87 protein-coding genes, 1 tRNA gene, 3 rRNA genes and 1 riboswitch (2 of these 92 cut by a window edge) are annotated in these 115,343 nt (G+C 59.5%); of the genes, 52 read left to right on the plus strand and 39 right to left on the minus strand.

Going from position 1 to position 115,343, the window contains the following annotated elements:
* The 6 genes from queA to D3Y59_RS12510 form a co-directional block, all read left to right on the plus strand.
* Positions 1–727 carry the 3' portion of a tRNA preQ1(34) S-adenosylmethionine ribosyltransferase-isomerase QueA gene (gene queA / locus D3Y59_RS12485; RefSeq protein ID WP_119445349.1) on the plus strand. 326 nt of this gene lie to the left of the window's left edge, so the window shows 727 of its 1,053 coding nt (coding positions 327–1,053); its start codon lies beyond the left edge, outside the window; its stop codon occupies positions 725–727.
* A gap of 147 nt (positions 728–874) precedes the next feature.
* The gene (locus D3Y59_RS12490; RefSeq protein WP_119445350.1) at positions 875–1,588 is read left to right on the plus strand and encodes a 2-C-methyl-D-erythritol 4-phosphate cytidylyltransferase; all 714 of its coding nucleotides are present in this window, start codon (positions 875–877) and stop codon (positions 1,586–1,588) included.
* Between the two features lie 99 nt (positions 1,589–1,687).
* Positions 1,688–2,488, plus strand: a complete 801-nt coding sequence (locus D3Y59_RS12495) for an enoyl-CoA hydratase-related protein (protein WP_119445351.1) — start codon at positions 1,688–1,690, stop codon at positions 2,486–2,488.
* A gap of 259 nt (positions 2,489–2,747) precedes the next feature.
* On the plus strand, positions 2,748–3,110 hold the full coding sequence (locus D3Y59_RS12500) for a hypothetical protein (protein WP_119445352.1): 363 nt from the start codon (positions 2,748–2,750) through the stop codon (positions 3,108–3,110).
* 167 nt (positions 3,111–3,277) lie between these two features.
* On the plus strand, positions 3,278–3,487 hold the full coding sequence (locus tag D3Y59_RS12505) for a hypothetical protein (protein ID WP_119445353.1): 210 nt from the start codon (positions 3,278–3,280) through the stop codon (positions 3,485–3,487).
* A 175-nt stretch (positions 3,488–3,662) separates the two neighbouring features.
* Complete coding sequence (locus D3Y59_RS12510) at positions 3,663–3,872, plus strand: hypothetical protein (RefSeq protein WP_162910751.1); 210 nt, start codon at positions 3,663–3,665, stop codon at positions 3,870–3,872.
* A gap of 5 nt (positions 3,873–3,877) precedes the next feature.
* Here the strand turns inward: D3Y59_RS12510 and D3Y59_RS12515 are convergent, their stop codons facing one another.
* Positions 3,878–4,543 carry an SOS response-associated peptidase gene (locus D3Y59_RS12515; RefSeq protein WP_119445355.1) on the minus strand — a complete coding sequence of 222 codons (666 nt, stop codon included), beginning with the start codon at positions 4,541–4,543 and terminating at the stop codon, positions 3,878–3,880.
* Between the two features lie 213 nt (positions 4,544–4,756).
* Between D3Y59_RS12515 and D3Y59_RS12520 the strand changes: the two genes are divergently transcribed.
* Positions 4,757–5,269 carry a hypothetical protein gene (locus D3Y59_RS12520; protein WP_119445356.1) on the plus strand — a complete coding sequence of 171 codons (513 nt, stop codon included), beginning with the start codon at positions 4,757–4,759 and terminating at the stop codon, positions 5,267–5,269.
* Between the two features lie 281 nt (positions 5,270–5,550).
* Here D3Y59_RS12520 and D3Y59_RS12525 read toward each other — a convergent pair whose 3' ends face one another.
* Positions 5,551–6,483 carry a LysR substrate-binding domain-containing protein gene (locus D3Y59_RS12525; RefSeq protein ID WP_119445357.1) on the minus strand — a complete coding sequence of 311 codons (933 nt, stop codon included), beginning with the start codon at positions 6,481–6,483 and terminating at the stop codon, positions 5,551–5,553.
* Positions 6,484–6,603: 120 nt separating this feature from the next.
* Between D3Y59_RS12525 and D3Y59_RS12530 the strand changes: the two genes are divergently transcribed.
* A complete protein-coding gene (locus D3Y59_RS12530) occupies positions 6,604–8,115 on the plus strand; it encodes a catalase (protein WP_119445358.1) in 1,512 nt (503 codons plus the stop codon).
* A gap of 131 nt (positions 8,116–8,246) precedes the next feature.
* Here D3Y59_RS12530 and D3Y59_RS12535 read toward each other — a convergent pair whose 3' ends face one another.
* The 3 genes from D3Y59_RS12535 to D3Y59_RS12545 all read right to left on the minus strand — a co-directional run bounded on the left by D3Y59_RS12535 (position 8,247) and on the right by D3Y59_RS12545 (position 12,552).
* Positions 8,247–9,650, minus strand: a complete 1,404-nt coding sequence (locus tag D3Y59_RS12535) for a M16 family metallopeptidase (protein ID WP_119445359.1) — start codon at positions 9,648–9,650, stop codon at positions 8,247–8,249.
* Positions 9,651–9,806: 156 nt separating this feature from the next.
* Entirely contained in the window at positions 9,807–11,258 is a 1,452-nt protein-coding gene (locus D3Y59_RS12540) for a M16 family metallopeptidase (protein WP_119445360.1), read from the minus strand.
* A gap of 208 nt (positions 11,259–11,466) precedes the next feature.
* Positions 11,467–12,552 (minus strand): PA14 domain-containing protein, encoded by a 1,086-nt coding sequence (locus tag D3Y59_RS12545; protein WP_205590832.1) that lies wholly within the window; start codon positions 12,550–12,552, stop codon positions 11,467–11,469.
* A gap of 174 nt (positions 12,553–12,726) precedes the next feature.
* Between D3Y59_RS12545 and D3Y59_RS18765 the strand changes: the two genes are divergently transcribed.
* Positions 12,727–12,852 (plus strand): hypothetical protein, encoded by a 126-nt coding sequence (locus tag D3Y59_RS18765; RefSeq protein ID WP_262696950.1) that lies wholly within the window; start codon positions 12,727–12,729, stop codon positions 12,850–12,852.
* Positions 12,853–12,926: 74 nt separating this feature from the next.
* Here the strand turns inward: D3Y59_RS18765 and D3Y59_RS12550 are convergent, their stop codons facing one another.
* A complete protein-coding gene (locus D3Y59_RS12550; RefSeq protein WP_162910752.1) occupies positions 12,927–13,364 on the minus strand; it encodes a DUF6069 family protein in 438 nt (145 codons plus the stop codon).
* 130 nt (positions 13,365–13,494) lie between these two features.
* Positions 13,495–13,609: riboswitch (SAM riboswitch) on the plus strand.
* Between the two features lie 72 nt (positions 13,610–13,681).
* Between D3Y59_RS12550 and metH the strand changes: the two genes are divergently transcribed.
* From metH to D3Y59_RS12580, 6 genes are all read left to right on the plus strand, one after another.
* Positions 13,682–17,488, plus strand: a complete 3,807-nt coding sequence (gene metH, locus D3Y59_RS12555; protein WP_119445363.1) for a methionine synthase — start codon at positions 13,682–13,684, stop codon at positions 17,486–17,488.
* Positions 17,489–17,543: 55 nt separating this feature from the next.
* On the plus strand, positions 17,544–18,500 hold the full coding sequence (gene metF, locus D3Y59_RS12560; protein ID WP_119445364.1) for a methylenetetrahydrofolate reductase [NAD(P)H]: 957 nt from the start codon (positions 17,544–17,546) through the stop codon (positions 18,498–18,500).
* A gap of 167 nt (positions 18,501–18,667) precedes the next feature.
* Positions 18,668–19,159 carry a tetratricopeptide repeat protein gene (locus D3Y59_RS12565; RefSeq protein ID WP_119445365.1) on the plus strand — a complete coding sequence of 164 codons (492 nt, stop codon included), beginning with the start codon at positions 18,668–18,670 and terminating at the stop codon, positions 19,157–19,159.
* A 179-nt stretch (positions 19,160–19,338) separates the two neighbouring features.
* On the plus strand, positions 19,339–19,920 hold the full coding sequence (locus D3Y59_RS12570) for an energy transducer TonB (protein ID WP_119445366.1): 582 nt from the start codon (positions 19,339–19,341) through the stop codon (positions 19,918–19,920).
* Between the two features lie 50 nt (positions 19,921–19,970).
* Positions 19,971–20,540 carry a hypothetical protein gene (locus D3Y59_RS12575; RefSeq protein ID WP_119445367.1) on the plus strand — a complete coding sequence of 190 codons (570 nt, stop codon included), beginning with the start codon at positions 19,971–19,973 and terminating at the stop codon, positions 20,538–20,540.
* A gap of 63 nt (positions 20,541–20,603) precedes the next feature.
* Positions 20,604–22,130, plus strand: a complete 1,527-nt coding sequence (locus tag D3Y59_RS12580) for an N-acetylmuramoyl-L-alanine amidase (protein WP_240410357.1) — start codon at positions 20,604–20,606, stop codon at positions 22,128–22,130.
* A gap of 158 nt (positions 22,131–22,288) precedes the next feature.
* Here the strand turns inward: D3Y59_RS12580 and tamL are convergent, their stop codons facing one another.
* Both tamL and D3Y59_RS12590 read right to left on the minus strand, forming a co-directional pair.
* A complete protein-coding gene (gene tamL, locus D3Y59_RS12585; protein ID WP_119445368.1) occupies positions 22,289–24,613 on the minus strand; it encodes a translocation and assembly module lipoprotein TamL in 2,325 nt (774 codons plus the stop codon).
* A gap of 269 nt (positions 24,614–24,882) precedes the next feature.
* On the minus strand, positions 24,883–30,129 hold the full coding sequence (locus D3Y59_RS12590; protein ID WP_162910754.1) for a translocation/assembly module TamB domain-containing protein: 5,247 nt from the start codon (positions 30,127–30,129) through the stop codon (positions 24,883–24,885).
* A gap of 258 nt (positions 30,130–30,387) precedes the next feature.
* Here D3Y59_RS12590 and D3Y59_RS12595 point away from each other — a divergent pair, with 258 nt between their 5' ends.
* Positions 30,388–33,135: a 4-alpha-glucanotransferase gene (locus tag D3Y59_RS12595; protein WP_119445370.1), complete on the plus strand. Its 2,748-nt coding sequence runs from the start codon at positions 30,388–30,390 to the stop codon at positions 33,133–33,135.
* 158 nt (positions 33,136–33,293) lie between these two features.
* Complete coding sequence (locus D3Y59_RS12600) at positions 33,294–34,256, plus strand: NAD(P)/FAD-dependent oxidoreductase (protein ID WP_205590833.1); 963 nt, start codon at positions 33,294–33,296, stop codon at positions 34,254–34,256.
* Between the two features lie 430 nt (positions 34,257–34,686).
* On the opposite strand, the gene rrf is transcribed toward D3Y59_RS12600, so the two are convergent.
* The 6 genes from rrf to galK form a co-directional block, all read right to left on the minus strand.
* A 5S ribosomal RNA gene (rrf, locus tag D3Y59_RS12605) occupies positions 34,687–34,798 on the minus strand.
* 100 nt (positions 34,799–34,898) lie between these two features.
* A 23S ribosomal RNA gene (locus tag D3Y59_RS12610) occupies positions 34,899–37,807 on the minus strand.
* Positions 37,808–38,020: 213 nt separating this feature from the next.
* Positions 38,021–39,530, minus strand: a 16S ribosomal RNA gene (locus D3Y59_RS12615).
* The 16S, 23S and 5S rRNA genes sit together here, the layout of an rRNA operon.
* Before the next feature lie 806 nt (positions 39,531–40,336).
* Entirely contained in the window at positions 40,337–42,178 is a 1,842-nt protein-coding gene (locus tag D3Y59_RS12625) for a glycoside hydrolase family 13 protein (RefSeq protein ID WP_119445373.1), read from the minus strand.
* 180 nt (positions 42,179–42,358) lie between these two features.
* On the minus strand, positions 42,359–43,414 hold the full coding sequence (locus tag D3Y59_RS12630; RefSeq protein ID WP_119445374.1) for a UDP-glucose--hexose-1-phosphate uridylyltransferase: 1,056 nt from the start codon (positions 43,412–43,414) through the stop codon (positions 42,359–42,361).
* 36 nt (positions 43,415–43,450) lie between these two features.
* The gene (gene galK, locus D3Y59_RS12635; protein WP_119445375.1) at positions 43,451–44,623 is read right to left on the minus strand and encodes a galactokinase; all 1,173 of its coding nucleotides are present in this window, start codon (positions 44,621–44,623) and stop codon (positions 43,451–43,453) included.
* Positions 44,624–44,948: 325 nt separating this feature from the next.
* Here galK and D3Y59_RS12640 point away from each other — a divergent pair, with 325 nt between their 5' ends.
* From D3Y59_RS12640 to D3Y59_RS12655, 4 genes are all read left to right on the plus strand, one after another.
* On the plus strand, positions 44,949–45,095 hold the full coding sequence (locus D3Y59_RS12640) for a hypothetical protein (RefSeq protein ID WP_162910755.1): 147 nt from the start codon (positions 44,949–44,951) through the stop codon (positions 45,093–45,095).
* Between the two features lie 12 nt (positions 45,096–45,107).
* A complete protein-coding gene (locus D3Y59_RS12645) occupies positions 45,108–46,697 on the plus strand; it encodes a family 43 glycosylhydrolase (RefSeq protein WP_240410358.1) in 1,590 nt (529 codons plus the stop codon).
* A gap of 122 nt (positions 46,698–46,819) precedes the next feature.
* Positions 46,820–47,875, plus strand: coding sequence for an aldose epimerase family protein (locus D3Y59_RS12650; RefSeq protein WP_119445377.1), 1,056 nt, complete (start codon positions 46,820–46,822; stop codon positions 47,873–47,875).
* A 334-nt stretch (positions 47,876–48,209) separates the two neighbouring features.
* The gene (locus D3Y59_RS12655; RefSeq protein ID WP_119445378.1) at positions 48,210–50,387 is read left to right on the plus strand and encodes a bifunctional alpha,alpha-trehalose-phosphate synthase (UDP-forming)/trehalose-phosphatase; all 2,178 of its coding nucleotides are present in this window, start codon (positions 48,210–48,212) and stop codon (positions 50,385–50,387) included.
* A 264-nt stretch (positions 50,388–50,651) separates the two neighbouring features.
* On the opposite strand, the gene D3Y59_RS12660 is transcribed toward D3Y59_RS12655, so the two are convergent.
* Both D3Y59_RS12660 and D3Y59_RS12665 read right to left on the minus strand, forming a co-directional pair.
* Positions 50,652–52,439: a glycoside hydrolase family 15 protein gene (locus tag D3Y59_RS12660; RefSeq protein WP_119445379.1), complete on the minus strand. Its 1,788-nt coding sequence runs from the start codon at positions 52,437–52,439 to the stop codon at positions 50,652–50,654.
* Positions 52,440–52,537: 98 nt separating this feature from the next.
* Positions 52,538–52,774, minus strand: a complete 237-nt coding sequence (locus tag D3Y59_RS12665) for a hypothetical protein (RefSeq protein ID WP_162910756.1) — start codon at positions 52,772–52,774, stop codon at positions 52,538–52,540.
* 256 nt (positions 52,775–53,030) lie between these two features.
* On the opposite strand from D3Y59_RS12665, the gene D3Y59_RS12670 reads away from it, so the two are divergent.
* Positions 53,031–54,047 carry a helix-turn-helix transcriptional regulator gene (locus tag D3Y59_RS12670; RefSeq protein ID WP_119445381.1) on the plus strand — a complete coding sequence of 339 codons (1,017 nt, stop codon included), beginning with the start codon at positions 53,031–53,033 and terminating at the stop codon, positions 54,045–54,047.
* Between the two features lie 102 nt (positions 54,048–54,149).
* Here D3Y59_RS12670 and pdxH read toward each other — a convergent pair whose 3' ends face one another.
* Positions 54,150–54,779 carry a pyridoxamine 5'-phosphate oxidase gene (gene pdxH, locus D3Y59_RS12675; protein ID WP_119445382.1) on the minus strand — a complete coding sequence of 210 codons (630 nt, stop codon included), beginning with the start codon at positions 54,777–54,779 and terminating at the stop codon, positions 54,150–54,152.
* 228 nt (positions 54,780–55,007) lie between these two features.
* Positions 55,008–57,527, minus strand: coding sequence for a DUF5686 and carboxypeptidase-like regulatory domain-containing protein (locus D3Y59_RS12680; RefSeq protein ID WP_119445383.1), 2,520 nt, complete (start codon positions 57,525–57,527; stop codon positions 55,008–55,010).
* 582 nt (positions 57,528–58,109) lie between these two features.
* Between D3Y59_RS12680 and D3Y59_RS18660 the strand changes: the two genes are divergently transcribed.
* The 7 genes from D3Y59_RS18660 (at position 58,110) to D3Y59_RS12710 (ending at position 69,740) form a co-directional block, all read left to right on the plus strand.
* A complete protein-coding gene (locus D3Y59_RS18660; RefSeq protein ID WP_240410359.1) occupies positions 58,110–59,459 on the plus strand; it encodes a DNA/RNA non-specific endonuclease in 1,350 nt (449 codons plus the stop codon).
* A 43-nt stretch (positions 59,460–59,502) separates the two neighbouring features.
* Complete coding sequence (locus tag D3Y59_RS12690; protein WP_162910757.1) at positions 59,503–63,969, plus strand: T9SS type A sorting domain-containing protein; 4,467 nt, start codon at positions 59,503–59,505, stop codon at positions 63,967–63,969.
* Positions 63,970–64,356: 387 nt separating this feature from the next.
* Entirely contained in the window at positions 64,357–65,661 is a 1,305-nt protein-coding gene (locus tag D3Y59_RS12695; protein WP_162910758.1) for a tyrosine-type recombinase/integrase, read from the plus strand.
* A gap of 95 nt (positions 65,662–65,756) precedes the next feature.
* A complete protein-coding gene (locus tag D3Y59_RS18360) occupies positions 65,757–66,683 on the plus strand; it encodes a hypothetical protein (protein WP_162910759.1) in 927 nt (308 codons plus the stop codon).
* 121 nt (positions 66,684–66,804) lie between these two features.
* Positions 66,805–67,128: a helix-turn-helix domain-containing protein gene (locus D3Y59_RS18855; protein WP_119445386.1), complete on the plus strand. Its 324-nt coding sequence runs from the start codon at positions 66,805–66,807 to the stop codon at positions 67,126–67,128.
* Entirely contained in the window at positions 67,121–68,020 is a 900-nt protein-coding gene (locus tag D3Y59_RS18860; RefSeq protein ID WP_119445387.1) for a BT4734/BF3469 family protein, read from the plus strand. Before D3Y59_RS18855 ends, D3Y59_RS18860 begins: the two co-directional genes overlap by 8 nt.
* Positions 68,021–68,060: 40 nt before the next feature.
* Positions 68,061–69,740, plus strand: coding sequence for a DUF3987 domain-containing protein (locus tag D3Y59_RS12710; protein ID WP_119445388.1), 1,680 nt, complete (start codon positions 68,061–68,063; stop codon positions 69,738–69,740).
* Positions 69,741–69,841: 101 nt separating this feature from the next.
* Here D3Y59_RS12710 and D3Y59_RS12715 read toward each other — a convergent pair whose 3' ends face one another.
* On the minus strand, positions 69,842–71,341 hold the full coding sequence (locus D3Y59_RS12715; protein ID WP_119445389.1) for an ADP-ribosylglycohydrolase family protein: 1,500 nt from the start codon (positions 71,339–71,341) through the stop codon (positions 69,842–69,844).
* A gap of 813 nt (positions 71,342–72,154) precedes the next feature.
* On the opposite strand from D3Y59_RS12715, the gene D3Y59_RS12720 reads away from it, so the two are divergent.
* Genes D3Y59_RS12720 through D3Y59_RS12730 form a run of 3 tightly spaced genes read left to right on the plus strand, consistent with a single transcriptional unit; the run spans position 72,155 to position 78,773 of the window.
* On the plus strand, positions 72,155–74,326 hold the full coding sequence (locus D3Y59_RS12720; RefSeq protein ID WP_119445390.1) for a type I restriction-modification system subunit M: 2,172 nt from the start codon (positions 72,155–72,157) through the stop codon (positions 74,324–74,326).
* Positions 74,323–75,525, plus strand: coding sequence for a restriction endonuclease subunit S (locus D3Y59_RS12725; RefSeq protein WP_119445391.1), 1,203 nt, complete (start codon positions 74,323–74,325; stop codon positions 75,523–75,525). The genes D3Y59_RS12720 and D3Y59_RS12725 overlap by 4 nt, the downstream gene beginning before the upstream one ends.
* Positions 75,522–78,773: a type I restriction endonuclease subunit R gene (locus D3Y59_RS12730; RefSeq protein ID WP_119445392.1), complete on the plus strand. Its 3,252-nt coding sequence runs from the start codon at positions 75,522–75,524 to the stop codon at positions 78,771–78,773. The genes D3Y59_RS12725 and D3Y59_RS12730 overlap by 4 nt, the downstream gene beginning before the upstream one ends.
* A 158-nt stretch (positions 78,774–78,931) precedes the next feature.
* Here D3Y59_RS12730 and D3Y59_RS18370 read toward each other — a convergent pair whose 3' ends face one another.
* Complete coding sequence (locus D3Y59_RS18370) at positions 78,932–79,297, minus strand: hypothetical protein (protein ID WP_162910762.1); 366 nt, start codon at positions 79,295–79,297, stop codon at positions 78,932–78,934.
* Positions 79,298–79,469: 172 nt separating this feature from the next.
* Between D3Y59_RS18370 and D3Y59_RS12735 the strand changes: the two genes are divergently transcribed.
* Both D3Y59_RS12735 and D3Y59_RS12740 read left to right on the plus strand, forming a co-directional pair.
* Entirely contained in the window at positions 79,470–80,894 is a 1,425-nt protein-coding gene (locus tag D3Y59_RS12735; RefSeq protein ID WP_119445393.1) for a hypothetical protein, read from the plus strand.
* A 44-nt stretch (positions 80,895–80,938) separates the two neighbouring features.
* On the plus strand, positions 80,939–82,564 hold the full coding sequence (locus tag D3Y59_RS12740; protein ID WP_119445394.1) for a hypothetical protein: 1,626 nt from the start codon (positions 80,939–80,941) through the stop codon (positions 82,562–82,564).
* Positions 82,565–82,718: 154 nt separating this feature from the next.
* Here the strand turns inward: D3Y59_RS12740 and D3Y59_RS18865 are convergent, their stop codons facing one another.
* The 3 genes from D3Y59_RS18865 to D3Y59_RS12755 form a co-directional block, all read right to left on the minus strand.
* On the minus strand, positions 82,719–83,561 hold the full coding sequence (locus tag D3Y59_RS18865; RefSeq protein WP_119445395.1) for an SH3 domain-containing protein: 843 nt from the start codon (positions 83,559–83,561) through the stop codon (positions 82,719–82,721).
* 464 nt (positions 83,562–84,025) lie between these two features.
* The gene (locus D3Y59_RS12750) at positions 84,026–85,189 is read right to left on the minus strand and encodes a hypothetical protein (protein ID WP_119445396.1); all 1,164 of its coding nucleotides are present in this window, start codon (positions 85,187–85,189) and stop codon (positions 84,026–84,028) included.
* 255 nt (positions 85,190–85,444) lie between these two features.
* Positions 85,445–85,517 (minus strand) — tRNA-Met (locus D3Y59_RS12755).
* 235 nt (positions 85,518–85,752) lie between these two features.
* On the opposite strand from D3Y59_RS12755, the gene D3Y59_RS12760 reads away from it, so the two are divergent.
* Positions 85,753–85,941: a hypothetical protein gene (locus D3Y59_RS12760; RefSeq protein WP_119445397.1), complete on the plus strand. Its 189-nt coding sequence runs from the start codon at positions 85,753–85,755 to the stop codon at positions 85,939–85,941.
* Here D3Y59_RS12760 and D3Y59_RS12765 read toward each other — a convergent pair.
* Positions 85,938–87,815: a BamA/TamA family outer membrane protein gene (locus D3Y59_RS12765; RefSeq protein WP_162910764.1), complete on the minus strand. Its 1,878-nt coding sequence runs from the start codon at positions 87,813–87,815 to the stop codon at positions 85,938–85,940. The genes D3Y59_RS12760 and D3Y59_RS12765 overlap by 4 nt on opposite strands.
* Positions 87,816–87,988: 173 nt before the next feature.
* Here D3Y59_RS12765 and hemW point away from each other — a divergent pair, with 173 nt between their 5' ends.
* The 4 genes from hemW to D3Y59_RS12785 all read left to right on the plus strand — a co-directional run bounded on the left by hemW (position 87,989) and on the right by D3Y59_RS12785 (position 91,233).
* The gene (gene hemW / locus D3Y59_RS12770; RefSeq protein ID WP_119445399.1) at positions 87,989–89,134 is read left to right on the plus strand and encodes a radical SAM family heme chaperone HemW; all 1,146 of its coding nucleotides are present in this window, start codon (positions 87,989–87,991) and stop codon (positions 89,132–89,134) included.
* 179 nt (positions 89,135–89,313) lie between these two features.
* Positions 89,314–89,754: a hypothetical protein gene (locus tag D3Y59_RS12775; protein WP_119445400.1), complete on the plus strand. Its 441-nt coding sequence runs from the start codon at positions 89,314–89,316 to the stop codon at positions 89,752–89,754.
* A complete protein-coding gene (locus D3Y59_RS12780; protein ID WP_119445401.1) occupies positions 89,747–90,451 on the plus strand; it encodes an alpha/beta fold hydrolase in 705 nt (234 codons plus the stop codon). The genes D3Y59_RS12775 and D3Y59_RS12780 overlap by 8 nt, the downstream gene beginning before the upstream one ends.
* Before the next feature lie 11 nt (positions 90,452–90,462).
* Positions 90,463–91,233 (plus strand): cyclase family protein, encoded by a 771-nt coding sequence (locus tag D3Y59_RS12785; protein WP_119445402.1) that lies wholly within the window; start codon positions 90,463–90,465, stop codon positions 91,231–91,233.
* A 15-nt stretch (positions 91,234–91,248) separates the two neighbouring features.
* On the opposite strand, the gene D3Y59_RS12790 is transcribed toward D3Y59_RS12785, so the two are convergent.
* The 3 genes from D3Y59_RS12790 to rplU all read right to left on the minus strand — a co-directional run bounded on the left by D3Y59_RS12790 (position 91,249) and on the right by rplU (position 92,675).
* Positions 91,249–91,812, minus strand: coding sequence for a hypothetical protein (locus tag D3Y59_RS12790; protein ID WP_162910765.1), 564 nt, complete (start codon positions 91,810–91,812; stop codon positions 91,249–91,251).
* 173 nt (positions 91,813–91,985) lie between these two features.
* Positions 91,986–92,258, minus strand: a complete 273-nt coding sequence (gene rpmA, locus D3Y59_RS12795) for a 50S ribosomal protein L27 (RefSeq protein ID WP_059071524.1) — start codon at positions 92,256–92,258, stop codon at positions 91,986–91,988.
* Positions 92,259–92,366: 108 nt separating this feature from the next.
* Complete coding sequence (rplU, locus tag D3Y59_RS12800) at positions 92,367–92,675, minus strand: 50S ribosomal protein L21 (RefSeq protein WP_059071525.1); 309 nt, start codon at positions 92,673–92,675, stop codon at positions 92,367–92,369.
* 454 nt (positions 92,676–93,129) lie between these two features.
* Here rplU and D3Y59_RS12805 point away from each other — a divergent pair, with 454 nt between their 5' ends.
* The 7 genes from D3Y59_RS12805 (at position 93,130) to D3Y59_RS12835 (ending at position 101,598) form a co-directional block, all read left to right on the plus strand.
* The gene (locus tag D3Y59_RS12805) at positions 93,130–94,092 is read left to right on the plus strand and encodes a ribonucleoside-diphosphate reductase small subunit (RefSeq protein ID WP_119445404.1); all 963 of its coding nucleotides are present in this window, start codon (positions 93,130–93,132) and stop codon (positions 94,090–94,092) included.
* 202 nt (positions 94,093–94,294) lie between these two features.
* Entirely contained in the window at positions 94,295–95,200 is a 906-nt protein-coding gene (locus D3Y59_RS12810; protein ID WP_240410360.1) for a DUF6624 domain-containing protein, read from the plus strand.
* Between the two features lie 569 nt (positions 95,201–95,769).
* Positions 95,770–97,488: a CotH kinase family protein gene (locus tag D3Y59_RS12815; RefSeq protein WP_119445405.1), complete on the plus strand. Its 1,719-nt coding sequence runs from the start codon at positions 95,770–95,772 to the stop codon at positions 97,486–97,488.
* Between the two features lie 444 nt (positions 97,489–97,932).
* On the plus strand, positions 97,933–100,308 hold the full coding sequence (locus D3Y59_RS12820) for a ribonucleoside-diphosphate reductase subunit alpha (protein ID WP_119445406.1): 2,376 nt from the start codon (positions 97,933–97,935) through the stop codon (positions 100,306–100,308).
* 119 nt (positions 100,309–100,427) lie between these two features.
* Complete coding sequence (locus tag D3Y59_RS18450) at positions 100,428–100,724, plus strand: hypothetical protein (protein WP_205590834.1); 297 nt, start codon at positions 100,428–100,430, stop codon at positions 100,722–100,724.
* Positions 100,725–100,981: 257 nt separating this feature from the next.
* Positions 100,982–101,230: a DUF433 domain-containing protein gene (locus D3Y59_RS12830; protein ID WP_119445408.1), complete on the plus strand. Its 249-nt coding sequence runs from the start codon at positions 100,982–100,984 to the stop codon at positions 101,228–101,230.
* Positions 101,227–101,598, plus strand: coding sequence for a DUF5615 family PIN-like protein (locus tag D3Y59_RS12835; RefSeq protein ID WP_205590835.1), 372 nt, complete (start codon positions 101,227–101,229; stop codon positions 101,596–101,598). The genes D3Y59_RS12830 and D3Y59_RS12835 overlap by 4 nt, the downstream gene beginning before the upstream one ends.
* Before the next feature lie 99 nt (positions 101,599–101,697).
* Here D3Y59_RS12835 and D3Y59_RS12840 read toward each other — a convergent pair whose 3' ends face one another.
* The 3 genes from D3Y59_RS12840 to D3Y59_RS12850 all read right to left on the minus strand — a co-directional run bounded on the left by D3Y59_RS12840 (position 101,698) and on the right by D3Y59_RS12850 (position 103,677).
* Entirely contained in the window at positions 101,698–101,961 is a 264-nt protein-coding gene (locus D3Y59_RS12840) for a hypothetical protein (protein ID WP_162910766.1), read from the minus strand.
* 198 nt (positions 101,962–102,159) lie between these two features.
* Entirely contained in the window at positions 102,160–103,209 is a 1,050-nt protein-coding gene (locus tag D3Y59_RS12845) for a DUF6268 family outer membrane beta-barrel protein (protein ID WP_240410361.1), read from the minus strand.
* A gap of 12 nt (positions 103,210–103,221) precedes the next feature.
* Positions 103,222–103,677 carry a DUF2147 domain-containing protein gene (locus D3Y59_RS12850; RefSeq protein ID WP_119445410.1) on the minus strand — a complete coding sequence of 152 codons (456 nt, stop codon included), beginning with the start codon at positions 103,675–103,677 and terminating at the stop codon, positions 103,222–103,224.
* 346 nt (positions 103,678–104,023) lie between these two features.
* On the opposite strand from D3Y59_RS12850, the gene D3Y59_RS12855 reads away from it, so the two are divergent.
* The 3 genes from D3Y59_RS12855 to D3Y59_RS12865 all read left to right on the plus strand — a co-directional run bounded on the left by D3Y59_RS12855 (position 104,024) and on the right by D3Y59_RS12865 (position 107,048).
* Positions 104,024–104,914 (plus strand): DUF5694 domain-containing protein, encoded by an 891-nt coding sequence (locus tag D3Y59_RS12855; RefSeq protein ID WP_119445411.1) that lies wholly within the window; start codon positions 104,024–104,026, stop codon positions 104,912–104,914.
* Between the two features lie 147 nt (positions 104,915–105,061).
* A complete protein-coding gene (locus tag D3Y59_RS12860) occupies positions 105,062–106,381 on the plus strand; it encodes a TPM domain-containing protein (RefSeq protein ID WP_119445412.1) in 1,320 nt (439 codons plus the stop codon).
* A 280-nt stretch (positions 106,382–106,661) separates the two neighbouring features.
* Positions 106,662–107,048 carry a hypothetical protein gene (locus D3Y59_RS12865; RefSeq protein ID WP_119445413.1) on the plus strand — a complete coding sequence of 129 codons (387 nt, stop codon included), beginning with the start codon at positions 106,662–106,664 and terminating at the stop codon, positions 107,046–107,048.
* 81 nt (positions 107,049–107,129) lie between these two features.
* Here D3Y59_RS12865 and D3Y59_RS12870 read toward each other — a convergent pair whose 3' ends face one another.
* Positions 107,130–107,501, minus strand: coding sequence for a hypothetical protein (locus D3Y59_RS12870; protein WP_162910767.1), 372 nt, complete (start codon positions 107,499–107,501; stop codon positions 107,130–107,132).
* 163 nt (positions 107,502–107,664) lie between these two features.
* Here D3Y59_RS12870 and D3Y59_RS12875 point away from each other — a divergent pair, with 163 nt between their 5' ends.
* A complete protein-coding gene (locus D3Y59_RS12875) occupies positions 107,665–108,183 on the plus strand; it encodes a GNAT family N-acetyltransferase (RefSeq protein ID WP_119445415.1) in 519 nt (172 codons plus the stop codon).
* Positions 108,184–108,247: 64 nt separating this feature from the next.
* The gene (locus tag D3Y59_RS12880; RefSeq protein ID WP_119445416.1) at positions 108,248–108,529 is read left to right on the plus strand and encodes a hypothetical protein; all 282 of its coding nucleotides are present in this window, start codon (positions 108,248–108,250) and stop codon (positions 108,527–108,529) included.
* Positions 108,530–108,603: 74 nt separating this feature from the next.
* On the opposite strand, the gene D3Y59_RS12885 is transcribed toward D3Y59_RS12880, so the two are convergent.
* From D3Y59_RS12885 to aspA, 3 genes are all read right to left on the minus strand, one after another.
* Complete coding sequence (locus D3Y59_RS12885; protein ID WP_119445417.1) at positions 108,604–109,110, minus strand: hypothetical protein; 507 nt, start codon at positions 109,108–109,110, stop codon at positions 108,604–108,606.
* A 330-nt stretch (positions 109,111–109,440) separates the two neighbouring features.
* A complete protein-coding gene (locus tag D3Y59_RS12890; RefSeq protein WP_119445418.1) occupies positions 109,441–109,950 on the minus strand; it encodes a hypothetical protein in 510 nt (169 codons plus the stop codon).
* A gap of 264 nt (positions 109,951–110,214) precedes the next feature.
* Positions 110,215–111,621, minus strand: coding sequence for an aspartate ammonia-lyase (gene aspA, locus D3Y59_RS12895; RefSeq protein WP_119445419.1), 1,407 nt, complete (start codon positions 111,619–111,621; stop codon positions 110,215–110,217).
* Between the two features lie 176 nt (positions 111,622–111,797).
* Between aspA and D3Y59_RS12900 the strand changes: the two genes are divergently transcribed.
* On the plus strand, positions 111,798–112,208 hold the full coding sequence (locus tag D3Y59_RS12900; protein ID WP_119445420.1) for a hypothetical protein: 411 nt from the start codon (positions 111,798–111,800) through the stop codon (positions 112,206–112,208).
* A gap of 66 nt (positions 112,209–112,274) precedes the next feature.
* On the opposite strand, the gene D3Y59_RS12905 is transcribed toward D3Y59_RS12900, so the two are convergent.
* From D3Y59_RS12905 to D3Y59_RS12925, 5 genes are all read right to left on the minus strand, one after another.
* The gene (locus tag D3Y59_RS12905; protein ID WP_119445421.1) at positions 112,275–112,598 is read right to left on the minus strand and encodes a hypothetical protein; all 324 of its coding nucleotides are present in this window, start codon (positions 112,596–112,598) and stop codon (positions 112,275–112,277) included.
* A gap of 299 nt (positions 112,599–112,897) precedes the next feature.
* Positions 112,898–113,191 (minus strand): hypothetical protein, encoded by a 294-nt coding sequence (locus D3Y59_RS12910; RefSeq protein WP_119445422.1) that lies wholly within the window; start codon positions 113,189–113,191, stop codon positions 112,898–112,900.
* Between the two features lie 167 nt (positions 113,192–113,358).
* Positions 113,359–114,330, minus strand: coding sequence for an alpha/beta fold hydrolase (locus D3Y59_RS12915; RefSeq protein WP_119445423.1), 972 nt, complete (start codon positions 114,328–114,330; stop codon positions 113,359–113,361).
* Positions 114,331–114,531: 201 nt separating this feature from the next.
* Complete coding sequence (locus D3Y59_RS12920; protein ID WP_119446461.1) at positions 114,532–115,164, minus strand: nitroreductase family protein; 633 nt, start codon at positions 115,162–115,164, stop codon at positions 114,532–114,534.
* Between the two features lie 103 nt (positions 115,165–115,267).
* Positions 115,268–115,343: the end of a pentapeptide repeat-containing protein gene (locus tag D3Y59_RS12925; RefSeq protein WP_162910768.1), read on the minus strand. 533 nt of this gene lie beyond the right edge of the window; only the last 76 of its 609 coding nucleotides appear in the window; the start codon falls outside the window, past its right edge — the gene reads right to left on this strand; its stop codon occupies positions 115,268–115,270.

Here is a 115,343-nt window from a genome sequence, read left to right on the forward strand (position 1 = left end):
GCTGTACTTCGACGACGACGGCATCATGGTGGCCGAAGTTATCGACAACACCACCTCGCGCGGCCGCACGATCAAGTTTCTGTTCGACGGCCCGGAGGAGGAGTTCTACAAGGCCCTGCACGACCTAGGCGAAACCCCGCTGCCCAAGGAGTTCATCCCGCGCGACCCCGAGGCTTCCGACAAAGAGCGTTACCAGACCATTTACGCCAAGCACACCGGCGCCGTAGCAGCGCCCTCGGCTGGCTTGCACTTCACGCGTGAGGTCATCAAGCGTCTCGAAATCAGAGGCGTAGAAATGGTGCCGGTAACCCTGCACGTAGGCTTGGGCACGTTCCGCCCGGTTGATGTGGAGGACCTGACCAAGCACAAGATGGACTCGGAAAACTTCATCGTGCCCACCGATTCGGCCACGATGGTAAACCGCGCCCTCGACCAGAAAAAGCGCGTGTGCGCGGTGGGCACCACCACCATGCGCGCCATGGAGTCTTCGGTATCAGCCAACGCCCGCCTGAAGCCGACCGAAGGCTGGACGGACAAGTTCATCTTCCCGCCCTTCGACTTTAAAATCGCCAACACGCTGCTCACGAACTTCCACATGCCCGAGAGCACGCTGATGATGATGGCCGCCGCCTTTGCCGGTTACGACCTGCTCATTGAGGCGTACCAAACGGCCATTAAGGAGAAGTACAAGTTCTTCACCTACGGCGACGCCATGCTGATTTTGTAGTGGGGTCTAGGGAGCTTCGGGTCTTCAGGGCTTAGCTGTTCCGGCTCGCTGATGCTCCTTGCCAACTACTGCTTATTACGCCGAACTTCGTTTAGTCGAGGTTCGGCGTTTTTTATTTGCACCCACTCGTCTTTTCTGTTCCTGTTCATGCTCGGCACCAAGCTTCCAAGCCCTCAAGCTCCCAAGTCCCCCAGATTTGCCATCATCGTAGCGGGCGGCACCGGTACGCGCATGGGCGCCGATCGGCCCAAACAGTTTTTGGAGTTGCAGGGCGAGCCGGTGCTGCTGCACACGTTGCGCCGTTTTGCTGCCCCGGCCCTAAGTGTGCAACGCTTGGTGCTGGTACTGCCAGCCGATCAGCTGGAAGTATGGCAGGAGTTGCACGCCCGCTACGCCCCCGAGCTCCGGCACGAGGTGGTAACCGGCGGCGCTACCCGCTGGGCCTCGGTGCGCCAAGGCCTGCTGCACCTAGGTGCCCAAACCGAAGGCTTGGTAGCCGTGCACGACGGCGTGCGCCCCCTCACGCCCCTAAGCGTAATCGAAAACACGTACGCCGCGGCCGAGCAGCACGGGGCCGCCATTGCCGCCGTACCGCCCAAAGACTCGGTGCGCGGCCTATCGGCCACGGGTTCGTACGCCCTCGACCGCTCGCGCCTGCGCCTGGTGCAAACGCCGCAGTGCTTTGAGCTGGGGTTGCTGCGCCGCGCCTACCAAATGCCCGAGCTGCCCACCTTTACCGACGACGCCAGCGTGGTGGAAGACTTGCACCCCATTCAGCTAGTGCAAGGCGACTACGGCAACATCAAAATCACCACGCCCGACGACTTGCTGCTGGCCGAAGCTTTGTTGCGGCGTGGATGAGTGGATGAGTGTATTTGCGGGGTGGCGGGAGGTTGCGAACGGGTGGCTACTTTTACAGCTCCTCATCTGCTCATTTACTCACCCACTGATCCTAACCAGATGCCCGATTACACCTGCCTGCTCTACGAGGTACGTCCCGATGGCGTGGCTACCATTACCCTTAACCGCCCCGACGTTTTCAACGCCTTCAACGACGCGCAGAGCTACGAACTGCAAGACGCCCTGAAGCAGGTAGCCCGCGATGCGCAGGTGCGCGCTGTGGTGCTCACGGGGGCGGGCCGCGCGTTTTGCTCGGGCCAGGACTTGAAGGCATCGCAGCAGGTGGCGGCCGAGGGCGGCCAACGCTCGTTCTACGATTCGCTCCACAAGCGTTACAACCCTATTATCCGGGCCATGCGCGCGCTGCCCAAACCCATCATCTGCCGCCTCAACGGCGTGGCGGCCGGCGCGGGCTGCTCGCTGGCCCTGGCCTGCGACGCCATCGTGGCTTCGGCAGAGGCTTCGCTTATTGAGGTATTTATCAACATCGGGCTGGTGCCCGATTCGGGTTCGTCGTACTTCTTGCCGCGCATTGTAGGCTCGCTGAAGGCCTTCGAGCTGTGCACGCTGGGCTCCAAAGTACCCGCCGACGAGGCCCTGCGTTTGGGCTTGGTAAACCAAGTAGTAGCGCCCGAACAACTCGACGAGGCTACCTACGACCTGGCTGCGCGCTACGCCGCCGCGCCCACCAAAGCCATTGGCCTGATCAAACAAATGCTTAACAAATCGGGCGCGGCCTCGCTCGACGAGATGCTCGATTACGAAGCCTACTGCCAACAAATTGCTGGCGAAAGCGCCGACTACCAAGAGGGCGTGCAGGCCTTCAGCGAAAAGCGCAAGCCCGTGTTCCGAGGCCAATAAACATGCCGGCTCCCAAGGCCCACAGCCTGCTCCGCTACCTAGGGGAGGCTGTTTTTTTGCTGGCTGCTGGGGGTTTGCGCGCTACGTGTGCCTACCTGGGCGGCCTTGCCGAGGCCTTGCCGCGGGTGGCTTAGGGTACCGATACAAAATCTCCGCGCCCACACGTAGCCCTGACCTCCGCTTTTGCGTACATGCCATCCGCGGCCTGCCCCAAAAGCAGGCAAGTAGCTAAGCCAAAACCCTACTCATTTTACCCGCTATGGAAAATCAACTCCAGCAAAACCTCGACAAAATCATGCCCGAGGACCTGGCCCGCACTTTCGAAAGTGCTTACCACGTGATTCAAGGCAACAACGACCACATGGAAGACCTGCTGCGCCACGGCGGTGCCCTGCTGCGCAAAGCCAGCCAGCGCTTCACGCCCACGCAGCTCGTGCTCGGCATTGCGGTGCTGGCCGTTGGTACGGTAATCGTACTCACGAAGTACTCCGACCAGATTCAGGACGCCATTGAGGACCTGACCGACGGCGACGACAACAACGGCCAGCAAAACCGCGGCGGCGCACAGGCCAAAAGCAAGCCCGCTCAGCAAGGTCAGCAAGGTCAACAAGGCCAGCACTAACGCATAAAGCGCTCATTACCAAAAGGCCCGCTCCGGAACATTGGTTTCCGGGGCGGGCCTTTTGGCGTGTTCACATCATCATGTGATTGCACTTAGCCATCATCAGGCTGTAATCTTGCAGCACAAATAATCCATACCAAACCCACAAAGTACCACGCTCCACTGCTATGAAAACCTTTTGCTTCAGCCTGATTTTCGCCGTGTTGGCCGCTGCTCCGTTCGAGGCTACTTACGCCGCGCCAACCGCTACCCCCGAAACCACCACCCACCTGGCCGCCGACACCGAAGATTTGGGCGGCGGCTACAAGCTCAAGCGCAAAAAGCGCAAGAAAAACCGTGCGATGCGCCGCTACCGCCGGTTGCGCGGTTTGCGGTAAGCCATTGAGCTTATCGAAATCGGTAAAACCTACCACTTACGGCCCCGGTTCAGGATGGATACCTGGATCGGGGTTTTTATTTCTTTTCATATAAATACTTGTATTTATTTATTGTATAACTTTGATTAGCACAACAGTAACCCGATACAACACCAACTACTAACCAACTCACCCCATGAAATTAATTTGCTACGCGCTATTGCTGGCGGTGCTGGCCTCGGTGCCGGCCGAAGCCGCCGTTTCCGAAACCACCGACGCAGCGGCTGCCTCTACCGCCGTATTAAAAGCCGACGAGCTGGGCGGCGGCGACAAGTTTAAGCGCAAAAAGCGCAAGAAGAACCGCACCGCCATGCGCCACCGCCGTCAGCGGCAACGCATGCGCTAAGCCACCTAGGCCGCTGGCTGCAGCACCGCGGGGTCGTTGTGAGCGGGCGAGTTTACCAACGTCGTAACGGCGTATTCCTTCAGCAGGCCGTCGGGCAGCGGGCGCAGCAGCGCCTGGTGCTCGGCGGCTGTTGCGTCTTCGGCAAGCCAGGCAAGCTCGGCGTCGCGCGAGGGCAAAATCACGGGCATGCGGTTGTGCAGCCGCGCCATCAGCTCGTTAGGCTCGGTGGTAACGATGGTGAACGTGGGCACCACCTCGCCGGTGCTGCGGTCGGCCCATTCGTCCCACAGGCCGGCAAAGGCAAAGGGTTGCTCGTCGAGGCGCAAAATGCGGTGCGGCACCTTGCCGCGGCCCTTTTGCTGCCACTCGTAAAAGCTATCGGCCAGCACAAGGCAACGGCGGCGCTGCAACAACTGCCGGAAAGAAGGTTTTTCACCAAGGGTTTCGGCCCGGGCGTTGATGGGCTTGGCAGCGGCCCGCACGTCTTTCACCCAGGCCGGAATCAGCCCCCATTGCACCAGCCGAATTTCGTGTGGGGCCAAGTTGGTAACGATGGGCATGCGCTGCGACGGGGCAGCATTATAGCTGGTAGGAGCGGGTTCGGTAAAGGTGGCATCGAAGCGCTGCTCGACGGTGGGGGCTGGGGCAATAAAGGTGTAGCGGCCGCACATAGGCAAAAAGTAAAGATTGGCTTTGTCCTAAAACGCAATAACACGGCGGAAGATGCTTTTCGGCAATTATTGACGAGCTAGCCGCGGTTTTGCTTCGGCCAAATTGTATCTTTACTAAGTCGGAATCAACCTTTTGCACCAAAACAAGCTACACTAGCTTTTTAGCAAGGTTGCCTCCAACGCCCTGCTCCGCCCCACCGCCTGCTTCTGCCTATGCCCCAATTTTACCCCCTTTACGAAAGTTCGGAAATTGCCATTGCCCACGACAAGCGCAACTGCTGGTTGTACGTGCAATGGCTGGGCAACCACAATGTGGACAGCATACGGAATGGCTGCCTGCTGCTGCTGCATTACCTGCAGGAAACCAAGTCGGCGAAGCTGCTTAACGACGACACGCACGTAACCATTGCTGCCCAAATCACCGATGCCGACTTGGATTGGCGCCCGGGCGACACGCCCTGCGAGGGCTCGGCGGTTTGGGTGGGCAGCACGTTCTACTCCATGCTGGCCTCGGCGGGCTTGCAGTTTATTGCTTGGGTAAATGCGCCCAGCGTACTCAACCGCCGCACCGCCGACCTGGCTCTGAATGTGAGCGAAACCGTGCAGCTACCCGAAAACCGACCGTTGGTGGTCACCTTCGACGACTTGGCCTCGGCTTACGAGTGGTTGCAGAAACGCGAAATCAAGCGCCCGGTAACCAGCGAAATCCCTTTGTTTATTCATTAACCCCGCACGCGCATCTTTTCCGCTCGATTGCGAACATTCTTGGGCAGGGCATCGGGGCGCGGGCAAGTAGCCACGCAACGATGCTGACGCTGCTTAGCATAGAAAGCAAAGCAGGCGGCTTCGGCGCGACGAGCACCAAGATCAAAGGCGACGCACAGCTGCACGCATGCGCGAGGTTTTCAGCCCTAGGTGCAACGCAGCCTGGCACAGCTGGGCAGCTGCCGCTGCAACTTAGTAAGGCAAGCTGCCGCCAGCCACCGCTTTGGGTTGCTGGCGGCAGCTTACTTCCACTTGATCTTGTTTCCGGCGCCTTGGGCGCGCAACCGTTCGGGCACGCGGTTCAGGATAATGTCGCGCAGGGTGGTGAGCAGCGGCAACCGCACAAAGCTGTGGTGCACTACCAGGCTTACTTCGCGCACGGGTTCGGGTGCCTCAAAGCGCTTGATCATGGGATTGTCGCCGAGCTCATCGAGCACCGATAACTCGGGCACCAAGGTGTAGCCGCGGTTGAGGCGCACCAGTTGCTTTAGGGTTTCGATAGAGCCGCTTTCATAAGTAAACGGGCGGTTATGAGCGGCCGCGGCGGGCGTACAGATATTCAGTACCTGATGCCGGAAGCAATGCCCCTGCTGCAACAGCCACAGTTCATGCGCTTCCAGGTCGGCGGGCTGCACGGTGGCTTGTTTGTACAACGGGTGCCCCTCCGACACGTACGCCAAAAACGGTTCTTCGAGCAGCGGAATCTCGTGCAGGGCGCGGTCTTCCAGCGGCGTTACCAACAGGCCTACATCGAGGCGGTTGTCTTTGAGGCGCTGCACGATTTGTTCGGTTTGCAGCTCCTCTACCTGCACGCGCAGCTGCGGGTGGCGCTCCACTAGCTCCAGCAAAAACAGCGGCACGATGTACTGCGCCAGCGTAGGAATGATGCCCAACCGCAGCTCACCTACCAGTTCTCCTTTTTCGAGTTGCACGGTCTCTTTCAGTTGCTTCACGGAGCGCAGCACCTCGCGGGCGTGCTGCACTACCTTGGCGCCGATAGCAGTGGGCTCAATGCCGCCTTTGGTGCGGTGAAAAAGCAGTACTCCCAGCTCGTCTTCCAGCTTTTGCACTTGCATGCTGAGTGTGGGCTGCGACACGAAACACTTCTCGGCCGCCAGCACAAACTGCCGATGCGTGTCGAGGGCTACCAAGTACTCAAGCTGTTGCAGGGTCATAGGCTTATGGCCAAATCCACGTATTAAATTTAGCTATACTGCCATCAAAATTATCGATTTTACTTATAAGATCAAGCCGGCCACCTTTGCTGCGTTCCTCAACAGTAACCGTTGCCGCGCATGGCCAATCAAACCACACCAAACAAGCTGACGACTGCCTCGGGCCGTCCTATCTGGGATAACCAAAATTCTGTTTCGGTAGGCCAACGCGGCCCGTTGCTGCTGCAAGACTATTTGCTGCACGAAAAGCTGGCGCACTTTAACCGCGAGCGTTTGCCGGAGCGTGTGGTACACGCCAAAGGCTCCGGTGCCTACGGCACCTTTACCGTAACGCACGACCTGACGCGCTACACCCGCGCCAAGCTGTTTGCGGAAGTGGGTAAGCAAACGCGCGTATTCCTGCGCTTTAGCACCGTGGGCGGCGAAAAGGGCTCGGCCGACACCGAACGCGACCCGCGCGGCTTTGCGGTAAAATTTTACACCGAGGACGGCAATTGGGATTTGGTGGGCAACAACACGCCGGTGTTCTTCATCAAAGACCCGGTGAAGTTTCCCGACTTCATTCACACCCAAAAGCGCGACCCGTTTACCAACTGCAAGTCGCCCACGGCCATGTGGGACTTCTGGAGCCTGAACCCCGAGTCGCTGCACCAAGTGCTCATCTTGATGTCGGACCGCGGCACGCCCTACGGCTACCGCCACATGCACGGCTTCGGCTCGCACACGTTCTCGTTTATCAACCACGAAAACGAGCGCGTGTACGTGAAATTCCACTTCATTACCGAACAGGGCATCAAGAACTTCTCGGCCGAAGAAGCCACCGAAATGAAGGGCCTCGACCCGGACTTCGCGCAGCGCGACCTAGTAGATGCCATTGAGCAGGGCGACTTTCCGCGCTGGACGCTGAAGGTGCAGATCATGACCGAGGAGCAGGCCGCCACGTTCCGCTGGAACCCCTTCGACCTCACGAAAGTATGGCCCAAGGCCGATTTTCCGCTGTACGAACTGGGCGTGCTGGAGCTGAACGAGAACCCCGTGAACTACCACGCCCACGTAGAGCAGTCGGCATTTGCGCCGGCGCACGTGGTCGATGGGATCGGCTACTCGCCCGACCGCATGCTGCAGGGCCGCATCCTCTCCTACCCCGATGCGCAGCGCTACCGCCTAGGTGGCAACTACGAGCAACTGCCCGTAAACCGCTGCCCCTACGCCACCAACAACTACCAGCGCGACGGCCTGATGGCCCTCGGCGACAACGGCGGCGGCGGCCCCAACTATTTCCCCAACTCGTTTAACGGCCCGCAGGAAGACCGCACGGTGGGTGAGCCTGCCGAGCACCTCTCGGGCCTGGCCGCCCGCCACGACCGCAACGCCCCCGGCGAAGACGACCACTACACGCAGCCCGGCAACCTTTACCGCTTGCTCGACCTAGGCGCCCAGCAACGCCTGGTGCAAAACATTGTGGGCGCCATGAGCGGCATTGCCGGCCCCAAGCGCGACGAAATCATCAACCGCCAACTTTGCCACTTCTTCCGCGCCGACCTAGGTCTCGGAATGGCTATTGCGCAGGGCCTAGGCGTGACCCTATCGATGCCGGCGCACCACGCGCCCGCCGAAGCAGCAACCGTGTAAGGGTGGGAATAAATCGGTTTGGTTAAACTCATTGCACAAAAAAGCCGGCCCTGTTGGGGCCGGCTTTTTTGTGTTTACTCACCTAGGGCCAGCAAGCACGGTGTAGCGCGGAAATCCGCACTACACCGTGCTTACAACGCTTTCTTGCGCGTGGCCTGGAATTTCTTGATCTGCGGATCAATCACCTTTTTATCACCCACCACCACAATCGTCATCGACTCGGGCCGGATGTACTTACGCACGGTTTCGCTGATTTGCTGCGGCGTAACGGCGTACGTGTTCTTTACCTGATCGGTGAGGTACGAATCGGGTAGGCCGTGCAAATCCAAAAAGTTGAGCTGGTTGATAATGCCGCCGGGGTTGGAGTTGCGCAGGATGAACAAACCGGCTTCGTAGTTCTGAATGCCCTTCAGCTCGTCTTCGCTAGGAGCTTGCTTTTGCAACCGCTCAATTTCGTACACAATTTCCTTGAGCGAGTTGCCGGTTTCCTGGGTGGTTACGTCGGCGCTCTGGGCCCACTCGCCCGTGCGGTAACGCGGCGAAATGTAGCTGTAGGGCGAATAGGTATAGCCTTTATCCTCCCGAATGTTGCGCGTAACGCGCGAGCCAAACGAGCCGCCCAGCAGCGAGTTGGTTACGCGCAGGCGCAAGTAGTCGGGGTTGGTGGGGTCGATAACCGGTAGGCCCATTATGATCGTCGACTGCGGGGCGCCGGGGCGGTCTTGGGTCATAATCTGGCCGCGCGTTACGGGTTTGGCCAGCGGGATGCTCGGCGCCGGGCCTTGTGGCCACGGGCTGAAGGCTTGCGTAATGGCTTTGCGCATGGCCGCGCCATCGAACTTGCCGGCCACGTAAATGTTGCTGCGCTGCGCCCCGTACTGCGACTGGTAAAATGCCTGCACCTGCTCCAGCGTCAACGCGTCGATTTCGGCGTCGGTGGGGAGCGTGTTGCCGTACGGGTGGTCGGGGTACATGGCCTTCAAAAACTTCTGTTGCGCCTGCGTGCTGGGCTGGGCGCGCATCAGGGCCACTTGCCGCTTAAAGTCGGTTTTGAGGCGCGGCAGCTCGGCGGCGGGCAGCGTGGGGTGCTGCACCATTTCGGCCAGCAGGTTTACCAGCTCCGGCCCAAACTCCGACAGCGACGAAGCCCAAATCATGGTTTGGTTCGAGCCGACGCTGACATCGAGCGAGCCGCCCATGCGAGCCACTTTTTCGGCCATTTCCTGCGCCGACATCGAGCGGGTGCCTTCGCGCAGCATGCGCCCGAGCAAATCAGCAATGCCCGTTTGGCCGGCCGGCTCGTGCACGTTGCCGGCCTGCACGGCCAGCGTTACGGTTACTTTGGGAACGTTGCCGTAGGGCACCAGCGTGGCCTGCATGCCGTTGTCGAGTTTAAACTCTTCCTTGGCGGGCAGGGAAAAATCTTTAGGTGTACCGCCTTCGGGCGGGGTTTGCTTTTTGGGCTGATCCTGCGCCTGCGTGTGCGTGGCCAGCAGCAGGGCCGCACCAAGTAATCCTAGGTATAGTGGTTTCATGGGATGTTGAGGGGGTGTAGCGCGGACTTCAGTCCGCGTTCTTCTGGCGGTAATCCTGGGCGTGGGGCCCTAGGTGAACAAGCAGAAATTACTGTCTGGGGGCTGTGGACTACAACCGAAGGTCGGCATAGCCAAAGTCCGCGCTATTTGCGTATGCTAGCTTTTGGCCAATGGGTTAATCAGCAGCACGGTGCGGTTGGTGGGGCGCAGGTACTCTTGGGCGGTTTTCTGCATCAGCTCGGGCGTTACTTTCCGGAACTCCGCCTCCAAGGTGTTGATGCGCGCGGGGTTGTTGTCGAACAACGCAAACGAAGCCAGCATATCGGCGCGGCCGAAGCCGTCGGAGCCGCCTACTTGGTCATAAAAGCCGGAGCGCATTTTTACCACGGCCAAATCCAGCATAGCTGGCGTAACGCCGCCGGGGCGCATCAGCTTGCTGATTTCCTGATCGAGCACGGCCACCACAGAGTCGGCCTTCACGGTTTGATCGTGCGTGAGGTTGCCCATCCAGAGCATGGGCCCGGCGTAGTTAAACTGGTTGCCTAGGTAGTTGATGCCGCCGCCCACGTTGTCGGTGTAGCCGCGTTTTTGCACCATGGCTTGGTAGAGGCGGCTGTCGTTGCCCTGCAGCAGCAGCTGATCGAGCAGGATCATGGCGTAGTACTCGGGCGAGTTGCGCTCGGGCATGTGGTAAGCAAAGGCCAAGGCGGGCTTGTTGGCCAGCTTATCGTCTTTGGTGAAGCGCTGCTCCTTTTCCTGGCGCGGCTCTGCCAGGTCGACCTTCGCAGGCTGGGGCGTGCCGGGTATGGGCGCGAAGTACTGCTCGATCCAGCGCTTGGCCTGGGCGGGCTCGAAGTCGCCGACCACCACCAGCGCCGCGTTGTTGGGGGCGTAATACGTTTTGAAGAACTTCTGCACGTCGGCGAGTGTGGCGGCGTCGAGGTCCTTCAGGTCGCCGTAGAAGTTATGGGCGTTGTACCAGTTTTTGTTGGCGTACTGCGGCATATCGAGCCACGGAAAACCGCCGTAGGGCTGGTTGAGCACGTTTACGCGCACTTCGTTTTTCACCACGCCTTGCTGGTTGGTAAGGTTGGCCTGCGTAATGGCCAGCCCGCGCATGCGGTCGGCTTCGGCCCACAGCATGGTTTCGAGCTTGTGGGCGGGCACCGTTTCGAAGTAGTTGGTGAAATCGAAGCGGGTAGAGCCGTTGAGCACGCCGCCGTTTTTCTGCACCAACTGGATGAACTCCATTTTGCCTAGGTTCTGCGAACCCTGAAACATCATGTGCTCGAACAGGTGGGCAAAGCCGGTGCGGTCTTTGGGCTCGTTGCGGAAGCCAATGTTGTAATAAGCTGCCACCGTGGCAAGCGGCGCGGTTTTATCGGGCGACAGCACCACTTTCAGCCCGTTGGGCAGGGTGTAGTAGTCGACCGGGATTTGGTAGGCGGGCGCAGCCACGGCGGCGGGTGCGGCCGTGGCCGTGGCGGGCGGTGCTGCTTGGGTAGCCGCGGAGGTGGTTTTTTGGCTGCACGAGGCAGAGGCCAAAGCCAGCAAGCCAGCTGCCCCCAGCACAAGCCAGGAAAGCGGAGTTTTGGCAGATTGGTACATGGGCACTACTTGGGGTTGAGAGATTGAGCACGAGGCCGTTAAGCTAAAAATATTTCAACTCAATCAAAGCTTTGCCCTGTATTAAGCAGGATTATTGAAGCTGCTCGACACGCTGCCCTAGGTGCCCGGGCCCTAAACCCCGGTCCGGAGCGCGGCGGTTGGGTGCCGGCCACGGTAGGCTTGCCCCGCTGCAAACCGGCCCGGCCACCTATCGCACCACCACCTCTACCCGCCGGTTGCGGGGACGTTGCTGCGCATCGGCGTTGTTGGCCACGGGGCGCGTGCCGCCGTAGCCCACGGCCAGCAGGCGCTCGGCCGCAATCTGTTGCCGCACCAGGTAGTCGCGCACTACCTCGGCCCGCTGCTGCGAGAGTTGTTGGTTCAGGTTCGCGTCGCCCACGTTATCGGTATGGCCGGCTATTTCGAGGCGCAGCGCGGGGTTGTCTTTCAGAATTTGCGCCAAACGCTCCATTTCGGGCAGCGAGGAAGGCAGCAGCCGAGCCTTGCTTTGCTCGAAGTACAAATGCTGCAGCTCCACCGCAGCACCCACTGGCAGTTTGTGCAGTTCGCTCAAGCTTGCCTTGGCGGGTGCTGCGGTGGTGGCTTCTGGCTTAGCGGCCGCAGCGGCTGCCCTGGCGGCAGGCCGCGGTTGGGGGCGCCGCCCCGCCACTACCGCGCCGGGCGCAGGGCTTACGCGCGCCCCGGTCGGTAAATGCGGCGCCGCAACCGGCTGGGGTGCCGGTTGCACAGGCGGCGCCACCGCAATTGCTGCCTTGGGGTTGCGGCTAAACAAATAGCGCGCGGGCACCGGCGCGGGGTTTTGCACCGCGGGCAGCAGCCCAAACAAGTTGTCGACGGTTTTTTCGGGCTCCTGGTTTGGCAATACCCACCCTAGGTAGGCCCGGGTGGGCGCCGTGCCTTGAAAGTACTCGACGCGCAGCGCGTAGTACTCGCCGGCCTGCAGGCGCACTTGCTTGGTGGCTTGCACTTCGGGCTGGTAGCGCCACTCGTCGAGGATTTTGTTACTGCCGAGCCACACGCGCATGCCGTCGTCAACGGCTATATGAAAGGTGTACACGCCCGATACCGGCGCCAGCAAGTAGCCCATCCAGCGCACCGAAAAATTCTCGGCCGGCACCCCGGGCGCCGGCGACTGAAAATTCCAGTTGAAGTTGATCTGCGGATCGATGCGCGTGTGAGCCCGTTGCTCGAAATGCTCGCCTAGGTAGTATTCGGCGCGCAGCCCGCTGCCCGTTGCCGGAGCCGTGCTTTGCGCTTGCACTGCGTTGCTCATTAGCAGCCCAAATCCTATCGTGAACCACGAGGTGTGTTGCATGGCTTAAACATAGCGGTTTGCCGGTAGGCAGGTGCTGCGGCTGCTATTCGAGTTGCACTATTGCCGGATTCTTGAACCAACGCGTCAATCAACCGTAAACATCTGTATTACAAACACCTAAATCACACCGCCATGCCTACCAAAAAAACCGCTTCCGCTACCCACAAGAAAGAAGATCCGTGCTGGAAAGGCTACGAGCAAGAAGGCACCAAGAAGAAAGGGGGCAAAACCGTGCCCAACTGCGTTAAGAAAGACTAAGCCCCTCCGCGGGCACTTGTTGCATACACCCCAAAGCCCCTGCCGCTGGCAGGGGCTTTGGCGCACCTAGGGCCCTAGGTGCGCGCGCCGCGGCTAAACAACAGCCACACCACCCCGGCCGCTACCACGTGCATCAGGCCAAGCACCGCGACGCCGCTGGGGGTATTGCCGGGAATAGCAGCCGGCCCCGCCATCGAGAGCAGGCAAATGCCCACCACCACGATGGTAAATGCCTGCAGCGGCCGATCGGCCCACCGAATGAGCGCCGCCATCAGCACGCCCCCCAGCAACGCAGGCACTACCGAGGCCATAACTACGTGCCCCGGGCCAATGGTGCCGCCGGTGGGTTCGCGCAGGTTGGTGGGGAGCAAGCCCGTGGCCGTGGCGGCGTAGTAAATACCGATGTTTAAGGCCGCCGCCACAAGGGCCGCAGCCGGCGCCAGCCACCATAGGGCACTAACGCGGCGCCCAGTGGCAGCTAATGATGTACGCTGCTGGTAAGTTGTTTCCATAGTACTCCGCCCGCTTCTCCTACCAATAATTTACAATTTAATATTTATACTTTCAAATGATTTGCCTGCAATTGATGTTGAGCTACACGTGAGTTCTTGCAAAAGCTCGCAGCTGCCGCTATCTTCGTGGTGCTTATCCAGAAAGACTGAGGGACTGGGCCCGACGACGTCTTAGCAACCGGCCATTGCGGCAAGGTGCTAACTCCCTTCCGAAGCCACTAAGCGGCGTTCGGAGAAGATGAGCGGAACCAGAGCCCTCGCGGCCCCTAGGCTTTCCGGATACGCGCCCGCATCCATCGCTAATCCGGAAAGACCCCATGCCTACTGTTCCCGCCTCCCCGCTTGCCGAGCTACTCGCCCGCCGTGTCATCGTGCTCGATGGCGCCATGGGCACCATGCTGCAGCGCCACCAGCTTACCGAAGATGATTTTCGGGGCGAGCGGTTTCGGGACCATCCCAAGCCCCTGCGCGGCAACAACGACTTGCTGTGTCTGACGCGCCCCGACGTGGTGCGCGGCGTGCACGCCGAGTACTTTGCCGCGGGCGCCGACCTGGTTGAAACCAACACGTTTTCGGGCACCACCATTGCGCAGGCCGACTACGCCCTCGAGCACATTGTGTACGAGCTGAACTACGAGGCCGCCCGGCTGGCCCGCTCGGCCGCCGACGAGTACAGCACGCCCGAGCGCCCGCGCTTTGTGGCCGGTGCCATTGGCCCCACCAACCGCACGGCCTCGCTTTCGCCCGATGTAAACCGCCCGGGCTTCCGCGCCATTTCCTTCGATGAGCTGGCTGTGGCCTACCTCGAGCAGATTAAGGGCTTGGTTGATGGCGGCGTGGATGCCCTGCTGATCGAAACTATTTTCGACACGCTGAACGCCAAAGCCGCCTTGTTTGCCGCCCAACGCTTCTTCGACGAAGGCGGCCGCGTGGTGCCCATCATGATTTCGGGCACCATCACCGATGCTTCGGGCCGCACCTTGTCGGGCCAAACGGTGGAGGCGTTCTGGAACTCCATGCGCCACCTGCCCATCCTGAGCATCGGCCTGAACTGCGCCCTAGGTGCCAAGCAGCTGAAAGTATACCTGCAGGAGCTGAGCCGCCTAGCCGACTGCTACGTTTCGGCTTACCCCAACGCGGGCCTGCCCAACGCCTTCGGGGGCTACGACGAATCGGCCCAGGAATTTGCCGCCGTGCTAGAAGAATACCTGCAGGAAGGCCTCGTGAACGTGGTGGGCGGCTGCTGCGGCACCACGCCCCAGCACATTGCCGAGGCCGCAAAGCTCGTCGACCGCTACCCGCCGCGTAAAATCAATGATCAATTAACAGTGAGCAATGAACAAGCGGCGGCCTTGAGCGGCATTGATCATTCTTCATTGCTCATTGCTCATTCAAAGAAGGCCACGCGCCTGAGCGGTTTGGAACCCCTGAACATTCACCCCGAGAGCCTGTTCGTGAATGTGGGCGAGCGGTGCAACGTGACGGGCTCGCGCGCCTTCGCCCGCCTGATTCGCTCGGGCCAGTTCGACGAGGCCGTGGCCGTAGCCCGCGCCCAGGTAGAAGGCGGCGCGCAGGTGCTCGACGTGAACATGGACGAAGGCCTGCTCGACTCGGTGGAGGCCATGACCAACTTCCTCAACCTGCTGGCCTCGGAGCCCGATGTGGCCCGCCTGCCCATCATGATCGACTCCTCGAAGTGGGAGGTGCTGGAAGCCGGCCTGAAGTGCACGCAAGGCAAGAGCATCGTCAACTCTATTTCGCTGAAAGAGGGCGAAGAAGTGTTTAAGCACCACGCCCGCTTGGTGCGCGCCTACGGCGCCGCGGTTATCGTAATGGCGTTCGACGAGCAGGGCCAGGCCGATAACTTCCAGCGCCGCATCGATATCTGCCAGCGCGCTTACCGCATCCTCACCGAGGAGGTAGGTTTCCCGCCCGAAGACATCATTTTCGACCCGAACATCCTTACCGTCGGCACGGGCATCGAGGAGCACCGCCGCTACGCCATCGACTTTATCGAGGCGGTGCGCTGGATTAAGCAGCACCTGCCCGGTGCCCTCACCAGCGGCGGCGTCAGCAACGTGTCGTTTGCTTTCCGCGGCAACGACCCCGTGCGCGAAGCCATCCATGCCGCGTTCTTGTACCACGCCATCAAGGCCGGCTTGGATATGGGCATCGTGAACCCCAGCCAGCTGGCCGTGTACGACGAAGTGCCCAAGGACCTGCTCGAGGCCGTGGAAGACGTGTTGTTCGACCGCCGCGACGACGCCACCGAGCGACTGGTGCAGCTAGCCGACAAGCTCAGCCAAACCAAGGGCAGCGCCGCCGCCACGGTAGCCGAGGCCGAAGAGTGGCGCGGCTGGTCGGTGCAGAAGCGCTTGGAGCACGCTTTGGTAAAAGGCATTACCGACCACATCGAGGCCGATACCGAAGAAGCCCTGAAACAGCTGCAGCGGCCGCTAGCCGTTATTGAAGGCCCGCTGATGGCCGGCATGACGGTAGTAGGCGACCTGTTCGGCGCGGGCAAAATGTTCTTGCCGCAGGTGGTAAAGTCGGCCCGCGTGATGAAGCGCGCGGTGGCTTGGCTAGAGCCCTACATGCAGGCCGAGCGCGACGCCGCCGCTGCCGACGGTGTGGGTCGCCAAACGGCCGGCAAAGTGTTGCTGGCCACCGTGAAGGGCGACGTGCACGACATCGGTAAAAACATTGTGGGCGTGGTGCTGGCTTGCAACAACTACGAGGTGATTGACCTAGGCGTGATGGTGCCCCTGGAGAAAATCATCGACGAAGCCCAGCGCCTGCAGGCCGACATTGTGGGCCTCAGCGGCCTGATTACGCCCTCGCTCGATGAGATGGTGTACGTGGCGCAAGGCATGGAAAAGCGCGGCCTGCGCGTACCGCTGCTCATTGGTGGCGCCACCACCTCGCGCCTGCACACGGCCGTGCGCATTGCCCCTGCCTACAACGGCCCGGTAATTCACGTAAACGATGCCTCGCGTGCCGTGCCGGTGGCGTCGCAGCTGCTGGGCCTAGGGCGCGATGCCTACGCCAACGACGTGGCCCAGGAGTACCTGCAGCTGCGCGACGACCACGCCGGCCGCCAGCGCAACAAGGACTACGTAACCATTGAGGAAGCCCGCCGGCAGAAGTTTCAGGCCGATTGGGCGGCCGCCGACATCACCAAACCCAGCTTTTTGGGGGCGCAGGTGTTTGATGATTACCCGCTCACCGAGTTAGTGCCTTACATCGACTGGACGCCCTTTTTCCATGCTTGGGAGCTGAAAGGCCGCTACCCGCGCATCCTCGACGACGCCACCTACGGCGAGGCGGCCCGCAAGCTGTTTGCCGATGCGCAGGCGCTGCTGCAGCGCATCATCGACGAAAAGCTGCTCACGGCCCGCGCCACGGTGGGCTTCTGGCCGGCCAACACCTTCGATTCGGACACCATCGAGATTTACGCCGACGACAGCCGCGAGCAAGTGCTGGCCCAAACCTTCACGCTGCGGCAGCAAAGCCTGAAAGCGCCGGGCCTGCCCTACTTTGCCTTCTCCGATTTTCTGGCTCCCAAAGACTCGGGCCGCCACGATTACCTAGGCGGCTTTGCCGTAACGGCCGGTATCGGGCTCGATGAGCTGGTAGCCGAGTTTGAAGCGCAACACGACGACTACTCGGCTATTCTGGCCAAAGCCCTGGCCGACCGCTTGGCCGAGGCCATGGCCGAGCGCCTGCACGAGCGCGTGCGCCGTGAGCTGTGGGGCTACGCGCCGCAAGAGCACTTCAGCAACGAAGCCCTCATCAAGGAAGAATACCGTGGTATTCGTCCGGCGCCCGGATACCCCGGCTGCCCCGACCACACCGAGAAGATTACCTTGTTCCAGCTGCTCGGCAACAACGACACGGGCATTTCGCTCACCGAAAACCTGGCCATGTACCCCACGGCTTCGGTGAGTGGTTTCTATTACGCCCACCCCGATGCGCGCTACTTCGGCCTAGGTCGGATTGGCAAGGATCAGGTGGAGGACTTAGCCCGCCGCAAGGGCATGCCCTTCGCCGAGTTGGAGCGGTGGTTGTCGCCGAACCTAAACTACGAACCCACTGCTGCCGAACCGGTAACCGCTGCTAACTAGCCGGCTTGCTGCTCCTTACCCTCGGGGGCGCGCTACGCCCTGCTTTTCACTAACTATGAAAGTTACCGACCACTTAGCCCAAGCCAACGGCAAAACCCTTTTCTCGTTTGAGGTGCTGCCGCCGCGCAAGGGCGAAAACATCCAGACGCTGTTCTCGAACATCGAGCCGCTGCTGGAGTTTAAGCCGCCGTTTATCGACGTAACGTACCACCGCGAGGAATACGTGTACCGCCAGCGCGCAGCCGGCTTGCTCGAGAAGATTACCACCCGCAAGCGCCCCGGCACGGTAGGCATTTGCGCGGCCATCAAAAACCGCTTCGATGTGGACACGGTACCGCACCTGATTTGCGGCGGCTTCTCGCGCGAGGAGACGGAAAATGCCCTCATCGACCTGCACTTTCTGGGCATCGACAACGTGCTGGCGTTGCGCGGCGACCCCATTAAATCGGAGCCGGGCTTTGTAGCGCACCCCAACGGCCACGCCTACGCCTGCGAGCTGATCGGGCAGGTTTCGGCCATGAACGGCGGCCGTTACCTCGACGAGGAGCAGGTTGATTCGGCGGCTACGAGCTTTTGCATCGGCACGGCGGGCTACCCCGAAAAGCACTTCGAGGCCCCGAATCTGAACACCGATATGCGCTACCTGAAGCAAAAAATCGACTGCGGCGCCGACTACATCGTGACGCAGATGTTCTTCGATAACCAGAAGTTTTTCGGTTTCGTGGACAAGTGCCGGCAGGCGGGCATTACGGCGCCCATTATTCCGGGTCTGAAGCCGCTGACTTCCAAAAAACAGCTAACCATGCTACCGCGCACGTTTTACCTGAACCTGCCCGAAGAGCTGGTAGAAGCTGTGGCCCAGTGCCGCGACGACGCCGATGCCCGCGAGGTAGGCATTGAATGGTGCATTCAGCAAAGCCGCGAGCTGATGGCCGCCGGCGTGCCCTGCCTGCACTACTACAGCATGGGCAAATCGGAAGCCGTGCGGCGCGTGGCGGCCGAGCTTTTCTAACTGTCCTGCTTTTTGTGGCTAGCCCCGGCCCGCTGCAAGAGCGGACCGGGGCTGCTTGTTGCTGCCGGGTCCGCCGCCACCTAGGGTAGCACGCCGGAGGTTTGCCCCCGCCGGTGCGACCAAAGCCTGCCGATTTGCGTTATAAGCCGAGCCAGCTTTTGCGTTTTATGTCAGCCGACCGCCAGCAACAACTCGATGAGCTTTTTACGCGCCTGCGTACGGCTACGGCGCCGCTCGAAATAGAGGCCCTGCAGCAAGGCATTTGGCAATTGTGGCTCGAAACCGACGACCAAGCCCTGAACAAGCGCCTCGAAGAAGGAATGCGCGCCATGGCCGCCGGCGACTACACCAAGGCCATCGACGACTTTACTTGGCTGGTGGAAAAGCGCCCCGAGTTTGCCGAAGGCTGGAACAAGCGCGCCACCGCCCATTACCTGCGCGGCGAGTACAAAGCTTCGCTGGCCGACGTGGCCCACGCCCTCGAGCGCGAGCCCCGGCACTTCGGGGCGTTGTCGGGCAAAGCCACCATCCAGCGCATGGTAGGCGACGACCGCGGCGCCCTGCGCACGCTGCGCCGCCTGAGCGCGCTGTGCCCCAACTTTCCGGGTTTGCAGGCCCAACTGCACGATTTGCAAAACCGCCTCGACGACCCGCTGTAAATATTTTGTGTATCATTCCGGGATTACCGAAGCTTGTCTTCCGCAGAAAAAGTGTAATTTCAGTATCCAATGATTTGCTAATAGCAGCAAATCGGCAGATTAAAGGCTTTTTCTAAGAACAGACTTCAACCATCCAAAGTATAACTTATCTGGGTTTGCTTTGGCTATTACTACCGTCTATGACAACACGCTTACTCTTCATTGCTCTACTGTGTTGTGCCTCGGCTGCTGTGCAAGCCCAAGGACGCGTGCGCCAAACCGACCTCGACAGCGGACGCGTTGAAAAAGGCCAGAAAGTAGGCGAATGGACCTACTACGCCTTTACGGGCAGCGGCCGCAAGGTGCTGGTACAACGCTACGACTACGACCGCAAACGATTGCTGTACTTCCGCAAGCCCGATGAGCACCCTTACCGGCACCAGGTAGCAGGCAACTGGCAAAGCGGCTACCTCGAACGCCCACCGCTGTACATCGGCGGCGATGGGGCCCTCTCCACGTACATGCGCCAGCTGCAGTACCCCACCCAGGCCCGCACCAAAAACGTGCAGGGGCGCGTGGTGGTGCGCTTTGTTATCGACACCCTCGGCATGGCCAGCAATTACCAAGTGCTAACCGGCATCGGTGCGGGCTGCGACGAGGAAGCCCTGCGCGTGGCGCGCTCCATTCCGCACGAGTGGATTCCGGGCCGCAAGGACGGCCGCGCCGTGCCCGTGGAGTACGAGCTGCCGTTTACCTTCCGGATAACCCAAGCTGCCAACTAACGCAGCGGGCGGCAGCATCCTGCATGGCAGAGTTTGCGTAAACTTCGGCCATGAAACCCTCTGCCGCCCCTGCCTTTTTTTGCGTTGGCCGCGCCGCCCTGCTTGCCGGGGTTGCCCTGCTGATGGCTGCCTGCGATACCACGCCGCGCGAGCGGCAAGACATCGTGAAGGACAGCGCCCGCAAGCTCGATACCCTCGCCGACAAAGCCGGCGTTGCCCTAAAGCGGGCCAGCAACCGCGCCGCCCGTTTCGATTCGGTATCGAAAACGCGCAGCCGCCAACCCCTCGACAACTCAGCCGCCAGCCAGTTTACGGAGGAGCTGCTGGGCAGCTACGCCAACATTGGGCAACTAACTGTGCCGGAACTAGTCCCCGCCTACACCCAATTGCTGCGCCAAACCCGCGACAAACGCCGAACCTGGACGCAGCGCGACTGGGACTACGCTACGGCCGTGTTCCGCCAGCTCAACGACCAGTACCGGGCCCTGCGCCTGGATTTGCCAGCCAACCAGGAATTCCGCATTAAGGCCCTGCAAACCGAGTTTACGGCCCTCGAAGCGGGCCGCGACATAAAGGATTTGCGCGAGGCCGTGCGCGACAAACCTGCCGACGCGCGTTAGCGCAACCTAGGCTGTGCCCACCAGAGCCCCGCTGCGCGCGGGGCTTTTCTTTTTGCTTGCCCCATGCCCCGTTTGTTTGCTTGCTGCCTGACAGCCCTGCTACTAACAATTGGCCTGGCCGACCTAGGGCTGGCCCAAAACCTACCGCGCTTGCTCGAGCGGGCCGAAGTGGTGCCCGCCCAAGAGCTTTGGCTGGAACCCGGCGACCGGCTGCAGCTGCGCGCCAAGGCTGCACCCGGCGCCCGTGTTACCACCTCCTGGGGCCTCGCGCTGCCCGAGCTGCACCCCAGCATGGCGGGCGGTCAAACGGGTATCTACCAGGTAAGCTACGTGGTGCGTCCCGGCGATACGCTCAACAACCGCCGCATTAAATTGTACGCCCAGCTGCCCAACGGCCGCCGCGATTCGCTGCTCACCGGCACTGCCGTGCGCGTGCTCGACCCCAACGTGCCGCAGCTGGCCCGCACCCGCGGTCCTTTGGCCTACCTCAACTACGGTTTGGGCGAAGACCGACTGGGCGGCGCCAAACTCGGCTACCTCGACTCCCTGGTGCTGCTGCACGTAACCGGGCGCGTGGGTGGCCAGTACCGCGTGCGCTTGGCCGAAAATCAAACGGCCTGGGTGCCGCTGGAGGTGGCTCGGCTGCTGCCGCCCGGGGGTTTGGTGCCGCAGGCGCTTACGGGCTCGTGGAGCGTGAGCGGCGATGCGCAGTACGACTACGTGCGCGTGAGCTTGCCCGAACGCCTGCCCTACCGCTCGCAACTGCTGTCCGAACCCGCTCGGCTGGTAATCGACGTATTTGGGGCCACCTCCAATACCAACTGGATAACCCAGCGCGCCGGCTTGCAGGAAATTGAAAACGTTTACTACGAGCAGCCCCAGCCCGATGTGTTTCGCATCATCATCGACCTGAAACACGCCCAAAGCTGGGGCTACGCCGTGGGCTACCAGGGCAATACGCTTACCATACGGGTGCGGCGCCCGCCTGCCCGGCTGCAACTTAAGGGCCTGACGGTGGCCGTAGACGCGGGCCACGGCGGCGACAACCACGGTGCAGTAGGCGCCACCGGCGCCAAAGAGAAAGACCTGACGCTGGCCATTGCCCAACGCCTGCGCCAGGCACTGGAGCAGCAAGGCGCTACCGTGCTGATGACGCGCGATGCCGACGTGAGCCTCGACAACGGCGCACGCGTGCTGCGGCTGCGCCAAGCCATGCCGCACCTGCTCGTAAGCGTGCACATCAACTCCGCGGGCTCCCCGGCCGCCAAAGGCACCGCCACTTTTTACCGCTACGTGGGCTTTCGGCCGCTTTCGCAGGCCATTTACCAGGAGCTGCTGAAAACCGGCCTAGCGCCGTGGGGCAACGTGGGCGCGTTCAACTTTGCCCTGAACGGGCCCACCGAATTCCCGAACGTGCTGGTGGAAACGGCGTTCGTCTCGAACCCCGACGATGAACGGCGCCTCATCGACCCCGCGTTTCAGCAAGAAGTGGCCGAGCGCATTGCCGCCGGCTTAGAGCGGTTCCTGAAAGAAACCCGCGCCCGCGGACCTAGGGGCTGGTGGCGCAAGCAACCCGCGCTGGCTAGGTAAGGAGTTTGTGAGCTGTGAAGTTGGAGAGTTTAGGAGTTGAATTCCTGGCCCCCTGCATAAGCAAACGGCCCCGGCGACCTAGGCCTAGGTTGCCGGGGCCGCGCGTTTTGAGAGCAGACAGCCGAACTCTTTAACTGCTCAACTCACAAACCCATTACCTAGAAAGGATAACCGATAGCCAAGTTGAGGCGGCCGGCATTGCCGCCGGTGCCGCCGTAAGGCGTGCGCAGCGGCACAGCGTAATCAAGCCGAATCACGAGGAACTGCACATCGACACGCAGGCCGGCGCCGGCGCCTACGGCCAGCTCCTTGAAAAACGAGTTGAGGGCAAACTGCCCCCCGGGGCGCGTGGGGTCGTTGTTTACGAGCCATACGTTGCCGGCATCCACAAACAAGGCGCCCTTCACGAAGGGAAACAAGTCCTGGCGGTACTCGGCGTTGGCCTCGAGGCGAATGTCGCCCACTTGGTCGTAGAAGCTGGTGCTGCGCTGCAGGCTGTCGGTGGGCTCGTAGCGGCCGGGGCCAATTTGGCGGGGCGCAAACGCACGCACGCTGTTGGGGCCGCCAATGCCGTACTGCTTCAGGTAGGGCAGCACCGTGGAGTTGCCGTAGGGCAGCCCGAGGCCCACCAGCACGCGGGTAGCAAAGCGGTTGCCGCTGGTGGGGTCGGCGGCTACGCGGTAGTAGTTGCGAAACTCGAGGTCGAAGCGGCTGTACTGCGAGTACTCCTGCCCAAAAATTTTGCCCTCGGTGCCCATCAGCTTGCTGACGGCGCTGGCCAGGTTGCCGGCTACCTCTACCTGCCCGCTGAAGTACGACTGGTTGCGCCGCTGCTCGTACACCTGGTTGTTGTAGGTGTAGCGGTACGACGACGCCGGAATAAACTGCTGCCGGAAGCTGTTGTCGAGGAACGGGCGGCGGCGGCGCAGCTCGTCAAAGTCGTCGGTGGTTTTGGCCAGTCGCGCGTACTGCAAGTCAATCGGCCGCAGCTCCTGCTCGTTGGTAATCTTGGTTTTCCAGCTGTAGCCGTAATTCAGGTTCAGGTAATCAACCTGAAAAAATTGCCGCCGCTCCACGTAGCGGTAGCCCGCCCCGAAAATGGTGCGCGGCTGAAAATCGGAGTTCGACAGGCGTACGTCGAGAAACGGCAACGGCGGCGTAATCAGCCGGGGTACCAGCAGCTGGGCATTGGCGCCTACCTCAATGGAGTTGGCCCCGAAGCCTTGGCTGCCCGCATCGGTGTTGCTGGCCACGCCCTGCCGCCGCTCAAACGTGCCCACCAGGTTCACGATCAGTTGCTCGGCCCCGCGCAAGGCCGAGCGGTTGCGGAACTGCGCCGTAAAGCCCGGCCCCGTAAAGCCGTTGGTTTTCGATACCAGCTGAAACTCGGCCCGCAGCGACTTTTTCTTGAGCTGCGTCATGCGTACCGTCGAGTTCAGGAAGCCGTAGCCCGCCGAATCGGGTTTTTGCCGCGCCGGCCGAAACTGGATGTCGACGAACTTGAACGTGCCCAGGCTCATCAGGCGGCTCAGGGTCTGGTCGTGGCGACGGCGGCGGTACAACGAATCGGGGTACAGAAACACCGCGTTGGTTATGGCCTTGGCCTTGAACACCTTTTCATCGGGCACGTAGCGGTAGCCCCGGTACATAATCGGCCGGGTGGTTTCGGTAGTGTCGGTGAGGCCGTACTTGGTGTTGAGCGTGATGCGGTTGAGGATGTACGGGTGGTCGGCGCGGCGCGGAATGCTGCCCTTCACGCGGATGTACACGTTGGCTTGGTTGTGCTGCGTGCTATCCACCTCAAACAGCAGGTAGTCGGGCGCGAAGTAATAGTAGCCGTGCTGCTTCAGCTCGTTGTCGATGCGGGCGCGCTCGTTGATGAGCGTGTTCAGGTTGTACGGGTCGCCTACCTTGAGCAGCGAGCCGGCCTGCGTTTTCCGGATGTCGCGGTCGATGAGCGTGTCGCGCTCCGGGAAGTGAATTTCCTTGATGGTGTAGGGCCGCTGCACCCGCGCCACGTAATCGACGCTGGCGGTGCGCCCTTTGGCCTTGATGAGGCTTTGCACCTCGGGCCCGGCAAAGTAGCCGTTGTTGTAGAGGCGGTTGGTCATCAGCCCCTTCACGCGCTGGGTATCCACTTGGCTGAGCAGCACCGGCGCCTCGCCGTACTTATCGGCCAGCCACTTGCCGAGGCCCTTGCTTTTGCCCTCGCCGAGGTGCCAGAAGTACAGCTTGGGCCGCAGACCTAGGACGGACGTATTGGGCTTGGGCGAAATTACCGCCTCGAGCTCCGCCGTCAGGGCCGACTCGTTCGGGATGGGGTAGTTGGATTTGACGCTTACCGCGCTGCCCGTGTAGAGCTTGTCGTTTTCGGGGATGAACTTGGTGCCGCTGCAGCCGGCCAGCGCCAGGCCAGCCCCAAGCGCCAGCCCGCGCCAGGTTAGGGAAGTCAACGGGTGATAAAACGGTTTGGGCTGGTTCATAGCTGTGGTGTTGAACGAAAAACTCCCCTCCTCAGATGAGGAGGGACGCCCTAAGGGCGGGGTGGTTGATGGTCGTTGGACTGACTCCGGAACGACTGCCCTAGGCCGGTTTTCCCTAGGTGGTCATGCTTCGACCAGCTCAGCATGACGTTCTTTTATCAGACGACTCAGTAGGTTGAGGTTAGTATCTGACGCTAGGTCAACCACCCCAGCGTCCACTGCGTGGCCGCGTCTCCTCCTCAGCTGAGGAGGGGAGCTTGGCGGTGTGGTTAGTTCAAAGCGTTGTTTTTGAGCGTATCCTGTTGGGCTTCTTTCTCCTCCTTACGGGACCGGCGGTCGGCTTTTACTTGCTGCTTTACTTGCTCGGGCGTGCGGGCAAACAGCTCTTGCAGCGAGTTGTAATCGCGCTGGAAAATGAGCGAAGTACCGGTGCGCACAAATTGGCCGTCGATGTCTTCGTAGGCGTTGTTGCGGAACGCGCGCAGGCGCAGGCGGCCATCGGGCAGAATGTTATACTCGATGCTAACGTCGCCGGCAAACTGGCTGGCCGCGCTGGCGCCGCTGGTGGCCTGGCTGCCGCTGCTGCTGCCCGACAATGGCACATCGGTACCTAGGCGCACGGTGAGGCGGTCGTTGAGCAGCTGGCGGCGCACGGCCACGTTCAGGTCGGTGCGGCTGCGCTCCTCGCCGGTGGCACCCACGGCGCTGTACGAGTTCACGCCCAACTCCAGACCTAGGCCGGCCAGGTACTCGCCCGTGAGGTTGTTGAGTTGATCGGTAAGCACCTGGCTAGCCGAGCCGCGCAGTTGGTTCTCGACAAACGAACCCGGCCCGGCGGTGCTGCGGAAGGGGTTGTCGGCGATGAATCGGTTGAGCGCCAGCAGGGCAAACACCTGCTTGTTCAGCTCGTTGGTTTGGCTGGGTTGCCGCAATTGCTCCAGCTTGGCCCGCACGGCGCCGGCCACGGGGCTACTCTCGGTTTCGGGCAGCCGAATATCAAACCCAATTTGCGGCTTCAGCAGCTGCTCCGTTACGTTCAGGTACACCTCGAAGGGCAGGCGGTTGCGCGAGAGGTTGGCAAGGGTTTGGTCGCCTTCAATTTGATTGGCAATGAGGTCGGCGGCCACGGCCCGGAGGCGGTAAATGGCCGATACGTTCACCTGCGCGTTGAACGGGTCGCCGCTCCACACGATGTAGCTGCCCGGCGCGATGTCGAATTTCCGCTCGGCCAGGTCGTAAAGCGAGAGTTGGTACTGGCCCTGCGTTACATCGAGGCGGCCCGTGAGGGTTTGGGCGCCGCGCTCGTCGAGCACGGCATTGAGCGTGCCGGCGGCCCGCACGCGCAGGTTGTCGCCGGCCGCTTCGTCGATTACGATGGTGAACGGCGTGTTGTCGCGGATGGTGATGTTGGCGCGCACGTCGTAGCCCGTAGCCACGGCGGCGCTGTCTACGTCGGCTACGGTGGCCAGCAGCAGCGAGTCGGCGTTGGGCTTGGGCGCGTCCTTATCCACAAACACCACAATGCCTTCGCGCTCCACGGCCACGGGCTCGTCGGTGGGTACCACCACGCTTAGGTCGGAGCCCTCTACCACGGTGGCGCGGGTACGCACTACCGGGCGGTACAGGTTGCCGGTTACGCGCGTGTCCGAATCGACGAGCAGCTTGCCGTAGTACAGCGGGTTGTCGCGGCGGGTACTCTGCACAGCCAGAAAATCGTCGGTTACCACATCCAGCGCCAAGCGGTACTGGCCCACCATGGTCAAATCGCGCGCCGGCTCGATGTAACCATTCACCACGGCGCGGTTGCCTACCGAGTCAAGAATAGCAAAGTTTTCGAAGCGCAGGCCGCGCTCGTTCAGCACCAACTCGTCGGAGGGCAGCCGGAAGGGCGCGCCCAGCTGCGTGAGCGTAAAGCCGGCATCCTGGAAGCGCGCCGCCCCGCGCAACTGCGGTGCGGCGGTAGTGCCCGTTACGGTAAACCGGCCTGTAAGCGCCCCGGTGCTCTGCTGAATTTGCCCGGCCGAAAACGGCTCCACGGTTTTCAGATTCAAGCGCCCTAGGTCGGCCACCACGTCCACGGTGCCATCGGCCACGTAGTAGCCGTTCAGGCGTACGTCGTTGCCGTCGGGGCTTACCAATTGGGCGGTTAGGTCGTAGCGGTTGGCGGTGTTGTTTACGGCTTGGGCGCGCACATCGCCCAGCAAGTACTTGTTGTAGGCTAAGCCGGCTAGGTTCAGGTCGGCGGTGAAGGCCTGGCCCGTGCGCCCTAGGTTAAAGGCCACGGCCTGCCCGTTGAGGGTACCGCCAATGAGAGAATCTTGCAAGCCAGCGGCGTGCCCTAGGGCGTTCAGGTCGAAGTTGCCGATTTGCACCTGCAAGGGGTTGCGGGCACCGGGCAGCGTTTGCAGCGCCAAAAAGCGCTCGGCGCGGCCGTTGTAAGTTAGGCGCACATTCTGGGCTTCGATGTTGCCAGTAGCGGGCGTGTAGCGCAGGTAGTTGCCCGGCGCGGCATCCCACTGCCGGCCATCGAGGGCTAGCTTGGGCTCTGAGCTGAACTGGTAGGTGCGCCCACCACCCAGCACTTGCAACACACCAGCCAGGTTTAGACGCTCGGCCGAGTCGCTTTCGGCAATGCGCAGGCGCGTACCTATTTGGTTGTTGGCAATGCTGCCCGTCAGGCTCGGGTTGGGCACTTTCAGGGTGGTGTCCTGCCTGATCTGGTCGAGCACCACACTGTAATCGAGCTTCTGCGGATCGGAGCCCACGCGCAGCTTCAGCGAGTCGAATACCACGCCTTGGTAGCGCATCCGTTGAATGTCGGAGCGCACGGCCAGGTTGGCCCCACGGCTGTCGTACGAGCCCGCAATGCCGAAGGGCGAGATGCGCGTGAGGCCCGTTACGAACTTGGGCAGCAGCCGCGCGCCGCTTTGCGGCACGCGCACATCAAACGTGAAGTTGCGCGCCACCGACGAGGGGCGGTACTGCACGCCCGGCAAATCGAAGTACCGATCGATGTGGCGCTGCAGTTCGGTGGCAATATCACCTAGGCGCGTGTTGCCGCGCAGCGTAGCCGTAACCAAGTTGGAGGCAAAATCGACTTCAGCGCGGCCGGGCTGCTGCAAAATGCGGGCATTAATCGAGTCGATGGGGATAACCTGGTTGTTCAGGCTGATGACCACATTGTTGCCTTGCAGCGTGCCGTTCAAAGTATTCAGGTCGGCGCCCGAAAGGTTGCTGCTTAGGTCGCCGCGCACGCTCAGGTTGCCACCCGAGTAAAATCCCAGGGCCGTTAGGTTCAGGCTTTGCAAGTTGCCGCTGAAGCTGTAGCGTGGGGCATCGGGGTTGCGCAAATCAACGGTGGCCTTGATGGCGAAGGCGGCGTTGGCGTCGCCGGTGCTGCGCGCATCAATGTCGTACTGCTGCCCCCGAATGCCTACGTTGGCGGCCACGTTGCGGTAGGTGTAGTTGCCGTAGCGTGCCTGCTGCAGGTTGGCCACCAACTGCCCGCGCATGGTAGTTGGCTCGAAGCCCACGCCCTTGTAGGTGCCGCTGCCGGTGATGGGCCCTAGGTCGGGTTGCTTCAGCAGGCGCCCGAGGTCGAAGTTATTGAGGGTAAAGCGGGCATCGACGGGCTCTTGGCCCGTTGGGCCGGGCCGCAGGTTGGCCACAATGGCCGCGCCGCCATACGAGGTGTTGGCGCGCAGGTTCAGGGCTAGGTCGTTGGCGGTGGGGCGGCCGCGCACGGTGCCGCTGAGCGTGGCGCGCTCGGGCAACGCAATTACATCTTCGGGGATGATGCCCGCGGGCAGAATATCGTTGATGTCGCGGCGCGTGGTGGTCAGTTGCCGAATGTTAAGGTCGGTGTAGAGGCGGCCGTCGGTATTGGGTAAGCCCCGGATGCGCCCCGAAGCGCGCACAATGGTGTTACGCAGGCCCACCAACTCGAGGTTGTTCAGGGCGAAGTTGTCGAGGCGGCCGTTTACCTGCCCGCTGATCAGCACCGATTGGTTGGGGCCGCTCGTGAAAGGCTTTTCGGTAATAAGGTCGGGAGCCAGGTACAGAATGTCGCGGAAGCCAAGGCGAGTATTCTGCAGGTTGGCTTCGAGGCGGGTTTTACCTAGGGTGCGGGTATCGGCCAAGGCTCCCAGCGAGTCGAATCCGATGGCCAAGGTGCGGCGGATGCGGGTGTGCGGCGTAACGAGGTCGAGGTTATCGAGCCGGATTTGCACCGAGTCGTACACCACGTCGGCCTGCGCCCGATCAACCCGAAAGCCGCTCTGCTCGCGGCCGCGCAACAAATCGATGCGGCCGGTAGTGCGGTTGTTGGTATACACCAAGTTGCGGGTGCGCAGCGCCAGGCTGTCGAACAGCATGTGGTTGTAATCCATGGCGGGCAGGCGGGTGCGCTGCCGGGCCTCGTCCACGTTATCGAAGGCAAACCGCACGCCGCTGATATCGGACTGCCGCAGCGAAACGCGCCAGCTGGTGGGCGCGCCCGTGGTTTGCGCCACGGCCGAATCAACCTTTGCTACCACCTCGGCCGGATTAACCACGCGCTGCTCTACGGGCACGTTCTCGTTTTGAGCGTAGGCTATTTCCGAGTTGCGCAGCGTTAGGGTATTTAGGGCAATGCGCTGCCGAATCAGGTCGATGTTGTCGGCCGTAACGGCGGCTTGCCCAATGCGCGTGCGGATGTACTGCCGCGAAGGGTCGTTGCGGTAGTTTAGGGATACATTGTCGAGGGCAGCGCGCTCCAAACCTAGGGTCAGCGTAAGCGGCTCGGCTGGGGTATCGGGCGGTACCTTGGTTTGGGTGATGTTGATGCCCGTGTTTTTGAGGCTGGCCGTGCCGATGCGGTAGATGCTGCGGTCAACGTCCACTTCGTTCATGGCCACGGCCAGGTCGCCTACACGGGTGCGCACGTTCATGCCGTCTACCTCGTCGCGGTAGGTTAGGTAAATGTTGGCCAGGTGCGCTTCGCCGATATCGTACTTGAACCCGCCCGTCGAATCGGCCGGGGTGGTTGTGGTGGTGTCGCCGGTGGCAAACGCCGCCAGTATGTAATCGAAGTTGAAGGTAGAATCGGGCTCGGTGCGCGCGATGTGCACGGTGCCGTCGGTCAGCTCCACTGCGCTTACGTTGATCTGCGACTTGGTCAGGGCCCACAAATCAATGTCGAGCCCTAGGTGCCCCACTGCCAACAGGGTGTCGCCCTTCTGGTCTTCGAGGTACACGCCGTCGAGCGAAAGGGCGTGGCGCCAATCGGTCCGGAATTTATTGATGCGCACTTCCGTGCCGATCTTGTTCTGGAGGTACCCGGCGGCCTTGCGAGCGGCGTAGTTTTGCGCGGCCGGAAACTGCAGGGCCACAATCAGGCCCACCACCAGCAGTATAATCAGCAGCAACAAACCCAAAAGCCCGCGCCACAGCCAGCCCCAAGGGCTGCGCGTGTGCGGGCGAGGCGCCGGCGAGGCAGCCGGCGTAGTATCGGAAGGAGGAGGCGTAGGAGTAGCCAAGCGAGCAGTAGCGTTAGCGCCCCGCACTTGGGCGGGAATGTCCCTTCGGACGCACAATTGGCTGGGAATGTTACACGGGTTCTTTGTTTATGCATCCGCCGCACCGGCGTTGCCCGGCACAACCCGTTATCAGCTGCTTGCATGCCTCCTAGCTGGTTAGCTGCGGGTTTGCGTTTAATTATCCTCGGGTTGGGGCGGCAGGTGTGCGGCTAAGCGCCTACTTCCCGCTACTTTTGTTGCGTACTTTTTTTCGTTTTTATGCGCGTTCGTTTTCGTCTTCCCTACTTTACGCAATGGGGGCAACGTATTGAAGTGCGCGGCACCGGGCCTGCGCTGGGCGACTGGCGCCCCGAACAAGCCCTGCGCCTCGATTACGACCCGGCTACCGGTTATTGGGAAAAAGAACTCGAAGTGCCCGCCGGCACTACCGAGCTTCGCTATAAGTACCTGCTCATCGACGAGCCCAACCACGCCACCCATTGGGAGTGGGGCCCCGACCGCGAAGTGGCCCTCGGCCACGAGCCCTACGCCCGCGTGGTGCTCGATGAATTTTGGCGGGCCCCGCTGCTGGCCGAAAACGAACTGCTTACAAACGCCTTCACGCAGGCTATTTTCCGGCGGCCGGCGCAGTCGCCGTGCGCGCCAAGCAAGCCCAAAGCCCGCGTAGCCGATTCGGCTGTGCGCTTTACTTTGGCTGCCCCACGCGTATCGCCCGAGCACTGCCTGTGCATCCTAGGTTCCGACGAAGCCCTAGGTGCCTGGGATGCCCGTAAGGCCGTGGTACTCTCCGATGCCGGCTACCCCCATTGGTCGGCCGATGTAGCCCTGGAAGCTCCCGATAAGCCCGTGCTGTATAAGTACGCCATCTGGAACCCGGCCACCAAAGAAGTAGTAACCCTCGAAGCCGGGCCCGACCGCGTGCTGCCGCCCGTGCACGGCCGCGACGTACTGCGCCGCCGCCACGACGAGCAATTCCGCTACCCGCAAGGGCCATGGCGCGGAGCGGGCGTAGCGTTGCCCGTGTTTTCGTTGCGCAGCAAGCAAGGCCTGGGCGTAGGCGAATTTTCAGATCTGAAGCTGCTGGTGGATTGGGCCCACGAAACCGGCCTGAAGCTGGTACAGGTGCTGCCCATCAACGACACCACTGCCACACACACCTGGGTCGACTCGTACCCGTACGCGGCCATTTCGGTGTTTGCCCTGCACCCGCAGTACCTGCGCCTCGATGAAATTGCCGAGCTGCAGGACGCCACCCAACGCGACGAGTTCAACCGCTTGCGCGAGGAGCTGAACCAGCGCGAGTTCGTCGATTACGAACCCGTAACGCAGGCCAAATGGCGCTTCGTGAAACTGCTGTATCAGCAGGAGAAAGCAGCGTTTCTGGCCGATGCCGAGTTCCAGCAGTTCTTTGCTGAGCAAAAAGCTTGGTTGGCGCCGTACGCGGTGTTTTCGGGTTTGCGCGACCGGTTTAACACCGTCGATTTCCGTCAGTGGCCAGCCGAATTTCAGCAGCCTGGTAACCTGCCCGAGCAGTTGTTGCAGCCAACCCACCCCGAGTTCGACGAGTTCGGCCTGCACCTGTTCACGCAATTTCACCTCGACAAGCAACTGCGCGCCGCTGTCGACTACGCCCGCTCCAAGGGCGTGGCCCTCAAGGGCGACTTACCCATCGGCATTTACCGCCATTCCGTGGAGGCTTGGACGCAGCCCGAGTTGTACCACCTCGATCAGCAAGCCGGCGCCCCGCCCGACGATTTTTCGGTTACGGGCCAGAACTGGCGCTTCCCGACTTACAACTGGGCCAAAATGGCCGAGGATGGCTACCAGTGGTGGCAGCAGCGCATGAGCCACTTGGCGCGCTATTTCGATGCCCTGCGCATCGACCACATCTTGGGCTTTTTCCGCATATGGGAAATTCCGAACCACGCCGTCGAGGGTCTCCTAGGTCATTTCTCGCCCGCGTTGCCGTTGCACCGCAACGAGATTCGTGACCGGCTGGGTTGGTGGGATGATGCCCGCCTGACGCAGCCGTACATCCGCTGGCATATTTTGGAAGAGCTGTTCGGCCCGGCGGCCGACGCCGTGCGCGCGGAGTTCTTGGAGGACGCTGGCCACGGCGCCTACCGCCTCCGAAACGAGGTGAACACCCAACGCAAAGTGGAGGCCGTGTTCGAACCGAAACTGGCCACGGCCCCGGCCGACCAGCGCGAACACCTGCTGGCGTTGCGTAGCGGCCTATACCGCTTGCTCACCGAGGTACTGTTCGTGGAAGCCGACGGCACCCACGGCGAGTTCTGGCACCCGCGCATCACCGTCGACAAGTCGCGCACCTTCCGCGACCTCGACGACGCCACGCGCCACCGCATGCACGCGCTGTACGTCGATTTCTTCTACCGTCGCCACGAGAATTTCTGGCGCGAGCAAGGCCTCGTGAAGCTGCCGCCGGTGCGCTACGCTACCAACATGCTCATTTGCGGCGAAGACCTAGGGATGGTACCCGCTTCGGTGCCCGGCGTAATGCGCCAACTGGGCATGCTGGGCCTGAACATCCAGCGCATGCCGGCTGCAACGGGTATCGAGTTTTCGCACCCCAACGACGCCGCCTACCTATCGGTGGTGTCGCCCTCTTGCCACGACATGAGCACCGTTCGGGGCTGGTGGGAAGAGGACGCGGAGCGCACCCAGCGTTTCTTCGAGCACATCCTAGGTCATTGGGGTCAGCAGGCACCGTTTTACTGCGAGCCGTGGGTGGCCCGCGAAATGGCCGTGCAGCACTTGCACTCGCCGGCCATGTGGGCCATCTTGCCGCTGCAGGATTTTGTGGCCCTCGATCCGCACCTGCGCCGCCCCAACCCGCTCGACGAGCAAATCAACGTGCCCGCCAACCCCGAGCACTTCTGGAAATACCGCTTCCACCTGCCGCTGGAAGAGCTGGCGCAGGCTACGGCATTCAACCGGCAAGTGCACGAGCTGGTAACCCAAAGCGGACGCGATACACCGTATTAGGTCAGAAGTCAGCAACGCACTAAAACAACAAAAGGCATCCCAAGCTGAGATGCCTTTTGTTGTTTTAGTGCGTTGCTGTTTTTCGATAAGAACACAGTTTACGTAACCCGTTCCTACACATTGTAAGTATGTCGATGCTGAGTCTTGCAACAACCGCTATGCCTACATCAGCCCGCCGTCCTTTCCGACGCCCTCAGCATATTCCTCCTACCGACTACGACGTTGTGGTAGTTGGTGCGGGTTGCGCTGGTCTAAGCGCAGCACTGGTGCTCGGTCGCTGCAGGCGCCGGGTGCTACTGTGCGATGGAGGCAAAACAAGAAACGCCCCATCGCCCGCCGTGCACAATTTCCTTTCGAGAGATGGCATCAAGCCGCAAGAACTTCTTCGGCACGGGCACGAGCAACTAGCGGCCTACCCAACCGTTGAGCAGCGTGAGAACTGCGTACTGCAGGCCGAACGCGACGAAGCAACTGGTACCTTCCGGCTTACGCTTGATACTGGCCGTTGTGTTACATCACGCAAAATTATACTCGCAACCGGCGTATTAGATGTTCTACCTCCAATAGACGGTATGCGTGAATTGTGGGGCGTGGGCGTATTACACTGCCCATATTGCCATGGCTACGAGGTTTCGGACCGACCTTTAGCTATTTACGGCCGCGGCAAGTCTGTGGCAGGTTTTGCCTTATTGGTAAGTCGCTGGTCGAAGGACGTAGTTGTATGTACTGATGGTACCGCGGGGCTTGCGGAGCATTCACGTCTGCGCTTGAAGCGTCACGGTATCCCAGTATTTGAGCAACCAATCAAACGCTTGGTAGGCCTCGAAAACAGGGAATTACACCAAATAGAATTTGCAGATGGCGCCGTTATAGAAAGAGCAGCTCTTTTTCTACACCCAAACCAACAGCAACGCACTGATTTGGCAACTCAGCTTGGGTGTTACCGGCTAGCTCGCAGCGGCGGTATCCGCGTCGACAAACGCATACAAACATCAGTACCCGGTGTATATGCTGCAGGAGACACCACTCCCGCCGCGCAGCAAGCCGTTGTAGCGGCCGCAGAAGGAGTGCAAGCCGGCATTAGCTGCAACGAGCAACTGACCCGCGAGGAATGCTCATAGCCAAACCGTGGCCCCCCGAACCTAGGCGCAGCGCAGTATTCTGTAGTGCTATTAGTAAGTTGAAAGAACAGTCTGCGTATAGGGTCAATTTTCTTACAAAGGGCCAAACGAATATTATCCTAGTGTATGCATTCTCGCCTCTATGCCGATTAATACCGACAGGTCATTACTGATCGAGTACAACTCACTTGCTAAATGTCTCTGCGGTAAGAGACCCAATCCGCACCGCAGTGCTTTGGGCACATCTACGTTGAATCAGGCCACGTAATACATTGCCCCGGCGGTTCCATTTAAATAACTCCGGACACCCAGACCATCAGCCCTTGTTCGGGCCCGTGCGGAGCAGGATCCGCGAAGTTGGCGTTGGGCGCCGCGGGCGTAAAACGCAAAAGCCCCCCCGCGGCGGACCGCGGGGGGGCGTGGGGACAAGGGTTGGCGGCGACCGACTCTCCCGCCGGCGAAGGCAGTACCATGGGCGCTCCGGGGCTTAACGGCTCTGTTCGGAATGGGAAGAGGTGAACACCCGGGCTAAAGCCACCATTGTCGTGCGCGGACACCTGCTTGCGCGCGGGCAAGCGGGGCCGTGAAGCGTTGACGCACGGCCAGCAAACGCAGGGGAAGAAGAAAAATGCAAGAGCGGGTATGCGGAAGCGTTCGGTTCATTAGTACCGCTCGGCTGCGCGTTTCCGCGTTAAGACCTGCGGCCTATCGACGTGATGATCTTTCACGGACCTTATTGAACGGAATGCTCATCTTGGGGTGAGTTTCGCACTTAGATGCTTTCAGCGCTTATCTCGACCCAGCGTAGCTACCCAGCGCTGCACCTGGCGGCACAACTGGTACACCAGCGGCTGGTCCAACCCGGTCCTCTCGTACTAAGGTCAGGTCCCCGCAACATTCCAACGCCCGCCACAGATAGGGACCGAACTGTCTCACGACGTTCTGAACCCAGCTCGCGTGCCACTTTAATCGGCGAACAGCCGAACCCTTGGGACCTTCTCCAGCCCCAGGACGTGACGAGCCGACATCGAGGTGCCAAACCTCCCCGTCGATATGAGCTCTTGGGGGAGATCAGCCTGTTATCCCCGGCGTACCTTTTATCCTTTGAGCGATGGCCCTTCCATGCGGAACCACCGGATCACTATATCCGTCTTTCGACCCTGCTCGGCGTGTCGGCCTCACAGTCAAGCCCGCTTCTGCTATTGCGCTCTGCATCCGGTTACCAAGCGGATTGAGCGGACCTTTGAAAGCCTCCGATACACTTTTGGAGGCGACCACCCCAGTCAAACTACCCACCAGGCACTGTTTCCCCTTTCTGGAGATTAGGCCCCAAGCAACGCAAGGGTGGTATTTCAACGTCGGCTCCCCGAAGGCTGGCGCCCCCGGCTCAACGCCTCCCACCTATGCTACACATGCGGTGCCCAGGGTCAATGCCAAGCTGTAGTAAAGGTGCACGGGGTCTTTCCGTCCCGTGGCGGGTACTCGGCATCTTCACCGAGACTACAATTTCACCGAGCTCACGGCTGAGACAGCGCCCAGATCGTTACACCATTCGTGCAGGTCGGAACTTACCCGACAAGGAATTTCGCTACCTTAGGACCGTTATAGTTACGGCCGCCGTTTACCGGGGCTTCGATTCAGACCGTCGCTTGCGCTAAGTCCCCCTCTTAACCTTCCGGCACCGGGCAGGTGTCAGGCCTTATACTTCCTCTTGCGAGTTCGCAAAGCCATGTGTTTTTGTTAAACAGTCGCCTGGGCCTTTTCACTGCGGCTTCTGCCATCGCTGGCAGGAAGCGTCCCTTCTCCCGAAGTTACAGGACCATTTTGCCGAGTTCCTTGGCCGTGATTCACTCGAGCGCCTCAGGATGCTCTCCTTGACTACCTGTGTCGGTTTGCGGTACGGGTCGTTCAATCGTAAACGCTTAGCGGGTTTTCTTGGGAGTCTGATTAGGGCAACTATGGCCGCGCCCCGAGGGGCTTGGCCTACTATCGCGTTTCGGCAAAACCGGCGTACTTCACTACCGGTCCTATACCTACGCGCTTCAACGGGCACTTCCGTCCGCCCGCGTGCCTTTCACTGCTCCGTCACCGCATCACTCAATTAAACGAGTGCTGGAATATCAACCAGCTGGCCATCGGTCATCGCCTGTCGGCTTAGCCTTAGGTCCCGACTAACCCTGCTCCGATTAGCGTTGAGCAGGAAACCTTAGTCTATCGGCGTGGGGGTTTCGCACCCCCATTATCGTTACTCATGCCTACATTTGCTTTTCCAGCCGCTCCACCACGCCTCCCGGTCATGGCTTCGCCGCTGCTGGAATGCTCCCCTACCGCTGCAGCAAGCTGCAACCCATCGCTTCGGTACCGGACTTGATGCCCGCGTATTATCGATGCCCTGTCGCTCGACCAGTGAGCTGTTACGCACTCTTTAAATGAATGGCTGCTTCCAAGCCAACATCCTGGCTGTCAAGGCAACTGGACCTCCTTTGTTCAACTTAGCCCGGATTTAGGGACCTTAGCGGATGGTCTGGGTTCTTTCCCTCTCGGCCTGGGACCTTAGCACCCCAGGCCTCACTGCCGCGTATATCACGGTGGCATTCGGAGTTCGTCTGGATTCGGTAGGCTGTGACACCCCCTAGTCCAATCGGTAGCTCTACCTCCACGTGACTCGACCGCGACGCTGTACCTCAATACATTTCGGGGAGTACGAGCTATTTCTCAGTTTGATTGGCCTTTCACCCCTACCCACAGGTCATCCAAATCCTTTTCAACGGAAACTGGTTCGGGCCTCCAGTTGGTGTTACCCAACCTTCACCCTGCCCATGGGTAGATCACAAAGTTTCGCGTCTGCCCCCCCTGACTCTGCGCCCTGTTCAGACTCGCTTTCGCTGCGGCTCCGCGTCTTCAGACGCTTAACCTCGCCAGGGAGGAGCAACTCGTAGGCTCATTATGCAAAAGGCACGCCGTCACTGCACCTGGCAGCTCCGACCGCTTGTAAGCGCACGGTTTCAGGTTCTTTTCACTCCCCTATCCGGGGTTCTTTTCACCTTTCCCTCACGGTACTGGTTCACTATCGGTCTCTCGGGAGTATGTAGCCTTGCCGGATGGTGCCGGCGGATTCAGACGGGGCGTCTCCGACCCCGCCCTACTCAGGATCCTACTAGAGCCTGATCAAATGTCGCGTACCGGGCTCTCACCGTCTCTGGCGCAGTTTCCCACCTGCTTCCGCTACCCGATCAAGGTCTCACGTCGTAGTCCTACAACCCCGGGCTGGCCGTAACCAACCCGGTTTGGGCTCGTCCCCGTTCGCTCGCCACTACTGGGGGAATCATATGTTATTTTCTGTTCCTGCGGGTACTTAGATGTTTCAGTTCCCCGCGTTCGCCTCCGTCCTTGCGGACCGGATACCGGTTCTTCAAACCGGTGGGTTGCCCCATTCGGAAATCTTGGGATCAGCCGGCATGTGCCCGTCCCCCAAGCTTATCGCAGCTTATCACGTCCTTCGTCGCCTCCGAGAGCCTAGGCATCCCCCGTGCGCCCTTCGTTACTTCCGTAACGGTCGACCCAGAGTAATCATGGGTCTGTCGTTTGCTCGTGCGATGCCCGTCCAACTTACTGGACAGGCCTATTTCTTCTACTATGTTTGCTAGCCGTTACGTCAAAGAACGTGTACCCGGCCGGTCGCCGGGTGCAGTCGAAAGATGAAAAGACAAAAAGGCGGGCAAGCGCGCCCGGGGCCCACGGCCCGCGGATCGGTCAAGCTCCAGAAAGGAGGTGATCCAGCCGCACCTTCCGGTACGGCTACCTTGTTACGACTTAGCCCCAGTTACCTGTTCTACCCTAACCGGCTTCTGTGACGAGCACCGGCTTCAGGTCTACCAGACTTCCATGGCTTGACGGGCGGTGTGTACAAGGCCCGGGAACGTATTCACCGCGTCGTTGCTGATACGCGATTACTAGTGATTCCAGCTTCACGCAGTCGAGTTGCAGACTGCGATCCGAACTGAGAACGGCTTTTCGAGATTGGCGCCTGCTCGCGCAGTGGCAACCCGTTGTACCGTCCATTGTAGCACGTGTGTAGCCCGAGGCGTAAGGGCCATGATGACCTGACGTCGTCCCCGCCTTCCTCGCTGCTTGCGCAGGCAGTCTGTCTAGAGTCCCCGCCTTGACGCGCTGGCAACTAAACATAGGGGTTGCGCTCGTTGCGGGACTTAACCCAACACCTCACGGCACGAGCTGACGACGGCCATGCAGCACCTTGCTTTGTGTCCCGAAGGAAAGGTCCGTCTCCGGACCGGTCACGCGCATTCTAGCCTCGGTAAGGTTCCTCGCGTATCATCGAATTAAACCACATGCTCCACCACTTGTGCGGGCCCCCGTCAATTCCTTTGAGTTTCACCGTTGCCGGCGTACTCCCCAGGTGGGATACTTAACGCTTTCGCTAAGCCGCGGACCATGTATCGCCCACAGCGAGTATCCATCGTTTACGGCGTGGACTACCAGGGTATCTAATCCTGTTTGCTCCCCACGCTTTCGTGCCTCAGCGTCAGTACCAGCCTAGTCAGCTGCCTACGCAATCGGGGTTCTGGATGGTATCTATGCATTTCACCGCTACACCATCCATTCCGCCAACCTCGCCTGGACTCAAGCCCGGCAGTATCCATGGCAGTTCCCTCGTTGAGCGAGGGGCTTTCACCACGGACTTACCGGGCCGCCTACGCACCCTTTAAACCCAATAAATCCGGACAACGCTCGCACCCTCCGTATTACCGCGGCTGCTGGCACGGAGTTAGCCGGTGCTTATTCACCCGGTACCGTCGATTCCCGCCGCAGCGGTCTTTTCTTCCCGGGCAAAAGCCGTTTACAACCCAGAAGGCCGTCATCCGGCACGCGGCATGGCTGGGTCAGCGTTTCCGCCATTGCCCAATATTCCCTACTGCTGCCTCCCGTAGGAGTCTGGCCCGTATCTCAGTGCCAGTGTGGGGGATCGGCCTCTCAGCTCCCCTAGCCATCGTCGCCTTGGTGGGCCCTTACCCCGCCAACTAGCTAATGGCACGCAGGCTCATCTACACCCGAAATTCTTTAACCACCAAGCGATGCCGCCCTATGGTCTTATGCGGTATTAATCCACCTTTCGGCGGGCTATCCCCCAGGTGTAGGCAGATTGCCTACGCGTTACGCACCCGTGCGCCACTGGGCATTGCTGCCCCGTTCGACTTGCATGTATTAGGCCTGCCGCTAGCGTTCATCCTGAGCCAGGATCAAACTCTCCATTGTAAAAATGTTGTCGCTCCGGCCGAAGCCGAAGCCGTGTCGAGTGCTGATCCGACCCGTGTGTCGAGCCGTGTCTTCCGGCTACGCTTGCTCGCGCCCTGCCCGAAAGCAGGGCGGTCTTACCTTTTTGTCTTTCCAGTCTTTCAAAGAACGAACTGCGGTTCCAGTTGAACCCGCGTCGCGGCTGCGCTAAGCAACCCGTCTGTTCTGCGTGGGCCGAGCGGCGTTTCCGTTCGGGGTGGCAAAGGTACCACGCTTTTTTTGTTTTGCAAGCCGGGCGAAGAAAATGTTTGCAACTTTTTTCTTCGGCTTGCGTTGCCGGCCGCCTCCGGTCGAAGCGGGCTGCAAAGGTACGCGGCGCGGCGCCACTTGCAAGCGTTTAAGCCAACTTTTTTTCGGCACCCGGAGCCGCCCAAGCACCCCATCCGCCGCCGCCGGCCCCCCTTCCGGCTGAAGGGGACGACAAAAGTAGCAGGCCGTATTGGTTTGCGCAAGCAGCCCGGCAAGATTTTTGTTGCCGGCGCGGTCCTAGAGTTACATCACCAGCCGACGGACAACTTAAGTACTAAGAAGTTGTGCCAAGTTCTGAGCCTTGAAAAAATTTGGCAAGTACCTAACTAAGTATCTCTGCAATTAGCTCGACCAGCACGGATTACCAGCGCTTGAGGAATACATTACGATGGAGTCTAAAGTTCAAAACCCAACACATTTCATACAACGCATTAACAATCAACCACAAATACAATGTGTTTATCCTATAAACTTAGTTTTATAATGTGTTGTACTGCTCCATATGTATGAGCTACCTTCTACTTCTTAAGGATAATACCGGTGAGGGGGGGCAGGGTAATTTGATCTGAATTGATGACTGTTCCTTCCAAAAGGTTGGTCCAACGTGCTTTATGAGGAAGCTTGAACGCTCGGCTGATACTCTCTAAGTTGAAAAGCACCACGATTTGCTCTTGCTGATTGAAGCGGCGGTAAGCAAGCTGCTTACCGGTAGCAGTCAGAAATTCGATATCGCCGGTGCGTAAGACGGGGTTAGCCTGGCGTATGCGTGCGAGTTTTTGGTAGAAAGCGTGATGTTGGGCATTGTAGCCGACGGGGTCGTAGGCTTTAGCGCCCGGCTGGTAATTATTGCGGGCCTCGGGTTCGAACTTGAACTCGGGCCACATTAGTGGCTTGCGACAATCCGGGTCGTCGGCACCCCACATGCCGAGCTCGTCGCCGTTCCAGATGTGCGGCGCACCAATGTTGGTAAACTGGTGCATGAGGTAGAGGCGTACGCGCTGGTACGTATCGGCGTCGGGTTTGCCGGTCTTGTAGTTGGCGTTGTCGCGCGGGGTAGCCTGGTACTTGTATTTGCCGGGGTTGTAGAAGTCGGTGAGTAGGCGCGGAGTGTCGTGGGTGGCCGATACGTTCATCATGGCGTAGCGGTAGGGTTTGGCCAAGCGGTTCCATTCGGCTTGCAACTCGGCTACGAACTGCTTCGCGTCGATGGCTTCGGCGACGTTGGCGAAGAAGTTGCGCGCCGGGCGGTAAACCTGATAGAACATTACGGCGTCGAAAATGTCGCCGCTGACGTAGGGCACGGGGTTCATCAGTTTGTCGGGCCACTCCTCCCACCAGATTTCGCCTACGAGGTACGCGTCGGGCTTTATGTTTTTGACATAGGTGCGGTAGTCGCGCCAGAAGCCCATCGGAACCTGGTCGGCTACGTCGAGGCGGTAACCGTCGATGCCTCTGCTCGGGTCGCCGTCGGGCGCGAGCCAGCGTTTGGAAACGGCGTAGATGTGCTGCTTAGCGCCTTCGCTTAGGTTGCCTTCGTAAGGCCGTCCCCACTTGCGCTCGGTGGTGAGGTTGGCTTTGCGAATTTCGGGCAGGCTGGCGAGGTTGGCCCAGCCTTGATAGGCAAACTCGTTGACGGGCGTTGCTGGGTTGTCGAAAGCGGTTATTTGGTACCAATCGGAAAAAGGCGACGCTTTTTGCTTCTGGAGTACGTCCTGCCAAGCCCAAAAGCCAACGCCGGTGTGGTTCCAAGAATAATCGAGTACTACCCGCATGTTGCGGCGGTGCGCCTCGGCTACCAGCTTCAGAAAAAGCTTGTCGGCCGAGGTCCACTGCCAAGTGCTAGGGTCGGCGGGGTTTTCGCTGGCGATAATGCGCCGGTCGCCGGCGGGGTCGGGCCCGAAGGTTACATCTATATGATGGTAGTTGCGGGCGTCGTACTTGTGCAGCGAAGGCGCGTCGTTAAGGGGATTGAAATACAAGGCCGACACGCCTAGGTCGCGTAGGTAGTCGAGCTTGTTGAGCACGCCCTGCAAGTCGCCGCCGTAACGGCGCAAGCCCAGTTCATCGCCCCACGAGAGATTAGCTTGCTTGGCCCAGGGCTCGGGCTCGTACCAATTGCGGCCCCACGGCGTGGTGCGCCAGCCCGGCGGCGCCACAAATGCCGGTTGCATGGTTTCGGGCGTGGGGTCGTTTTTGGGGTCGCCGTTGCTGAAGCGCTCCACAAAAATTTGGTACCACACTACCTCCTTGGCCCAAGCCGGGGGCTGGCTGCGCGAAGCAGACGCCCCCTGACCTAGGGCAAATTGGGAACAAGCAAGCGCAGCACCTAGGAGCAACGAGTTCAACCGGAAGCAAGCCATAACCAGCAGCGAAAAAGTATCGGAGGCTGCTAGTATAAATGATTTAGCAGCAACAGCCCCTGCCAGCGCCTGTACTACGGTAATTTAAACAACCGGGCAAGGAGCAGCGACGCCCCTTGCCCGGTTGAGTTGCTACTATATAATATAATAGCGCACTGCCCGGCGCCCGGCGCCCGATGCTCAGGCCTGACCTAGGGTTTTGTAATGCACCTCGGGCAAGCTGCGCAGCTTAGCGGCGCTGAACTCGGGCGTGATGTCGCGTTGGGGGTTGCCCAACATTTCGTAGCCCACCATAAACTTGCGCACGGTAGCCGAGCGGAGCAGCGGCGGGTAAAAGTGCATGTGCAAATGCCACTCGGGGTGCTCCTGCCCATCGGTGGGGCGCTGGTGCAAGCCGGCCGAGTACGGAAACGAGATGTTAAACAGGTTGTCGTAACGGATGGTGAGGCGGCGGATGGCATCGGCCAACGCGTCGCGCTCCTCCGGGGTGAGCTGGGTGATGTCCTGCACCGGCCGCCGAGCTACCAGCAGCGTTTCGAACGGCCACACGGCCCAAAATGGTACCAGCACCATGAAGTGCTCGTTTTCGAGCACTACACGCTCCCGCTTTTGCAGTTCTATTCCTAGGTAATCGGCGAGCAAGGTGCGGCCGTGCTGCTGGTAATAAGCCAGCTGCTGCACGGTTTCCTTTGCGGGCTCGGAGGGCACGGTGCGTTGCGCCCAAATTTGCCCGTGCGGGTGCGGGTTCGAGCAGCCCATCATTTGGCCTTTGTTCTCGAAGATCTGCACGTAATTGATATCGGGCTGCGCACCTAGGGCTTTAAGCTCATCAACCCACAAATCCACTACCTGCCGAATGTCGGGCGTGCTCATTTCGGGCAGCGTGAGGTCGTGGCGAGGCGAAAAGCAGATGACGCGCCCCACACCCGACTCGGCCTCGGCCCGCAGCAAGCCGCCTTCGTCGATGGTTCCGGCGGGGGTGTCGGGCAACAAGGCCGCAAAGTCGTTGTCGAACACGAAGGTGCTGGCGTATGCCGGATTCACGGAGCCGTTGGCGCGGGTGTTGCCGGGGCACAGGTAGCAACCCGGGTCGTAGGCAGGGCGCTGGTCGGCATCGGGCGTTTCTTGCTGGCCCTGCCAGGGGCGCTTGGAGCGGTGCGGCGACACCAGCACCCACTCGCCGTTGAGCGCATTAAAGCGCCGGTGCGGGTGCTCGGTACTATCGAAGGCAGCCATAGGCAAGCTATATAATAAGGTACGACGAAGAAAAACCTAGGGCTGCGCTACCGCAGCCTCGAGCGCCTCTACCCCCCCTACAATGGTGGTTTGGTAGGTTTCGAGCGGCCGGCCGTAGCGCTGTTCGTAAGTGGCGCCCACCTCCCGGATGAAATTTTCGACTTGATCGGGCGCTACCAGATTGATGGTGCAGCCGCCAAAGCCACCGCCCATCATGCGCGCGCCGTACACGCCGGGCACTTGGCGAGCGGCCTCTACCAGCACATCCAGCTCTTCGCAGCTTACCTCGTAATCGTCGCGCAGGCCGGCGTGCGAGGCATACATTTCCTGCCCGAAAGCCCCTAGGTCGTGGGCTGCCAAGTGGCGGCAGGCAGCCTCCACGCGCTGATTTTCTTGCACCACGTAGGCGCAGCGGCGGTACACCACGGGGCCCAGCTCGTCGCGGTGGGCGGCCAGGTGGTCGAGGGTGGCATCGCGTAGGCTTTGCACCTCGGGGTAGTATTGGCGCAGTACCGATACGCCCCGCTCGCACTCCTTCCGGCGGGTGTTGTACTCGGAGCTAGCCAAGCTGTGCTTTACGCCGGAGTTGCAGAGCACAATGCGGCAGGCCTGCGTATCGAAAGGAAAGTAAGCGTATTCGAGCGAGCGGCAATCGAGGCGCACCACGTGCTCCGGCTTGCCGAACAGGCTCGCGAACTGATCCATGAGCCCGCATTGCACCAAGGCGTACTCGTGCTCGGCTTTTTGGGCGATGTGCGCCAACTCCATCTTATCGATGTCGGCGCTTAGCAGCCGGTTGAGCGCAAACGCCAAGCCGCACTCCACCGCCGCCGACGACGACATACCCGCTCCGATAGGAATATCGCCGCCGAATACGCAATCGAAGCCGGTAAGCGTCAGCCCGCGCTTTTGCAACTGCGCCACCACGCCCAGCAGGTAGTTGGCCCAAGGGGTATCGGTGCGGTGTACTTGGTCGAGCGCGATGGTAAAGCAGTCGTTCAGATCGTGGGCTACCAACCGGATTTCGGCGGTGCTGCTCAGCCCCACGGCATAGTAAATGGCTTTGTCAACGGCGGCGGGCAGCACAAAGCCATTGTTGTAATCGGTGTGTTCGCCGATGAGGTTGACACGACCAGGGGCGCGCACCAGCAGCGGAGCAGCGTAGCCGAAGTGGCGTTGAAAGGCGGAAGCAACGGTTTGGGCAAGCATAGCAACGGGGATATGGTTACCGGCAGCAGCCGGCCTAGAACTACGAAGAATTGGCCGATGTGGCCGAACCCACCCCTGCCAGCCCCAGTGGCCGAGCGCCTAGGTGGCCGCCCGCTTCCCGGAAAACGGCAGCTATGCAGCGCCGCATTGGTGGGTCAGCGAAGCGGCACAAACACATTTTCGGCAAAAAGTTGAAAGCATAGTGGTTCGGCAATGAACCGTTATTTAACTTCGAAAAGTTGAAAACGCCGAACGCTTGGATTAGCCATTACGTTCGGCGTTTTCATTGCTACCCAAGCACATTTCGGGCTTTGCCAGCACCGAAATGAATGAACAAAACTTCTTGTTTAAATACCAAAATTTTGCTGATTGTGGCTCGCGTTTTGCCCTTGTTGCGCCGGTGTGGTTGGCTTTGCACGTCAGGCAGCAGGATGAAGCGGCTTGTCGGGTTGGCCTGATTTCTTCCCTTTAAACTTCTCCTGCTTTGTCTTTCGAATTGGAACCCGGGGCCTACACCCCGACGCCGGACGCCGATTTGCTCGTTGACCGCCCGGAAGTATTGTATGCTGGCGCCGATGCTCCGGCTCCTGTAGCCCCTGCGCTGGTTGGCTACGACCGCCTCGTGCTGCCCGGCGATTTTCCGGACCCCACGATTACCAAAATCGGCGACACCTATTGGGCCAGCGCCACCTCGGCTGAGTGGGGCGCCGTGTTCCCGTTGTTTAAGTCCGACGACCTAGTGCACTGGGAGTTGGTAAGCCACGTGTTTCCGCACCGGTTGCCGGCGTGGTGCGATTCGCAGTTTTGGGCACCCGAGCTGTTTTACGAAGGCGGTAAGGTGTACATGTATTACACGGCCCGTAAAAAAGGCGGCGTGTTGTGCGTGGCCGTGGCCAGCGCCGACCGCCCCGAGGGGCCTTACACCGACCACGGCCCGCTGGTAGGCGAAGCCGCCGGCTCGATCGACGGATTTCCGGTGCGCGACGAGAACGGCGTGCTGCACCTAATCTGGAAGAACGACGGCAATAGCATCGGCAAACCCACGCCCATTTGGGCGCAGCGCATCGACGAGGCAACGATGAAGCTGGTGGGCAAGCGCAAGGAGCTGTTTCGCAACGACACACCTTGGGAAGGCAACCTGGTAGAAGGCTCCGCCCTTGTGCGCCACAACGGCTACTTCTACATGTTTTACGCCGGCAATGCCTGCTGCGGCAAGTATTGCACCTACGCCGAGGGCGTGGCCCGCTCGCGCAACTTGCTCGGCCCGTGGGAAAAGTACGACCGCAACCCCATCTTGACCGATAACGAGGTATGGAAGTGCCCCGGCCATGGCACCGTAACCGAGAAAGACGGCCGCTGGTTTTTGCTGCACCACGCTTACCACGTAAACAGCCACGAGTTTGTGGGCCGCCAGGGCTTGCTGAGCGAGTTTACCTGGAACGAGCAGGGCTGGCCTGAGTTCGTAAACAGCAGCCCGCAAGCCGCTCCGCTGGCTGATGTAACGCTGCTGAACGTAACCGACAACTTTGCGGGCGAGGCGCTGGGCCTTACTTGGCAGTGGCCCGCAACGCAGCCGCCCCACCTCGAGGTGGCCGACGGCCATCTGCACCTAGGGGCCAGCCCGGCGCGCCTAGGCGCCATTGTGGCGCAGCGCACCTACTCCGCTACGTACACCGCTAGCGTGCAGGTTGATACAACCGGCTTGGGCGAGGGCACGTTTGCCGGCCTGGGCGCCGTGGGCGACCCGTACAACGCCTTGGCCCTAGTGGCCGGCGACAACATGCTGCAGCTTTGGCACGTGAAGATGGGCAAGAAACAGCGCCTCACCGAAGTGCTGCTAGAACCTTGCAGCACCCTAGGTTTGCGCCTCGAGTGCTGGGGCGGCAGCCGCTACCGCTTTGCTTACAGCCTCGACGGTGGCCTGAATTGGGAGCCCATCCGCACCGATGGTTTCGCCATCAACGGCACTTACCTTCCGCCCTGGGACCGTGGCGTGCGCGTGGGCCTCATTGCCCAAGGCGAAGAAAACCAAACAGCCACGTTTTCGGAGTTTCGGTTGCGCAACCAGCGTTAATACTACTTATTTCGAGTTTTTGACCGAGCCCCGGCTGCCTGTGCAGCCGGGGCTCGGTGTTTTTGGCGTCACCGGAGCACGCAAATGCCCGTACATAGCGGCTCGGTCTTTTTGCATCGGATATGGCACAACCATCTATCACGGCTACTCCGTTTGGCGAGCTGCCCAACGGCCAAACCGCCCAGCTATTTACGCTCACCAACGGCTCCGGCCTAGAGGTGCGCATTACCAACTACGGCGGCATCGTTACACACTTTTTCGCGGCGGATCGGCAAGGCCAACCCGGCGACATTGTATTGGGTTTCGACAGCTTAGCGGGCTACCTCACCGATGCGTACACCGCCGCCAACCCCTACTTCGGCGGGCTGATCGGCCGTTTCGGCAACCGCATCAAGGAGGGCCGCTTCGCGCTCAACGGGCAACCATTTACCCTAGCCACCAACAACGGCCCCAACCACCTGCACGGCGGCCAGCACGGTTTTAACCAGCAGCTTTGGCATGCCGAGATGCTCGTGGACCTAGGACCGGCGTTGCGCCTTACGTACCTGAGTCCCGATGGCGAAGAGGGCTACCCCGGCAACCTCGCCGTAACGGTGCTCTACCGCCTTACCGCCGATAACGCCCTGCGCATTGAGTACACCGCCACTACCGACCGCGCCACCCCCCTTAACTTAACCAACCACAGCTACTTTAACCTAGGGGCCGGCACCACGCCCGATATTTTGGGCCACGAGCTCACGCTGCACGCCGACCGCTACACCGTAGTCGACGACACCTTAATCCCAACCGGCGAGCTGCGCCCCGTAGCCGGCACGCCCTTCGATTTTGGGCAAACACACACCATCGGCGAGCGTATTGGGCAAGTACCCGGCGGCTACGACCACAACTGGGTGCTGCGCGGCGAAGGTTTTCGGTTGGTGGCCGAAGCGCACGAGCCGGCCACGGGCCGTACGTTGCAGGTACTCACCGACCAACCCGGTATACAGTTTTATGCTGGCAACTTTTTGGCCGGTACGCTTACGGGCAAGCAGGGCCGCGCTTACCCCAAGCACGGCGGCTTTTGCCTCGAAACCCAGCACTTCCCCGATTCGCCCAACCAGCCCGCTTTCCCTAATACAGTGTTGCAGCCAGGCGAGGTGTTCCGGTCGGTAACAGAGTACCGCTGCGGCGTACGCTGAGGCAAAATCCGTATTCGACGCTCGGCAAAATCGGTATTTGTTGAGCAGCCCTGTGGCAAAGCCCGCCGTTAAAGAACGTGGCAGGCTGCTCATCAAATGCGGCAACTAGCATGCGCTTTCTATTTGGAGGATGCATGTAACGATGAGCGGCTTGCCTCTTTTTGTGCCCATACCTAGGGCTCCGCTTGTGCTGCCTAGGTGCTTGGCGCTGCGTGCCGCCCACCGATGCTCTGTGCCGCTTCTCTCCGCCGCTGCTTCCGAATAACCATTTAATAACACGCCCTATTTGGGGCGCTGTTCGTAGTGAACTAGCAGAAACGCTCTGCTCCGACGTATGCCTCGTACTATTATTGTCTCTAACCGGCTTCCTACCAAAGTAAAACGCGTCGACGACGGCCTCTCCTTTTCGCCCAGCGAAGGCGGGCTGGCCACCGGCCTGGGTTCGGTATACCAGCAAGACGACAACGTATGGGTTGGCTGGCCCGGCCTGTACCTCGACAGCGAGGACGAAGAACATCACGTAACCGAGCAGCTACGCGCCGACAGCATGGCGCCGGTATTTCTGACCGAAGACGAAATCCGGGACTACTACGAGGGCTTCAGCAATGAAACCCTGTGGCCCACTTTTCACTACTTCGCGCAGTACGCTGTGTTCGAGCCCGCGTATTGGCAGGCTTACGAGGCCGTGAACCGCAAGTTTTGCGAAGCCGTGGTAGCCCAAGCCGGCCCCGACGACACCATCTGGATTCAGGATTACCAGCTGCTGCTGCTGCCGGGCATGTTGCGCCAGGTGCTGCCGCACGCTACCATCGGTTTTTTCCTGCACATTCCGTTTCCGTCGTACGAGCTGTTTCGGGCGGTGCCGTGGCGGCGGCAATTGCTCGAGGGCATGCTCGGGGCCGACCTCATCGGCTTTCATACCTACGGCTACATGCGCCATTTCCTGAGCTCGGTGGAGCGCCTGCTGGGCTGCCCCAACCAAAACGGCTTGGTGGAGTCGGGCAACCGCACCGTGATGGTGGACGCCTTCCCGATGGGCATCGATTACGACAAGTACGCCGAGGTGGCTGCTTCGGCCGAGGCGCAGGCCCTGGAAGCCGAATACCGCCAAGCGCTGGCCGATCAGCAGGTAGTAATCAGCATCGACCGCCTCGATTACACCAAAGGCATTGCCCAACGGCTGCGGGCTTTTGAGCTGCTGCTACAGCGCCACCCCGAGCTGCACAACAAGGTGACGCTGCTGATGCTAGTGGTGCCCTCGCGCGACCAAGTGCAACAGTACAAGCAACTGAAAGAGGAAATCGACGAGTTGGTAGGGCGCATCAACGGCGATTATCGCACCATCAGCTGGTCGCCCATTCAGTACTTCTACCGCTCGTACCCGCTCGAGGAGCTAAGTGCTTTATACCGCGTGGCCGACGTGGCGCTGGTATCGCCGATGCGCGACGGCATGAACCTGGTGGCCAAGGAGTTTGTGGCCAGCCGCCTCGATCAGCGCGGCGTGCTGATACTGAGTGAGCGGGCCGGTGCCGCGCGCGAGCTTTCCGATGCGCTCATTATCAACCCCACCGACATGGCGCAGGTGGCCGACGCCATGTACCAGGCCCTGACCATGCCCCTGGAGGAACAACAGCAGCGCATGGCCAGCCTGCAGGCCATTGTGCGGCGCTACAACGTGCACGCGTGGGTGGAGCTGTTCATGAACCGCTTGGCGTACAGCAAGATCAAGCAGAAGATCATGGACACGGATACGCTGGACGAGCCCGCGCAACTGCTGATGACGCAGGAGTTCAGACAGGCCCAAAACCGCCTGCTGCTGCTTGACTACGACGGCACACTAATGCCTTTTCAGACCAACCCCCAGCAGGTACGCCCCGATGCCGAGCTGCGCCGCTTGCTACAGGCCCTTACCGCCGACGAACGCAACCGCGTGGTCATTATTTCGGGCCGCGATAGGGCCACGCTCTCCGAATGGCTCGGCGATTTGCCGCTCGATTTCATTACCGAGCACGGTGTGTGGTTGAAAGAGCGCGAAGGGGACTGGCACATGATTCAGCCCCTGCGCAACGATTGGAAACGCGACATCCGGCCCATTCTGGAGCTGCACGTAAGCCGCACGGCCGGGGCGTTTGTCGAGGAAAAGGAATTTTCGCTGGTGTGGCATTACCGCCGCGTCGATCCGGACCTAGGCGGCATGCGTGCCCGCGAGCTAGCCGCTCACCTCAACTTCATTGGCAGCGGCAGCGGCTTGCACATTTTGGAGGGCAACAAGGTGGTTGAAATCCGAAACGCCGGCATCGATAAGGGCGTGGCCGCTGCCTACTGGGTGCGGCAGTTTGCGCCCGATTTTATTCTGGCTATGGGCGACGACCGCACCGACGAAGATACCTTCCGGGCTATGCCGCCCGAGGCGTACACCGTAAAGGTAGGTGCCCGCCCTAGGTCGCTGGCCCGCTACCACATCGAGGGGCCCGAGCACGTACGCCAAGTACTTTCGGACTTGCTTGGGTAAGCTCAAGCAGCAGCGCCGTTCCCCAAGCTGTCATTAGAAGGAGGTACGCCATTCCGCGCGTCAATCGGTTCTGAGCAGGGCATGACCCTTCGCTCAGCATTAAGCAAAAACGTGCTTGCGCACAAAACCGCACCGCCCGAACCCTGGCAGCAGGGTTCGGGCGGTGCGGTTTTCGGTTGGTGCCAGCTGAAAGGTTGTATCCTGCTTAGGACCGATTGCTTCGCTTGGCTCGCAATGACAGCGGCTCGGAACGGCGGCACTGCTTTACAGGAAGTTGGGCATGTCGAGCTTTTTAGAAATGCGGTAGGCGGCGTTTACCAAGCCCACGTGGCTGTAGGCCTGCGGAAAGTTGCCCCACTGCGAACCGGTGCGGGCGTCCACGTCCTCCGATAGCAGCCCTAGGTGGTTGGTGTAGCCGAGCAGCTTCTCGAACTCGCGTACGGCGTCGTCGAGGCGGCCGACGCAGGCCAGCGCTTCGATGTACCAAAAGGAGCAGATGAGGAAGGTCGTTTCGGGCGTGCCAAAGTCATCGGCGTGGCGGTAGCGGTAGAACAAGCCCTCGGGGGTTTTCAACTCGGCTTCGAGCGCTGCCAGGTGCGTACGCGCTACCTCCGAATCGGGCCGCAGGTAGCCCATCATAATGAGCTGCATGGTGCTGGCATCGAGGTGCAGCGAGCCGATGGCGTTGGTGTATACCTGCCGCGCGGGGCTGAAGCAGGCCTCAATTTTCTGCCCGGCTTGGTGCATCAGGCGCTCGGCCAAGCCAGCCATATCGGCGTTGCCTAGGTTGTTGGCCACCTTGTGGGCGGCATGCGCACCAGCCCAGTGAAAGAGGTAGGTATAGCAGTGAAACTGCGCTAGGTTGCGGAACTCCCACAGGCCGGCGTCGGGCTGCTCCATGGTGCGCTCAATAAACGACAGGGCATCGTACATGAGTTTTTCGGAGTGCACCCGCTCTTTGGTAACAAAGCGCTGATCGACGTAAAGCGGCAGCAGCGCCACCAACACCTGCCCGTACACATCGTTTTGGATGTGCGTGTAGGCATCGTTGCCGATGCGCACCGGCTGGTTGCCCAGGTAGCCGGCCAGGTGCGAAAGCTCCTGCTCGATAAGCTCGGAGTTGCCGCTGATGGAGTACAGCGGCTGGTATTTGTCGCGCACCTTCGTGGAGATGTTGGCGATGAAGTGGAAGTACTGCTCCATCTCCTCGAAGTGGCCAATGTTGTTGAAGGCCGTGAGGATGTAGTAGGTGTCGCGCATCCAGCAGTAGCGATAGTCCCAGTTGCGCGTGGAGCCCGGCGCCTCGGGCAGCGAGGTAGTGGTAGCCGCGATGATGGCGCCCGTGTCTTCGTACTGGTGCAGCTTCAGCACCAAGCCCGAGCGGATTACCTGCGGTTGGTAAAAGTTGCTGATGCTGGTGCTTTTTACCCACTGGCGCCAGTACTGCGTGGTTTCGCGCAAAAACCGCTCGCAGGTGCTTTCGAGCGCGGCCTCGAGGGGCGCGCCGTAGGTGAGAACCAAATACTTGGTTTCGGTGAGGGCGAAATCTTCCTCATCCAAAATGTAGCTCAACGGCACGTTAGAGGTCAGGCGCACCTCCTCGGATAAGCCCATAAAGCTGATGTGGTTGGAGGAGCGGCGCGGGCTGAGCACCTGCCGGCCGTAGTCGCCCACGGGGCGGCAAACGGCCCGTACCCGGGGGGTGCCGGCCAAAGGTTCGAGCTTCCGAATCAGCATCAGCGGCTTGTAGTAACGCTCGTACTGCTGAAACCGGGGGGCAAAATCGGTAACGCGGTAGCGCCCCTGCGCCGACTCTACCTCGGTACACAAAATATTGGTGTTGTCGAGGTAGTACTGGTGCGTGCGAAATTCGCCTTCGGCGGGCCGCAGCGTAAACTCGCCGCCCTGCTGCCGATCGAGCAGGCTGCCGAATACAAAGCCGCTGTCGAAGCGGGGCCAGCACAGCCACTGCAGGCTGGTATCCTGATGAATAAGCGCCAAGTAGGCGCAGTTGCCGATTACGCCTAGGTCGTAAGTGTGTCGGTTGCTCATGGGCCGGTGCAGCACCCGCTTTTGCCGGGTGCATGGCCTGAGTGTACCCCGTGCGGCCCGCCCAGGTTGCCTTGCCCGCGCAACTATAGGCTCAACACTTAGCTTGCCATGCCCAGCAGCAGGCCTACGCCCAGTACCACAGTAGCCAACCAGAACAAGCGCGTGGCCCACTGCTGCTGCCGCTGCAGCATAGCGTAGCGGGCCGAGCAGGCGGGCTCTTGGAGCGCACGCGGCTGCAAGGTTTCTTTGAGCAGTAGCCATACGGCGGCTACCACTTGCACAAACACAGCGCCGGATACTAGTACTTTCGAGGAAGACAGAAGCGGTGAGTTCATAGCTGCAGAAGGGTTGGCTGGCAAGGCTGCTGGGGCCTAGGTGGTGGTGCTGGGTAGCGGCACTGCCAAGCCGAACGGTGAGGGGTGTAGAACGATTTCGTTGCAAATCTGCACACGACCGGGGTGTTTCTGCTTTCGCGAAACGGAGTTTCACTTTCGCCAAACGGAATTATGTGTGAAGTGCAGGCTCTACGTTTTGCGCTATTCATTCTTGGTATCCCACTGCCGCTGCTTACTTTGTAGTACCAAGCGACTTATGGAGACCTTTTTCGAGTTCCGCACGGCCGAGCTCACCGACAATTGCCAAACCGAGCTTCAGCAGCACGCCAATGTGGTGCAGGCCGATACGCTGTGGCGCAATCCCGCGGGTAGTACCGCCAAATTCACCGATTATTTTCTCGATGGGTTTCAGCTTACCAGCATGAGCGGCAAGCTGCTGCAGCCGCTGAAGGCCGAGCTAGAGGTAAACAACCCGTGGGTGGGCATGCTGTTTCAGTTCGACGGCGACACGCACTCGCGCAGCTGCGCCAGCCGCCCCATGACCCTGGGTGCCAGCCGCCAAAACGTGGTGGGCGACGAAACCACCCGCAACCACTACACCTTTCAAGGCGAGCAGAGCGGGCGCGACTTTCACATGTTTTCGGTGCACCTCACGCCCGAGTTCTTCCGCAACCTCGTTACGAGCAACGCCGAGTGGCTGCGCATGCACGAGCGGCGCCTGGGCCGTGCCGAACCTTTTGTGCTGATACCCGATGGCGTGGCCGTAACGCCCATGATGCGCGCCATCATTCAGCAAATTGCCGAGTGCCCCTACTCGGGCGCCCTCAAAAAGATGTTTCTGGAAGCGCGCTTTCTGGACTTGTTTGTGGAGCAGCACGAGCAAATGGCGCGCAGCCTCTACCGCCTCTCCACCACCGAGCGCGACTTGTTCTACGCCATTCGCGACTTCCTGGACGCGCACTACGCCAACCCGCCCAGCCTGCTGGAGCTGGCCCGGCAGTTCGGCACCAACGATTTCAAGCTGAAAAAGGGCTTCAAAGACCTGTTCGGCACCACCGTGTTCGGCTACGTGGCCGAGCGCCGCCTCGCCGTAGCGCACCAGCTGATTACCCACACCGAGCAACCGCTGCAAGAGGTAGCCGAGTCGGTGGGTTTTACCAACCCCGCGCACTTTGCTACCGCTTTCAAGCGCAAGTTTGGCATGGCGCCCTCGCAAATGCGCCGCTCGCGCTACACCGTACCCGATACCGGTGCCTGGATGCAGTTGGCCTAGCCAGCACCTAGGGCAGGGCCCCTCCTAGTTTCGAGCCTATAAGCACCTAGGCCCCGCAGTACGCAATACTGCGGGGCCTAGGTGCTTATGGTCAAATCAACATCAAGGAGCCAGGCACACTTGCTGCCATCCCATGGGCGCGCGCTCGAAGCGCAAGCGGCTGGGCAAGTCGCCGGGGTTGCCGGCCCAAAACTCGATCATGGTGGGGTGCACGGCGTAGCCGCCCCACTGCGGCGGGCGCGGCACGGCTTTTTGGCTAGCAAAGCGCTCGGTAGCCTCGTGCAGGCGTTCGGCCAACTCCTCGGGGCCGCTGAGTACTTGGCTTTGCGGCGAGGCCCACACGCCAAGCTGGTTGGCCCTAGGTCGTTTGCTGAAAGCGAGCGTGGCGTCGTCGGGTGGCAGCGGGTGCACCACGCCCTCCACGCGCACTTGCCTATCGAGCCCCGACCAGTAAAAGGTAAGCGCCGCGTGGGGGTTGGCTTCGAGCTCTTGGGCCTTGGGGCTGGTGAGGCTGGTAAAAAACCGGAAACCGGTTTTGTCGGTGGGCACGCCGTGCAAGTACACCACGCGGGCCGTGGGGTGGCCATCGGGCCGCACTGTGGCCAAGGTCATCGGTACGGGGCCATCGAGCGGGGCTTCGTCGAGCCAATGCTGAAAAAGGTGCAGGGCATTGGTTTCGGCGAGCAGCGCGGCCCAGCCAGCCGATACGGCCGGCGCAAAGGTTGTTTCCATAGCAATAGGTAGGGCAGTGAGGGCGGAGTACCGGCCGCGCAAGCAGCCGATGGCACAAACGTAAATTATTACTGCTCACAACCAAGCATTTATCACATCAATATGTGAAGCTCAGCTGTGGCAACTATTCCTGCTAAATACACCTAGGCCCAAACACGGAGCCCCGGCAGCAGCTGTACAACCTGCGCCGGGGCTCCGTGTTTGCGGCTTGCATCGACTTTATTCGGCCTACAGCTTAAACTGGGCACAGAGTTTAACGCCGAAGTCGCGGGCGCCGGGCAAGTCGCGGTAAGTCAGGCGGTGCAGAAAATCGACCCGCAAAAACTTGAAGATGTTCTCGACGCCGTAGCCTACCTCCAGGTAAGGCGTGCTACCCAGGGGCCTAAACGTAGGCAGCGGGGCCCCGCTGGCATCGATGGCCGGTGTGGCGTCGCGGTTGGCTTGGCTTACGCCGCCGTACAGCACATTGCCCGAGGCCAGCAGGCGCCAATCGAGCTTTTTGAGCAGCGGCACCGCGTTCACGAACAAGCCCTCGAAGTAGTGCTCGGCGTGCAACGAGGCGTACCGGTCGCTCACGAACTCGAAGTAGCGCATGAGGTTGTAGGCGTTGGAAGTGTAGATGAACGACTCGTTGCCTAGGTGCGACTTGAGCACCGGGTACGGCACCGTGCTCGGGATGTAGCCCGCATCCACGATGTACTCGGTACGCCCCAACTGGCCCAGCTGCACGCTGTGCGTCATCGTGAAGTTGAACTTGTGGTACTCGAAGTCGCTGCCCAGCACATCGGGCAGGCCCAAGGTGTAGCGGAACGTAAACACCGGCCACTTCATCAGGCCCACGGCGTAGCGGCGGTTCTGGTTCTGAATCAGCACCTCGTCGGGGGCGTAGCGCGACTCAAACACCACCTCCGACAGAGAATACTGCCGCGCCGTGGGGGCGTTGGGGCCGTGGTCGGCGCTGGTGTAGTACGCGAAGTTGTACAACGGATCGAAGCGCTGGTGGCGCAGCGTCACCTTTTGGGTGAAGTTGTGGAACAGGTCGGTTTGCGCCGTTGCGCTCGTCATGTCGCGCCACACCGGCAGGCCGGGCTTGATGTTGCCGAAGCGCGCCGCGGCCTCAAACAACGGGCTTTCGAGGGCCAGGTCGTTATCGAGCAGGGCTACTAGGTCTACGTCGTGGCTGTGGCGTACGCTAAAAAGCGTCCAGTTCTGCCGATTCAGGATGCGGTCGGCCGCGAGGTTGTACTTGAACTGCCCGTCGCGGGTGCCGTAGGCCACGTAGCCTTGCAACAGCCAATTGGGGTTTAGCTCGGGCGTGCTTCGGAAACCCAGGCGCAGGCGGTGGCCCTCCACGTTGTTGTAGTTGTACGAGCTGAAAATGGGCCCTAGCTCGAACCGGCCGCGCGGGCCTAGTTCTTTGTAACCGTTCACCACCAAATCGGCCACCTCCAGGAAGGTGCGCACCGAGGGCAGCTTGCCCACCGAGTCGAGCACTGCGAGGGTGCGCTGCTCCTGCGCCGAGAGCGTATCGGGCCGGTGCTGCTCCCAAAAGGTTGCCGGCGTTTTCAGGGCTTCGGGCGCGGCGGCAAAGGGCTGGTCGTAAAAGGGCAACTCGTGCGGGCGGTTGGCGTCGAAGTTGCTGTTGACGGTGGTGAAGCGCACCAGCAAGCCGGTTTGCTTTTTGGTCGGCTTCAGGCCCACCACTACGCGGGTGCGCTGCGGCAACCACGGCCCGGCCGGCGAGGGCGCCAAATCCTGGTACACCCGTATTTGGTCCACGAAGTTGATGTTGGCCTTGGGGTCTACCTCCAGGTCGACGCGGCGCAGGGCGTAGGAGTTGGTGGTAATCCAGATGCGGCCCGTAAAGGCCAGATCCTGCGGGCGGCGCGGAAACACCTTCAGCTGGTAGCAGCGGTCTTGGCCCACCATCACCGAGTCTTCGAGGTCGTAGTCGTAGGTAATGCGCCAGCCGTCGGCAATGGGCGAGATGAAGTCCTTGCCCATCACCACCTGCCAGTTCGGGTAGAAGTCGTAATCCTGAAACGAAGAGCCCAGTACCTGCGAAAGCAGCGTGCCGTCTTTGGGCGCCACGCCGTGCAACTTAGTGTGCTTTATTTCCTCCCGCTCGCGGTTGGGGCGGTGCCGCACGTAGTACCGCGACATCACCTCCGAGGCAAACACCGGCACCGTGGGCTTGCCCGCCGCGTTGCGCGCCAGCTCGCCCACGCCGTTGGCTACGGCCGTCATGTCGCGGATAACCTTGCGGCGCGCCAGCCGGTCGGTAATGTCCGACAGCGACACCTCGGTGCGGTTGTAGCTGTCGAACTCAAACGCCGCCAGCTCCTTCTTGTCGTTCTGCTTTTTGTGCTGCTGCACCTTGCGCAGAATGGCGTAGGCCGGGTTCTCGGTGGGCCGGATGGTTACCTCACCTAGGGCAATGGCGGCCGAGGGCAGGCCAATGTTTACGGTCTGGGCGGGCTGCTTGCCTACGGCCTTGCTGCGCGGCTTAAACCCCACGGCCGAAGCCGTAACTGAATCCACTGGCTGCAGCACCTTGAGCTCGTAGCGGCCGTCTTCGTCGGCGGTGGTGCCAAACGTGGTGCCTTTCACATACACCGATGCGAATGGCACCGGTTGGCCGTTGGCGGCTTCGGTTATCTTCCCGGTAAATACAATTCGCTGTGCAAACGCGGAGCTCGAAGCGGCCAGCATTGCCACCAGCCAAACCCAAGCGTAACGGTACTTCATAACTCTCTCTGCTATTGTCGCAAAGGTACGACGTAGCAGGACAGCAATTACTTTATAAAGCGAGGGACTTCCCTATTCAAGCAATAGACAAACAATTGTTTTTCAAACAGTTATCAACTTACAAACTATAAATAGCCAATACTAAGTTTTCACTTCTTGATGATTACGTCTTCGTGCACGCCGCCAAACCCGTGTATAAACACGTGTTCGGGGTGCTACAAGGTCTAACTGTTGTGCGTTGCCAAGTCCGGCAAAGCGTCCACCTAGCAAAAACATTATTCGCAAACCGTTGGCTTGCTGCCGGCTCCCCGCTGGGCTTCGGACACCTAGGGCTTCTGGGCACTCGGCTTGACTTGCCAGCCAATTAGCTGATTGGGTTTAACGCACACTGATTTAATTATTTTAATAATCGATTATTTACTTAATACATAAGGTCAATATTATAAAAGATAAAGTCTAAACTTAACACTATGGTAACATACTGGCTGCAAACGTCATCTACTTTTGCAGCTTGAATGCACTACATGTCTACATAGATTAAGTGCAATCTTCTTCTCTCTTCATTCCTCCACTGCCCACCAAATGAAGAAACACCTACTGCAACGCAGCAAATGGCCTTTGTTGCTCGTTTTGCTTTGCTTACAGCTGCACACCAGCAATGCTGCAGGCAGCTTAACTTGGTTTACCCCGCCTAGTGCCGCCACGCAAGAAACATTCGAAACAGGTACCAAACCAGATTACGGCACCGGCAGCGTTGCCCTCGGGTCCGGCACTTGGGCGCTCAACGACGCTGTGCTGGCCAGTTCGGCCGCCGACCGCAAAAACGGCAGCCAGGCCGTGCGCTTGCAGCAAGCCGGCACGCTTACCATGGATTTTTACCTGCCCAACGGCGCGGCCAGCGTAACGGTGCAGCACGCCGTTTACGGCACCGATGGCAGCAGCAGCTGGGAACTGTGGGCGCAGCCCGAGGCCTGCGGCTGCAACAAGTGGACGAAGGTAGGCGCTACCGTACTGACGACGAGCAGCACCTTGCAGTCGGCCGCTTTTACCGTGAACATCCCGGGCAAGGTGAAATTCCAGATTCGGAAAACCTCGGGCGGCGCGGCCCGGCTGAACATCGACGACTTTACGGCGGTGGAGTACGGCGAGACCCCCACTTCCGTCGACAACGACCACATGGCCCTGGGCAACCCCAGCGGCGCCACTGCCGATGTAAACAACCCCAACAACTACCTCATGCGCAAGCCTCAGTTTGCGCTCAGCTACTCGCGCGACCGGGGCACGCCCAACTGGGTATCGTGGCACCTGGATATTGCGGACCGGGGCAGTGTTAACCGGCAGGAGGATTTCCGGGCCGACCCGGATGTGCCCGCCGGCTGGTACCAGGTGCAGGGCAGCTCGTACCTAGGCTCGGGCTTCGACCGCGGCCACAACTGCCCTTCGGCCGACCGCACTTCCAGCCCCGAGAACAACTCGGCCACGTTCCTGATGACGAACATGATTCCGCAGGCACCGCAAAACAACCAAGGCACCTGGGCCAACCTCGAGAACTACACGCGCTCCTTCCTGCCCGGCAACGAGGTGTACGTCATCATGGGCAGCTACGGCGTGGGCGGCAAAAACGCTAGCGACGTGACGAACAACACCGTTACGAACACCATTGACCAGGGCCGGGTAACGGTGCCCAAGCGTGTGTGGAAGGTAGTAGTGGTGTTGCCGGTGGGCAACAACGATGTGTCGCGCATCAACGCCAACACGCGCATCATTGCCATCGACACGCCCAACGAAAACTCGATCAGCCCGGATTGGGGCAACTACCGCACCAGCGTCGACAAAATTGAGGAAGCTACGGGGCTCGACTTGCTTTCGGGCCTACCGGTAGAAGTGCAGGCCATTATCGAATCGAAAGTAGACAATGGCCCGGTACTCTAACGCTCCTGCTTCGGCTTACTCCCACCCTGTAGCTACTCCTCGCATGATACACGCTTATTTGTTTCGCTGGCGGGCCACCTGGTTGCTGCTTGCGGGCCTCCTGCTTGGCTGGTTTGCGCCGCAAGCCTGGGCCCAAACACCGTATTCGCTGTCGGCGGGCCCTTACGCCGAGAACTTCGACAACATTGGCAGCTGGACCGCCGACTTTGGGGCGGGTACCGGCGCCAACCGCTTCAGCAAGGCTTTTGCGCAACCTACGCTGCCCAACACCAACAACGTGTTTACCACGGGTACGGCCGGGGGTGTGCAAAAAGGCACCAACGATGCCCTAGGTAAAATTGTGCTGTTGGCCACTGGCACCACCGATGGCCAGAACGCCGCCGCCTTCGACCTGAACCTAGATTTCAGCAACGCCACGGCCGGCACCATCAGCCTCGATTGGGCTTCGGTGAACAACTCGACCGGCGACCGTAGATCGACCTTTAAGCTGCAAACCAACACCGGCGCCAACGGCGTGTTCGTGGATTTGCCGCACCCCGCGGTGGTTGTAGCCAACAACGTACCGACTTCGGGCGCCCTGAACAACATTGCATTGCCGGCGGCCTTCAGCAACAATGCCGGGGCCAAGATTCGCTTCTTCCTCGTTACCTCGGGCGGTGGCACTACGGGCAGCCGCCCCAAAATCAGCATCGACAACCTGCGCGTAACGGCCGGCAGCCCCGACGGCGGCCCTGCGGCAAGCATTGGCGCGGCGGGCGTGCAGGCTACGTCGTTCTGCGTTACGGCCACGGCGGCTAGCTCCTCGTTTGCGGTTACGTTTAGCAGCACCGGTAGCTTTGCCGAAGCATTTGGGGTGCAGCTGTCGGACGCCAACGGCAATTTCCCGCAGAACACGACCAGCAACCTCATCGGCACCGGCGCGGCTTCGCCCATTACGGCGGCTATTCCGGCCAATACGCCCAGCGGCGCCGGCTACCGCGTACGCGTGGTGAACGGCAGCCCCGCTACGTATGGCCCCGGCAACGGCAGCAACCTGGGTGTAGCCCTGGCCCCTGCCAGCAACGGCGTAACGGTGGCTCCGGCTGCCGAGCAAATCATCGTCGGCTCGAACCTAGGCACTTCCCTTACGTCTACTGCCACAGCACCATCGGCTTTTGCTTGGTACTACGCTACCAGCGCCGCCGGTCCGTTTGACAACAGCATTGCTGGCGCTACCGGCGCGGCGTATCAGCCCAAGGGCAGTGATTTTGGCGCCGCCGGCACCTACTACGTGGTGGCCAAGGCCACCAGCACTTGCGGCAACGTAGAGGGCCAAAGCATGCCCGTAACCATTCGGGTGATGAACTCGATGCCGGTGATTACCACCTCACTCGCTGCGGTGCCTGCCTTTGGCAGCGTGGCCGTGGGTGCGGCCGCCAACGCGCAAAGCTTCACGGTAAGTGGCGAAGGCCTGACCAGCAACCTGCTGCTGGCTCCGCCCGCAGGTTTCGAAATCCGGACCGGCAACCAGCCGTTTGCGTGCTGCACCATTTCGCTGGCTCCCACCAACGGCACCGTAAACCCCACCACCGTTGAGGTACGCCTTGCCCCCACGGCCGCGCAAGCCTACCAAGCGGCCATTGCCGTGAGCAGCACCGGCGCCGCCGACCAAGCCGTGGCGGTATCGGGTAGCGGCACCGAGCCCATTTACCCCGCCACCGTAGGTACGGCGGCAGTAACCAACCTAGCTCCTACCAGCGCCAGTGCTGGCGGCAGCATTACCACCGACGGCGGCAGCGCCGTAGCAGCCCGCGGCGTGGTGTGGGGCACGGCTCCCAACCCCGCACTGGGCACCAGCCAAACCTCCGACGGCACCGGCAGCGGTGAGTTTACCAGCGTCATCACCGGCTTGTTGCCCGGCACCACGTACTACGTGCGCGCCTACGCCACCAACACGGCCGGCACCACCTACGGCGACGAGCTGACCTTTACCACGCCTGCCGTACCGCTGGCCGACGAACCCACGGCTGCCGCCCAGCTGGTGGCGAGCCAAGTAACCACCAACTCGCTACAGCTAACCATTAGCGGCGGCAACGGCGCCAAGCACCTTGTGCTGGCCCGCCTAGGTGCTCCCGTCGATGCTACGCCCGAGGACGCCAAGACCTACCTAGCCGATGCCGCTTTTGGCAAGGGTAACCAAGTAGGTGCAGGCAACTTTGTGGTGTACGGCGGCAGCAATAACACGCTTACCGTTACCGACCTGCGCCCGAACACGGCTTACTACTTTGCGGTGTTCGAATACAACGACAATGGCACGCCTTACGCCGAAAACTACCTGACCTCGGCTAAGGGCGAAGTTGCGGCCACCACACAGCCCGTACCGGCCAAACTGCTGCTCGAAGAAAACTTTGTGTACACCGCCGGCTCGCTGCTGACTGCCAACAACTGGGCAGCGCACAGCGGCACCGCCGCCCCTGTTGCCGTGGCCACCGGTAGCCTTGCCTACCCCAATTACGGCGCCAGCAACCTAGGCAACTCGGCGGCTATTGTAGCCAACGGCCAAGATGTAAACCGCTCGTTCGAGACGACCTACGCCCGGACGCCGGTGTACACCGCCTTCCTGGTGAAGGTGAACAACGCCAGCAGCACCGCCGACTACTTTCTGCACCTAGGCGCCTCCACGCTGGGCACTAACTTCCGGGCCCGCGTATTCGTGCGCAAGAACACGGCCACCAACAAGGTGCAATTTGGCGTTAGCGGCAGCAGCAGCACCGTTGTTTACGCCCCTGCCGAGTACGACCTAGGCACCACCCACCTGCTGGTGCTGAAGTACACTTTCGACGAGACCAGCAACGAAACCAAGCTGTTCATCAACCCCGCCGCCAACGTTGAGCCTGCCACGGCCAACGCTACCGCCACCGAGGCCGGCAGCACTTCGCTTTCCGATATCGGCACCGTTGCGCTGCGCCAAGGCACCAACTCGCCCAACCTGCTGATCGACGGTATTCGGGTGGGCAATACTTACCGTGTGGTAAAAACCGGCCTTACTTGCGAGCAACCTGCCCCGGCTTTTTCGGCCACTACGGCTTGCGCTGGCACGGCTACCACCTTCACCGATGCTTCTGCCAGCATACAGGCCGATGCGGTGTATGGTTGGGACGTGAACAACGACGGCCAGGTTGACTACACCACCAAGGGCAACATCGAGCACACGTATGCGGTGGCTGGCACCTACACGGCCAAGCTCACCATCACGCAGGGCCAGTGCTCCGATACCTACACGCAAACCGTAACGGTAAACGGCTTGCCCGAGCTGGCTGCGTTACATAACCTCACGGCCACCAGCAAAGCCGATGACTGCGGCGCTTCGGTAGCTTTTGCCGCAGCGGCCACCGGCACGCCCGCACCCGAGGTTACTTTCTCGGCAGTGCTGAACGGCGTACCCACGCCCATCAGCTCACCTTACTTTTTCCCAGTAGGCACCACCACCGTAACGGCTACGGCCACCAACGGCTGCGGCAGCGTCAGCAAAACCTTCGCGGTAACCGTCACCGACGAAACAGCTCCCACAGTACGCACGCGCAACCTAACGGTAACGCTGGTAAACGGTGCGGCCACTATCACGGCAGAACAAATCAGCAACGGCAGCTCCGATGCTTGTGGCATTGCTACGCTTGCGCTCGACAATAGCAGCTTCGATTGCGCCAACCTCGGCCCGAACACCGTGACCCTGACTGTTACCGATGTGCACGGCAACCAAGCCAGCGCGCAAGCTACGGTTACGGTTACGGGGACCATTCCGGAATTCACCATTTCCGTTACGCCTGCCACGCCAGTATACACGGGCGGCGTGGCCACCAACTTGTACTTGGGCTACGGGCCGCAGCGCGTAACCCTCGCGGCCACCGGCGGCGTGCGCTACACCTGGAGCCCGGCTACCGGCCTAAGCGACGCCAGCGCAGCCAACCCCACCTTTACGGCTACAGCGCCGGGCACTTTCACCTACACCGTAACGGCGTACAGCGCCTCGGGCTGCACGGCTACTAAGCAGGTAACCCTTACGGTGCTGGACGTGCGCTGCGGCAACAAAAACGATAAAGTACTGGTGTGCCACAACGGCAAAGCTCTGTGCCTCGACGCCCAAGGCGCTGCCGACCACCTCGCCCATGGCGACAAGCTAGGCGACTGCCGTACTCAGGCTGCTCCTACGGCTAGCCCCAACACCGCAGCTTTGGTAGCAGGTAGTACCCCAGCTAGCACGGCAAAGGGAGAGCAGGTATTCGAAGCCTTCCCGAACCCCTTCGCGGAGCAAACGGTGGTGCGCGTACGCACTACCGAGGCCAGCCGGGCTCAGCTGCAACTCTACAACAGCCTGGGGCAGCTGGTGGCTACCTTGTTCGAAGGTACTGCCGAGGCTGGCCGCACCTACGAGTTTACGGTGCAGGGCGCCTCGCTCGCCCCGGGCGTGTACACCTGCCGCTTGGCCCTAAATGGCAAAGTGGAAGTGAAGCGCCTGATTGTGGCGAAGTAATTGGCTTAGCACAAACCCAAAGCGGCCCCGCTGGCACTGCCGGCGGGGCCGCTTTGGGTTTTAGGCAATAGGCTTGCGTGGCTCTTTGGTTTGCCGGGGCCTACCGTACCTAGGACAGCACAGCCGGGAGCACAAAGCAAAAACGCCAGGCGTCTGGAAGACACCTGGCGTTTTTCGAGGTAGCGGGGACAGGAATACACCCCGCATTTTCAAACAGACCTACACCGATATAAATAAGCCTCTGCAGAGCGTTTCAATGGGTTTTCCGTGTTCTTGCAACCAGTATAAGTCGGGTTAAACATGATTTAAATCGGCGAGTGTGTACCCCTACGTGTACCCCGAGGAAGACATATGCGTACCCGTGTGAAGGCAAACACAATACCTTCAATGGCTACTGTTTCTTTTCACTTGAAAGACCCCGGGGCAGATCGCCCCACGGCTATTTATGCACTGCTCACCATTAACCGGCGGCACCGCGTGAAGGCCTATACGGGACAGAGCATACACCCTGCCCGCTGGAACAAATCCGATCAACGCGCCCACGTACGCGGCAAGGGAAATGAGCTAAACGGGCACTTAAATGACGCACTGGTTAGGGCAAGCGAGCGAATACTGATAGCCTATAACCAAAGCCTAGCTGCCGGCACTCTTCCCACAACTGCGGCCTTACGTGAGGCCGCAGCCCCTGAGCGTCCCGTCGAGCCGGCCCCGCCACTCGTAGCCGCTTCCGGCGGGCTGTTCTGGCAACGTTATGAGGAATGGGTAAACTATACCCGTGCCGCCGGTACCGTACGTACAGCGCAAGCCCACGCCACCGCCGGACGACACCTACGAGAGTTTGGCGAAGCCAACGGCTACGCCATCGACTTCGACACTCTGACGACTACCGTGGGCGACCGATGGGCGGCCTACTTGCTGAATGTGGCCGGCCTGACCGACAATACCATTAACAAACACTTAGGGCGACTCAAGTCGTTTATGAAGTGGGCTATCAAACGGGGTTACACTGAAAACACATCTCTTGACCGAGTAAGCTGGGCGAGACGAGAGCCAGATGTAGTTGCCCTTAGCGCTGCGGAACTGAAGGCATTGGTGGACTTATCCCTACCAGTAGGTTCCCGGCTGGAAAAGGCCCGAGCCTGGTTTCTGCTGGCTTGCTATACTGGCTTACGGTACTCAGATCTGGTAAGTATTAAGCTCCAACACTTGCGCCCTGCCACAGATAATTTGCCAGCCCACTTGCGGTTAACTGCAAAGAAGACACGCGCAGTGGTAAACGTGCCCTTGACCGCGCAGGCGCTGGACATAGTCAACCGGTTGCTGAGAGGGGAATTGGATAGCTCCAAAAACCAGCCCATCACCAACCCTGTGCTTAACCGCTTTCTGAAGGAGTTGGGCAAGCTTGCGGGCATCGATGCCCCTGTGGAAGTAATCCGCTACAGGGGTGGCGTGGCCGATGTGACCACTGCTGCAAAATATGAATGCTTAACAGTTCACACCGCCCGCCGCACGTTTGTGACCTTGAACTTGGGCAAAGGCATGAGTGCAGAGTTCGTCATGAAATTAACGGGGCACACCTCTTATAAATCGTTTCAGCGGTACGTGAATTTAACACCTCAGCGAGTAGCCGAGGAGTTTGCCCGATTTCACGAGATGCCTACACTGGCAAATGAGCCCGCAAAAGGATCATAGAGGTGCTGGTACTGGTTAGCGCCATTGAATCTGAAATATCAATTAGTGCCAGTGATTCTTGTCACCAGCCCAAACCCTTAAAGCTAAGCCTCAAGATGTCTATGCTCTCTCCTGTCCCACCATTTGAAAGAGCGCTGAAGCTTCATGCCTATTTCTCAAAGGTATTTGATGCTTTTTCCGAACTACCTATATCTGATATCCAGCGCACACTACGCGAACAATCAAAACGTTACACAGGCTACAGAGGCTCTTATTATAAATACCGCCTTTTCTTGGAGCGTATCAGGAGCTTTGTTGAAAAACGAAAATTAGACCCTGCTCGAAGAAAGGTTGTTTTAGAATTTCTCGATTATGAGGAGCCGCTGAATCAAAGCATGATACAATTTCCAGAGTGTCGCCATGAGCTATGGGAGCGCGACAGAGCTGATCTACGAATGAGGCTTTATACTTTATCAACTGGAGAGAAAATCAGCTTACAAGCACTAGCCTGGGCTAGTAGCTACCGCCCTATTGGTGATTTAAACCAGCTTGAAAAAATACAAATTGATGAAGATTCCAAGCAACGAATAGCGGTCATAATTAAAAGACTTTCCCTTCTGGATAGTTGGAGAAGCAAGGAACAGGTAAGCCAGATGATTTTACAAATAGGTGTTCCTACTAGTCCCTTGCCAGGAATCTCCCAGCAAGCCCCTATTATTAATAATAACTATAATACGCTGCCTCCTGTAGAACGTATTTTGGGAAGCGGCTTTACTCTTGGAGAACTCACAGCTCTGGCTCACCAAATCAGTCTTATAGATGAGGCTGAAAACTTCAGTTTGGATGCGCGCAAAAAGGGAGCTTTAGTGGGATTTTGCCAAGCCCTTCAACATCTTGGTAAGCTGCAGGGAAAGCTATCTGATTTGATCCCAACGGTAGGCCAACATTTTAATGTAGAAGTCTTGACCCGCAAGGCTACTACTGATATAGCCCGGCACTACTACGCACTTACCAAGAAAGCACTAAACGACTCCGGCCGATAGATTAGGGGAACATTTACAGCCCAAGGCACCCATTTACGCCCCGTGCTTTTTTGGGGCTGTGGTGTAACCGCTATTTGTGGCAGAGCTGCCCGGCGTACCTATCCGACAGCCCTAACCGCCGATGCAGGCCGTTATACCAGTAGGCGTTGCCTACTCCCAACTACTAGACGACGTGAGGGCCGTGGTGCGGCACGAACTGCAGCACCAGCCCCAGGCGTGCGTAACCATTGCGGATAAGCCAACAGATGACGAACTGCTAAGTATTCGTGAAGCGGCTACATTACTTGGTGTTACCGTCCAAACGGTGCACGATTGGAAGCGCAGGGGGCTTCTTAAATATCACAAGTTGGGAAGCCGAAGCTACCTCAAGCGGATCGATGTCATGAACGCGTTGAAAGGCTATCAACGTGCCGTAAAGCCCCCAGGACACGGACGGCATGGCTAAGCAGACTGCTTTACCAGATGTAGCGCTCCCAGCCGATTCAACTATCTCTCTGGCCGCATGGGGCCCTGATGATCTATCTGTTGCATTAGCGTTAACCGGCACTTTCACCCCCACGCCAGACCAGCTGGCCCTGGCGTTGCGAACACTATACCCCAACAGCCGCCACCCTTCGGTCGCTGACATACTAGCCGCCGGGTGGCTTGTGCCAGACACTTATGGCAAGTGCTTACGGTACCCTCCTATTTCAACAGAAGAGTTATGGAGCCGTATACACCACCCACCCCGACCGGAGGCCGCAGCTCCTCAGGATGATAAGCCCGATACCCCGCAGCTTTCTTATTTCACAGGGCCTATCACCAACACACTTCCCCACTTAACCATTACCCTGGCTGCCCTGCACCAGGTGATAGTGACGCCCCCACAGACGCTGTTAGAGCGCACACGGGCCGCTAGGACAGAGTACAAAGCCCAAGGGAAAAGCGCTCGTTACAAGGAGCTAAAATGCCAGCTCGATTACTTCACCGCCGGCGGGATCTTTTCCCGTCGACAAGACCAAGCGTTGCTTGCTCCTTCCGGGCTCCTCATTCTTGACTTTGATGAACTTGGGAGCCGGGTAGAAGAGGCTAAGCATGCACTGCTGACCGATAGCGCGCTATCTGCAGCCTTGTGCCTTGTGTTTGTGAGTCCATCTGGCGACGGGCTCAAGGCCGTGCTATCCGCCGATCCTCGGTACCCTCGTCGGACAAACTACGAACACATCGCACGGTACCTGGGCAGGCAGTATGGCTGGGGCCCCAGCCTGGACGCAAAAACAGCCGATGTGTCGCGTGCCTGCTTCGTGAGCCACGACCCTACGGCATGGCTATCCCCCCATTTACATATGGATATCTAACAGCAGGTCGTCACAACCACCCTGTTAACTCCACCAACCAATGGCAACTCTTGACCTTGACAAGCTCATCTCCCTACCCGCGGATACCGGGCAGACAAAGCCCTCCAGCACGCTAGCTTGGTGCTTAAGCAAACACAGCGGCGGCCCGTGCCCTGACGACGGACGCAACATATGGCTAACTGGGCTTGCCCTATTCTGCAACGAGCAGGGTGTACCGGAAGCGGAACTGTTGGATTGGGCATTGTCCCATCCCCCCCTGGCTACTCACAGGGAAGATCGGATACGCACTACAATACGCGGGAACTATACCCGACATTCGGCAGCATTTGCCAGTAAGGCCTATCGCGATTCTGTATCATACGGGGTAGATACCACGACCTCTGCCCTTCTCCCGAACCAGACGGAAGCATCGCCCTTTGCTAACACCCCTATTATACCCGGGGATGTTTACGCTAGCCTGCCCCCACTGCTTCTTGAAGTAGTGGCGCCCTTCCATAGCGGCCGCGAGCGAGATGTAGTCCTAACGGGAGCACTTGCCGTACTCAGTGGTTGTGCTCCTGGAGTATGGGGCACTTATGGCGACAGCCGCCACGGTACGAACCTCTTCGCATTTATCGTTGCTCCGCCTGCTTCAGGCAAAGGCAATATGCGCTGGGCGCGTGCCTTGGCGACTCCGGCCCACCAAGCCCGCGTACTCGAAAGCCAACAAGCACACGATCAGTACACCTTGGAACTTGCTGCCTACGAGGCAGCCAAACGATTGGCCCCTAAAGGAGCTGCCCCTCCGACCTCACCTGTAGTTCCACCCTTCCGGTTACTTATCATTCCAGGAAACAATAGCGCAGCGGGTATTCTCAAAACTCTTTATCACAATGACGGGCACGGCATCATCTGCGAGAGTGAAGCCGATACCCTCAGCGGGGCCTTGAAACAGGATTGGGGCAACTTCTCTGACCTTTTGCGCAAAGCCTTTCATCATGAGCCCGCCAGTGTCAACCGCAAAACCAACAGCGAGTACTTGGAGGTTGTACGCCCCTGCTTGAGTATCGCCCTCACCGGTACCCCTGGACAAGTAGTTGGTCTAATTCCCACTGCGGAGAACGGCCTGTTTAGTCGCTTTTTGTTTTATTGTTATGATAGCCCGGCCGTTTGGCGTGATGTAGGGCCAACTGCGGGACGCGAGGACCTGGACCGCTACTTCGCTAGCTTGGGCAAGCGGGTTCACAAGATGATGTCCCTTGTTCAACCACCCAATCCAGACGGCACAGGCGGCTTGCAAGCGCAGTTGGCTCAAGCGCAATGGGAGGCGATCAACGCCACCGGTCATCGTTGGCTTAGCCGGGCAAAGGCCTTGCCTGAAGCGGATGGGGCAGCAAGTATTGTATTCCGTATGGGTCTCTCCATGTTCCGCGTTGCAATGCTGCTGGCGCTGCTGCGCGCTTATGATCAAGGGCACCGCCTCAACGGACAATTGCCCATGGAAGACCGTGATTTGACTACTGCGTTAGCCTTAGGGGACGTTTACCTGTCTCACTCGTTGGTTCTACTAGATCGGATGCCCAGCTCCGCCAGTGGCCTGACAGCACCGCGCAGCAAATGGGCCGACAAGGCAGAACAACAAGAGCGTGTCAAGGAGTTACACAGTCAGGGACTGAGTGTTCGCACAATTGCTGAGCGAACAGGTTTAGGGAAATCAACTGTTGACCGTTGGCTTAAGTAACGTCCCGATCGTCCCGTCCCAACTATGGGACGGGACGATCGGGACGTTACTATAATCAAGCTCAGCATTGCATCCAGGCGACAGCAATATCAAACCCGGTTTTACTTAAAGCTTTCTACTAATCGCCATTGCGCGGCAGTTTCGGGAGAACGAGGAATTCGGTGGCTTTTCTCTACCCCCTGCCACTGTCGGGCAATCAATGCCAGAGCAGCCGGCCCGCTCAGTTTCTGTTGACGCACCAGATAGCAACCCACTACAGTGCCGGTGCGGCCAACGCCACCCCAACAATGCACGGCTGCTTTTCTGCCGGCCGCAACCGACATAGCCAATTCTGCCAGCACTGATTCCAAAATTGCACTGCTGGGGACGTCGGCGTCTTTGATTGGGAACCTATGGTAGTATATCTCTTGGCCGTGTGCAGTCGCTACTTCCTGGAGCAAGCTTTCATACGGAATTAATTCTCCGGCTTCAGTCAGGTCAAAAAAATCCGTGATGCCGGCGTTTAGCAGTCGTGCCAGTTTATTTCGCGCTGTTTCCACATTTCTATCTCCAGGATATTCGCAAGCCAACACCGTAGGTGTTGCCCAATAGCTGTTGGGTAAGGGCTTAGCGGGATAGGTTTCCGGCGCCGCAGTTGCGCAGCTGTGCGCCAAGCGAGAAGCCAAGTTCTCGATGTCGGCTCGGCGGGCCACAACCGCTAACCATTCGCTGGGGATACCGGTTTCCCCGTAGCACATCCCGGCCAGCCCACCCGCAACGGCCCCAGTCGTGTCGGTATCGTCGCCCAGGTTGACCGCCGCTAGTACTGTCTCTGCAAAGGTTTCGTGATGCAGCAAGCACCACAAAGCGGCCTCTAGCGTGTGCAACACGTAGCCGCTACTGCTGATGTCGGCCTCAGCCAAGTCATACAGGCGCCCGCTTAGCACCCGTTCAAAAAGGGCCATTTCGCTCGCTGGAATGCGGAGTTGCTGTAGCTGCGAGGGCGCCTGCTGACACAGCTGTGCATAGGCTGCAGGCGGCGCAAGCCCCGCCTGCAGGGCGCGTGCCATTTCCAAATACAGCCAACAGGCTACCGCGGAGCGTATGTGCCCGTGGGTAAGCGCCGACACTTCTTGGATGCGCTGGAAGCGCTCAGCTATGGGAGCCTCCGCCTGGTAAAATACCAAGGGCAGAATGCGCATCAACGCGCCATTGCCGTTGCTCCATTCGTCTTTGCCCCCAGCGTTTACTGGGTCGCTACCTCGTTCCAAGCGGTGCAGGGCTTCCCTGGTAGTGATGCCGATATCGAAGACCTGCTGGTGGGCTGTCCACCACGCTTCCCGGTACCACCGTTGAACATTCAGGGCCAGCCTTAGGGCGGAATAACCTGAAGCCAATGCTTCTGCCAAGCATAAGGTCAAAGATGTATCATCCGACCAGGTCCCCATTGGTTGGTGGTGCGTCCCATAGCCACGCATGCTGACCACTGGATCGGCGCGCCGCATTTCTCGGTTCTGAAATTCCACAGGCACCCCTAGGGCATCACCTACGGCTACGCCAAGCAAGGCGGCACGGCAGGTCGACTCTAACGGGGAATATGGTGGCAAAAAGGCAGCATTCATAAAAGGATGAGTTAAGGGCGTGAAGTATGGCGCAGTTCTCTGCCGCGTCAGTTCGGAACTCCAAGTAGCAGCTGTTGTAATAGAGAATTCTATGTCGAATCAACCGTAATGCTGGCTTTACCAATCCGCTTTAAATGATAATAGCCTGCGGACTGTAAAAGGATCAGCTTAATAGCAGCACACTCAACGAGCCTTACTACTTACAAACAATAGCCTTCCGCCCCAGCGGAATTTATTGTTTTACAAGATTAAACTGTGTTTTACCTTTATGCAACTCATGTGCACAGTGTTTTAATCGGATAGCAGAATGTTGCTGCACGTCCCTCCCCTTAGCCAGACGCGGTGCTTGCCGCGACGGCAACACAAGGCCACTGCGTCCTTACGGCAGGTTTTCAACTGCGAATTTAGCGTACACGCTAATTAGCAACATCGCACTCCGAAAAGCACGCTATTATGGCCATGTTTTGGGATGCGACCTTGCTATGGGAAGTGTTGTGCTAGCCGTTTTTAGCGTGTACTAACCCTGGGTGGCTACGCCAGTCGGCTTGCGTGCTAAGCAGGGGCTGAACGGCTCGACTCCGCGGATTGCAACTCCTATTCCTCCCACTGTTGAGCGTGTGTTGTTGCAACGGCAGTGGTTGAGCAAAACGGATCAAATCATGGGGTTCTGCTGGAAGCTTAAACGCAAAACGAATCTTTCCCTTAGCTGCTCAATGTTATGGTTGTATTTGTATTAATACTAAGATAAAAGCCGGTTACCTTGCATAACGGCGGTTCAACCTTTCTGCTGCCTCCCACCCTGCTTACCCTTATATGACCGCTATAGAACAACTGGAACGCCGCCTTTGGAGCGCGGCCGACCAGCTGCGAGCCAACTCGAAGCTTACCTCCACAGAATACTCCATGCCCGTGCTCGGGCTCATCTTCCTCCGCCATGCCAGCAACCGCTACCTGGACGTGGAGCCTGAAATCCTGGCCAGCCTACCCAGCCGCGGCGGCCAGACGCGCCCGCTCACCAAGGACGACTTTACCCGCAAGGGCGCGCTGTACCTGCGGCCCGAGGCGCAGTACGACTACCTGCTCAGCCTGCCCAAGGGCCAGGACGTGGCACAGGCCATCATCGACGCGATGCGCTCTATCGAGGCCGACTACGCCGAGATGCTAGCTGGGGTGCTACCTAAGGACTACCAGATCTTTGAGCCGGAGCTGCTGCGCAACCTGCTCAAGACGTTTAACGACGAGGGCTTACGAGATGCTGGCGGGGATGTGCTGGGCCGCATCTACGAGTACTTCCTGATGAAGTTTGCCATGGTCGGCGCGCAGGACAACGGCGAATTCTTTACGCCGCCCTCCCTGGTGCAAACCATTGTGAACTTCATAGAGCCGAATCACGGCGTGGTGCTTGATCCGGCTTGTGGCTCGGGGGGTATGTTTGTGCAAACAGCCCACTTCCTGCAGGAAAGCGGTACTACAGCCAGCCGAGCTGGCGTGGTGTTTCGGGGACAAGAGAAAACAGAGTTAACCATCCGCTTGGCCAAGATGAACTTGGCCGTGCATGGGCTAGAGGGAAAGATTGAAGAAGGCAACACATTCTACGAAGACAAGCACGAGCTGCTGGGCAAGGCCGACTTCGTGATGGCCAATCCGCCGTTCAACGTTGACGAGGTTGACGCCGAGAAGGTAAAAAAGGACCCTCGCCTGCCCTTCGGCCTGCCGGGCGTGAATGCCAAGAGCAAGGTGAGCAACGGCAACTACCTGTGGGTGTCGTACTTCTACTCTTACCTGACCGCTACCGGCCGGGCGGGCTTCGTAATGAGCAGCCAGACCAGCAGCGCCGGCCACGGCGAAAAGGAAGTGCGCCGCAAGCTGGTGGAAAGCGGGGCCGTGGACGCTATGGTGGCCGTGCGCTCCAACTTCTTCTACACCCGCACTGTGCCCTGCGAGCTGTGGTTCCTCGACAAAGGCAAGCCGGCCGAGCGCCGCGACCAAGTGCTGATGCTCGACGCCCGCAACGTGTTCCGGAAGGTGACGCGCAAGGTGTACGACTTCTCGCCCGAGCAGGAAAAGAACCTCACGGCCATCATGTGGCTGTACCGCGGTCAGACCGTCCGTTACCTGGGCTTGGTGCGCGAGTACCTGCGCCAGCTGGAAGCCGAATGCACGCTCATCCCCGATGCGCTGACGCCGGCGGATGCCTGCCTGAACCTGCTGCTGGAAGCCGTCCAGGCTTTTCTGGCGCGCACCGATGAGGCCGCCGAGCAGCGCGAAGCCCTGGCTACCGCCGTACAGGAGTGGGAAACCGCCCAGACGGCCTACCGCCTCGACCAGCAAGCCCTGCTCAAGGACCTAGCAGCCTACGCCGCCACCTGGGGCCACGTAGCCAAGCCGCAGGCCGTGGCTGGGGCCAACGGGCAAACCAGCTTGTTTGCCCCACCCGCTGCCAACGGCGCCGCCGACTACGAGCGGCAGAACGCGGAGCAGCAGCAGGCCCGGCAGGCGTTTGGGCCGCTGGCCGCGCAGTGCAAGGGCCTGAGCAAGCAGCTCGACCTACTGGCTAAGCTAGCGGCCCGCGCCTACGAGTTGGCCGAAGGCCCGGCCCTGAACGCCAAAGCCGACCCCGACTGGGACACCAGCACCCTAAAAAAGGCCCGCAAGGCCCTGGACGAGCAGCGCCACTACGCCGCCGAGCAGCTGCAGCAGGCCACCTACTTCCACCGGCAGGCCACCTGGCTGCAAACGCGCTTTCCCGAGGCCCGCTTGCAGGACGTGCCCGCCCTGGTGAAGCTGGTAAGCCGCGCTGACATCGAAGCCAACGACTGGAGCCTGACGCCCGGCCGCTACGTGGGCGTGGCCCCGGCCGAAACCGACGAGGACTTTGACTTTGAGGAGGAACTACGCGACTTACACTTGGAACTGGCTGGCCTAAACGAGGAAGCTGGCGAGCTAGCGCGGATTATTCAATCGAATTTTGAGGAATTGCTATGAGTTGGGAAGTTGTCAAGCTAGGTTCCGTTTGCAAGGTCCTGCCTGGGTTTGCCTTCAAAAGTCAATTGATGGGTTCCTCAGGAATACCTGTAATCAAGATTAAAAATATCAATGATAATCTTGGAGTTGATACACTAGACTGTCAGTGTATTGACGAAGCATATGTGCCCGAAAAGCTAGCCAAGTTTTTTGTAAGCAAAGGTGATATCCTTCTTGCAATGACTGGAGCTACTGCTGGTAAATTTGGAAGAGTACATGACAATGGTCGGTATTTACTAAATCAGCGAGTAGCTAAAATCATTCCCTTTGATGCTGATGCCGATTATATATGGAGTTGCTTAAGTGATTCTAAATATAGAGACCTGCTGTTCAATATTGGACAAGGAGCTGCACAGCCAAATATTAGCGGCGGTCAAATAGAGGCCCTTGATATTCCGCTCCCACCTAAGCCAGTTCAAAAGAAGATATCATCAATAATATCTGCATACAACGACCTCATTGACAACAACCGCAAGCGTATTGCCCTGCTGGAAAAGGCGGCGCGGTTGCTGTATGAGGAGTGGTTTGTGCGCTTGCGCTTTCCGGGGCACGAGCATACGCCGGTAGTTGATGGAGTGCCGGTGGGGTGGGAAAAGGATGATATAAGAAGCTGCTCCTCCTATATATCAAGAGGCATTTCACCCTCTTACGATGAAGAGGCACCTGGTTTGGTGATCAACCAGAAATGCATCCGAAACAATCAGGTGGACTTAACACCTGCTAGAAACCAGAAGAAGCCTTTTAAAGACGATAAACAGGTCTTAAAGGGAGATGTACTTATTAATTCAACTGGAGCTGGAACACTCGGCCGGGTTGCTCAATTGTGGAAGGATCTGCCTAATTGCACAGTGGATTCACACGTTACTATTGTTCGGCCAAAAGCGGAATCGGGTATTTGTTGGCTGGGTTATCAATTGTCAGTGTTAGAACCTCTGCTTGAGAATATGGGTGAAGGTTCCACTAATCAGAAAGAATTAGGGCGCGATAGAATAGCAAGCTTGCGGGTACTAGTACCAAGCAGCTCAATTCAACATGCTTTTGATCAGGTTGTAGCGCCAGTGAAGGAGCAGATGAATGTACTGTCTGCTCAAAACCAAAAGCTCCAACAAGCCCGTGACCTGTTACTGCCCCGCCTGATGAGCGGTGAACTTGCCGTATGAGCCAGATGACCGAGGACCGGCTGGTCCAGCAAACAATGGCCGACTACCTGCGCGATGAGCTGCAGTGGCAGTCGGTGTACGCCCAAGACCACGAAGTCCTCGGTCAGGGCCCGGAAAGCACGCTGGGCCGCGCCAGCCAGCGCGAAGTGTACCTGGTGCGCTACCTGCGCAAGGCCCTGGAAAAGCTGAACCCCAAGCTGCCCGCCGCCGCTTACGAAACGGCCATCCGCCAGCTCACCGAAACCAGCTACAAGCGCCAGGATCTGCCGCTGAACCGCACCCGCTACCAGGAGTTCCGCGACGGCGTGCTGGTGGAGTATCTCAACGATGATAGCGAGCGGGAAGAGCGCCGCCTGCGGGTGTTCGACTTCAACGAGCCCACCAACAACCACTTCCTGGCCGTGCGCGAGCTGTGGGTGCAAGGGCCCACCTACCGCCGCCGGCCCGACATCGTGGGCTTCGTGAATGGGGTGCCGCTGCTGCTGGTGGAGTTGAAGAACGTGCACCGCAAGCTGCGGGCCGCCTACGAAGAGAACATCCGCGACTACAAGGACACCATCCCGCACCTGTTCGACGCCAACGCCGTGGTGCTGATTTCCAACGGTATCGACGCCAAGATTGGGAGCATGTCGGGCAAGTACGAGCACTTTCACGAATGGAAGCGCCTGCAGGAGCAGGAGCCCGGCGTGGTGCAGCTGGAAACCCTGCTGAAGGGCGTGTGCGCCAAGGCCAACTTCCTGGATTTATTCGAGAACTTCATCTTGTTCGACGACAGCGCCGGCAAGCTGGTGAAGATTGTGGCCCGCAACCACCAGTTTCTGGGTGTGAACAAGGCCGTGGAGGCCGTGCGCCGCCGGCACGAGCAGCCGGCCGAGCGGGCCGGGCAACTGGGGGTGTTCTGGCACACCCAGGGCTCGGGCAAAAGCTACTCCATGGTGCTGTTCGCGGAGAAGGTGCGGCGCAAGCTGTCCGGCAACTTTACCTACCTAGTCGTCACCGACCGCACCGACCTCAACAACCAGATTTACAAAACCTTTGCCGGCTGCGGCGTGGTCGACAACGACGCCAACCCCTGCCGGCCGGAGTCGGGCCGGGAGCTGAAGCGCATGTTTCAGGAGGATAAGCCTTACCTGTTCTCGCTCATCAACTTGTTCAACCAGCCCGTCACGGCCGAGGAGCCGTACACCCGCCGCCCCGATGTCATCGTGATGAGCGACGAGGCCCACCGCAGCCAGTACGGTCGCTTGGCCATCAACATGCGCTTGGCTTTGCCCCAGGCGCAGTACATCGGCTTCACGGGCACGCCGCTGATGAAGGACGACGAACTGACGCGCCGCATCTTTGGCGACTACGTGAGTACATACAACTTCCAGCGGGCCGTGGACGACGGCGCCACCGTGCCGCTGTACTACGACAGCCGCGGCGAGAAGCTGCAGCTGAAGAACCCCGAGGTGAACGAGGAGCTGGCGGCCAAGCTGGAAGAGCTGGAAGACAGCCACAACCTCACCAACGACCAGCGCCGGCAGCTGGAGCAGGCTTTGGCGAAGTCGTACCCTGTGCTCACGGCCGCGACGCGCCTAGAGCCCATCGCCCGCGACTTCGTGGAGCACTACACCACGGCCTGGGAATCGGGGAAGGCCATGTTCGTGTGCCTGGACAAGGTAACGACGGTGCGCGTGTACGAAATGGTGCAGCGCTTCTGGGCCGAGAAAGAAAAGACGCTAGCCCAGGAAATAGCCAAGTGCGCCGACGACCAAGAGCAGGCTCAGCTGCAACGTAAGCTGGCCTGGATGCAAGCCACCAAGATGGCGGTCGTGATTTCGGAGGAGCAGAACGAAGTGGCTACCTTCCGGCAGTGGGAAATCGACATCGAGCCGTACCGTGCCTTGCTCAAGAAGGGCTATGAGGGCACCGATGGCAAGCGTATCGACGTGGAATCTGCCTTCAAGGACGACCAGCACCCACTGCGGGTGGCCTTCGTGTGCGCCATGTGGCTCACGGGCTTCGACGTGCCTAGCCTGAGCACGCTGTACCTCGACAAGCCACTAAAGGCCCACACGCTGATGCAGGCTATAGCGCGAGCCAACCGCGTGTACCAAGACAAAACCAACGGCTTAGTGGTGGACTACTGCGGCATCCTGAAAAGCCTACGCGAGGCCCTCGCCACCTTTGGCGGCAACTTGCCCGGCGACGAGGGCGGCGGAGGCTTGGGCGAAGTGGGCGGTTCGGGCGACGGCCCCAGCGGCGGCGACTCGCCCATCAAGCCCGAAGAGGAGCTGCTGGATGAGCTGGCTAAAAGCCTGATGACGGCCCGGCAGTTCCTGCTCAAGAGCGGCTTCGAACTGAACGATTTGCTCAACGCCACAGGCTTTGCTCGCAATGCTGCCATCGCTAAGGCCGCGGAGCTGCTGAACGTGAAGGAAGAGGTACGCAAACACTACCAGGCCCTGAATCGCGATGCGGAGGTGAAGCTGAAAGCCTGCGTGAACATCGCCGGCGTACATGCCTACCTAAACGAGTACGACGCGCTGCGCATCATAAGCAAGAAGCTGGACGAGGACCGCGACAAGGCCGACATCACGGCCCTGCTGCGGCAGATGCAGTCGGTGGTGGACAGCGCAATCACGGCCGTGGCCGAGCCGCTTGTGGGCTACAAGAAGCCCTACGACATGAGCAAGATCAACTTCGAGCGGCTGAGCCAGGAGTTTGCCAAGTCGGAGAAGAAGAACACGCTCACGCAGCAACTCAAGCAAGAAGTAGAAGAGCAGCTGAAGCAGATGGTGGCCCAGAATCCCACCCGCATCGACTTCAACCAGCGCTACCAGCAGATCATCGCCGACTACAATCACGAAAAGGAGCGGCAGACGATCGAGGAGACGTTTGAGCAACTGCTCAACTTCGTGCAGGAGTTGACGGAGGAGCAGAAGCGGGCCATGCAGGAAGGGTTGAGCGAACCGGAATTGGCGCTATATGACCAGCTGCTGAAGCCGAACCTGAAGTCGACGGAGCGGGAAAAGCTGAAGAAGGTAGCCCACGAGCTGCTGGAAGCTCTGCAGCGCGAGAAGCTACAGCTGCGCTGGCGCGAGACGGAGGAAACGAAGGCGGAGGTGAAGACCTTCATCTACGACTTCCTCTATGACGAGCAAAAGGGTTTGCCGGAGTCGTACACGCCGGAGGAGATAGAGGTGAAGAGTGGACTGCTGTACGAGTTTTTCTACCAGCATCAACAAGTGCATATGGCAGCGTAGCCGAAGCGAAGAAATATTCACTTACTCAAAAGCTTATTCATGTTTGCACTTCTACTCCAAGCTGACACAATGCAGGCTGCCTCCGGAGCCGTTGGTAATGGTGATGGATGGTTATTTTGGGCCACAGCAGGCCTAGGCGCCATATTATTTTACCTCCTTTATTTTCTTTCACCTAGAAAAGACAAAAAGAAAAATACTGGTTGGCCCAATGAGCCATGGGTTGGGAAGAAGTCATTTTCTAACCCGTCAGCCGCTAGCGACAAAGTGCCTTCGGCCGTTGCCGCACGTAAGGCACCAGCTGAAATAGTAACAACGACTAAGGCACCTAAACCCACTATAACGACAGTAGAGACAGTACCTGAGAAAGAGGCAAAGGCTTCACTGTCACCTATTGCTATGAATTCAGAGTCCTCTACAACAAGTAGCCACAAACCAATAAAACCTAAATTGCCTACCGCCCAACCGATACCAGCTGACGCTATAGCGCTGGAAGAGATAGAGCGGGAGTTAGCTTTAAAATCCAAGTACGCCGCGCTAGTTAAGGGCACCCCAAAGGCCGCTTCGGCGCGTCCTGCGGCCAGCACGGGTGCAACTGGGCACCAGCAATCGGGGGTAGGTAAGCCCATCGCCGTTTCGCTTCCGGACATAGAAAAGGTATCGGCGACGGCAAAGTTTATTGGCTACGAGCCGATACCGGTGCCCGACACGGGTGCGTTTCCAAAGGTGCGCCTGCCCAAGCTAGGCTGCGTCATCAAGTTTCCGCGGGTGGGACGCTCGGGGCGCCGTGGCTACAAGGAAGCCGATTTCATGCAGGTGATGAGCCAGTGGCTGAGCAGCGGCGCGGTGAAGGTCTACAACGACCGGCACGTGCCCACGCCCAACGCCGTTAGCCCGTACGAGCCCGACCTGGTGGTCATCAACGAGCAGAACGGGCTAAACTTGTTTCTGAACATTGAGATCGACGAGCCCTATGACGGGGTATTCCGCCAGCCCATTCACTGCCTCCAAGAAGACGACGCGCGCGATGAGTTTTTCACCCGGCGCGGCTGGGTGGTGGTGCGGTTTGCGGAAATCCAGGTGCACCAGCAGCCGGAGGCGTGCTGCGCGTATGTAGCGCAGCTGATCAAGCGCCTGGCTCCTGACTACGCGGTGCCAGCTGCGCTTCAAGGGCTAGCTCTGCAACCCGTCACTTGCTGGGACAACGTACAAGCCCAAAAATGGGCCAAGCAGCGCTACCGGGAAAGCTACCTGGGCATTGCCGATTTCGGGCGGCGGGACGTGGCGACGGACTGGCAGCCCGCCGCGGCCCTGGACGTGGAGTTGGCCATCGAAGAACTGGTAGATAAAACGCCTTTGAAAGCGGCGGCGGAGCCACGCAACCGCAGGCAACTCGAGGCGGTGAACGGTCACCCGCGGGATGCCCGCTTGCAGTTTGACCCCGAAGCGCACCAGTACTTCATCAACGGGCAGCCGGCAACGGCGGTCAGCACCTTGGTCGACCGGTTCTTCCCCGAGTTCGACAAGCACTACTGGGCCCCCCGCACCGCGGCGAAGCGCGGCATGACGGCGGGAGCAGTGCTCGAGGAGTGGGAGCAAAAGGGCCGCACGTCGGCGGACCTGGGCACCCGCCTGCACGAACACATCGAGGCGTTCTACAACAGCGGGCACGCGGGCGTTGTCACGCCCGAATTCCAGCAGTTCCTGGATTTTCACGCCGACCACGGCCATTTGGAGCCTTACCGGACGGAGTGGCGGGTGTTCAACGAGGAGCTCATGATGGCCGGGACGGTGGACTTCGTGGCGCGCAACGCGGATGGCACGGTATCGATCTACGACTGGAAGCGCAGCGCCAAGGTTATCCACGCGGACGGGAGCATCCAGCGAAACAATTACCAAACCGCCGAAGGCCCGCTGAACGACCTGGACGATTCCCGGTTCAGCCGCTACTCCATCCAGCAAAACATTTACAAGTGGCTGCTGGAATCCAAGTACGGCTGTCGGGTGCGCAGCATGCACTTGGTTGTCCTGCACCCGGATTACGACGAGTACACGGTCTTGGAAGTACCCGACCGCGCCGCCCACGTGGCGAAGATCGTTGCCTCGTTGCGGGCTGGTTGCTAAGCCTCGACCGTGCGCCATCCCGCTTTACCCGACACGCCCTTCGCATGACCGACTTCTTTACGCCGGCCGACTTGGCCCTGCTGCATACCTACGCCAACGAGCCGCACGACGGCAGCCCGGGCCACGCCCTTGCCGAACGCCAACTGCTGGCGGGGGTGTGGGCCAAAACGGTTTACTGGGCCGAGCAATTGGCCGGGGACGGGTTTGAAGCGCAGGTGCGCAAGTCGGCCATCCGGCGCGCGGGCACGGTGACAAACGCCGCGGGCCAGAAGCGCATGAACCGGGTGTTCAAACATTTCACTTGGGCCCGGCTTTACCGGCCGGGGCACGAAGCGTTCAAAATCTTCTTCACCATCGGTGTCGACGGGCTTCGGCAGGAGCTGGTCTGGAAGCTTGACTGCCAGCACGACGGCACCGGGGCCTTGGACAAGCGCTTGGTCCGCCGCTTCCAAGAGTTCGTCGCGCACCAAGCTCCTCAGGTAGCCTGGCAAGCCATTCCCGCGGCCCAGCTCAAGCGCCACGATTGGGACACGGTGGTGCAGGCCTCCCAACAATTCATCCAAGTGCAGACCCACGTGTACGACCAGGCGCTGGACTATGTCTGGCAGGGGCGCCGGCCCGAGGAAGACAAGCTGGCGCGCATCTGCTGGAACACCCACGACTGGCAAACCCCCTCCGGTCCGGAAGGGAAAAGCCAGGCGGCCGGCTCGCACGAAAGCGACGCGTTCGGCGGCTTCGGCGGCGAGGAATGGCTTTTCGACTTCAGCCGTCTGTGGAAGGGTTACCACTACGCGTTCCTGCAGCCGCTCAACACCGACTCCGACGTGTACGGCGGGCGGGTGATGAACATCCGCTTGTTTACCCGCAACGCGGACACGGGCGAGTACTTTTACGTGGGCCGCATCCGGCAAGCCGAAATCCTGACCGACCAGCAAGTAACCCAATCGCGGGCCCACGCGGATGCCCAGGGATGGCTGGACGGCATGCGCCACGAGTTAAGAGCCGCCGGCAGCGCCGGCACCTTCGATCCGAAAATGTTCGGCCGGGGCCCGTTCAACCTCCGCTTCAAGCCCGAGCAGGTCGAGCGCCCGGCCACCCCCGACGGGCTGGTACGCATCGAGGACATCAGCACGTGGACGGACAGCCAGCGGTACGTGTTGTTCGACGACGTGTCGCCGGACGAGACCTACACTCCATCCTGGCAGCGGAACGCCCCGCCGGTGGCGCCCCAGGTCGTTCTCAACCCTCGCACCAAACGCGGCGCCACCGCCCGCGCCCGCCACGTCCAAGCCCGCAGCATCGAACTGCGCGCCCTGCACGAGCAGGTGCAGTCGCGGTTAATCAAGCACCTGCGGCAGCAGTTTCCGGGGGAGGAAGTGGTCAAGGAAGCCTTAATTAAGCCGTTTAACAGCTACATCGACGCGGTCCGCCGGCCGGCCAGCGGCCGCGATGTGTTCTACGAAGTGAAGGTGCTGCCTACGCTCAAGGCCTGCATCCGGGAAGCGCTGGGGCAGCTGCTGGAATACGCGTGCTGGCCCGACCAGGTGTTGTCGCGCGAGTGGGTCGTGGTTTCTTACCACCCCGCCACCGCCGAATCCACGCGCTACTTAAATAAGTTGCGGGCGGAATTCAACCTGCCCGTGGAATATCTGCAAATCCCCCTAACCTAGAAGTTGAATGCGCGAACTACCCCATAAGAATCTAGGCGGAGGTTTGCTGCATGCAGGCGAACAAGAGTGTTCCTTTCCCGGATGAGCCCCATTAATTACCTAGTTTGTGTTAGACATAACCGGGACCAGTGTGAACTTAATAGGCGACAAACTGCTATTTACACAGCGTTTTCGCCACATAGCCTATTCGCCCATCTACACTAACCTTATAATAACGTGGATTATTATCCTCAATCACGTTAACGATGGATGTCAACGGGCATAGATAGACTTGGTCTGCATCAATGTGGGGCGCAGACCTAAGCGGCACTCCTATAGGGGAATCGAAGTGTGTTCGGTACTTGTATTTCACATTGCTCTTTTCCACAACAGTAGTCTCTCTACCAAATGACCCGTAGAGAGATGTAACCTGAGTGAGGGCGGATTTATTTGTGGTGGATGTGCTATTAGTAGGTTGGCGATATGTATATGGGCTGGTAGTATTTCCTACTTGGCTTTCTATTAAAAATCCTTTGGAGATATAACCTGTATACCCATGCGCTTGCACTTTACAATAAATGTCATTCACGTCCTCAATAACATATACGGTTGAATTTCTGAGGCACGTATAAATTTCTGCGGATGATACTGCTGGTGCTGCCCTTAACGGTACATCCATAGGAGACTGGATTCGATAAGTACCGCTGGAAATTCTACGGACTGTAGCGGTCGTTGAACTACGACTGGCAGATGATCTAGATGTCCCTGTTGAAGCGGGTACATAGGTGGGAGGACTCGTGCGCCGCCTGCCTCCAGTGACTAGCCCAGTATTCGGGTTATAGTTACCGGGATAGCTATAGTTATCTGTAACTGTGTGATTAGGTGATGTTCTATAATGAGGCTGTACATAGGTTCCATCCCTACGTGTATAGCCTTTAACATAAACTTGAGCAAAGCTCCCGTAAGCAATACACTCAATCACTATAACAAGCCAAAGGCAGAATGTAGAAATTTTCATTGCATATAATTTTGTGAAAACGAATATATATAAAAAGCGATTTTTACCTCGCTCACTTTAAAACTGGGCCATATGGATACCTATTGAAAGGACATGGGACACTTACACTTCGCCGGAAAGCAGGATGAATATGTGGATAGTTATCAGGCCTCATAGCAGCCAAGTGGGCATGAAAAAGCCCCGCTGCTGTGTTGAGCGGGGCTTTAGAATACTTAGCCTATTTGGAATGAGACAAACTTCAGAATGAGCATAAGGGCAACAGCACTGAAGACTAGTCTTCGTCCTGGAATGTCACCGGGCAATGTCCAGCGTCTCAACACTGGAATAAAACCGATTGTATACTCCATGACCAGGTAGATAGCACTGAACACCATCCCAAATGAAGCCAAATAAGACAGCAGATGATGCATAGTATTCATGGCTTAACAACGCTTGAAATCAGTTAATTAGTTCTCAAGTGCGTCTTATTGCTTCTCCTGCTTTTCGTCGGCTGGGGACGCAGGTTTAGAGCTGGATGCTAAAGTAGCAGAAGTTTTACCGCTTGTCAAAGAAGCAGTTTTGGTAGTGTCTGCCTTCCCTGCCGAAGCAGAATCACTAGCTTGAGAGGCAGGCTCCTTTCCTTCCACTATACGCAGGGCATCTAAGGTGAGTTTGGCGTCAACTTTACTCATCTTCCCTGACAAAATAGTGTTGATGTTTTCCTGCTTGTGATACTCTTTGTAGAAGCCCAGTAATTCGTGAGTCAGTTGTCCAGATTCCATGTGCACCTTAACCCCAGTCTCCGTTATCTCTAGATCACCCTTGTCAAGTGCGAAGTAGGAAGCGCAAACCAAGAACACGGTCAGCATCTTATTCTTGCTGATAAATTCAAGTACGCCCTTAGATTGAACGTTTTGTCTAACATCAATCTCGCGAAAGGCTTCGTCAATGCCAGCGCTCAAGCGGAATTCTTCCGCAAGTTGAAGAAGGATGCTTCCCATTGGGAAGTAGTCGTTGCCATTGATGGCTCCCTCTGAATCAATATTCAATCTGAAATGCGTTTTGCCGTTCTTCGTGTAAAGGGCGTGCATTTCTCTGTCAATGAAACTCGCGTATTGGTTTAGCTTAGAGAGAGCTTGTGGCGCACGGAAAGCCTGATACAAGTTGGAGTCCAAGTCGTAAAAGTCCTTTTCGACAATCCATCTCACGGGCCGACGTTTCCTGTAAATTTCTTCGTCATCAAAAGATGCGGAGTCAACCTCAAACGGCGCACCATCAGTAACAACACCAAAAGCGTACTTGGATGACCCGCTAGTGGGCATGACAACAACGTCACCAGCCTTCATTTCCTCAAAAAACCGGAAGAATAAGCCAGCAGGCTTACCTATGGTTTTGTTATCGAACTCCTCTGGGTACTTGGCAATAATCGCTTTTACCAATTCATTGTAGGGGTTCGGCTCGTGGTCTAATGCTTTTTTGATTTGAGGCCAACTCACAAGATTATAACCAATCCCTACGCTGTTGCTGTAGTGAAAGTCATCGTAAAATTTCCCGCGGTTAGTTCTGATAAACCAGTATTGGCGCTCAGCGTCAATCTCGGGGACTCGGTCAGCAATTCTTTGCAGCGCGTCAAGTAAATCTTGATTCATTGAGCAATAGGAAAGTCTGTTACAAATCTTCTGGCTGCGAATCTAGTAAAATCACCCGCCGAGCTGGACTAGACATATAATACTCCAAATACAAATGCAAAAATTCCTCAGAAGGTATGCTGAGGAGGTTCTATCGCAACAGTTCAAGTTATAATAAACGCCGTTTGGGATGACCCTTTGTTCAAAGCGTGTACCCCTACGCGTACCCTCAAAAGGAAAAAGAGCCGTTTTCGCATTGAAAACGGCTCTTTTAGGTAGCGGGGACAGGACTCGAACCTGTGACCTTTGGGTTATGAGCCCAACGAGCTACCAACTGCTCCACCCCGCACTGTTTGGTGATGCAAAAGTAGTAGCGTTTTTCGGATTTGCAGCATGCTGCGTTACGATTTGCGGTTTACAATCCGTTTAGCCCTGACAATCAGACACAAATATTTTACCAAATTATTATCCGTGGTTCTCGATAAGGCAATGGGCTTTTCGGTTGAACACCCGATAACGACCCGGCGCGGGTAGCCAAGCAACCGATTTCTGCGTAAGGCTAAGCACACGCTAAGCACCTGCGCATGAAACGTTTTGTTGCCTACACCTCGGCCGGCCTGCTGCTTGCCCTCTCCTTGCTGGCCTGCGACAGTCAGCAACGCGACATGGACCAAATATCCACCGAATCGCCTACTACCACCAACAGCACCAATCCCGAGGCTGACTCCGATACCAGCGTAGCACCCGAAGACACCGCCACCGTACGGCTTTAGAAGCGGCTGGTGATACCAAAATGGATTTTGGAAGCACCCAAGGAAAAGCGCTGGCTGTTGCTGCGCCCCACCGAGTACACAAACTGAAACAGGCCGGCGCCCGTTCGGAAGCTGAGGCCGGCACCTAGGCCGGTGGGCGCGTCCTCGCCTAGGTCGCCGGGCAACGCGCGGCGCAGGTAGGCCTGGTCGGCAAACAGAAACACGTAGGCATCGGGCCCGGTAAATTGCCGCAGCTCCACGGTGCCTATGCCGTACTGCGCGGCATAAAACTGCAGCTCGCTGAAACCGCGCAGCGTGGCCAAGCCACCTAGGCGGAACAGATCGTTGAGGAACAAGCGCCGGTTGAGCAGCGCCTCGCCGCGCACGCGCCCCAGCAACACGCCCTGCTGGCCTATGCGCAAGTAGTATTCGGCCCGGCCGCTCAGGCTTACTTGGGTGGTGCGCAACGGCAAGCCCTCGTACAACTCGGGGTTGACGTAGGCGTTGCGGCTGATGATTTTATTGCCCACTGCCGCCTGCCCTGTCAGGAGCAGGCCCTGCCGCGGAAACAGCAGATCATCGAGCGTGGAGCGGCTAAAATCGACGCCGTAGGCCGTGTAGCGCGAATCAATGTTTTCGGGCAAGGCCTGCAGCGTGGGCAAGTTGCGCCGCGGGTAAAGGCGCGAGCTGCGCTGCTCCACAAACACGCTAAAGCGCCCGGCTTTGGCCGCCGGGTAGCCTATTTGCAAGCGCGGCCGCAGCGTCAGGAAAGTGCTGTCTTGCTTGAACAGGTTGAAGCTGGCGGCCACATCCAAGGGCGAGCCGAAGAAGCTGGGGTGCTGGTACCCGACATCGAGCAGCTGGGAGGCCGTCCCGATTTTGCGCCACTGCAAGCCCAACTGCTTGCCGCCGCCGCCTAGGTTGCGCAGGTTCAGGGTAACGTCGCCGGTGAGCTGCACGCGCCGCTGCTCAGCCGTAGGGTTGGGATTGGGCAGCACACCCACAATGGCATCGAACTGGTTGGCGTTGCGGTCGTCGAGCAGTAGGTACACACGGGCCCGGCCGCGAGCGAAGCGCACCTCGGGCTCGGCTTTCAGCTGCACATAGGGCAACTGCCGCAGCAGGCGCACGGCCGCATCTACTCGTTGCTGGCTATAAGGTTGCCCGGGCAAAATCTGCAGGTATTTGCTCAGGAAGCGCTTGCGCGTTTTGGTGTTGCCGATGATCTGCAACGAATCGAACTCCACCACTGGGCCGCGGTCGAGGGTAAGCCGCGCCGTAATGTCGGAGCCTTCGAGCTGTACCGAGTCGAGGCGAATTTGCGCAAACGGGAAGCCTTCGTTTTCGGCGTTTTCGAGCACGCGCTGCTGCAAGCGCGCCAGCTCGGTGGGCACCAGCGGTTGGCCTAGGTACAGCCGCTCCCGAAAGCCGGTGTGCGTTAGCACATCCTCCGTGAGGTTGCCCCGCTGCAGCCGCGCCCATCGAAACTGCTCGCCCACGTACAGGCGCACGGCCAGCGTATCGCCGCGCCACTGCATGGTGTCGGCCGAGGCGGTAAGGTAGGCATCGGCTTGCATAGCCAGCAGCAACTCGCGCACGCTCCGCATTGCCTCCAAGGTATCGGCGGCTGTGGCACGTACGCGGTACCGGCGCAGTACGATTTGGTCGGCTGCTTCGGTTTCGATGCGCAGGTGTTTGGGCCGGGCAGGCGCTACACGCCGCTTGGCTTGCCCGACCGAATCGGGTTGGTTGGGGCGCGGCGGCAAGGGCGGCGCTTGGGTAGCGGGCAAGTTAGGCGCTGTTACCGGCGAGGTGGTTTGAGCCCATGCGCCTTCTGCCACTCCGAGCAGGAGCAGGCTAGCCAACCGCAAGAAGCGCACGAAGCTGGTATACATTTGCAGGCTCAAACGCAGCAGCGGCTGTTTTCATTTCCTGCCGCAACTTTTGGTTCGCCATTTACCTAGGTGGGTGTTTCCAGCAGCCACTTTGGCACCGCCTTAGGCACTCGGCAAAGCGCGAACTCCAAAGTACGCGCTACTGTTGCACAATCTTAGCACATCCTTCTTTCGTGGCCGGACTCTACCTTCATATCCCGTTCTGCAAGCAGGCTTGCCACTACTGCGATTTCCATTTCAGCACCTCCCTAGGTCGGAAAGCGCAAGTGGTGCAGGCTTTGCTGCATGAGCTGGAGCTGCGCCGCGATTACCTAGGCGGTGCCGCCCTGAGCACTATTTACTTTGGCGGAGGCACGCCGTCGCTGCTTACCGAAGCCGAGCTGCTCACGCTCTTCGAAGCCATTTATAAACACTTCGACGTAGCCGCCGACGCCGAAATAACCCTCGAGGCCAACCCCGACGACCTCGGCACCGCCAAGCTGCGCGAGCTTGCGGCGTCGCCCGTCAACCGGCTCAGCATCGGGCTGCAGAGCTTTCACGAGCCGCACCTACGCCTCATGAACCGCGCCCATTCGGCCGAGGAGTCGCGCCGCTCGGTGCAGCTTGCCCAAGATGCCGGCCTCAGCAACATCAGCATCGACCTCATCTACGGCGTACCCGCCGCCGACCACAGCATTTGGCAGCACGATTTGCAGCAGGCCGTGGCCTTGGGCGTGCCTCACCTCTCCTGCTACGCCCTCACCATCGAGCCGCAAACCGTATTTGGCCGCCGGCTGAAAAAGGGCACCTTTCGCGGCGCCCCCGAGGAATTTGTGGCGCAGGAGTTTGAGATGCTGCTGACCGCCGCCCGCGAGGCCGGCTACGAGCAGTACGAAATCAGCAACTTTGCTAAGCCCGGCGGCCACTCGCGCCACAACTCCAGCTACTGGCAGGGTGTGCCCTACCTAGGCCTGGGCCCGAGCGCGCACTCTTTCGATGGGCGTAGCCGGCAGTACACAGTGCCCAGCAACACGCAGTACGTGCAGCAAGTGTTGGAGCATCACACCGTACCCGCCACCATCGAGCAGCTGTCGGCCACCGACCGCGCCAACGAGTACCTCATGACGAGCCTGCGCACCGCCCAAGGCTGCAACCTGGCTCACCTGCGCAAGCACCTAGGCGTTGACTTGGCTACCGAACGAGCGGCGTACTTGCAGCAGCTGCAGCACGATGGTTGGGCTACCATCGACAACGACACGCTGCGCCTTACCGACCGCGGCAAGCTGCTCGCCGACCAGATTACCCTCGAGCTGTTCTTGGAGGCGCCCGAAGAAGTGTAGCGTTATGTGGTCCGGCCTCAACCGCTGGGCTGAGCTATCCACTGCTACTACTTGAAGCTCAGCAATAAGCCGCTGTGCGCTGCAAAATTTCCGGTTGTCGATTCGGCAAAAAGCCAGCTTTTGCGTAAATCCAAGGGTAATTTGTCGTATACCCATCAACTCCGTACCCGCTTCCCCGCATGCAACGCCTCATTGACGCCGTTGAATACGGTGCTGATTTCTTTGTGGAGGAAGTACAAGTGCGCGCCATTGTTTTCGACAACTCCGACGACGTGACGCTGTGGGCTACCACCGTGTTCGATGGCCAAACGTACTTTTTTCACCTAGGGCTGCCGTTTGCGCAGCTCGATTTGCTGCTGCGCCAAGCCGGCGTGCGCTCCGGCGAGCTGCAAGAAGAAGTAGCCGATGCCTTGGCCACGGCGCCGCGGCCCTGCCTGCTCGAGTACACCGCCGAAGGCCACGAGCCCTTTGTGCTGCCCGAAATTGCCTTAAAACTCTCCTTCACGTACCCCGCCGACGAGGAAGAGTTTGAGGACGACGAAGACGAAGAAAGCGAAGAACGCTCGGCCGCCGACAACGTGTTTTACCTAGAGGGCATTTACCGCCGCTTGGATGTCTGATTTCGCCGCGTCGCAGCAACCAGCTTTGTACCTTATTCCCGGCCTAGGTGCCGACGAACGCATTTTTCAGCGGCTGCTTCCGCAGTTGCGTGGGCACGCAAAGGTATTGAACTGGATACCGCCCACCCATCCCGATGAGCCCTTGTCCGCCTATGCCGAGCGCATGGCCGAGGGAATTCCGCTCGATCAGCGCTGCTGGTTGGTGGGCGTGTCGTTTGGCGGCACCGTAGCGCTGGAAATTGCCCGGTTGCGTCCGTTGGCCTTGGTTGCCCTGATTTCGAGCATCCCCGGCGCCGATCAGCTTCCGCCGCTGCTGCGCGTTATTAGGGCCACGGGCGTACAGCACTGGGTGCCGCCGCAGCTTCTCAAACTGTTTCCGCGAGCCGGCAAATGGTACTTTGGCATTGGCGGTGGCTCCGAGTACCAGCTGTTCAAAGAAGTCTTGCGCGACCAAGAGCCGCGCTACACCCGTTGGGCCATCCGCAGCCTACTGCGCTGGGATAGCCGCGACATCGGCCCGTGCGTGCAAATTCGCGGCACCCGCGACCGGGTCTTTCCGGCCGGCCCCGCCAAAGTCGAATACCTGATCGAAGGCGGCACGCACTTCATGGTTTACAGCCGCGCCGATGAGGTGGCGCGTATTCTAAACGAACTGACGGCGGAGTTCACCGCTGAGCCACCCGTCGTGAACACCTAGCGCGTAATTACATGCTCTCCGCTTCCATTCAGTACGGCGGCCGCGCCTTCAACTACAATCCGGCCGCCCCCATCAGCGTTGCGCTACCCTTGGCGCCTGGGTCCGAGCAGGTCAATTGTTTTTGGGCTGAGCCCGTACAAATCGACGTTATTCGAGTGGGCAGCTTTGTGGGCAGCGTAGCCGAAGGGGGCAGCACCAACTACAAGCGGGTGCACGTAACGCCCCACGGCAACGGCACGCATACCGAGTGCTTCGGCCACATCAGCCCCGACGCGGCTACGCTGCCGAGTTGCCTGCAGCAGTACCTGTTTGTTGCTTGGCTGATTTCGGTGGAACCGCGCCACCAACTTGATGGCGACTACGTGGTAGAACTCTTCGATGTGCAGCCGCTGCTGCAAGCTGCCCCGGTGCCGCCTCAAGCTCTGGTTATTCGCACCCTGCCCAACGACGAAGCCAAGCGCACTCGCCAGTACTCGGGCCAGAACCCACCGTACCTATCGGCCGAGCTGGCGCAGTATTTAGTCGGCCAAGGCATTGACCACCTGCTGCTCGACCTGCCCAGCGTCGACCGAGAGCTGGACAACGGCGTGCTGGCCGCGCACCACATTTTCTGGCAGTACCCCGCCAACACCCGCCGCCAAGCCACTATCACCGAGCTCATCTTCGTGCCCAATGCCGTGCTCGATGGCTTATACTTACTCAACCTGCAGGTAACTGCCCTCGAGCTTGATGCCAGCCCTAGTAATCCGGTGCTTTATGCCCTTACCGAGGCCACAGGTTAGACGCCCGCCCGAGGCTTAGCGCCAGCTTACCCTGAACCGCTTCAAGCCAGCTGAGCTATTTGCAGGCAATTTTTCGGGCGTAACCTGTACCCGCAGGGCACCGGCGGGCTTAAACTTTCGGGCCAGCCCCATTATAATGCCCGATTCGTAGTCGGGCGGGGCTGGGGTAAAGCACTCTACTTGTATCTCGTTCGGGCCGATGGGATGGCTGCGGTAGTAACCGATATTTCCGCCCTGAATGTTACACCGCAGTGCGGTATTCATGGACTCAATGGCCTGGGGCAAAGTACGCAGGCCCGCGGGCCAAATGCATTGCTCCACTATGTGCAACCCGGCCGCGTACTGCGTTGAGCTACCGTACTCCTTGCCCAAATCCGCCAGCACGTTCAGCCAAGCCCGAAGCGAGTACCACGCGTTTGCATCGGGGTTGGCCGGCAACCCGTGCTTTTTGAGCAGGTTTTGGGCCTGTTGCGGAATGCGAAACGCCTTAAGCACCACGCTTAACGTGGCCCCGTTTACCTGCGCATCGGCATCAACTACCAAATAATCTGCCGCCGCAGGACTTGCTAACGTAGTCATACCACACAGTTTATCGTAAGGCAGGACATTAACTACCTAAACAGCAACGAAATGTTTTGTGGCGATGCCATTGGGGCGCGCAAGTTTCCACTTCGGCACCCCAATGGCATCGCCACAAGCATAAAAAGCCCACCTGTGCGGCGGGCTTTTTTGATGCTGATTGCAGCAGCTACTTAAGCAGCTACCTCTTCGGCAGCCGGCACAACCGTTACGAACGAACGGTCTTTGCGGCCTTTGCGGAACTGAACCGTACCGTCAATCAGAGCGAACAAGGTGTGGTCTTTGCCAATACCTACGTTCTGACCGGGGTGGTGCTTGGTACCGCGCTGACGCACGATTACGTTGCCGGCAATGGCCAGCTGGCCGCCGTAAATTTTAACGCCGAGACGCTTCGAATGCGATTCGCGGCCGTTGTTGGAGCTACCTACGCCTTTCTTGTGAGCCATTTTATTTGAGCTGTTAGCTATTAGCTATCGGCTATTAGCTGAGGTTCAGAGAAAAAGCCCGGTTGGGAAAGCAAGCCAACAGCTAAAAGCCATTAGCCAACAGCTTTCTTAGCCGATGCTGTTGATCATTACTTTCGTGTAGTCCTGGCGGTGCGTATTGAGCTTCTTGTAGCCCTTACGACGCTTCTTCTTGAACACGATTTGCTTATCGCCGCGAACGTGTGCGAGGATGGTGCCTTTTACTTTAACGTCCGACAGGAAGGGGGCGCCTACACTCAGCGTGCCGTTATTGTCGGTCAGCAGTACATTGCCCAGTTCTACTTCGTCGCCGACGTTGCCGGCCAGTTTGTGGGCGTACACAAATTTATTGGCTTCGACCTTGGTCTGCTTGCCGGCTATGTCTACGATTGCGTACATCGGTTTTCCGCAGGTTTTCTGAAAATGGAAGGCAAAAGTACGAGTAACGTTTCACATAAGCAAGCCTAACTCACTAATCCTCTTTCACTCGCCCTAAAATCATTCCTTCGCACCAGCTCAACACTTCCGCGCACCGCGAGCACGCGATACAAAATAAGTGGATAACTTCTTTTGTCCACACACGAAATGTGGATAACTATTGCCCAAAGCATAGGATTCTCTCTATTGCTTTGGGTTTTTACAGGAAAGCAGGATGTATCGCGCCCTACACTGCTTAGCAAAAAATTAACAGACAAAAAAGCCAAACCGTACCTCGTCGGTCGGTTTAGCGGGACTATCTTTGGTCTTCGCCTAGGTCGAACAATTGCTTGCCCGTCGAGGTTGGCAGTTCAACCATTGGCCCGGCACCGGGCCGGCTTTTCCCTTGTCGTTTGCTCAACTGTTGCCCTAGCTCATGGAACCGCTACTCGTTGAAAACCCCAACCGCTTCGTCCTCTTTCCCATTCAGAACGACGCTGTGTGGCAGATGTACAAGAAAGCCGAGGCCTCGTTCTGGACGGCCGAGGAAATCGACTTGTCGCAGGATCAGAAAGATTGGGAAAACCTGAACGACGGCGAGCGGCACTTCATTTCGCACGTGCTGGCCTTCTTCGCAGCCTCCGACGGCATCGTGAACGAAAACCTCGCCGTGAACTTCATGCAAGAGGTGCAGATGCCCGAGGCGCGCTGCTTCTACGGTTTTCAGGTGATGATGGAAAACATCCACTCGGAAACGTACTCGCTGCTGATCGACACATACATCAAAGACCCCAAGCAGAAGGATTACCTCTTCAACGCGCTGGAAACCGTACCGGCCGTGACCAAGAAGGGCCAGTGGGCCATCAAGTGGATTAACTCTGAGAACTTCACCGAGCGCCTGATTGCCTTTGCCGCTGTGGAAGGCATTTTCTTCTCGGGCTCGTTCTGCTCCATTTTCTGGCTGAAAAAGCGCGGTCTGATGCCGGGCCTTACCTTCTCGAACGAGCTCATCTCGCGCGACGAAGGCTTGCACTGCGACTTTGCCTGCCTGCTCTACGAGAAGTACCTGATAAACAAGCTGCCCGAGGCCCGCGTGCACGAAATCATCCGCGACGCGGTAAGCATCGAGCAGGAGTTTGTAACCGACGCGCTGCCCGTAAACCTGATCGGCATGAACGCGCAGCTGATGTCGCAGTACATCGAGTTTGTAGCCGACCGCCTGCTGGTGGCCCTAGGTTACCGCAAGATTTACAACGCCACCAACCCCTTCGACTTCATGGAAATGATTTCGCTACAGGGCAAAACCAACTTCTTCGAGAAGCGTGTGGGCGAGTACCAAAAGGCCGGCGTGATGACCGACCGGGAGCAAAACGTTTTCTCCCTCGACGAGGATTTTTAATCGGTCACTTGCCGATTACCCCAAGCCCGGAGCAACCGCTCCGGGCTTTTTTATTGCCCGTTGTGCGTACTGGCAATTCGTCTATCGGCTTTTTACTGCGCGGCTTGTGATATTGTGAGGTAGTGTTGTATTCTTAGCCACGTATTCACCGGTTACCGTTTTGCATATGCTTAAGTCTGTATTATTTAGCGCGGTACTGCTTATGACAAGCCATTTGGCCCAAGCCCAAACCGCCTTCGCGGCCTATAACCAGCAGGCCACCGATGCTTACCAACGCAAGCACTACGCCGAATCGGGCAAGCTCTACGACCAGGCGTTTGCCGACCGCAAAGGCCTGCCTACGGCCACGCACTACTACAACGCGGCTTGCAGTTGGGCGTTAGCCGGCAACAAAGACAAAGCCTTTCGATACCTCGACCAAGCCACCGCCGCCGGCTGGGACAATGTGCCGCACCTAAAGCAAGATGCCGACCTAGGTGCTTTGCGCACCGACAAGCGTTGGCAACCTATGGTAGCTAAGCTGGAAGCCACCCGGGCGCAAGCCGAAGCCAAATACAACTTGCCACTTAAGCAAGAGCTGGAAGCCATTTACGCTACCGATCAGGCCATCCGGCTTAAAATCGATTCGGTGGAGAAAAAGCTGGGCATGCAGGCCGCTCAAAGCCAGGCGCTACTCGATGAAATGGACGCCGTGGACGAGCGCAACACCGCCCGCGTAACGGCCATCATCGATCAGTACGGCTGGCCTGGGCAAAGCATGGTGGGCCGCCTAGGTAGCACCGCTGCTTTTTTGGTGATTCAACACGCGCGGCCTTCGGTGCAGCGCAAATACCTACCCATCATGCGCGAGGCCGCGGCCAAAGGCGAGCTTGCCAAATCGAGCTTGGCGCTGCTCGAAGACCGCATATTGGTGGAGCAAGGCAAGCCGCAGCTTTACGGCAGCCAGCTGCGCAGCAACGCCGCCACCGGCAAATACGAGCTGGAACCCATTGAAGACGAAGCCCGCGTGGACGAGCGCCGCGCCGCCGTGGGCCTCGGGCCGCTACGCGAGTACGTCAAACATTTCGGCTTGACTTACACGCCTCCAGTAACAGCTCCCAAACGCTAGGCACGTTTTGCAACCCTGCGCTCAAAGCCCACGGCATAACCGCGGGCTTTTCTTTTGGCCCGTTAGTGCAAGAGTGTTATTTCAGACAAAGCAAATAATATCAACCATCGATGACACTGTATAAATTATCTACAAATAACCAACCTAAAGCTTCCTGCTTGGCTATTTGTTTGTAAATCGCACCCCGCTTGTCGAAAATCGATTGTTGGCATTGGCCATATTATGCTGCGCTCGGTTACTGCTTACTCCGCCTATTTTCAACCGCAACGCTGCTATTTGCCTGTTTTAATTATTTCCGTTTGGTGCAATAGCTAATTGTAAAATAACCGAATTACCCGCTCCGCGGCCTTACCGTTTACTACCCCAAACTTAGTACCGCCTCCTTTGGGCTGCCGGCCAAGTGCGCACCTAGGGACCCGCAACTGATTTTGATGGGCCATGCAACCATCGTCGACCGTTGCAGCTCACTAGCCCCGAATCCCTGCCTGCATTGCGGGGTGCTAACTCGCTTGTGCCGCCACTTCCGGAATAAATATTTTCAAAAGCAATAACGCTTACTGCCATTACTCATGCCCAAAATATTTACCAACAAACTGCTACCACTCGCCTTTTTCCTTACGCTTATTACCCAGCTCGGCGCTACGGCCGGCGACACGCTTGTAATTGCTCGTAATTACTACCACGTCGATCGTAAAAATCACCTGATTCTGATCAATCAAAAGCCAGAGGTAATTAACCGGGCCTACGCGGATGTAAAAAGCCACCTCTCGCTCGACGGGGTATATGAGTTTACGCAAAGCGTGCCGCAAGTAGAAAGCAATACCTCCTACGAGGTAAAGCACGAAAACAACCTGTACCAACTGTATTTCACGCAGTTGCCGGTGGTGCACATCAGCTCCAAAAACAAGATCGTGGACAGCCCCAGCGTGTACGCGCGGTTTGCGCTCGACGAGGCCGACGGCAAAACCACCGATTCGTTTCTGAAGATTGAAATCCGGGGCAACTTCTCCCAAACGTTTCCCAAGAAATCGTACGAACTGGGTTTCGTGAACGATACCCTGGCCGGAGCCTCGCGCGATGTGGGCCTGCTGGGCCTGCGCACCGACAACAAGTACAACCTGCAGGCCATGTACAACGAGCCGTTGCGCATTCGTAGCAAAACCAGCAACGAGCTGTGGCAGCAAGTGCACCAGATTTACTACAAAAACTTGGAGCCCGAGGCCAAAAACGGCATCGACATGGAGTACGTGGAGGTGTTCCTGAACGAGGAATACCAGGGTATTTACGCACTGAGCGAGCGGGTCGACCGCAAGCAGCTAAAGCTTAAGAAGTACAGCAATGCCATTACGGGCGAGCTGTACAAAGGCGAATCGTGGGACGGCGCCGTGACGTTTACGCTGCTGCCGCCTTATGACAATGCCAGCGAAACCTGGGGCGGCTTCGAGTACAAGCACCCGGAGGAGAAAGTCGATTGGAAGAACCTCTACGACTTCGTCAATTTCGTGAAGAACAGCCCCAAGCAGGAGTTCAACAGCACCTACCGGCAAAAATTTCACCTAGGCAACGCGGTCGATTATTTCATTTTCCTGAACCTCTCCCGCGCCGGCGACAACACGGGCAAGAACATTTACATCGCCAAGTACAAGCAGGGCGAGCCGTACTACTACGTGCCCTGGGATTTGGACGGCGTGTTCGGCACCGACTGGATGGGCATCGATCAGCCGACCACCAACGATGTGCTTTCCAACGGTTTTTACGACCGGCTGCTGCAGGACTGCTCCTCCACGGGCTTCCGCGATGCGCTGCGTACCCGCTGGGCCGAGCTGCGCACCACTGTGCTTACCGAGCCGAACATCATGGCCAAGTTCCGGGCCAACCACGACTACCTGCTGGCCAACAACGCCTTCGAGCGTGAGAAGCGCGCCTGGCCGGGCTTTGAGCAAACGCCGGAGCAATTCACCTACATCAACACCTGGCTAAAGGCGCGTTTGGCGTTTCTCGATACTGAGTTCAGCCGCAGTTGCCTCACGCTGGCCGCCAAGCCCACGCGCCAAAGCCAAGCGCTGCAGTTGTACCCCAACCCCGCCGCCAATGTGCTGAACATTGACACCGACGCTGCCGCCTCGTACGAGCTGAGCATCCGCGACTTGAGTGGCCGCGAGGTGCTGCGCTCCGCCCTGCACGGCAAGCAGCACAAGCTCTCCGTTGCGCACCTGCAGAAAGGCGTGTACGTGGTTACCCTACAAAACGCAGCCGAGGTACGCACCCAAAAGCTGGTGCTTAACTAAGCACCTAGGGCAGGCCTGCGTGGCCCGCCGCCGTTGCCCAACGGCCCGCCCTAGGTGGCGGGCCGTTTTTGTGTGCAGGGGTGGGCAGCCCGGCAGCGGCGGGCCGTATGCTTTGGCCGGGCGCAGGGGACGGGGGTCCTGATCTGCCAGGCTACCCCGAGTACCTAGGGAGCTTACCAAATCCGGCGGAAACCCGCAACCCGATTTGGCCAACATTGGCAGCCGCTCGGCGCTTGTGGATAACTTCAGAAAATCGGGCCGCGCACGGGCGCCAGGCCATTGTGGAAAACTTTCTGCTGAGTTTGCTCTTGAGGAGAGCAGCAGGGCCGAGTATATTCCGGTCATGATCGGCGCGGGCTTGGGAGAGATTAACAGGTATCAACTAGTTCCTCCTCTCACAGGCCCGCGCCGCTGTATAATCTTCACCCCCACAACTTTCCGCCTATGCTGGTAATTAAACGCGACGGTCGGCGCGAGTCCGTCAAGTTCGATAAGGTTACGGCTCGCATCGAGAAGCTCTGCTACGGGCTGAACATGATTTACGTCTCGCCCATTGAGGTGGCCAAAAAGGTCATCGACGGGATTTACGACGGCGTAACGACGGTAGAGCTGGACAACCTGGCGGCCGAAACCGCCGCTTCGCTTACCACCAAGCACCCCGATTACGCCATTCTGGCGGCGCGCATCGCGGTGAGCAACCTGCATAAGGTTACCTCCAAGTCGTTCAGCAGCACCATGAAGCGGCTGTACACCTACGAGGACCCCAAAACCGGCGAAAACGCTTCGCTGATTGCCCGCGACGTGTGGGAGGTGGTGCACAAGCACGCCGCCCAGCTCGACTCGGCCATCATCTACGACCGCGACTACAACTACGACTACTTCGGCTTCAAAACGCTGGAGCGCTCCTACCTGCTGCGCCTCGACGGCAAGGTGGTGGAGCGCCCGCAGCACATGCTGATGCGCGTGGCCGTGGGCATTCACCGCGACGACATCGAGCAGGCCATCGAGACGTACAACCTGATGTCGGAACGGTGGTTTACGCACGCTACGCCTACCCTCTTCAACGCGGGCACGCCCAAGCCGCAACTCAGCTCGTGCTTCTTGCTCACGATGAAGGACGACTCCATTGAGGGTATCTACGACACGCTGAAAAACTGCGCGCTCATTTCGCAGAGCGCCGGCGGCATTGGCCTGGCCGTGCACAACGTGCGCGCCACGGGCAGCTACATCAAGGGCACCAACGGCACCTCCAACGGCCTCACGCCCATGCTGAAGGTGTTCAACGACACGGCCCGCTACGTTGACCAGGGCGGCGGCAAGCGCAAGGGCGCTTTTGCGGTGTACCTCGAGCCCTGGCACGCCGATATCTTCGACTTCCTGGAGCTGAAGAAGAACCACGGCAAGGAAGAGATGCGCGCCCGCGACCTGTTCTACGCCCTCTGGATCAACGACTTGTTCATGAAGCGTGTGGAGGGCAACGACCTCTGGACGCTGATGTGCCCCCACGAGTGCCCGGGCCTCGATACGAGCTGGGGCGACGACTTTGAGCGGCTGTACCAGAAGTACGAGCGCGAAGGCCGCGGCCGCAAAACCATCAAGGCGCAAGACCTGTGGTTTGCCATTCTGGAAAGCCAGACCGAGACTGGCACGCCCTACATGCTGTTCAAGGACGCTGCCAACCGCAAGAGCAACCAGCAGAACCTAGGCACGATTAAGTCGAGCAACCTGTGCACCGAGATTATCGAGTACACCGACGCCGACGAAATTGCCGTGTGTAACCTGGCCTCGCTGGCCCTGCCCCGCTACGTACGCGAGGAAAACGGCCGCACGTTCTTCGACCACCAGCGCCTGTTTGAGGTGACGTACCACGCCACCAAGAACCTGAACAAGGTAATCGACATTAACTACTACCCCGTGCCCGAGGCCGAGCGCAGCAACAAGCGCCACCGCCCCATTGGCCTGGGTGTGCAGGGCCTGGCCGATACCTTTATCGCGCTGCGCATGCCTTTCGAAAGCGACGAGGCAATCGGCTTAAACAAGGATATCTTCGAGACCATCTACTTCGCGGCCGTTACGGCCTCGAAGGACCTGGCCAAGCGCGACGGCCACTACGAAACCTACCCCGGCTCGCCCATCAGCAAAGGCCAGTTCCAGTTCGATATGTGGGGCGTTGCGCCCGAGTCGGGCCGCTGGGATTGGGAAGCGCTGCGTGCGGAGGTACAGGAGTACGGCGTGCGCAACTCGCTGCTGGTAGCCCCCATGCCTACGGCCTCTACGGCCCAAATCCTGGGCAACAACGAGTCGTTCGAGCCTTACACCTCCAACATTTACGTGCGCCGCGTGCTGAGCGGCGAGTTTATGGTGGTGAACAAGCACCTGCTCAAAGACCTGGTGAAGCTGGGCCTCTGGAACGAGCAGATGAAGAACGACATCATCGCCGCCAACGGCTCGGTGCAGAACATCCCGAGCATTCCGCAGCACATCAAGGACCTGTACAAAACGGTTTGGGAAATCTCGCAGCGCACCATTATCGATATGGCTGCCGACCGCGGGGCGTACATCTGCCAAAGCCAGAGCCTGAACCTGCACGTACAGAACCCGAACTTCGGCAAGCTCACCTCCATGCACTTCCACGCCTGGAAGCGCGGCCTGAAGACCGGCATGTACTACCTGCGCACCAAAGCCGCCGTCGACGCCATCAAGTTCACGGTGCAGAAGCAAGCCGCCGAAACGCTGGAGCCCGTGTACGCCGAGCAGAACCGTAACGACATGGCCTGCTCACTGGATAATCCCGATGCCTGCGAAGCTTGCAGCGCATAAGTTGTCACCACGCAACAAAAAAGCCTGGCACAAGTGCCGGGCTTTTTTGTTGCGTGATTATCTAAGCCGCCGATGAAGTTATTATTTACGGATTGCCTCACTAGCCCTGAACAAACGCTATGCCTCATACTTCTGTGCATTGGCCCCACACAATAGATTGGCCTTTTCCAGATTTGTTGGAAGAGCTTTGGGCAAGAGCCTATACAGCAACAGTTAAAGTTCTAGCACATCCGAACCCGGCTGAGTTGGACATCAACGAGCAGAGCCTGGGAAATCATAAGCTGGAAGATTTAGTCATTGAGTTTAGCGGGTTATCGATTCGACTGGATGCCCACCGCCCTACGCATTACTACCGGGTTGTGCACAACATAGGACCTGAGCCAAAGAATGGTCCGATGTTCCCGCTGTTCGTGTAAGAGTTGGAGTTTTCACCCGAAGGCGAAGTTTGGGATGAGTATTTCTACTTTTTCTGAACTGGTACACTATTTCGTAACTGGCACGAGCTTGCAGCTCGTGCCTAGCGCATGATCTGGAGATTGTGTTTCCTATACCGCGCAGCGGCAAGTCGGCTGCCTTAGTTATGTTGATATATAGATGCTTCTAAGTGAGTCTGAGTTATCAAACCAACGCCCCCTAGGTACCAAGGAGACATTTTGTGTACTTTGTCAGTACAATGACTACTTCCGCTGACGCCTCTCTACTGGCACGCATCACCGTCGACCCGAACATTTGCCACGGGCAACCGACCGTGCGCGGGCTGCGCTACCCGGTGCAGAACGTGCTAGAACTTCTCGCTTCTGGCATGACTGACGCTGAAATTCTGGAAGATTACCCCGACTTGGAGGCCGATGATTTACGCGCCTGCCAAGCCTACGCGGCAGAGTTGCTGCGCACCAAAACCATTTACCGGCTGGCTTCGTGAGCGGGGCGGTGCCCAAGGTGCTGGTAGATGCGCAACTGCCGCGGCGGCTGGCGCAGCTTTTGGCCAGCGAAGCCGGGCTCGATGCTTTGCACACGCTCGATCTACCCGAAGCCAACCATACATCCGATGGAGCTATTAGTGAATTATCGGTGCGCGAGCGACGCTGGGTAATTACCAAAGACGCCGACTTCGTCAATACCTTTCTGCTGCACCAACGACCCCACAAGCTGCTGTTGGTGTCGACGGGCAACATTCGCACCAATGAACTGCTTGACCTGTTTCGCCAGCACTTAGGAGTTTTGGCTCAGGCTCTCGCGCATCATAGTTATTTGGAACTAACGCGCTTTGCCTTGACAGTGCATCGATAAAGCTGCTTAATGTCGTGCATTAAGTCAGATAGTCTTTTTCCTAAAACACAGCCGGCTCTTGCACGAAGCAAGAGCCGGCTGTGTTTCTAGTAGCGTGATTTAGTGACGACCGTGCCCGTGGCCCCGGCTGCGGTGGCCGCCCTTGGGGCCGTAATACACCGGCTGAGCGGGCACCAACATTACGGGCCGCGGCCGCGAGTAGTAGCGGTGTTTCTTGTACTTGTATTTAACTGGGTCTACTTCGCGCACCACTACCGGCGCGGGGCGGCCGATGTTGATGGTGACTTGGGCACGGGCCGGAGCAGCGCTAAAAGCCAAGGCGGCGCCGACGAGCAAAGCGGAGAAGAGGAGAGATGGACGCATGCGGTGGAGGTTAAGCTGAACAGTAAAGGGCAGCTCACCCACCGACAAAGATTAAGCCAACCCCTCCTCGCCCGGCACGCAGCCAGTGCCGCGAAACGCTGCCAGCTGCATCATCCAATACACCCTTGTACAACAAACCCGCTCGGCCGCTTTGCAACAGCCGGGCGGGTGCCTTGCCTAGTACAAGGGCCAACCCACCTAGGGGCTCACGAGGTTTACGCTGAGGTTGAAATAAAGCGGGTTGCCGAGCGTGTTGGTGTACACCTCGCGGTTGGAGCCACCGGGGTTTTGCGAGTCGTACACATCGAAGCGCCAGTTGTAGCGGTAGCCCACCTGCGCCGAGAGCCACACGAAGCCCGCCAGCTGCCGCTCGTAGGTGATACGGGGCTTCATTTCGCCGCGGCGCAAAAACAGCTCCTGCCCGCCCACGGGCCCTAGGTAGTAGGTGTTGCCCTCGAGCTCGTAGCCAAACATGAGCAGCGAGCTGGTACCGAAACTGCGGCGCAGGTTGACGCGGGCCGGAAACACGGCCTCTACGCCCCAACGCGGGCTAAACGTGCGGTTGTAAAACACCACCGGGATGTGCAGCAGCTGGCCGGCGCGGTAGGTGCGCGTAAGACCCAAGCCCCACATAAAGTTGTCGTTGGGTTTCCAGCCGTAAATGGCCGTGCCGCTGTAGGTAAGCGCCTCGCCGCTGAGGTCGTCGAAGCCGCGGTAGTTGCCGTTGAGGTCGGCGTTGGCTTGCAGCAGCAGAAAGTGCTTGTTGTCGAAGGGCTTGAACACGGTGGCGTTGACGCCCGTAGAGCGCAAGCCGCGGCGCAGGGCCGTAAACAAGGGGCGCTGCTCGGCGTTGTCGAGGCCGACGCCGGTGTTCCAGTACGTGAGGCCCAGGTTCAGGATGAAGCTGGAGCGCGAAATAACGGGCGCGTTGAAACCCAGGCGCAGCCCCCCGAAGCGGTTGACGGGCGTGGTAACCTCGGGCGCGGTGCCCGAGGCCGCCTGCGGCCCGCGGGCCGTGAGGTCGAAGCCGGTTTGGGTTTCGTAGCCCACCGAGATAAGCTTGGTGGGGCTCAGGTACAGCACCTTTTGCGTGGCATAGGCGCGCGAGGCCTGGGCGTCGGCATCGCCGAACTCGCCGAAGTCGAGCGAATCGGCGGGGGCGGCGGGCGGCGGGGTGGGCGTGGTTTGGGCCAGCGCCGGGGCGGCCGCCAGCAGTAACCCGGCCAGGAGGCAGGAGCGTAGTTGCATGAGGCGCGCGGCTTAAGCCTTCTTAACCTGGCGCTTCCACACATCGGTGCGGCCAAAAAGCGACACGCCGATGTAGCCGCGCACCTCCAGCGTGTTGGCGTCCACGAGCTTCATCTCGCAGGAGTAGTCGTTGCCGGTTTTGGGGTCGTAAATCTGGCCCGATTCCCACTCGTTCTCGCCCACGTACACGAACTCGCGCATGTTTTCGAGGCCTTTGAGCGGGCGTTTGCGCAGCTTTTCGTCGGGGTTGTTGATGTCGGTGCGGGGCGTGCCGTCGGGGTTGTTGGGCACTTTCAGCCACACCACGCGGCCGTAGTATTTGTCGCCTTTCTTGTAGATCTGCACCATGCCGGTGCCTTCGCCGTTTTTCCAGACGCCCAACACGGCATCGGGGTTGTTGGCGCACGCCAAGCCGACCACAGTCAGCAGCAACAAGGTCGTCAGTAGAGTTTTCTTCAACCAGTTCATGATAGGTACAGGGTTTTGTTGAGCCAAAATAGAGCGGCGCACTCATGTTTTAAAGTATTACTATCATTATTTTGTTTGATCGTGCTTTTAAAGGCACCAGCTCGAGCGTAATCGGAGCAGGTACAACGGCCCGAAACCCTTGGCAAGCACCCGCATTGGCACTAGGTCGGCAACGCGGCGCCGGCCTCAGGCACCGGTGGCCAGCCCGGCCGAGGCACCGCAGGAGCTGCACAAGAAACCCGGCGTGCGGCGCCGCGCAGAGCACCTATCCTAGGTTCAGCTAGGCGCGTAGCCACAAGGAGCAAAGCAGTACTTTAGCCCGCATTTATTAGCACGACGTATCTGCATGAACCGATTGTTACTGCCGGGTTTGCTGGCCCTTGCCAGCCTGTTTGGGTGCGCCACTGCGCAAAAATCAACCACTGCTTCGGCAACCAACGCGGGCCCGCGCACGGCCATTTGGGTGCTTGGCTGCGACCACCTGGCCCAGCTGTACAAACCCGACAAGCCCCACACCGATGTGCTCATGCCGCAGCGGCAGGCCGAGCTAACCGCCTTCAACCACCAACTCGAGCGTTTTCGGCCCGATGCGATTATGGTGGAGCAGCTGCCCGAGCAGCAAGGCCGCATCGATAGCTTGTACCGGTTGTACCGCCAGGGCCAACTCGAGCTGGCGACCTTGCCCGATGGCCGCTCCGAGGTGTTTCAGGTGGCATTTGTGCTGGGCAAGCGCCTGGGTCACGAGCGCATTTACTGCGTAAACGCGCCCGGCGGTACTTCGCAAAGCATTTTGCACGAGGGCACCAACATCGAGCTGTACCAGCAAGCCACTGCCCGGCTGCGCGAGAAAACCAAGGCCGTGGGCCAGCAAATGCAAAGCGGCTCGCTTACAATGGGCCAGTACCTGACATACCTGAACAGCCCCGCCCTGGTGCAAGAGCTACACACGCTGGTGTACCGCACGCCCGCGCGGGTAACCCACGGCACCCTAAAGCCCGATGCCATGGTGGATGCCGGCTTTATCAACCCGCGCTACGTGGGTGCCGAGTTCATTTCGGTAATCTACAACCGCGACCTGAAGATTTACTCCAACGTGGCCACCACCCAGCTGGCCACGGGCAGCAAGCGCATTCTGGCCATTTTCGGCGCGCGTCATACGGTTTCGTTGCAAGGCATTTTTGGCACCGATCCGGCTTTTGAGCTGGTACCAGCATCGGCGTACCTCAAGCAGAAATAACCGCTGCTCCGAGCTGCGCCGTAACTCGGTTTGCTGATTTGCCTTATCCGGCGTTGGCCGCCCGCCTAAGCATGTAGCCCTGCTGGTTGCGTAGGCGTACAACAGGGGCAGCGCGGGCGTGCTCCGCGGCTTTACCCCCGATACCTCATGTACCGCTTTCTGATTGTTTGCTTGCTGGTGGTGGCCGGATGGGGCCAACCCCTGCTAGCCGCGCCGGCCGGTGAACTGCCGCCGCGACCCAACCCGTTTAAGTTTGTAACCGACGCGGCGCAGCTGCTAAGCCCCGCCGATGCCAACACCTTGGAGCGCGGCCTGCGCCGCTACGCCGACAACACCGGCACCCAAATAGTGGTGGTAACCGTGCCCACGCTGGGCGGCCGCCCCGTAGCCGACTACGCCCGCGACCTAGGCGAGGCCTGGGGCGTGGGCCAACGCGCCCAAAACAACGGCGTGGTGGTGCTGCTAGCCGGGCAAGAGCGGCAGGTAAGCATCCAAGCCGGGGCGGGGCTGCGCCAGCAGATTACGCCCGCGCTAACGCAGCGCATAATTGGCCAGCAAATGACTCCCGAGTTCAAGCAAGGCCGCTACTTTGCCGGGCTGCGCACGGGGCTGAACGAGCTAATGCTGGCGGCCAACCCCGAGTCGGCACCGCGGCGCGAGCCCGCCGCCGCGGCAAGCAGCACCGCTCCCGCGGGCGGCAGCAATTCAAGCCTGGGCGCCGGCAGCCCCAGTAGCAGCAGCGTGCAAGCTCCCCCGCCGAGCTACGGCGACGAACCTTTTTCGCCCAACTCGCAACCCGCTGCCGCGCCGGCTGGCCCCGGCCTAGGTATCGGCAGCATGGTGCTGGGGGCGCTGGTGCTCGGAGGCGGCGTGTGGTTACTCATGCGGCTGTTTCGGCGCAAGCAAACCCCGGCGGCACCCAGCGGCCCGGTACCCGACTTTTACCCCAACCGGCCCGCCGGCCCAAGCGGCGGCTACGGCACCGGCGGCGGCTACGGTGCCACGGGCGGCCACAACCAAGCGGGCAGCTACGGCCGCGCACCCATGCAGCAACCCGCTCCCGACTTTTACCCCAACCGCGGCGGAGGCGGCCTAAGCAGCGGCATGGGCGGCGCGCTGCTTACCGGCGCGGCCGCCGCAGCCGGCGCCTACTTGGGCAACCGCATGGCCTCGGCTTCCGACAACCATCCCAACTTTACGGGCAAAGACCTAGGTGCCGGCGGCACCCCGCCGCTGCCCACCGCGCCGGCTGCTGGCGCTGCGGGCGGCTTTGCGGCTCTAGGCGACAGCGGCACCAACGACCTAGGCGCCGAGCCCGCCCCCGACTTCTTCAGCGAAGAAGCCTTGCAGGACAACTCGGCCGACTACTTTTCCAACGACGATGCCGCGGCCTACGACGATCCTTCGTCGGAGGATACCGGCGGGGGCGGCTTCGACGATACCAACGATAACAGCGGCTCGTGGTAAGTGCTGGGGTCTAGGCCCCGCAGCAACGCCACGGCCCGGTTGCGCCGCGCAGCCGGGCCGTGGCGTTGCTGCGGGGCAGCGGTTGGCCAGGCCCCGTACCACATATATGGGTTATTTCACCCCCGAAACCGCACTAAAAAACTGGTTTTCAGCAAGCATCACATGAATATGTGAAACGAAGCAGGCAACGGTAGGGCGTAATTTAGTGCCTACTAACCCGAACGCCAGGCAGGTGCCCGGCACTGGTTACAAGCCAACCCACTCCCAACCTTACCCTACTATGAAAACGCTTCTGCAAACCGCCCCCCGAGTACTGATGATGGCCGCCTTCGCCGGCCTGGGTTTCGCGCAACCTACCCTGGCGCAGTCGCCCAACGGACAACCCGTGCACGTAGATAAAGTGGCCGACTTTACATACCTGGTGCGCGTGAGCAACCCCACCCAACAAGCGGCCAAAGTGCAGCTTGTGCGCTTGCGCGACGGCAACGTATTGTATCAGGGCAACAGCTCGCGTCCTACCTTCGGCGAGAAGATAAACGTAGGCAGCCTGCCCGACGGCCAATATGCGTTTGTGGTTCGCATTGGCAACCAAACCCACCGCTACAGCCTCGACTTGCACACCACGCGCAGCGTGGCCCTGAGCTCCGGCGCCACGGCCATGCGCTAACCCCGCCGCTTTACCGCACTACCACGGCAACGCCAGCGCCCCCAGGGCGCTGGCGTTGCCGTGGTATTTGGCTCTTGGGCTTCAGGTCAAATGGGTACCGCTGGGGCCATCCGTAGCAGCCGGCGGGTTGGCAGCCGGGGGCGCGGGCGTAGCAGCGCCCCCGGGCTTGCGGTTGAGCAGCACGGCCAACACCAGAAAAATAACCGGCACGCAAAGCAAAACGCCCGGCAGCCACACCTCGTCGCGGTTGGAGTACCAATAGCCTGCGAAGAGCAAGGCAAAGAAGTTGAGTCCGTGGATAAGCCGGTAGCGCCCCCGGGGCGGGTCGGCGGCCGCGTTGCGCAGCAACAGCAGCACAAACAAGCACACCAACACAAAAGGCACTGTTACCAGCGTCGAGCGAAACACTTGACCAAACGGGATGTGCAGTAAAACAGTAGCGTAAGGTAGCATGGCAAGGCTAAGTTGATGAGCGCAGCAGCTACCTAATGTAAAGCAAAGCAGTCAATTATGGCTTCGCCGAGCTGTCCCCCTTGTTGCTTGCTGCGGGCCAGTACCTAGGACACCAAGCCGGGCCGCGCTTGCTCGCTACCGGTGCAGGGCCGTTGTTTGCGCCATGAACATTCGGGCCCTTACCCCCGCCGAAGTACCTCCTAGGTTGGCGGCTCTTGGCGAATTGCTGATTGATGCCGTAGCCAACGGCGCCTCGGTAGGCTACTTGCACCCGCTAACCGCCGCTGCAGCGGCGCAGTACTGGGCCGGCGTACGGGCCGCGGTAAACGCCGGCGAAACCGTGCTGCTAACCGCCGAAGCCCCCTACGGCCGCGTGTGCGGCACCGTGCAACTGGTGCTGGCTACCAAACCCAACGCCCCGCACCGCGCCGAGGTAAGCAAGCTGCTGGTGCACTCAGCCTACCGCCGCCAAGGCCTGGCCCGGGCCCTGCTGCAAGCCCTCGAGGGCTACGCCCGCCAGCACCAACGCAGCACCCTCGTGCTCGATACCCGCCGCGGCGACGCCGCCGAGCTGCTGTACCAGCAAATGGGCTACACGTTGGCCGGCGAAATACCCGCCTACGTGCGCAACGAGGCCGGCACGCTGCAAAGCACCATGGTGTACTACAAGCTGCTTGGCTAATCCGCAGCCCGCGCCACCTAGGGCATATTTCCGCTACCTTACTGCACCCCCGAGCTCAACCCCTATGCAGGACCAAATTTTGGCGCTTGTGCACCAGGCGCACGCCCTTACCGAAAGCACCGCCGTAGCCGAAACTAATTTGCTGGAGCGCAAGAAGCTGGTGCTGGCCGACTTGGCGCTGCACTTGGTGCAGGCGGCGCTGCGCCACGAGCAGCCCAACCCCGCCGAGTTGAAACGCTACCTGTTTTCGGTGTTGACGGTAGCCGATGTATTCGTCGACGACCTCGACCTGAAAGCCATGGCCAATACGTTGCTGCCCGCTACCCCGACCCCGGCAGCCCCCTAACTACGCGCAAGCCCGCCCCGGCCTGCATAAAGTAGCAGGCCGGGGCGGGCCACTAGCAAGCGGGCCAGTGGCCCTTACAACTGAGCCACCGGACGAACGACCGGCGTAGCCGCCAGCGTGGCCGGCGTGGTTTTGCCCATGCGCACCTTAATGCTGCGCATGGCCACGGCGCGCTGCTTGCCCGCGGCCTGCAGCGTGTAGCGGTACTGCTGCGCGCCTGCTTTCACCACCAGGGCGTAGCGGCCTGCCGGCAGCACGCCAAAGTTGAAGCGGTGGCCGTAAGTGGCATCGGCGTAGGTTTCGCTGAAGAGCGTTTTGCCGCTGCTCAGGCTTACCACCTGCACTTGACCCGGTTGCAGGCCAGGGTTGCTGATGCGCACCCGAAAGCTCACCTCGTCGACGCGCTCTACCGAAACGGGTTGGCCCGGCAAGGCCTGCACGGGCGATGCGGCCAGCGCGCCACCTAGGGCCAGGAGACCCAGCAGCACCCGCGAAGCGTAGGAGCCGCCGGCCTGAGCAGGCGCGGCAACCGAGGCAGTTGGCAATTGGGCGCGGAGGGCAGAAGCGAAGAAGGTTTTCATAGCGGTATGGGAAAAAGGTTGGGGTATGCGATGATGAAGAATTAGTGTCCTGCTTTGCCGGGAGCCGGTTGCCACCCGAGCGGTGTGCAGTTCCGGACAGCCTCAGCATAGGAGCCAGCTTATATTTTCAATACCGATGCCAAATTTATAAATCGGTTATTATCAGCATTTTAACCACAAATTATCGTTGCTATACCTTTCCAAATGTGTCCACTTGCGGGCACCGTGTTCGGTTTTGCACGGCCGCAAAAAGCCCCGCAGCGGCTTGCTACAGGGCAAAAGCCACAAGCAAGCCGCTGCGGGGCGGGTTGGGGCCTTGGGCCGCCGTGGCTACAGGCCGCCGGCTGCCGACCGAGTTGCTGGAGCAGCAGCCAACGAGCCCGGGCTCTGCTTAGCCAGGCGCACGCGTATGCCGCGCACAGCTACGGCCCGTTGCGCGCCGCTACGCTGCAAGCGCACGGTGTAGCGGTACTGCAGTTTATCGGTCTTCACTACAATGGCGTAGCGCCCCTCGGCCAGGTTACCGAAGCCAAAGCGGTGCCCATAGGCCTTGTCGGCGTAATCCTGGCTGAAAAGCAACTGGCCGGTTGCGAGGTTTTGTACCTCCACGCGGCCCGGGTGCAGGCCAGGGTTGTGCACGCGCACCCGAAAGCTCACGTCGTCGACTTTTTGCACGGTTACGGGCTGGGTCGCTTCCTGGGCCTTGGCGGGCTGCGTAACAAAAGCGGCACCTAGGGCCAGCAGGCCCAGCAAGGCATGCGGCAAGCGGGTGCTCGTGGCAAACGAAACGGGCAGGGCAAGCGCAGCGGTTTGGGGGGCAGGCATTGGGTTGGTTTTCATAGCGGTAGGGTTTAGTGCGTGTTCCGAATGCAATGCTACTCGCTTCGGGTACCCGGTCGGCTATTTCAACCCGACATGATCGTGCTACAACCAGCTGTCGTTCAAGCAGTAGTTAAGAAAATATCGGCACTGCGCATCACATGCTTATGCTGCCGTGGGCAGATTTGGCCTAGGGCCAGCGCGGGCACGGCGCAAGCAACAAGCCGGCCGGCAGCACGTGGCTACCGGCCGGCTTGGCTTCGGTTCACTAGGCAATGGGGTGGGCTACTGAATAAAGTGCGGGCGGATAAGGTTTTCGAACGTGAAAATTTCATCCCACTTGGCCTGCGAAAGCAGCTGGCGCTCGGTTACGGCAATTTGGTACACCGATTTGCCGGTGCGCAGGGCTTCTTTGGCTATTTCGGCCGAGGTTTCGTAGCCCAATACGGGGTTGAGCTGAGTTACGATGCCCACGCTGTTGCGCACCATATCTTCGGCGTGTTTGGCGTTGGCCGTGATGCCCACCACGCACTTTTCGCGCAGGGTGCGGCAGGCGCGGCTCATGTACGAGATGCTCGTGAACAGCGAAAACGATATTACCGGCTCCATCACGTTCAGCTGCAACTGGCCGGCTTCGGCCGCCATGGTTACCGTTAGGTCGGCGCCGATTACGTAGAAGGCCGTTTGGTTTACCACTTCGGGCACTACGGGGTTCACTTTGCCGGGCATGATGCTGGAGCCCGGCTGCAGCGGCGGCAGGTTAATCTCGAACAAGCCAGCCCGCGGGCCCGAGGAGAGCAGGCGCAAATCGTTGCAAATCTTAGAAAGCTTTACGGCTGTGCGCTTCAGCACGCCCGAGAGCTGCACGTAGGCACCGGTGTCGTAAGTGGCCTCAATCAAGTCGCCGGCCAGCACCAAGTCGAGGCCGGTGAGGTCGCGCAGGTATTGGGTTACCAGCTCCGCGTAGCCGTTGGGGGCGTTTACGCGCGTGCCGATGGCCGTAGCGCCCATGTTGATTTCGCTGATGAGGTGACGCGAGTCGTCGATGCGCAGCAGCTCCTCGCGCAGGTTGGTGGCAAAGGCCTTAAACTCGTCGCCCATGCTCATGGGCACGGCGTCTTGCAGTTGGGTGCGGCCCATTTTCAGCACGTTCCGAAACTCCTCGCCCTTGGCGGCAAAGGCATCGGCCAGCATGGAAAGCTCGTCGCGGTAGCCCGCCAGCTTGTTGTTGAGGGCAATGCGGAACGCCGTGGGGTACGCGTCGTTTGTCGACTGCGAGCAGTTTACGTGGTTGTTGGGGTGGCAAAACTCGTACTGGCCCTTCTTTTTGCCCATCAGCTCCAGCGCCACGTTGGCAATTACCTCGTTGGCGTTCATGTTCACGGAGGTGCCGGCCCCGCCCTGGATCATGTCCGTCAGAAACTGATCGTCGTGCTGGCCGGCAATTACCTGGTCGCAGGCGTCGGCAATGCAGCGGGCAATAGCGGGGTCGAGCACGCCTAGGTCGCGGTTGGCCAAGGCAGCGGCTTTCTTCACGTAGCCCAACGACTGCACAAACAGCGGCTCGGCGCGCAGCGGAATACCCGTGATGTCGAAGTTCTCGAGGGCGCGCAGGGTTTGAATACCGTAGTAAACGTCGTTGGGAAGGGTGCGTTCCCCAAGAAAATCGTGTTCGATCCGGGATGTTGGCATTGGGCTGAGCTGGTCGGGTGTGGTGGGATACTTCTACGCAAAGTTGGGGCTGCCGGGGCAAACCCAAAACCAAGTGTAGGCAATCGGCCGCAGCCGGGCTTGGCGGCCGGCGCTTCGGCATGCAACCCGTGGGCTTTAAATAGCCTCTTGTCCTCGCCTACTACCTTGTGTTGCACATGAAATACCTCGCCTACCTAGCCGTGGCGGCGGGCATTGCCCTAAGCAGCTGCCACAAAAAACCCACCCCCGCCGAGCCTGCGCCCACCCTCGAGGGCAACTGGCAAGGGCTTGACGAGCGCCAGGACATGTTCGACGAAAACAACCAGCTGCTGAGCACTTACCTAATGCCCTACCGCACGGGTTTGCACGCCATCAACTTCGACGAAGTGGACCGCTTGTACACCGTGTACAACAACGGCGCGGTAGTAGGCCGGTTCAGCTACTGGATTACCGACAACCGGTTGCAGCTGCAAGGTGGCGGCGAGTTCGTTATCGAAGAGCACACCAAAACCAAGCTAGTGTTGCGCGTTCGGCAGGATATCAACACCACCCGCTACCTCGTTCGCACCAGAAGCTACACCCGCTAAGCGGCAAAAACAATCGGCCGCTCCTGCCAAAGGCAAGAGCGGCCGATACCTAGGGCCGGGCGCGGCTTACTTGCTGCGCACGGGCTTGTCGACGGTGATTACGCCTTTGCGCGAGCCCGCTTTGCTGGGGTTGGCTTTGTGCGCTGCGCGGATTTTGCGGCGGGTTTTGCGGCGCTTGGCCCAGCGCTTCATGGCGGCAATGGGGCCGCGCTTGCGGCGGCTGTTGCCTTTGTAACGCTTGTAGTTGGGGCTGGGCACGGGCGTGGCCACGGCAGCCTCGGCTAGAGCCTCGGTGGTGGCCACTGAGGCCATTGCCACCTCCGCTAAGGCTTCGGCCGGCTCGATGAGCACCATTATGGTGCAAAGGAACAGCAGTAGAAGTTTGCGCATGTCGAATGTAAGTTTTAAAAGTTAAAACAAGTTGCGTAAGCAGTTTTCGATTCGAAATGTGCAATAGGTGGCGCGTGTTAACACTAATATAGCCAGTATTCGGCAGAACAATGCAAAAAGTTGCTCATCAGTAAAAATTGTACGCTACCGCCAGCGCTTTTATTATAATTTTTACTGTCGAGCGCGTCAAAATCCTACTTAACCCTTTGCTGCAACGTTTTTAGCTCTGGCCACAAAAGAAAAAAAGCCGCCTGCTCCGGGCGGAGCAGGCGGCCATATGCGGGCGAACCTCGGCGCGCTTAGTTACGCACGGGTGGCTCTACGGTAATTACGCCGCGGCGCGGGGCGGTTTTGGCTTTTTGCTTGGCACGGCGCTTGGCCGACCACCGGCGGAAGATGTTGCGGCGGTACTTGCGGCGGCTGTTGCCTTTGTAGCGCTTGTAGCTGGGGCGCGGCACGCGCGGCGGGGTAGCTACGGTTTCGGGGCCGAGCACGGCCTCGGTGGCGGCCGGTGCGGAGGGCTCGGCCAGCGCCAAAGCCGGATCGGCGAAGGCAAAGATGAGGCAGAGCAGCAGGAGAAGGAGTTTGTTCATAGAAAGCAGAAAAACCAAGTGGAGGCGCAACAGCCTAAGCCGTGCTGTTTCGCGGCGCAAATTACGGACCAATGCGGTTACTGCCTGCTTATCACCGAATTATGCAGCAACACCGCGGTTCGCTTATACTCCTGAGCATCAGCCACAACCCCAGGCAGCAGCGGCACTTAGGCTTTGCGCGGCAACTTGCGCGCGAAGGCCATTACGGCTGCCTGAAACTCTTTGTTGTTTTCGAGGAAGGGATAATGCTTGCCGGGCAGCACCACCACTTGCTGCTGCGGAAACTTAAACGACTTGTAGTGCTCGGGGCCGGTTACGTAGTCGTCTTTGCCGGTGAGCACCAGCACGGGCGCCTGCAGCTTGGCCGAGGCGGGCGTGAAATCCTGCACGTAATCGGGCAGCTTGTACACGGCGGCGGCAAAATCCTGGTTCAGGGGCATGCTGCGCACCACTTTGCTCGCGCGTACGGCGGCCGTATCGGTTACGTACATCAGCTTGCCCATGAGCTTTTGCTGGCCCAGCATGCCCATTACCATACCCCAGCGCTGCGGCAGCGGCATGGCGGGGTCGAGGGGCGGGCGACCGGCTTCGGGCAGCAGGTCGTAGCCGTAGGTGGCGGTGGTTTCCATGGTAGCGGGCAGGTTGAGGATGCTGTTTACCAGCACCATGGCCTGCACGCGCTCGGGGTATTTGCTGGCGTAGGCCGTGGCAATGGTGCCGCCAAACGAGTGCGACATCAGCACCCATTTCTCCAGGCCCAGCTGCTGGCGCAGGTCTTCGAGGTCTTGCACCAGGCGCTCCAGCTTGTAATTGCCGCTTGGGTCGCTGGCCGAGCGGCCGCTGCCCCGCTGGTCGAGGTAAATCATCTGGAAGGTGCTCTCGAGCGAGCGGCCACCTAGGGCCTCGAAGCCGTAGCTGCCGGCACCCGGCCCGCCGTGCACAAACACGCACGGCAAGCCCTTGCCGGCCACGTGGGTGTAAAGCTTTACGCCATCGGAGGTAGTGATAATGGGCGTGCCGTTAGCCAGCGTTGCCGCGGCTTTGCGCTGGGCTACCAAGGGCTGCGCCGCGAATAGCGCCAATAGAATTACGGCGAATAGTCGGCTCGTCAGAGCCGACTTCAGGTAAGCATACTTCATGATTGGATGGATTGATGAATGATAATGGAGCTCAATATAGACTTTTCATATGGAGGCTGATAACTACCGGGTTGCGGCCGGCCAGGCCCTAGGTGGCCTAATCTGCTGCACCAAAAACAACGGCCCGGCTGCCAGTAGCAGCCGGGCCGTTGCGCGGGTATGAAGTACTTATCCCTAAGCCTTGATACCTCAGAACCAGACTTATATCTCCACGAAAAACTTCTCCTTGGTGCGGCGCACTTTTTGGGCGCTGGCCAGGTAGTCATTAGCGGCATCGCGGTAGCCCAAGGCCAGCAACGATACGCTGCGCAGGCCCTGCGCGGGCAGGTTCAGCAGCGCGTCGAGGGCGGCAGGGTTAAAGCCTTCTATGGGCGTGGCGTCTACCTGCTCCACGGCGGCGGCAGTGAGGGCGGTACCCAGGGCAATGTAGGCCTGGCGGGCCGCCCACTGAAAACGCTCGTCGGGCGACTTGCCGGCCACCACGCCGCCCAGCATGGCCTTGCGGAAATCGGCCAGCGACTCAGCCGACACGCCCCGCACCTCCTGTATGCGGCGCAGGTACTCGTCTATTTGCTGCTCGGTTACATCGGCCCAGGCGGCAAACACCAGCACGTGCGAGCCCTCCACAATTTGGGGCTGCTTGCAGGCTTGCTCAAAAATTTGCCGGCGCACGGCGGGGTTCTCTACCACCAGCACCGTGTAAGGTTGCAGGCCCATCGACGAAGCCGACAGGCGGGTAGCTTCCAGAATGGTGGTTAATTTCTCGGCCTCAATGGCTTGGCCGTTCATGCGTTTGGCGGCGTAGCGCCAGTTCAGTGCTTCTAGCAGGTTCATAACAGCGTGTGCGGTGCTTTGGGCAGCGCGGCCCGGCGAGCCGGCGTTGCCAAACAATGGCCAACAACTCCGCACCTAGGCCGAATGTTTGGCGCCGCTCGGTTTAGTCCTCAATCACGATGCCCAGCTGGCTTACCAGGCCCGGCAGCCCGGCCGTGCTAAAGCGGGCCTTGCGCAGG

This window comes from Hymenobacter oligotrophus, from assembly GCF_003574965.1.
GTDB lineage: Bacteria > Bacteroidota > Bacteroidia > Cytophagales > Hymenobacteraceae > Solirubrum > Solirubrum oligotrophum.

What these genes read in the sequence shown, in the direction of transcription:
- D3Y59_RS18450 (WP_205590834.1), top strand. Translation starts at nt 100,428, where the DNA reads ATGCCTCATACTTCTGTGCATTGGCCCCACACAATAGATTGGCCTTTT.
- D3Y59_RS12630 (WP_119445374.1), bottom strand. Translation starts at nt 43,414, where the DNA reads ATGGCTGCCTTCGATAGTACCGAGCACCCGCACCGGCGCTTTAATGCG.
- D3Y59_RS12815 (WP_119445405.1), top strand. Translation starts at nt 95,770, where the DNA reads ATGCCCAAAATATTTACCAACAAACTGCTACCACTCGCCTTTTTCCTT.
- D3Y59_RS12715 (WP_119445389.1), bottom strand. Translation starts at nt 71,341, where the DNA reads ATGAATGCTGCCTTTTTGCCACCATATTCCCCGTTAGAGTCGACCTGC.
- D3Y59_RS12570 (WP_119445366.1), top strand. Translation starts at nt 19,339, where the DNA reads ATGACAACACGCTTACTCTTCATTGCTCTACTGTGTTGTGCCTCGGCT.
- tamL (WP_119445368.1), bottom strand. Translation starts at nt 24,613, where the DNA reads ATGAACCAGCCCAAACCGTTTTATCACCCGTTGACTTCCCTAACCTGG.
- D3Y59_RS12760 (WP_119445397.1), top strand. Translation starts at nt 85,753, where the DNA reads ATGAAACGTTTTGTTGCCTACACCTCGGCCGGCCTGCTGCTTGCCCTC.
- D3Y59_RS12875 (WP_119445415.1), top strand. Translation starts at nt 107,665, where the DNA reads ATGAACATTCGGGCCCTTACCCCCGCCGAAGTACCTCCTAGGTTGGCG.
- D3Y59_RS12550 (WP_162910752.1), bottom strand. Translation starts at nt 13,364, where the DNA reads ATGGAAACAACTTACCAGCAGCGTACATCATTAGCTGCCACTGGGCGC.
- D3Y59_RS12905 (WP_119445421.1), bottom strand. Translation starts at nt 112,598, where the DNA reads ATGCGCAAACTTCTACTGCTGTTCCTTTGCACCATAATGGTGCTCATC.
- D3Y59_RS12640 (WP_162910755.1), top strand. Translation starts at nt 44,949, where the DNA reads ATGAATGAACAAAACTTCTTGTTTAAATACCAAAATTTTGCTGATTGT.
- D3Y59_RS12710 (WP_119445388.1), top strand. Translation starts at nt 68,061, where the DNA reads ATGGCAACTCTTGACCTTGACAAGCTCATCTCCCTACCCGCGGATACC.
- D3Y59_RS18855 (WP_119445386.1), top strand. Translation starts at nt 66,805, where the DNA reads ATGCAGGCCGTTATACCAGTAGGCGTTGCCTACTCCCAACTACTAGAC.
- D3Y59_RS12855 (WP_119445411.1), top strand. Translation starts at nt 104,024, where the DNA reads ATGAACCGATTGTTACTGCCGGGTTTGCTGGCCCTTGCCAGCCTGTTT.
- D3Y59_RS12495 (WP_119445351.1), top strand. Translation starts at nt 1,688, where the DNA reads ATGCCCGATTACACCTGCCTGCTCTACGAGGTACGTCCCGATGGCGTG.
- D3Y59_RS12910 (WP_119445422.1), bottom strand. Translation starts at nt 113,191, where the DNA reads ATGAACAAACTCCTTCTCCTGCTGCTCTGCCTCATCTTTGCCTTCGCC.
- D3Y59_RS12530 (WP_119445358.1), top strand. Translation starts at nt 6,604, where the DNA reads ATGGCCAATCAAACCACACCAAACAAGCTGACGACTGCCTCGGGCCGT.
- D3Y59_RS12765 (WP_162910764.1), bottom strand. Translation starts at nt 87,815, where the DNA reads ATGTATACCAGCTTCGTGCGCTTCTTGCGGTTGGCTAGCCTGCTCCTG.
- D3Y59_RS18765 (WP_262696950.1), top strand. Translation starts at nt 12,727, where the DNA reads ATGCCTACCAAAAAAACCGCTTCCGCTACCCACAAGAAAGAAGATCCG.
- D3Y59_RS12805 (WP_119445404.1), top strand. Translation starts at nt 93,130, where the DNA reads ATGGAACCGCTACTCGTTGAAAACCCCAACCGCTTCGTCCTCTTTCCC.
- D3Y59_RS12565 (WP_119445365.1), top strand. Translation starts at nt 18,668, where the DNA reads ATGTCAGCCGACCGCCAGCAACAACTCGATGAGCTTTTTACGCGCCTG.
- D3Y59_RS12885 (WP_119445417.1), bottom strand. Translation starts at nt 109,110, where the DNA reads ATGAAAACCTTCTTCGCTTCTGCCCTCCGCGCCCAATTGCCAACTGCC.
- D3Y59_RS12520 (WP_119445356.1), top strand. Translation starts at nt 4,757, where the DNA reads ATGCCCCAATTTTACCCCCTTTACGAAAGTTCGGAAATTGCCATTGCC.
- D3Y59_RS12890 (WP_119445418.1), bottom strand. Translation starts at nt 109,950, where the DNA reads ATGAAAACCAACCCAATGCCTGCCCCCCAAACCGCTGCGCTTGCCCTG.
- D3Y59_RS12865 (WP_119445413.1), top strand. Translation starts at nt 106,662, where the DNA reads ATGAAAACGCTTCTGCAAACCGCCCCCCGAGTACTGATGATGGCCGCC.
- D3Y59_RS12845 (WP_240410361.1), bottom strand. Translation starts at nt 103,209, where the DNA reads ATGCAACTACGCTCCTGCCTCCTGGCCGGGTTACTGCTGGCGGCCGCC.
- D3Y59_RS12545 (WP_205590832.1), bottom strand. Translation starts at nt 12,552, where the DNA reads ATGAGCAACGCAGTGCAAGCGCAAAGCACGGCTCCGGCAACGGGCAGC.
- D3Y59_RS12830 (WP_119445408.1), top strand. Translation starts at nt 100,982, where the DNA reads ATGACTACTTCCGCTGACGCCTCTCTACTGGCACGCATCACCGTCGAC.
- D3Y59_RS12740 (WP_119445394.1), top strand. Translation starts at nt 80,939, where the DNA reads ATGACCGACTTCTTTACGCCGGCCGACTTGGCCCTGCTGCATACCTAC.
- D3Y59_RS12780 (WP_119445401.1), top strand. Translation starts at nt 89,747, where the DNA reads ATGTCTGATTTCGCCGCGTCGCAGCAACCAGCTTTGTACCTTATTCCC.
- rplU (WP_059071525.1), bottom strand. Translation starts at nt 92,675, where the DNA reads ATGTACGCAATCGTAGACATAGCCGGCAAGCAGACCAAGGTCGAAGCC.
- D3Y59_RS12690 (WP_162910757.1), top strand. Translation starts at nt 59,503, where the DNA reads ATGATACACGCTTATTTGTTTCGCTGGCGGGCCACCTGGTTGCTGCTT.
- D3Y59_RS12540 (WP_119445360.1), bottom strand. Translation starts at nt 11,258, where the DNA reads ATGTACCAATCTGCCAAAACTCCGCTTTCCTGGCTTGTGCTGGGGGCA.
- D3Y59_RS18860 (WP_119445387.1), top strand. Translation starts at nt 67,121, where the DNA reads ATGGCTAAGCAGACTGCTTTACCAGATGTAGCGCTCCCAGCCGATTCA.
- D3Y59_RS12490 (WP_119445350.1), top strand. Translation starts at nt 875, where the DNA reads ATGCTCGGCACCAAGCTTCCAAGCCCTCAAGCTCCCAAGTCCCCCAGA.
- D3Y59_RS12900 (WP_119445420.1), top strand. Translation starts at nt 111,798, where the DNA reads ATGAAATACCTCGCCTACCTAGCCGTGGCGGCGGGCATTGCCCTAAGC.
- aspA (WP_119445419.1), bottom strand. Translation starts at nt 111,621, where the DNA reads ATGCCAACATCCCGGATCGAACACGATTTTCTTGGGGAACGCACCCTT.
- D3Y59_RS12870 (WP_162910767.1), bottom strand. Translation starts at nt 107,501, where the DNA reads ATGCTACCTTACGCTACTGTTTTACTGCACATCCCGTTTGGTCAAGTG.
- D3Y59_RS12505 (WP_119445353.1), top strand. Translation starts at nt 3,278, where the DNA reads ATGAAAACCTTTTGCTTCAGCCTGATTTTCGCCGTGTTGGCCGCTGCT.
- galK (WP_119445375.1), bottom strand. Translation starts at nt 44,623, where the DNA reads ATGCTTGCCCAAACCGTTGCTTCCGCCTTTCAACGCCACTTCGGCTAC.
- D3Y59_RS12785 (WP_119445402.1), top strand. Translation starts at nt 90,463, where the DNA reads ATGCTCTCCGCTTCCATTCAGTACGGCGGCCGCGCCTTCAACTACAAT.
- D3Y59_RS12920 (WP_119446461.1), bottom strand. Translation starts at nt 115,164, where the DNA reads ATGAACCTGCTAGAAGCACTGAACTGGCGCTACGCCGCCAAACGCATG.
- D3Y59_RS18360 (WP_162910759.1), top strand. Translation starts at nt 65,757, where the DNA reads ATGTCTATGCTCTCTCCTGTCCCACCATTTGAAAGAGCGCTGAAGCTT.
- D3Y59_RS12595 (WP_119445370.1), top strand. Translation starts at nt 30,388, where the DNA reads ATGCGCGTTCGTTTTCGTCTTCCCTACTTTACGCAATGGGGGCAACGT.
- D3Y59_RS12860 (WP_119445412.1), top strand. Translation starts at nt 105,062, where the DNA reads ATGTACCGCTTTCTGATTGTTTGCTTGCTGGTGGTGGCCGGATGGGGC.
- D3Y59_RS12625 (WP_119445373.1), bottom strand. Translation starts at nt 42,178, where the DNA reads ATGGCTTGCTTCCGGTTGAACTCGTTGCTCCTAGGTGCTGCGCTTGCT.
- pdxH (WP_119445382.1), bottom strand. Translation starts at nt 54,779, where the DNA reads ATGGAAACAACCTTTGCGCCGGCCGTATCGGCTGGCTGGGCCGCGCTG.
- metF (WP_119445364.1), top strand. Translation starts at nt 17,544, where the DNA reads ATGAAAGTTACCGACCACTTAGCCCAAGCCAACGGCAAAACCCTTTTC.
- D3Y59_RS12525 (WP_119445357.1), bottom strand. Translation starts at nt 6,483, where the DNA reads ATGACCCTGCAACAGCTTGAGTACTTGGTAGCCCTCGACACGCATCGG.
- D3Y59_RS12840 (WP_162910766.1), bottom strand. Translation starts at nt 101,961, where the DNA reads ATGCGTCCATCTCTCCTCTTCTCCGCTTTGCTCGTCGGCGCCGCCTTG.
- D3Y59_RS12695 (WP_162910758.1), top strand. Translation starts at nt 64,357, where the DNA reads ATGGCTACTGTTTCTTTTCACTTGAAAGACCCCGGGGCAGATCGCCCC.
- D3Y59_RS12880 (WP_119445416.1), top strand. Translation starts at nt 108,248, where the DNA reads ATGCAGGACCAAATTTTGGCGCTTGTGCACCAGGCGCACGCCCTTACC.
- D3Y59_RS18865 (WP_119445395.1), bottom strand. Translation starts at nt 83,561, where the DNA reads ATGAAAATTTCTACATTCTGCCTTTGGCTTGTTATAGTGATTGAGTGT.
- D3Y59_RS12680 (WP_119445383.1), bottom strand. Translation starts at nt 57,527, where the DNA reads ATGAAGTACCGTTACGCTTGGGTTTGGCTGGTGGCAATGCTGGCCGCT.
- D3Y59_RS12730 (WP_119445392.1), top strand. Translation starts at nt 75,522, where the DNA reads ATGAGCCAGATGACCGAGGACCGGCTGGTCCAGCAAACAATGGCCGAC.
- D3Y59_RS12790 (WP_162910765.1), bottom strand. Translation starts at nt 91,812, where the DNA reads ATGACTACGTTAGCAAGTCCTGCGGCGGCAGATTATTTGGTAGTTGAT.
- D3Y59_RS12750 (WP_119445396.1), bottom strand. Translation starts at nt 85,189, where the DNA reads ATGAATCAAGATTTACTTGACGCGCTGCAAAGAATTGCTGACCGAGTC.
- D3Y59_RS12535 (WP_119445359.1), bottom strand. Translation starts at nt 9,650, where the DNA reads ATGAAACCACTATACCTAGGATTACTTGGTGCGGCCCTGCTGCTGGCC.
- D3Y59_RS12915 (WP_119445423.1), bottom strand. Translation starts at nt 114,330, where the DNA reads ATGAAGTATGCTTACCTGAAGTCGGCTCTGACGAGCCGACTATTCGCC.
- D3Y59_RS12650 (WP_119445377.1), top strand. Translation starts at nt 46,820, where the DNA reads ATGGCACAACCATCTATCACGGCTACTCCGTTTGGCGAGCTGCCCAAC.
- D3Y59_RS12725 (WP_119445391.1), top strand. Translation starts at nt 74,323, where the DNA reads ATGAGTTGGGAAGTTGTCAAGCTAGGTTCCGTTTGCAAGGTCCTGCCT.
- metH (WP_119445363.1), top strand. Translation starts at nt 13,682, where the DNA reads ATGCCTACTGTTCCCGCCTCCCCGCTTGCCGAGCTACTCGCCCGCCGT.
- D3Y59_RS12775 (WP_119445400.1), top strand. Translation starts at nt 89,314, where the DNA reads ATGCAACGCCTCATTGACGCCGTTGAATACGGTGCTGATTTCTTTGTG.
- D3Y59_RS18660 (WP_240410359.1), top strand. Translation starts at nt 58,110, where the DNA reads ATGAAGAAACACCTACTGCAACGCAGCAAATGGCCTTTGTTGCTCGTT.
- D3Y59_RS12660 (WP_119445379.1), bottom strand. Translation starts at nt 52,439, where the DNA reads ATGAGCAACCGACACACTTACGACCTAGGCGTAATCGGCAACTGCGCC.
- D3Y59_RS12655 (WP_119445378.1), top strand. Translation starts at nt 48,210, where the DNA reads ATGCCTCGTACTATTATTGTCTCTAACCGGCTTCCTACCAAAGTAAAA.
- D3Y59_RS12510 (WP_162910751.1), top strand. Translation starts at nt 3,663, where the DNA reads ATGAAATTAATTTGCTACGCGCTATTGCTGGCGGTGCTGGCCTCGGTG.
- D3Y59_RS12575 (WP_119445367.1), top strand. Translation starts at nt 19,971, where the DNA reads ATGAAACCCTCTGCCGCCCCTGCCTTTTTTTGCGTTGGCCGCGCCGCC.
- D3Y59_RS12810 (WP_240410360.1), top strand. Translation starts at nt 94,295, where the DNA reads ATGACAAGCCATTTGGCCCAAGCCCAAACCGCCTTCGCGGCCTATAAC.
- D3Y59_RS12600 (WP_205590833.1), top strand. Translation starts at nt 33,294, where the DNA reads ATGCCTACATCAGCCCGCCGTCCTTTCCGACGCCCTCAGCATATTCCT.
- D3Y59_RS12500 (WP_119445352.1), top strand. Translation starts at nt 2,748, where the DNA reads ATGGAAAATCAACTCCAGCAAAACCTCGACAAAATCATGCCCGAGGAC.
- D3Y59_RS12580 (WP_240410357.1), top strand. Translation starts at nt 20,604, where the DNA reads ATGCCCCGTTTGTTTGCTTGCTGCCTGACAGCCCTGCTACTAACAATT.
- D3Y59_RS12515 (WP_119445355.1), bottom strand. Translation starts at nt 4,543, where the DNA reads ATGTGCGGCCGCTACACCTTTATTGCCCCAGCCCCCACCGTCGAGCAG.
- D3Y59_RS12720 (WP_119445390.1), top strand. Translation starts at nt 72,155, where the DNA reads ATGACCGCTATAGAACAACTGGAACGCCGCCTTTGGAGCGCGGCCGAC.
- D3Y59_RS12850 (WP_119445410.1), bottom strand. Translation starts at nt 103,677, where the DNA reads ATGAACTGGTTGAAGAAAACTCTACTGACGACCTTGTTGCTGCTGACT.
- D3Y59_RS12820 (WP_119445406.1), top strand. Translation starts at nt 97,933, where the DNA reads ATGCTGGTAATTAAACGCGACGGTCGGCGCGAGTCCGTCAAGTTCGAT.
- D3Y59_RS12665 (WP_162910756.1), bottom strand. Translation starts at nt 52,774, where the DNA reads ATGAACTCACCGCTTCTGTCTTCCTCGAAAGTACTAGTATCCGGCGCT.
- D3Y59_RS12670 (WP_119445381.1), top strand. Translation starts at nt 53,031, where the DNA reads ATGGAGACCTTTTTCGAGTTCCGCACGGCCGAGCTCACCGACAATTGC.
- rpmA (WP_059071524.1), bottom strand. Translation starts at nt 92,258, where the DNA reads ATGGCTCACAAGAAAGGCGTAGGTAGCTCCAACAACGGCCGCGAATCG.